At 58.1% G+C, this 110,579-nt stretch carries 123 protein-coding genes and 1 riboswitch (2 of these 124 running past the window's edge); of the genes, 43 read left to right on the top strand and 80 right to left on the bottom strand.

The window, feature by feature from the left end:
- On the top strand, positions 1–846 hold the 3' portion of the coding sequence (locus ACIQLF_RS07045; protein WP_400296062.1) for a recombinase family protein. It extends 612 nt beyond the left edge of the window; the window shows 846 of its 1,458 coding nt (coding positions 613–1,458); its start codon lies off the left edge, out of view; its stop codon occupies positions 844–846.
- 29 nt (positions 847–875) lie between these two features.
- On the opposite strand, the gene ACIQLF_RS07050 is transcribed toward ACIQLF_RS07045, so the two are convergent.
- On the bottom strand, positions 876–1,631 hold the full coding sequence (locus ACIQLF_RS07050; RefSeq protein WP_400296065.1) for a hypothetical protein: 756 nt from the start codon (positions 1,629–1,631) through the stop codon (positions 876–878).
- A 187-nt stretch (positions 1,632–1,818) separates the two neighbouring features.
- Here ACIQLF_RS07050 and ACIQLF_RS07055 point away from each other — a divergent pair, with 187 nt between their 5' ends.
- From ACIQLF_RS07055 to ACIQLF_RS07065, 3 genes are all read left to right on the top strand, one after another.
- On the top strand, positions 1,819–2,100 hold the full coding sequence (locus tag ACIQLF_RS07055) for a hypothetical protein (RefSeq protein WP_400296067.1): 282 nt from the start codon (positions 1,819–1,821) through the stop codon (positions 2,098–2,100).
- A gap of 2 nt (positions 2,101–2,102) precedes the next feature.
- Positions 2,103–2,288, top strand: a complete 186-nt coding sequence (locus tag ACIQLF_RS07060; RefSeq protein WP_400296069.1) for a hypothetical protein — start codon at positions 2,103–2,105, stop codon at positions 2,286–2,288.
- Positions 2,289–2,529: 241 nt separating this feature from the next.
- The gene (locus ACIQLF_RS07065; RefSeq protein WP_400296071.1) at positions 2,530–4,806 is read left to right on the top strand and encodes a type IV secretory system conjugative DNA transfer family protein; all 2,277 of its coding nucleotides are present in this window, start codon (positions 2,530–2,532) and stop codon (positions 4,804–4,806) included.
- A 66-nt stretch (positions 4,807–4,872) separates the two neighbouring features.
- Here the strand turns inward: ACIQLF_RS07065 and ACIQLF_RS07070 are convergent, their stop codons facing one another.
- From ACIQLF_RS07070 to ACIQLF_RS07150, 17 genes are all read right to left on the bottom strand, one after another.
- Entirely contained in the window at positions 4,873–5,196 is a 324-nt protein-coding gene (locus tag ACIQLF_RS07070) for an Lsr2 family protein (protein WP_400296074.1), read from the bottom strand.
- Between the two features lie 306 nt (positions 5,197–5,502).
- Entirely contained in the window at positions 5,503–5,715 is a 213-nt protein-coding gene (locus ACIQLF_RS07075) for a hypothetical protein (protein ID WP_400296076.1), read from the bottom strand.
- A gap of 2 nt (positions 5,716–5,717) precedes the next feature.
- Positions 5,718–6,743, bottom strand: coding sequence for a CHAP domain-containing protein (locus ACIQLF_RS07080; RefSeq protein WP_400296078.1), 1,026 nt, complete (start codon positions 6,741–6,743; stop codon positions 5,718–5,720).
- Positions 6,744–6,808: 65 nt separating this feature from the next.
- Entirely contained in the window at positions 6,809–7,078 is a 270-nt protein-coding gene (locus tag ACIQLF_RS07085) for a hypothetical protein (RefSeq protein ID WP_400296079.1), read from the bottom strand.
- Between the two features lie 102 nt (positions 7,079–7,180).
- Positions 7,181–8,116 carry a hypothetical protein gene (locus ACIQLF_RS07090; protein WP_400296082.1) on the bottom strand — a complete coding sequence of 312 codons (936 nt, stop codon included), beginning with the start codon at positions 8,114–8,116 and terminating at the stop codon, positions 7,181–7,183.
- A gap of 22 nt (positions 8,117–8,138) precedes the next feature.
- Complete coding sequence (locus ACIQLF_RS07095; RefSeq protein ID WP_400296085.1) at positions 8,139–8,564, bottom strand: hypothetical protein; 426 nt, start codon at positions 8,562–8,564, stop codon at positions 8,139–8,141.
- Positions 8,564–9,016, bottom strand: a complete 453-nt coding sequence (locus ACIQLF_RS07100) for a hypothetical protein (protein WP_400296087.1) — start codon at positions 9,014–9,016, stop codon at positions 8,564–8,566. Before ACIQLF_RS07100 ends, ACIQLF_RS07095 begins: the two co-directional genes overlap by 1 nt.
- Complete coding sequence (locus ACIQLF_RS07105) at positions 9,016–9,543, bottom strand: hypothetical protein (protein ID WP_400296089.1); 528 nt, start codon at positions 9,541–9,543, stop codon at positions 9,016–9,018. Before ACIQLF_RS07105 ends, ACIQLF_RS07100 begins: the two co-directional genes overlap by 1 nt.
- Positions 9,536–10,678: a hypothetical protein gene (locus tag ACIQLF_RS07110; RefSeq protein ID WP_400296092.1), complete on the bottom strand. Its 1,143-nt coding sequence runs from the start codon at positions 10,676–10,678 to the stop codon at positions 9,536–9,538. Before ACIQLF_RS07110 ends, ACIQLF_RS07105 begins: the two co-directional genes overlap by 8 nt.
- A 2-nt stretch (positions 10,679–10,680) precedes the next feature.
- Complete coding sequence (locus tag ACIQLF_RS07115; protein WP_400296093.1) at positions 10,681–11,580, bottom strand: hypothetical protein; 900 nt, start codon at positions 11,578–11,580, stop codon at positions 10,681–10,683.
- A complete protein-coding gene (locus ACIQLF_RS07120; RefSeq protein WP_400296096.1) occupies positions 11,577–14,024 on the bottom strand; it encodes a phage tail tape measure protein in 2,448 nt (815 codons plus the stop codon). The genes ACIQLF_RS07115 and ACIQLF_RS07120 overlap by 4 nt, the downstream gene beginning before the upstream one ends.
- A gap of 281 nt (positions 14,025–14,305) precedes the next feature.
- Positions 14,306–14,725 (bottom strand): hypothetical protein, encoded by a 420-nt coding sequence (locus tag ACIQLF_RS07125; protein WP_400296099.1) that lies wholly within the window; start codon positions 14,723–14,725, stop codon positions 14,306–14,308.
- A 77-nt stretch (positions 14,726–14,802) separates the two neighbouring features.
- Positions 14,803–15,612: a hypothetical protein gene (locus ACIQLF_RS07130; protein ID WP_400296102.1), complete on the bottom strand. Its 810-nt coding sequence runs from the start codon at positions 15,610–15,612 to the stop codon at positions 14,803–14,805.
- Positions 15,613–15,769: 157 nt separating this feature from the next.
- Positions 15,770–15,952 (bottom strand): hypothetical protein, encoded by a 183-nt coding sequence (locus ACIQLF_RS07135; protein WP_400296104.1) that lies wholly within the window; start codon positions 15,950–15,952, stop codon positions 15,770–15,772.
- 47 nt (positions 15,953–15,999) lie between these two features.
- Positions 16,000–16,512 carry a hypothetical protein gene (locus ACIQLF_RS07140; protein WP_400296106.1) on the bottom strand — a complete coding sequence of 171 codons (513 nt, stop codon included), beginning with the start codon at positions 16,510–16,512 and terminating at the stop codon, positions 16,000–16,002.
- Complete coding sequence (locus tag ACIQLF_RS07145; RefSeq protein WP_400296108.1) at positions 16,512–16,967, bottom strand: hypothetical protein; 456 nt, start codon at positions 16,965–16,967, stop codon at positions 16,512–16,514. The genes ACIQLF_RS07140 and ACIQLF_RS07145 overlap by 1 nt, the downstream gene beginning before the upstream one ends.
- Entirely contained in the window at positions 16,967–17,866 is a 900-nt protein-coding gene (locus tag ACIQLF_RS07150; RefSeq protein WP_400296110.1) for a phage protein Gp36 family protein, read from the bottom strand. The genes ACIQLF_RS07145 and ACIQLF_RS07150 overlap by 1 nt, the downstream gene beginning before the upstream one ends.
- 72 nt (positions 17,867–17,938) lie before the next feature.
- On the opposite strand from ACIQLF_RS07150, the gene ACIQLF_RS07155 reads away from it, so the two are divergent.
- The 3 genes from ACIQLF_RS07155 to ACIQLF_RS07165 are packed head-to-tail and all read left to right on the top strand — an operon-like array spanning position 17,939 to position 19,887.
- Positions 17,939–18,661, top strand: a complete 723-nt coding sequence (locus ACIQLF_RS07155; RefSeq protein WP_400296112.1) for a hypothetical protein — start codon at positions 17,939–17,941, stop codon at positions 18,659–18,661.
- Between the two features lie 4 nt (positions 18,662–18,665).
- The gene (locus tag ACIQLF_RS07160; RefSeq protein WP_400296114.1) at positions 18,666–19,262 is read left to right on the top strand and encodes a hypothetical protein; all 597 of its coding nucleotides are present in this window, start codon (positions 18,666–18,668) and stop codon (positions 19,260–19,262) included.
- A gap of 37 nt (positions 19,263–19,299) precedes the next feature.
- Positions 19,300–19,887, top strand: a complete 588-nt coding sequence (locus tag ACIQLF_RS07165) for a hypothetical protein (RefSeq protein ID WP_400296116.1) — start codon at positions 19,300–19,302, stop codon at positions 19,885–19,887.
- 32 nt (positions 19,888–19,919) lie between these two features.
- Here ACIQLF_RS07165 and ACIQLF_RS07170 read toward each other — a convergent pair whose 3' ends face one another.
- The 10 genes from ACIQLF_RS07170 to ACIQLF_RS07215 form a co-directional block, all read right to left on the bottom strand.
- Positions 19,920–20,435 carry a hypothetical protein gene (locus tag ACIQLF_RS07170; RefSeq protein ID WP_400296119.1) on the bottom strand — a complete coding sequence of 172 codons (516 nt, stop codon included), beginning with the start codon at positions 20,433–20,435 and terminating at the stop codon, positions 19,920–19,922.
- A 2-nt stretch (positions 20,436–20,437) separates the two neighbouring features.
- Positions 20,438–20,704 (bottom strand): hypothetical protein, encoded by a 267-nt coding sequence (locus ACIQLF_RS07175; RefSeq protein ID WP_400296122.1) that lies wholly within the window; start codon positions 20,702–20,704, stop codon positions 20,438–20,440.
- Positions 20,705–20,708: 4 nt separating this feature from the next.
- Positions 20,709–21,647 carry a hypothetical protein gene (locus ACIQLF_RS07180; protein WP_400296125.1) on the bottom strand — a complete coding sequence of 313 codons (939 nt, stop codon included), beginning with the start codon at positions 21,645–21,647 and terminating at the stop codon, positions 20,709–20,711.
- Between the two features lie 16 nt (positions 21,648–21,663).
- On the bottom strand, positions 21,664–22,038 hold the full coding sequence (locus ACIQLF_RS07185) for a hypothetical protein (protein WP_400296127.1): 375 nt from the start codon (positions 22,036–22,038) through the stop codon (positions 21,664–21,666).
- Between the two features lies 1 nt (position 22,039).
- Positions 22,040–23,287 (bottom strand): phage protease, encoded by a 1,248-nt coding sequence (locus ACIQLF_RS07190; protein ID WP_400296129.1) that lies wholly within the window; start codon positions 23,285–23,287, stop codon positions 22,040–22,042.
- A 47-nt stretch (positions 23,288–23,334) separates the two neighbouring features.
- Positions 23,335–24,129, bottom strand: coding sequence for a phage minor head protein (locus ACIQLF_RS07195; RefSeq protein WP_400296132.1), 795 nt, complete (start codon positions 24,127–24,129; stop codon positions 23,335–23,337).
- On the bottom strand, positions 24,104–26,044 hold the full coding sequence (locus tag ACIQLF_RS07200) for a DUF935 family protein (RefSeq protein ID WP_400296135.1): 1,941 nt from the start codon (positions 26,042–26,044) through the stop codon (positions 24,104–24,106). Before ACIQLF_RS07200 ends, ACIQLF_RS07195 begins: the two co-directional genes overlap by 26 nt.
- A gap of 16 nt (positions 26,045–26,060) precedes the next feature.
- Complete coding sequence (locus tag ACIQLF_RS07205; protein WP_400296138.1) at positions 26,061–27,272, bottom strand: PBSX family phage terminase large subunit; 1,212 nt, start codon at positions 27,270–27,272, stop codon at positions 26,061–26,063.
- The gene (locus ACIQLF_RS07210; protein ID WP_400296142.1) at positions 27,217–27,783 is read right to left on the bottom strand and encodes a terminase small subunit; all 567 of its coding nucleotides are present in this window, start codon (positions 27,781–27,783) and stop codon (positions 27,217–27,219) included. The genes ACIQLF_RS07205 and ACIQLF_RS07210 overlap by 56 nt, the downstream gene beginning before the upstream one ends.
- A gap of 90 nt (positions 27,784–27,873) precedes the next feature.
- Complete coding sequence (locus tag ACIQLF_RS07215) at positions 27,874–30,999, bottom strand: Eco57I restriction-modification methylase domain-containing protein (protein ID WP_400296145.1); 3,126 nt, start codon at positions 30,997–30,999, stop codon at positions 27,874–27,876.
- A 307-nt stretch (positions 31,000–31,306) separates the two neighbouring features.
- Here ACIQLF_RS07215 and ACIQLF_RS07220 point away from each other — a divergent pair, with 307 nt between their 5' ends.
- Both ACIQLF_RS07220 and ACIQLF_RS07225 read left to right on the top strand, forming a co-directional pair.
- Positions 31,307–33,115 carry a hypothetical protein gene (locus ACIQLF_RS07220; protein WP_400296148.1) on the top strand — a complete coding sequence of 603 codons (1,809 nt, stop codon included), beginning with the start codon at positions 31,307–31,309 and terminating at the stop codon, positions 33,113–33,115.
- A gap of 210 nt (positions 33,116–33,325) precedes the next feature.
- On the top strand, positions 33,326–34,099 hold the full coding sequence (locus ACIQLF_RS07225) for a hypothetical protein (RefSeq protein WP_400296151.1): 774 nt from the start codon (positions 33,326–33,328) through the stop codon (positions 34,097–34,099).
- On the opposite strand, the gene ACIQLF_RS07230 is transcribed toward ACIQLF_RS07225, so the two are convergent.
- The 11 genes from ACIQLF_RS07230 to ACIQLF_RS07280 form a co-directional block, all read right to left on the bottom strand.
- Positions 34,083–34,892, bottom strand: coding sequence for an ArdC-like ssDNA-binding domain-containing protein (locus ACIQLF_RS07230; protein ID WP_400296154.1), 810 nt, complete (start codon positions 34,890–34,892; stop codon positions 34,083–34,085). The genes ACIQLF_RS07225 and ACIQLF_RS07230 overlap by 17 nt on opposite strands.
- Positions 34,893–35,142: 250 nt before the next feature.
- Positions 35,143–35,547 (bottom strand): hypothetical protein, encoded by a 405-nt coding sequence (locus tag ACIQLF_RS07235; protein WP_400296157.1) that lies wholly within the window; start codon positions 35,545–35,547, stop codon positions 35,143–35,145.
- On the bottom strand, positions 35,540–35,767 hold the full coding sequence (locus ACIQLF_RS07240) for a hypothetical protein (protein WP_400296160.1): 228 nt from the start codon (positions 35,765–35,767) through the stop codon (positions 35,540–35,542). Before ACIQLF_RS07240 ends, ACIQLF_RS07235 begins: the two co-directional genes overlap by 8 nt.
- A 9-nt stretch (positions 35,768–35,776) precedes the next feature.
- Complete coding sequence (locus ACIQLF_RS07245; RefSeq protein WP_400296163.1) at positions 35,777–36,193, bottom strand: hypothetical protein; 417 nt, start codon at positions 36,191–36,193, stop codon at positions 35,777–35,779.
- Positions 36,194–36,317: 124 nt separating this feature from the next.
- Complete coding sequence (locus ACIQLF_RS07250) at positions 36,318–36,626, bottom strand: hypothetical protein (RefSeq protein ID WP_400296165.1); 309 nt, start codon at positions 36,624–36,626, stop codon at positions 36,318–36,320.
- A 198-nt stretch (positions 36,627–36,824) separates the two neighbouring features.
- A complete protein-coding gene (locus ACIQLF_RS07255) occupies positions 36,825–37,220 on the bottom strand; it encodes a YopX family protein (protein ID WP_400296168.1) in 396 nt (131 codons plus the stop codon).
- Complete coding sequence (locus tag ACIQLF_RS07260; RefSeq protein WP_400296170.1) at positions 37,217–37,480, bottom strand: hypothetical protein; 264 nt, start codon at positions 37,478–37,480, stop codon at positions 37,217–37,219. The genes ACIQLF_RS07255 and ACIQLF_RS07260 overlap by 4 nt, the downstream gene beginning before the upstream one ends.
- Before the next feature lie 17 nt (positions 37,481–37,497).
- Entirely contained in the window at positions 37,498–38,031 is a 534-nt protein-coding gene (locus ACIQLF_RS07265) for a hypothetical protein (protein ID WP_400296173.1), read from the bottom strand.
- Positions 38,028–38,309, bottom strand: a complete 282-nt coding sequence (locus ACIQLF_RS07270; protein WP_400296175.1) for a hypothetical protein — start codon at positions 38,307–38,309, stop codon at positions 38,028–38,030. The genes ACIQLF_RS07265 and ACIQLF_RS07270 overlap by 4 nt, the downstream gene beginning before the upstream one ends.
- Entirely contained in the window at positions 38,306–38,620 is a 315-nt protein-coding gene (locus ACIQLF_RS07275; protein ID WP_400296177.1) for a hypothetical protein, read from the bottom strand. Before ACIQLF_RS07275 ends, ACIQLF_RS07270 begins: the two co-directional genes overlap by 4 nt.
- A gap of 461 nt (positions 38,621–39,081) precedes the next feature.
- Complete coding sequence (locus ACIQLF_RS07280) at positions 39,082–39,288, bottom strand: hypothetical protein (RefSeq protein WP_400296180.1); 207 nt, start codon at positions 39,286–39,288, stop codon at positions 39,082–39,084.
- A gap of 1,169 nt (positions 39,289–40,457) precedes the next feature.
- On the opposite strand from ACIQLF_RS07280, the gene ACIQLF_RS07285 reads away from it, so the two are divergent.
- A complete protein-coding gene (locus tag ACIQLF_RS07285; protein ID WP_400296181.1) occupies positions 40,458–41,261 on the top strand; it encodes a hypothetical protein in 804 nt (267 codons plus the stop codon).
- On the opposite strand, the gene ACIQLF_RS07290 is transcribed toward ACIQLF_RS07285, so the two are convergent.
- A complete protein-coding gene (locus tag ACIQLF_RS07290) occupies positions 41,258–42,055 on the bottom strand; it encodes a hypothetical protein (RefSeq protein WP_400296184.1) in 798 nt (265 codons plus the stop codon). The genes ACIQLF_RS07285 and ACIQLF_RS07290 overlap by 4 nt on opposite strands.
- A 296-nt stretch (positions 42,056–42,351) precedes the next feature.
- On the opposite strand from ACIQLF_RS07290, the gene ACIQLF_RS07295 reads away from it, so the two are divergent.
- Positions 42,352–43,389 (top strand): hypothetical protein, encoded by a 1,038-nt coding sequence (locus ACIQLF_RS07295; RefSeq protein WP_400296186.1) that lies wholly within the window; start codon positions 42,352–42,354, stop codon positions 43,387–43,389.
- 604 nt (positions 43,390–43,993) lie between these two features.
- Here the strand turns inward: ACIQLF_RS07295 and ACIQLF_RS07300 are convergent.
- The 5 genes from ACIQLF_RS07300 to ACIQLF_RS07320 form a co-directional block, all read right to left on the bottom strand.
- Positions 43,994–44,413, bottom strand: coding sequence for an HNH endonuclease (locus ACIQLF_RS07300; protein WP_400296188.1), 420 nt, complete (start codon positions 44,411–44,413; stop codon positions 43,994–43,996).
- A 723-nt stretch (positions 44,414–45,136) separates the two neighbouring features.
- Positions 45,137–45,478 (bottom strand): YopX family protein, encoded by a 342-nt coding sequence (locus ACIQLF_RS07305; RefSeq protein ID WP_400296191.1) that lies wholly within the window; start codon positions 45,476–45,478, stop codon positions 45,137–45,139.
- Positions 45,478–45,711: a hypothetical protein gene (locus tag ACIQLF_RS07310; protein ID WP_400296194.1), complete on the bottom strand. Its 234-nt coding sequence runs from the start codon at positions 45,709–45,711 to the stop codon at positions 45,478–45,480. The genes ACIQLF_RS07305 and ACIQLF_RS07310 overlap by 1 nt, the downstream gene beginning before the upstream one ends.
- 2 nt (positions 45,712–45,713) lie before the next feature.
- Positions 45,714–45,893 carry a hypothetical protein gene (locus tag ACIQLF_RS07315; protein WP_400296196.1) on the bottom strand — a complete coding sequence of 60 codons (180 nt, stop codon included), beginning with the start codon at positions 45,891–45,893 and terminating at the stop codon, positions 45,714–45,716.
- A 99-nt stretch (positions 45,894–45,992) separates the two neighbouring features.
- Complete coding sequence (locus ACIQLF_RS07320) at positions 45,993–46,703, bottom strand: replication-relaxation family protein (protein WP_400296198.1); 711 nt, start codon at positions 46,701–46,703, stop codon at positions 45,993–45,995.
- A 310-nt stretch (positions 46,704–47,013) separates the two neighbouring features.
- Between ACIQLF_RS07320 and ACIQLF_RS07325 the strand changes: the two genes are divergently transcribed.
- The 13 genes from ACIQLF_RS07325 to ACIQLF_RS07385 all read left to right on the top strand — a co-directional run bounded on the left by ACIQLF_RS07325 (position 47,014) and on the right by ACIQLF_RS07385 (position 55,711).
- Positions 47,014–47,316, top strand: coding sequence for a hypothetical protein (locus tag ACIQLF_RS07325; protein ID WP_400296200.1), 303 nt, complete (start codon positions 47,014–47,016; stop codon positions 47,314–47,316).
- On the top strand, positions 47,246–48,265 hold the full coding sequence (locus ACIQLF_RS07330; RefSeq protein ID WP_400296203.1) for an ERF family protein: 1,020 nt from the start codon (positions 47,246–47,248) through the stop codon (positions 48,263–48,265). The genes ACIQLF_RS07325 and ACIQLF_RS07330 overlap by 71 nt, the downstream gene beginning before the upstream one ends.
- Entirely contained in the window at positions 48,266–48,718 is a 453-nt protein-coding gene (locus ACIQLF_RS07335) for a hypothetical protein (protein ID WP_400296205.1), read from the top strand.
- Between the two features lie 43 nt (positions 48,719–48,761).
- A complete protein-coding gene (locus ACIQLF_RS07340) occupies positions 48,762–49,388 on the top strand; it encodes a recombinase family protein (protein ID WP_400296208.1) in 627 nt (208 codons plus the stop codon).
- 931 nt (positions 49,389–50,319) lie between these two features.
- Positions 50,320–50,910 (top strand): J domain-containing protein, encoded by a 591-nt coding sequence (locus ACIQLF_RS07345; RefSeq protein WP_400296211.1) that lies wholly within the window; start codon positions 50,320–50,322, stop codon positions 50,908–50,910.
- The gene (locus ACIQLF_RS07350; protein WP_400296213.1) at positions 50,907–51,302 is read left to right on the top strand and encodes a hypothetical protein; all 396 of its coding nucleotides are present in this window, start codon (positions 50,907–50,909) and stop codon (positions 51,300–51,302) included. The genes ACIQLF_RS07345 and ACIQLF_RS07350 overlap by 4 nt, the downstream gene beginning before the upstream one ends.
- Positions 51,299–51,673: a hypothetical protein gene (locus ACIQLF_RS07355; protein ID WP_400296216.1), complete on the top strand. Its 375-nt coding sequence runs from the start codon at positions 51,299–51,301 to the stop codon at positions 51,671–51,673. The genes ACIQLF_RS07350 and ACIQLF_RS07355 overlap by 4 nt, the downstream gene beginning before the upstream one ends.
- Positions 51,666–52,079 carry a hypothetical protein gene (locus ACIQLF_RS07360; protein ID WP_400296218.1) on the top strand — a complete coding sequence of 138 codons (414 nt, stop codon included), beginning with the start codon at positions 51,666–51,668 and terminating at the stop codon, positions 52,077–52,079. The genes ACIQLF_RS07355 and ACIQLF_RS07360 overlap by 8 nt, the downstream gene beginning before the upstream one ends.
- A gap of 13 nt (positions 52,080–52,092) precedes the next feature.
- A complete protein-coding gene (locus ACIQLF_RS07365) occupies positions 52,093–52,671 on the top strand; it encodes a hypothetical protein (protein WP_400296220.1) in 579 nt (192 codons plus the stop codon).
- Between the two features lie 35 nt (positions 52,672–52,706).
- A complete protein-coding gene (locus ACIQLF_RS07370; RefSeq protein WP_400296223.1) occupies positions 52,707–53,030 on the top strand; it encodes a hypothetical protein in 324 nt (107 codons plus the stop codon).
- Positions 53,030–53,755: an antirestriction protein ArdA gene (locus tag ACIQLF_RS07375; RefSeq protein ID WP_400296225.1), complete on the top strand. Its 726-nt coding sequence runs from the start codon at positions 53,030–53,032 to the stop codon at positions 53,753–53,755. The genes ACIQLF_RS07370 and ACIQLF_RS07375 overlap by 1 nt, the downstream gene beginning before the upstream one ends.
- 860 nt (positions 53,756–54,615) lie before the next feature.
- The gene (locus ACIQLF_RS07380) at positions 54,616–55,152 is read left to right on the top strand and encodes a hypothetical protein (protein ID WP_400296227.1); all 537 of its coding nucleotides are present in this window, start codon (positions 54,616–54,618) and stop codon (positions 55,150–55,152) included.
- Between the two features lie 73 nt (positions 55,153–55,225).
- On the top strand, positions 55,226–55,711 hold the full coding sequence (locus ACIQLF_RS07385; protein WP_400296229.1) for a DUF3846 domain-containing protein: 486 nt from the start codon (positions 55,226–55,228) through the stop codon (positions 55,709–55,711).
- A gap of 120 nt (positions 55,712–55,831) precedes the next feature.
- Here the strand turns inward: ACIQLF_RS07385 and ACIQLF_RS07390 are convergent, their stop codons facing one another.
- From ACIQLF_RS07390 to rplS, 13 genes are all read right to left on the bottom strand, one after another.
- Positions 55,832–56,149: a hypothetical protein gene (locus tag ACIQLF_RS07390; protein ID WP_400296232.1), complete on the bottom strand. Its 318-nt coding sequence runs from the start codon at positions 56,147–56,149 to the stop codon at positions 55,832–55,834.
- Positions 56,150–56,231: 82 nt separating this feature from the next.
- Entirely contained in the window at positions 56,232–57,182 is a 951-nt protein-coding gene (locus ACIQLF_RS07395) for a toll/interleukin-1 receptor domain-containing protein (RefSeq protein ID WP_400296235.1), read from the bottom strand.
- Positions 57,183–57,385: 203 nt separating this feature from the next.
- The gene (locus ACIQLF_RS07400) at positions 57,386–58,153 is read right to left on the bottom strand and encodes a hypothetical protein (protein ID WP_400296238.1); all 768 of its coding nucleotides are present in this window, start codon (positions 58,151–58,153) and stop codon (positions 57,386–57,388) included.
- A complete protein-coding gene (locus tag ACIQLF_RS07405) occupies positions 58,150–58,335 on the bottom strand; it encodes a hypothetical protein (protein WP_400296240.1) in 186 nt (61 codons plus the stop codon). Before ACIQLF_RS07405 ends, ACIQLF_RS07400 begins: the two co-directional genes overlap by 4 nt.
- A gap of 39 nt (positions 58,336–58,374) precedes the next feature.
- Positions 58,375–59,364, bottom strand: coding sequence for an ATP-binding protein (locus ACIQLF_RS07410; RefSeq protein ID WP_400296242.1), 990 nt, complete (start codon positions 59,362–59,364; stop codon positions 58,375–58,377).
- The gene (locus ACIQLF_RS07415) at positions 59,361–59,720 is read right to left on the bottom strand and encodes a YraN family protein (RefSeq protein WP_400296245.1); all 360 of its coding nucleotides are present in this window, start codon (positions 59,718–59,720) and stop codon (positions 59,361–59,363) included. Before ACIQLF_RS07415 ends, ACIQLF_RS07410 begins: the two co-directional genes overlap by 4 nt.
- A 155-nt stretch (positions 59,721–59,875) precedes the next feature.
- Complete coding sequence (locus tag ACIQLF_RS07420; protein WP_400296247.1) at positions 59,876–61,423, bottom strand: hypothetical protein; 1,548 nt, start codon at positions 61,421–61,423, stop codon at positions 59,876–59,878.
- Between the two features lie 265 nt (positions 61,424–61,688).
- The gene (locus ACIQLF_RS07425) at positions 61,689–62,015 is read right to left on the bottom strand and encodes a DUF2469 domain-containing protein (protein ID WP_400296250.1); all 327 of its coding nucleotides are present in this window, start codon (positions 62,013–62,015) and stop codon (positions 61,689–61,691) included.
- A 30-nt stretch (positions 62,016–62,045) separates the two neighbouring features.
- Positions 62,046–62,738, bottom strand: a complete 693-nt coding sequence (locus ACIQLF_RS07430) for a ribonuclease HII (RefSeq protein ID WP_400296253.1) — start codon at positions 62,736–62,738, stop codon at positions 62,046–62,048.
- Complete coding sequence (gene lepB / locus ACIQLF_RS07435; RefSeq protein WP_400296255.1) at positions 62,738–63,466, bottom strand: signal peptidase I; 729 nt, start codon at positions 63,464–63,466, stop codon at positions 62,738–62,740. The genes ACIQLF_RS07430 and lepB (ACIQLF_RS07435) overlap by 1 nt, the downstream gene beginning before the upstream one ends.
- Before the next feature lie 228 nt (positions 63,467–63,694).
- Positions 63,695–66,238 carry a S1 family peptidase gene (locus ACIQLF_RS07440; protein ID WP_400296257.1) on the bottom strand — a complete coding sequence of 848 codons (2,544 nt, stop codon included), beginning with the start codon at positions 66,236–66,238 and terminating at the stop codon, positions 63,695–63,697.
- Positions 66,239–66,453: 215 nt separating this feature from the next.
- Positions 66,454–67,056 (bottom strand): signal peptidase I, encoded by a 603-nt coding sequence (lepB, locus tag ACIQLF_RS07445; protein ID WP_400296260.1) that lies wholly within the window; start codon positions 67,054–67,056, stop codon positions 66,454–66,456.
- Positions 67,057–67,199: 143 nt separating this feature from the next.
- The gene (rplS, locus tag ACIQLF_RS07450; RefSeq protein WP_400296262.1) at positions 67,200–67,559 is read right to left on the bottom strand and encodes a 50S ribosomal protein L19; all 360 of its coding nucleotides are present in this window, start codon (positions 67,557–67,559) and stop codon (positions 67,200–67,202) included.
- A gap of 397 nt (positions 67,560–67,956) precedes the next feature.
- A riboswitch (TPP riboswitch) is annotated at positions 67,957–68,064 on the top strand.
- Here rplS and thiC point away from each other — a divergent pair.
- The 3 genes from thiC to ACIQLF_RS07465 all read left to right on the top strand — a co-directional run bounded on the left by thiC (position 68,059) and on the right by ACIQLF_RS07465 (position 71,590).
- Positions 68,059–69,861, top strand: coding sequence for a phosphomethylpyrimidine synthase ThiC (gene thiC / locus ACIQLF_RS07455; protein ID WP_400296265.1), 1,803 nt, complete (start codon positions 68,059–68,061; stop codon positions 69,859–69,861). (Overlaps the previous riboswitch by 6 nt.)
- 101 nt (positions 69,862–69,962) lie before the next feature.
- A complete protein-coding gene (locus ACIQLF_RS07460) occupies positions 69,963–70,715 on the top strand; it encodes an ankyrin repeat domain-containing protein (protein ID WP_400296267.1) in 753 nt (250 codons plus the stop codon).
- 86 nt (positions 70,716–70,801) lie between these two features.
- The gene (locus tag ACIQLF_RS07465; protein ID WP_400296270.1) at positions 70,802–71,590 is read left to right on the top strand and encodes an ankyrin repeat domain-containing protein; all 789 of its coding nucleotides are present in this window, start codon (positions 70,802–70,804) and stop codon (positions 71,588–71,590) included.
- An 11-nt stretch (positions 71,591–71,601) separates the two neighbouring features.
- Here ACIQLF_RS07465 and trmD read toward each other — a convergent pair whose 3' ends face one another.
- The 5 genes from trmD to ACIQLF_RS07490 form a co-directional block, all read right to left on the bottom strand.
- A complete protein-coding gene (gene trmD / locus ACIQLF_RS07470; RefSeq protein ID WP_400296273.1) occupies positions 71,602–72,414 on the bottom strand; it encodes a tRNA (guanosine(37)-N1)-methyltransferase TrmD in 813 nt (270 codons plus the stop codon).
- 5 nt (positions 72,415–72,419) lie between these two features.
- Positions 72,420–72,962 (bottom strand): ribosome maturation factor RimM, encoded by a 543-nt coding sequence (rimM, locus tag ACIQLF_RS07475; RefSeq protein WP_400296275.1) that lies wholly within the window; start codon positions 72,960–72,962, stop codon positions 72,420–72,422.
- Between the two features lie 239 nt (positions 72,963–73,201).
- The gene (locus ACIQLF_RS07480; protein WP_209996586.1) at positions 73,202–73,441 is read right to left on the bottom strand and encodes an RNA-binding protein; all 240 of its coding nucleotides are present in this window, start codon (positions 73,439–73,441) and stop codon (positions 73,202–73,204) included.
- Positions 73,442–73,444: 3 nt separating this feature from the next.
- Positions 73,445–73,855 carry a 30S ribosomal protein S16 gene (rpsP, locus tag ACIQLF_RS07485; protein ID WP_068733244.1) on the bottom strand — a complete coding sequence of 137 codons (411 nt, stop codon included), beginning with the start codon at positions 73,853–73,855 and terminating at the stop codon, positions 73,445–73,447.
- A gap of 225 nt (positions 73,856–74,080) precedes the next feature.
- The gene (locus ACIQLF_RS07490) at positions 74,081–74,677 is read right to left on the bottom strand and encodes a TetR family transcriptional regulator (protein WP_400296279.1); all 597 of its coding nucleotides are present in this window, start codon (positions 74,675–74,677) and stop codon (positions 74,081–74,083) included.
- An 84-nt stretch (positions 74,678–74,761) separates the two neighbouring features.
- Here ACIQLF_RS07490 and ACIQLF_RS07495 point away from each other — a divergent pair, with 84 nt between their 5' ends.
- Positions 74,762–75,541: an SDR family NAD(P)-dependent oxidoreductase gene (locus ACIQLF_RS07495; RefSeq protein WP_400296282.1), complete on the top strand. Its 780-nt coding sequence runs from the start codon at positions 74,762–74,764 to the stop codon at positions 75,539–75,541.
- An 82-nt stretch (positions 75,542–75,623) separates the two neighbouring features.
- Here the strand turns inward: ACIQLF_RS07495 and ACIQLF_RS07500 are convergent, their stop codons facing one another.
- Positions 75,624–76,661 (bottom strand): NAD(P)-dependent alcohol dehydrogenase, encoded by a 1,038-nt coding sequence (locus tag ACIQLF_RS07500; RefSeq protein WP_400296285.1) that lies wholly within the window; start codon positions 76,659–76,661, stop codon positions 75,624–75,626.
- A gap of 111 nt (positions 76,662–76,772) precedes the next feature.
- On the opposite strand from ACIQLF_RS07500, the gene ACIQLF_RS07505 reads away from it, so the two are divergent.
- The 3 genes from ACIQLF_RS07505 to ACIQLF_RS07515 all read left to right on the top strand — a co-directional run bounded on the left by ACIQLF_RS07505 (position 76,773) and on the right by ACIQLF_RS07515 (position 79,151).
- The gene (locus ACIQLF_RS07505) at positions 76,773–77,450 is read left to right on the top strand and encodes a TetR/AcrR family transcriptional regulator C-terminal domain-containing protein (protein WP_400296288.1); all 678 of its coding nucleotides are present in this window, start codon (positions 76,773–76,775) and stop codon (positions 77,448–77,450) included.
- Positions 77,451–77,515: 65 nt separating this feature from the next.
- Positions 77,516–78,139 (top strand): hypothetical protein, encoded by a 624-nt coding sequence (locus ACIQLF_RS07510; RefSeq protein WP_400296291.1) that lies wholly within the window; start codon positions 77,516–77,518, stop codon positions 78,137–78,139.
- A 133-nt stretch (positions 78,140–78,272) separates the two neighbouring features.
- Positions 78,273–79,151: a hypothetical protein gene (locus tag ACIQLF_RS07515; protein ID WP_400296293.1), complete on the top strand. Its 879-nt coding sequence runs from the start codon at positions 78,273–78,275 to the stop codon at positions 79,149–79,151.
- Here the strand turns inward: ACIQLF_RS07515 and ACIQLF_RS07520 are convergent.
- Positions 79,148–79,567 (bottom strand): hypothetical protein, encoded by a 420-nt coding sequence (locus tag ACIQLF_RS07520; RefSeq protein ID WP_400296296.1) that lies wholly within the window; start codon positions 79,565–79,567, stop codon positions 79,148–79,150. The genes ACIQLF_RS07515 and ACIQLF_RS07520 overlap by 4 nt on opposite strands.
- Positions 79,568–79,626: 59 nt before the next feature.
- On the opposite strand from ACIQLF_RS07520, the gene ACIQLF_RS07525 reads away from it, so the two are divergent.
- Entirely contained in the window at positions 79,627–79,890 is a 264-nt protein-coding gene (locus ACIQLF_RS07525; RefSeq protein WP_400296298.1) for a hypothetical protein, read from the top strand.
- 173 nt (positions 79,891–80,063) lie between these two features.
- Here ACIQLF_RS07525 and ACIQLF_RS07530 read toward each other — a convergent pair whose 3' ends face one another.
- From ACIQLF_RS07530 to ACIQLF_RS07540, 3 genes are all read right to left on the bottom strand, one after another.
- Entirely contained in the window at positions 80,064–80,195 is a 132-nt protein-coding gene (locus tag ACIQLF_RS07530; protein ID WP_400296300.1) for a hypothetical protein, read from the bottom strand.
- Between the two features lie 135 nt (positions 80,196–80,330).
- The gene (locus ACIQLF_RS07535) at positions 80,331–82,058 is read right to left on the bottom strand and encodes a thiamine pyrophosphate-dependent enzyme (protein WP_400296303.1); all 1,728 of its coding nucleotides are present in this window, start codon (positions 82,056–82,058) and stop codon (positions 80,331–80,333) included.
- 69 nt (positions 82,059–82,127) lie between these two features.
- The gene (locus ACIQLF_RS07540) at positions 82,128–84,443 is read right to left on the bottom strand and encodes an FdhF/YdeP family oxidoreductase (RefSeq protein WP_400296306.1); all 2,316 of its coding nucleotides are present in this window, start codon (positions 84,441–84,443) and stop codon (positions 82,128–82,130) included.
- 318 nt (positions 84,444–84,761) lie between these two features.
- Between ACIQLF_RS07540 and ACIQLF_RS07545 the strand changes: the two genes are divergently transcribed.
- Positions 84,762–85,655, top strand: coding sequence for a methyltransferase domain-containing protein (locus ACIQLF_RS07545; RefSeq protein ID WP_400296309.1), 894 nt, complete (start codon positions 84,762–84,764; stop codon positions 85,653–85,655).
- Positions 85,656–85,688: 33 nt separating this feature from the next.
- Here ACIQLF_RS07545 and ACIQLF_RS07550 read toward each other — a convergent pair whose 3' ends face one another.
- From ACIQLF_RS07550 to ACIQLF_RS07560, 3 genes are all read right to left on the bottom strand, one after another.
- Positions 85,689–86,243, bottom strand: a complete 555-nt coding sequence (locus ACIQLF_RS07550; RefSeq protein WP_400296311.1) for a cysteine hydrolase family protein — start codon at positions 86,241–86,243, stop codon at positions 85,689–85,691.
- A 166-nt stretch (positions 86,244–86,409) separates the two neighbouring features.
- The gene (locus ACIQLF_RS07555) at positions 86,410–86,991 is read right to left on the bottom strand and encodes a hypothetical protein (RefSeq protein WP_400296314.1); all 582 of its coding nucleotides are present in this window, start codon (positions 86,989–86,991) and stop codon (positions 86,410–86,412) included.
- Between the two features lie 225 nt (positions 86,992–87,216).
- Entirely contained in the window at positions 87,217–87,909 is a 693-nt protein-coding gene (locus ACIQLF_RS07560) for a hypothetical protein (RefSeq protein ID WP_400296316.1), read from the bottom strand.
- Between the two features lie 144 nt (positions 87,910–88,053).
- Here ACIQLF_RS07560 and ACIQLF_RS07565 point away from each other — a divergent pair, with 144 nt between their 5' ends.
- The gene (locus ACIQLF_RS07565) at positions 88,054–88,899 is read left to right on the top strand and encodes a hypothetical protein (protein WP_400296319.1); all 846 of its coding nucleotides are present in this window, start codon (positions 88,054–88,056) and stop codon (positions 88,897–88,899) included.
- Between the two features lie 55 nt (positions 88,900–88,954).
- Here ACIQLF_RS07565 and ACIQLF_RS07570 read toward each other — a convergent pair whose 3' ends face one another.
- Positions 88,955–89,917 carry an NAD(P)/FAD-dependent oxidoreductase gene (locus ACIQLF_RS07570; RefSeq protein WP_400296322.1) on the bottom strand — a complete coding sequence of 321 codons (963 nt, stop codon included), beginning with the start codon at positions 89,915–89,917 and terminating at the stop codon, positions 88,955–88,957.
- A 112-nt stretch (positions 89,918–90,029) separates the two neighbouring features.
- On the opposite strand from ACIQLF_RS07570, the gene ACIQLF_RS07575 reads away from it, so the two are divergent.
- Complete coding sequence (locus tag ACIQLF_RS07575) at positions 90,030–90,632, top strand: helix-turn-helix domain-containing protein (RefSeq protein ID WP_400296324.1); 603 nt, start codon at positions 90,030–90,032, stop codon at positions 90,630–90,632.
- 244 nt (positions 90,633–90,876) lie between these two features.
- Here the strand turns inward: ACIQLF_RS07575 and ACIQLF_RS07580 are convergent, their stop codons facing one another.
- The gene (locus tag ACIQLF_RS07580) at positions 90,877–91,947 is read right to left on the bottom strand and encodes a 2,3-butanediol dehydrogenase (RefSeq protein WP_400296409.1); all 1,071 of its coding nucleotides are present in this window, start codon (positions 91,945–91,947) and stop codon (positions 90,877–90,879) included.
- Positions 91,948–92,342: 395 nt separating this feature from the next.
- Here ACIQLF_RS07580 and ACIQLF_RS07585 point away from each other — a divergent pair, with 395 nt between their 5' ends.
- Positions 92,343–92,600: a hypothetical protein gene (locus ACIQLF_RS07585; protein ID WP_400296327.1), complete on the top strand. Its 258-nt coding sequence runs from the start codon at positions 92,343–92,345 to the stop codon at positions 92,598–92,600.
- A gap of 172 nt (positions 92,601–92,772) precedes the next feature.
- Here the strand turns inward: ACIQLF_RS07585 and ACIQLF_RS07590 are convergent, their stop codons facing one another.
- Complete coding sequence (locus tag ACIQLF_RS07590; RefSeq protein ID WP_400296329.1) at positions 92,773–93,411, bottom strand: hypothetical protein; 639 nt, start codon at positions 93,409–93,411, stop codon at positions 92,773–92,775.
- A 146-nt stretch (positions 93,412–93,557) separates the two neighbouring features.
- Here ACIQLF_RS07590 and ACIQLF_RS07595 point away from each other — a divergent pair, with 146 nt between their 5' ends.
- The gene (locus ACIQLF_RS07595; protein WP_400296332.1) at positions 93,558–94,613 is read left to right on the top strand and encodes an acyltransferase family protein; all 1,056 of its coding nucleotides are present in this window, start codon (positions 93,558–93,560) and stop codon (positions 94,611–94,613) included.
- Positions 94,614–95,151: 538 nt separating this feature from the next.
- Here the strand turns inward: ACIQLF_RS07595 and ACIQLF_RS07600 are convergent.
- The 3 genes from ACIQLF_RS07600 to ACIQLF_RS07610 form a co-directional block, all read right to left on the bottom strand.
- Positions 95,152–96,876 carry a fibronectin type III domain-containing protein gene (locus tag ACIQLF_RS07600; RefSeq protein ID WP_400296335.1) on the bottom strand — a complete coding sequence of 575 codons (1,725 nt, stop codon included), beginning with the start codon at positions 96,874–96,876 and terminating at the stop codon, positions 95,152–95,154.
- 496 nt (positions 96,877–97,372) lie between these two features.
- The gene (locus tag ACIQLF_RS07605) at positions 97,373–98,206 is read right to left on the bottom strand and encodes an SDR family oxidoreductase (RefSeq protein ID WP_400296338.1); all 834 of its coding nucleotides are present in this window, start codon (positions 98,204–98,206) and stop codon (positions 97,373–97,375) included.
- Positions 98,203–99,879: an FAD-binding oxidoreductase gene (locus tag ACIQLF_RS07610; RefSeq protein ID WP_400296340.1), complete on the bottom strand. Its 1,677-nt coding sequence runs from the start codon at positions 99,877–99,879 to the stop codon at positions 98,203–98,205. Before ACIQLF_RS07610 ends, ACIQLF_RS07605 begins: the two co-directional genes overlap by 4 nt.
- A 17-nt stretch (positions 99,880–99,896) precedes the next feature.
- On the opposite strand from ACIQLF_RS07610, the gene ACIQLF_RS07615 reads away from it, so the two are divergent.
- The 4 genes from ACIQLF_RS07615 to ACIQLF_RS07630 all read left to right on the top strand — a co-directional run bounded on the left by ACIQLF_RS07615 (position 99,897) and on the right by ACIQLF_RS07630 (position 104,857).
- Complete coding sequence (locus ACIQLF_RS07615) at positions 99,897–100,487, top strand: TetR/AcrR family transcriptional regulator (protein ID WP_400296343.1); 591 nt, start codon at positions 99,897–99,899, stop codon at positions 100,485–100,487.
- Positions 100,484–102,124, top strand: coding sequence for an FAD-dependent oxidoreductase (locus ACIQLF_RS07620; RefSeq protein ID WP_400296345.1), 1,641 nt, complete (start codon positions 100,484–100,486; stop codon positions 102,122–102,124). Before ACIQLF_RS07615 ends, ACIQLF_RS07620 begins: the two co-directional genes overlap by 4 nt.
- A complete protein-coding gene (locus ACIQLF_RS07625) occupies positions 102,121–103,116 on the top strand; it encodes a diacylglycerol/lipid kinase family protein (protein ID WP_400296348.1) in 996 nt (331 codons plus the stop codon). Before ACIQLF_RS07620 ends, ACIQLF_RS07625 begins: the two co-directional genes overlap by 4 nt.
- Before the next feature lie 241 nt (positions 103,117–103,357).
- Entirely contained in the window at positions 103,358–104,857 is a 1,500-nt protein-coding gene (locus tag ACIQLF_RS07630) for a DUF4389 domain-containing protein (RefSeq protein ID WP_400296351.1), read from the top strand.
- 352 nt (positions 104,858–105,209) lie between these two features.
- Here ACIQLF_RS07630 and ACIQLF_RS07635 read toward each other — a convergent pair whose 3' ends face one another.
- Both ACIQLF_RS07635 and ACIQLF_RS07640 read right to left on the bottom strand, forming a co-directional pair.
- The gene (locus ACIQLF_RS07635) at positions 105,210–106,076 is read right to left on the bottom strand and encodes a VOC family protein (RefSeq protein WP_400296353.1); all 867 of its coding nucleotides are present in this window, start codon (positions 106,074–106,076) and stop codon (positions 105,210–105,212) included.
- 92 nt (positions 106,077–106,168) lie between these two features.
- Positions 106,169–107,683 (bottom strand): PucR family transcriptional regulator, encoded by a 1,515-nt coding sequence (locus ACIQLF_RS07640; protein ID WP_400296355.1) that lies wholly within the window; start codon positions 107,681–107,683, stop codon positions 106,169–106,171.
- Between the two features lie 180 nt (positions 107,684–107,863).
- Here ACIQLF_RS07640 and ACIQLF_RS07645 point away from each other — a divergent pair, with 180 nt between their 5' ends.
- Together ACIQLF_RS07645 and speB are read left to right on the top strand one after the other, a co-directional pair.
- A complete protein-coding gene (locus ACIQLF_RS07645; protein WP_400296357.1) occupies positions 107,864–109,267 on the top strand; it encodes an MFS transporter in 1,404 nt (467 codons plus the stop codon).
- The gene (speB, locus tag ACIQLF_RS07650; protein ID WP_400296359.1) at positions 109,264–110,262 is read left to right on the top strand and encodes an agmatinase; all 999 of its coding nucleotides are present in this window, start codon (positions 109,264–109,266) and stop codon (positions 110,260–110,262) included. Before ACIQLF_RS07645 ends, speB begins: the two co-directional genes overlap by 4 nt.
- An 88-nt stretch (positions 110,263–110,350) precedes the next feature.
- Here the strand turns inward: speB and ACIQLF_RS07655 are convergent, their stop codons facing one another.
- Positions 110,351–110,579, bottom strand: partial view of a GYD domain-containing protein gene (locus ACIQLF_RS07655; protein WP_400296361.1) — the 3' portion only. The gene runs 92 nt beyond the window's last position; the window shows 229 of its 321 coding nt (coding positions 93–321); its start codon lies off the right edge, out of view; the stop codon is at positions 110,351–110,353.

A 110,579-nucleotide genomic window follows, 5' to 3' on the forward strand; every position in this document is an offset into this window, starting at 1 on the left:
AACGAACGCGGTCTTCGAACTGCTACAGGCAAGTTCTGGGCGGCTATCAACGTACGGAACGTGGCCATTCGCCCTCGCAACATTTCCATCCGCGTTCACAACGATGATGAGTACCCGGCTCAGTGGCCACCGCTAATCAGCAGAGAGACGTGGGACGCGCTGCACGTGGCTATCAAGCGTGGGCACTCCCTGCATGGCAAGCGCACCTACGCACGCAAGCACCTGCTCACTGGGTTCGTATACTGCGGACTTTGCGGAACGCGGATGCACATCGTTCCCGCACGTAAGCGCGACGGCTCATATACCCCGGCGTTTTGTTGCCGCACCAAAGATCACCGCGGTCAGAAATTAGGCTGCGGGAAGATCAAGCGTCGCAAGGATCCAATTGAAGCTTTAGTCATCGACTGCATCTTGTATCGGCTTGAATCGCCAGAAATGAGTTCATTGCTCGCAAACAAGGGGCAAGTATCAACTGAACTTAGGCAGGCGTTCCTACAACATGAAGTTCAAGACCAGCGCCTGACCGAGATACTCGACCTGTATTCAACTGGAGAAATGACGTTCGCTGAGTACAAGGCTTCTAAGACCATCGCTCAGACGCGTTTAGAGCAGCTCAGACGCGAGATAGAGACAAAGACGAGCAAAGTTACCATTGCGAACATTCCAGTCGGCAAAACGATCCGTGCGGCCTGGAATGAGGCTGATCTGAAGTGGCGTCGTCAACTAGCGGACTCACTCATTCAAGAAGTCCGCGTTCATCCAGCTCAGCTAAGCGATCATGGCGCCAGGTACAAGAATTACCGGCAGTTCAACCCGGATCGGATAGAGATTGTTTGGAAGGCTTGATTCCGTCAGAACTCTCGTTTGCAAATTGCTCACGCCTGCAATTGGGGATCTTCCCGTAAAACTATCTTTTCCAGGTGCATAAATTTCTCGCTTGTTTCGTGTCCCTTCCACGCTTCTACATACCCAGATTTCAATGACTCCGGCAAAGACGACTCTTCTACTATGGAGACATTCGCAGCGATGTGACGGTCAAGTTCGTGTCTGATAATCAAATTCTGCTCGCTCTGTTCGCGAACCTCTGCAGTTATCTTTTCAGAAGCAGCTGTAATCTCACGTACGAGGGCCATTAGCTCCATAATCTGACGATCCTTGGCTTCAATGATGCTGTAGACATCCTTCGAGAAGAAGCCACCTTTACCGTCGGTTGGTGTTAAATCGGTCGATTCTAGACTCGCCGTGAGATCCTCCAATAGAATCTTCGAGACTTCAGCAAACCCTTTATCTTCGAATTCGTAGAGGTGGCGCAGACTCTTGAACGGTAGAAGATCATCCGATTCCAACAACTTATTTCGTCGCTGCGTCAGATTAACGTCTCTCGGGTAGTCGATTGCAAGTGCAGACTTAGCGGCGGTTAGATCCGGTGAGTCAACCATGGAGTCGAATGCAGCTTTAATGCGTTCGATCACTGATCTCGACGAGCCACCACCAAGCAACCTAACTACGTCATCATGCTCACGCACGGAAGAGTTGCTGATCCCCTGATTGGCTCGCGTTGATTTAAAGAACCTGACTAACATCTCTTCGGTCAGCTCGCTAACGGCCGCCGTTTTCCTGTGCTCTGACATGGATTCTGCACCTCTCGTTCACCTACGACTGATCATGCCATTAGGTGCGGAATACATGAACGGATGTTACACACACGTGAGGGGAAAGTACTTGCGAGAATCCAGCCTTATGCAATTTTTCCGGCTCAGCAATTCTTGAATCAATCCCGCTTCTCTTGGGAGGAACAACTACAAGTAGGAGTCCACGATGAGCAACAGCCTCGTCCGGTTCTTCACCGGAGAACCAGAACCCCGCAAAGAAGCACGCACCGACGTTGAGCTTGCGCAGCAGTACCACCAGCGCATGCAGATGACGAGCTACCAAATGGAAATGGACCAGGCACTTACACGCGCTGCCATCCAGAGTGTCGTCAACGTCAATCGTCTTTGCAACGAAGTTGCCGGCGACGACCCCGACCTCAAGTCGCTTGTCCGTCCGATTCAAGACGCGTATTCGCGGCGAATCGCTCGAAAACTGGAAGGCAGCTAATCATGGAAAATCTACCTGGCATCATTGGCGTCCTGTTCGTAGGGTCTTTCCCGTTCATCCTCGTTTTCGGATTGATCGCTGCGCTCCGATTCGGTCGCAAGTTGCAGAAGGACCAATACAAAGCCAACTACCGTCGCGAAAGCAGCTGGCAACGGGAAGTTGACGATGAGCGCAAAGGCGGGCGGTAATCATGTTGCTAGTACTCGCAACCACCGGATGGTTCAATCCCGACATGGATTCAGACACGTTCAATACGGGCCTCGGGGACATGATCGGATCGCTGCTCGCGGGCTTGTTCTCCCTAGCTCAGCCGCTCTTTTCCGCGGTCGGATTCGTTGTCATCTTATTCCTCATAATCCGCGCGATATTTAGGAAGAGACGCTAGAAAAAGATGGTCGGATGGGTCGGAACATGTCAAAGTAGTGGCAGATGTTCTGGCCCATCCTTCTATCAACTCTCTTACCCCCGGCAATTATCTTGGGAGTTGTTGAAGTGAAGATCAGGTCACAGCGCCAGTTCGATATTGAACGCAAGACTTACTCGCTGACTTTCCCCTCAGACCTTTCTGAAGATCGTATTGTCGCTCTTCTTCGGGTAATGGGCAGCAGCATCCATCCAGGCATCACTCGGGTATTCGGAGTGGCTTCTATCGTCTTTGAAACCCACGCCAGTGGAACGGGCATTACTCACCGGGTAATTGTTCCTTGGCAGCTTGGCGACAGGATGGCCGCGCAAATTCGTCACCATATCCCCGGCGTCATCGTAGAAGAAGACAAAACGCGTGCTCGGCCGCAATGGAACGACGTCATTGAGGTTGGTATGACCGATGGAGCCCGGCAGCTCAGCTATGGGAACTCAACAGACATCTCAACCGGCATTCTTACCGCCGCGTCCCAAGCACTGAATCACGCTGAGGCGCTCGTCCTGCAATGGGTAGTCACTCCTGACACCTTTGATCGGCTCCCTTCAAAGGAACACGAAGTGCAGTCGACAAAGTTCGGCCTATTCGCCGCTCTCATCAATCGCACCGCCAGCCGCGAAGAAGTCGAGGACCGCAGGACGAAGCTCAATGAGACAAACTTTCTTGCCATGGGTCGCATCGGCGCAGTTGCAGGAACTGAAGCACGAGCTAAGTACCTGACACAAGGTGTATTCGACGTGCTGCGCTCGGCCGACAGTCATGGAACCCGCTTCAAAGGATCACACCGCGATCCAGAAGAAGCCAGCAAGCGATTGAACGAAGCAACGACGCCTTGGCTGTTCCCAGGACAGTTGAACGTCCCTGAGCTCGCTGCGTTGATTGGCATCCCGATTGGCAACCCCTTCATCCCAGGTCTCCCGAGAGCATCTAGCCGGCAGCTGTATGCCACCGAGGAAGTCCCGCGTGAAGGCCGCATCATCGGCGTCAGCAACTACCCCGGCCACAAGCGACCCGTTGCTCTGTCGTACGAGTACGCTCCCTTTCACAGCTACATTTCTGGTGGCACAGGTTCAGGCAAATCGACTCTTATGGCCAACTGGGCAGCTCAGGACATGGCGAACGGCTATGGGGTCATCGTCATCGATGCGAGTAACAGTGAGTCTCCTGAAACCCTCTTCAATCGGACGCTTTCCTACATCCCTCATGAACGCCTGGGTGACGTCATCATCATGGACGTAAAAAATGGCAGTAACCGGCCAGTCGGTTTCAACATTCTGGATCAAGGGCATTCGCACATGGTCGTCGACCAGATAAGCAATCTAATCCAGCAGCTCTACTCGGACAGCAAGGGTGTTTGGACGCGCGAGCTCATCCACCACGGCATGTACGCATTGATTGACCACGGAGGAACCACGTTCATGGATCTCCTGACGTTGATTCGTCCCGATACGGATCAAGAGCGAATCTGGGTGAAGGAGGTCGTGCGGTCGGTCAAGGATGCGCGTATGCGTCGCTTCTGGGATGACTGGCTGCTTCTCAAGGAAGAAGAGCGCCGCACGAAGTCTCAGCCGCTCTACGACCGTCTGTGGCAGTTCAGTAACCGTCCGGAGATTCACAACATCCTCGGTCAAACTGAATCGGCATTTCAAATGCGCACGGTGCTTGAGCGTAACCAGATCCTGCTAATCAACCTCGCGGGGCTTCCTGAAGAGACAGCCGGCCTACTGGGCACCTTGCTGTTCCAGTCGCTGTGGACGACCGCGCAGTCAATGACACCGGACAGAGCGAACTTCGTTTACCTCGATGAAGTTCAACAGATGACCCGCTCATCAGAAAATCTTGGCGACATCATGGCCCGCGGGCGCAAACACAAGTTTGGTTTGACTGTCGCAACCCAATACCTAGATGGCTCCGAAGTGAGCGAAAAGAACAAGGCTGCCATCATCAACAACACAGGCACGAAGGTCATCTTTGCCATTAGCGCCAAGGAGTCAAAGATCTGGGGTGGCGAATTCGGCAAACAAATCACGGCAGATGACTTCGTCAACAACAAGCGCTTTGATGCCTACGCAAAGATCGCGAACAAGTCCGACACTGGAGCCCCAGTATCAGTCAGTGCAGCTCCCCCAATGAAGACCTATGACCTTGGCGCCACAGCTAGAAACCTCTCAGATCTCAAGTACGGCGTTCCGATTGAACGTCTTGAAGCTGAAATTGCCGCACGCAGAAGTCCTGAACCAGTTCCTTTGAATGAACGGCCAAATCTAGGGCGCAAGAAAATTTAGGCAAAAAGAAACCCACCCAACATCGGAACGGCGAGTTGGGTGGGCTTTCCATTGCCTAAGACTAACTTAGGACTGGTTGCTTTCAGCATATGCATCCATGATGCTCTGCTTGATGCGTCCACGAGGCGCAACGTCATATCCGTTGGCTGCCGCCCATTCGCGGACCTTCTGCAGTTCCTCCGGGCTATTGCGAACTCCATTGCTACTGCGGGGAGCAGAAGCAACAACCTTTGCCCCCGCCTTGATGAATGGTGCCAGGGCTTCCTGGAGTGCCTTGTAATTGTCTGCGCTTAGGTCAATGGTGTATTCATCGTTGCCGAGACCAAAGCGGTAAGACTTTGCTTCTTTGCTGCCGTCGATATCATCGATCGTTATCGTGTGCTTAGCCATGAATATCACTCTACCCGCACTAAAGGCATGAACAAAGCCGTCTAACGCGATATTAGACGGCTTGAAGTTTCAGGTGGAGAGATTGTCGTCTTTTCGCCTATAACGCGTCAGACAGTGTGTGGCGCACCAATTACGGCGCTATTCATCGTCGTTGTCTTGTTGGGTTGAATCTTGTATTGCCAATTCGCCCAGTTTTCGCACGACGCCATAGTTGTACAGGTAATACTCAGGTGGAGTCATGTATTTGATCTCCTCACCTATGTAGACCGGAACCAATCGCTCATTTGGAGGGATTGGTTCCATCGATCAATTCTCGCCTATGTTCTTAGTGCCTGTAGCGAAGAACGTCTGCTTGACGAATACCAGCAGCAAGTTGACCAATGCGGTCAAAGGACCAAATAGCTCAGCATCCCCTGCGGTTGCGCTGATTAGGTAACCGATTATTGCTGATGCACCGACGTACAGTCCTGCCTTCAGGGTTTTACCGACGTTTGTTTGTAGGAACTTAGTTTTACTCATGGCTACTCCTTACTCTTGACAAATTTGTTCTTGGCCCACGCCGCTATCACCTGGATGACATCGCGCAGCTCTGTTGACTGAGGGGCACTCGGCTCTGCTTCTTCAGGCACGGGTGCGACAGGTGGCTTGACTGATTCAAGCTTCACAATGCGATCGAGGGCAGTTTCCAACTGTCCTTTCGCCACCGCAGCTTCGCCCTGAGCCTTTTGGGTAGCTTTGATTTGCTCATCCAAGTTCTTGACCAGACCGACACTCTTCGCCTCTTCGGCAGTTAGCTTCTTGGCCGCTTCATCCGCCTTGGTTAAGCGCGCGTTCACGCCCTGGATAGAGTTCGAGTCACTCGTGTCGCGCCACTGGCGTCCTTCGCCAGAAAGAAACAGCTCTTGAACGTATTCGTTGGTTAGCTCGCGCCCGACGTGATTAGTTTTCAGGTCTTTGTCTTTTGAGCCATCTAGCGAGTTCCCGCGTCCAGATACCCCGTTACGAGCCAACACGCCGTGAGTCAGAATTCTCGCGGTGTCTAGGTTGATCTTTACTGGCATGTCATCACCTCCTTTTGGCGGATTAGTTACTGGTTGCTTGGCGTTCTCTTTGTAGGACTTGAGTCGGTAATAAGTGGCCGGACCCTTGCGCCATGAGGCAACGAGCGGATCAATACGGGATGCGTAGACCTTGTTGCCTTCGAAGACTTCCGACTCTGTACCTGCAATCCCCACGTTTGCTTCGAATACTCGGTTGCCACTCAAAACGACGCCGATATGCCCGTAATTGCCGGCGTCCTGTTTCCAGATGACAAGGTCGCCTCTCTTAGGTGTGGATACAACTGCGGCGTGGCCTTGGCGCACTAGAGTGTCACCGAAGTCCTTTGCATGACCGCGCGCCAACTGCCAGTCTTTGATGCCGCACATCTCACCGATGAACCATTTGGCCACGGCTACACACTGACCGGTTAGATATGAGGGATGGCCAAGGAAATAGATGCCAATGCGTTCGTTGGCGTATGCATCCGCGTTGGCGGCAACACTCACGCTTCTTCTCCAACTGCAATTGCAGGTACTGCTACTTCTGTTTCCATATCACCTCCGTTCTTCACTTATTTGGACCCATCAAACATTTTGTACGCGCCGATAATGTTGATGATTGCTGACGCGACAAGACCGACCCAAAGCAACGTCGTCTTGATGCCGTTGCGACGCTCAAGGTTCTTTATGCGGGTGTCTAGTTCCGCGAGCTCTACCTTCGTAGCAAATAGCGCGGGGAAGCCCTTGATGAGATCCTTCATTTCTGAGATGTCATCGCGCATGTACCCAACGTGAATACCAACTTCTTTGATAGTTGTTGGCGGTTCGTTGTGGGCATCCATATGTCTTCAACTTAACAGAACGATCAAGTTATATAAACACGAAAATCTTGTAATCGCTCAGTACAGACGTTGCGACATTCCGTGAAGATATACAATTATGATTTACTCATCAGTGGTGTAAATGAGCTGTCCAGTGGCGCGACAGTTTCCACTCGCAGTCCAACCGTCAGCTGCGGGATTTCTAAATATCTGAACGGTTTTTGAGGCAGCTGAAATTTGTACAATTCCGGTATCGTTCACTGCATTATTTCTTACGTGGACGGGAACATATGCTATGGACGCTTTAGGTTCATATGGGAGTTGAATGGTTTTCGTTGAGGCGTTCGATGTCCCCATGAAACTAAAACTTATGATTACCGTAGGGCCGAGCTTCAAGTAAGATAATGTATTTGTTGTCAGACTCGTCACGCCCGTTACGCTTGTAACGGTATCGGTCCATTCCAGCGTCGAAAAGTCTATATTGTCGGAACCAATCATCGGCATTTTATCGAGAGGCATTTGAACCATATTGCGCACATCCGTAATCTTGTTAGCCGCAATAAGCGCCACACCAGGATCTACCCGCACCTGCGCTAATACTGTGTAGCTATTACCCGCACCCACAGAAGCTTGGATCGCCACGGATGTAGGTGCGACAGGTGTAGCTGCTGGAGTGCCTGAGACAATCTTCGCTTTTGAAACACCGGGGCCATCGAGGTTTGCGGAAGTAGGTGGGTTAGCACCATTTACGACCGGGAGATTCACGGCGTTGTCTACGTAAATGACGACAACGTCAATACGCGGGTTAGAAGCGTCAGGCGTAGGGATTGCGAGATTGAAGTCCGCGACCAGACTGACAATACGTGCTGAGGCGACTGCGGCAGATCCGTATCGCAAAAGCGCATTGCCTGGCTGGAGCGTTACTTGAAGACCAGTACCAGGTATGACAGTCAAGCCATCTATAACATCGCCGCCAAAGAGCCTAGATAAGGGCTTGGCATAAAACTCGGGTGATACGAGTGAGTTGTTATAGTTGGCTGTTTTGAAATTGTCATACATGCATTGTTGTTCCTATTTATTGTTACTGTATACGTTTCGTTGTAAATGTTCCAGAGCCTTGTGCGAGGAAGTAGAACTTTAGACCTGTAGCTGACGGAAATTGTCCTTGAAATCTCCACCGCTGCCGGCCATCCGTCGGATCAACTATCACTCTGCGTAGCCCGATTTCATCGATGAATGGCGTCCCAGGGGAAGCGATCTCCGCATATGCCCGATAACAAAGTGCGCCGCTGAATCTCGTGTTATCAGGTAGAAACTCTACTTCTACGACGACCTTGGCATAGTCCCCCGGCACAAGGATGTCGTACGGCAGTGCTGAGTAGATGCGGTGGTTAATAACGCTCCCGCTCCCCCGTGTCTGGCGAGCCTTAATCTCGCGCGATACCTGATTCAGTTCGCGCAGAATAGCCAGCGGTTTGCCCTCAGGAAGCTGATCAAGCACTCTCATCAGGTCGACCCTTTGTCATTGGCCAGTAGCTGCACGGTGAGGCGCACATGCTTTCCGGCCGGAACGGCGCTAATGACCACCTGATATCTGGCCGTAAACGGTGTGAGGTTTCCACCATGAACGTCAAATACGTTGTAGCTTGGCTGCCCATAATCAAGAAAATCAGGCAGTGGCGTCCAGTTCGATCCATCATCACTTAGCTCAACCACCCCTGCCATATCGGCTAAAGGCGTCTCGGCTTCGGTTGAATTGAAATCAATGTCGACTGTGGCGGGAATCGAGACGTCCGATGCCTTTTGAAACGTCACGCTGCTCATGTAGCTGTAGAAGATCATATTCTCCCCGCTAAGCATTTGGAGTGAGCCTTTTTGCTCCATCAGCTCTTGCTTCGCGTCCCGCAGTCGGGTGGCCACAACGTTCTGCGGCAGGCTGTCGAAATTGGTCACACCCATTACATAGTCCTCGCTACGGAAATAGTGCCCCCACAGGTGCCCCGGGCTCCCAGCTTCACGCGGTAACTAACGTTTCCCCAGTAGTAGAAGCGGATGACCCATTTGGTGACGTGGGCATCAGTCATGGTCTCCAGCTGAGGTCGATCGTAATGTTGGATCTGCACTCGTTCACCAGTCCAGTTGCCGAATTTCCACCACCATCCGCCTTCGCGGAATACTGGTTTACTCGCTTCATCAGTGCCGTTGAACCGGATGTCGGTAGCCGGGAAAACAAACGGAAACTCCTGCGTCCCGTCTCCCGTGAACGTAATCGTCAGCTCGACATCGCCAAAGCCGGCCCCCGTAGGATCGACATATGGCAGCGTCTCAGTCCGATCCCACTCAACTGGATTCTCTGCCTGGTAGGCAAGCACACCAGATGCACCGCTCGTGATCTGAGTGGCTTTGAACTCTTGATTGATCCGATCGCTCGCACGTATCCGCTGCTCAAAGACGTTCTCAATCAGGCTGCCGGTCGACTTATCCAAGGTACTCCCCCGTTTTCTCGAAGTAGAGCGTCACCGCCTGCTGGAAGTGGTTCTCGTCGACGTGGACCTCTTTACGCTCAACTCGATATAGTCCAGTCAGATCTTCAAGCAATCGGAGTCCGGTCATCTTCACCGGAATGATGTCGCCAATCTCAATGCGGTTCTTTGGCATGTTTGCGCCAGACAGAGTTACCTGCGGCATCCTAAGTAGTTGTTTGACGCGTTCTAAGCGCGCCTGAGCGTTCTCAATGAGTGTTGCCGACTTGGATACCTCATTGAACTGAACAGGCAGCTCACGCAGCCCGAATTCAAGCTGCGACTCTAGGTCTCCTTGTATGGTTATCAGCTGGTCAGCACCAAACCCAGAGCCGAGACCAATCACCGAGTTGAACAAGTTGTTCGCTCCCCTATTGAGAATCGCGCTGTCCAGGCTAGATCGAAAGTTCTTACGGTCGAACTCAACTTTGAAGTCAGATCGTGGTGAACCGATTTGCGGGTACGTCATGAGCTTCTTGTCGTGCAGGATCTTGAAGTCGAAATTGCCATCGACCAAGTTGGTCATGCGCTGCATGTTGAGCTTTGTAGAGCTGGTGTATTGTTCGAACGTCTTGTCGCGGAGCTTGCCGGTCACGTAGTAGCCGTTTGCCGGAATGATGATGCCGTAATCGCCATAGGTCACCAACTGAGCCTTGCGAACCATGTCGAAGAAGATTTCAACAGCTTCGGTGTTGACGTAGCTGGTCGATGGATCTGGATAGCGGGCATTGAAGAAGTTGAGGTAGCCGGTTGCTGTCACGCTAATGGTGATGCTGCCGTCGTTATTCAGGTTGAGAGGTGCGTAGTAGAGCTGCGTGCCAAACAGATACTCGCCGTTCTCCTTGATCTTGATTTCAGTCTGTCCCTCGCGGAAGTTTGAGACTGGATCGGAACCGGCTTCATTGATCATGTAGGCCTCGAAGGCGTCCGCGTCCATGCTGAACTGCAGACTCTCCGCTTCGTTGCGTTCTTCAGTCCAGAAAAGGTTTCGGACAAGGTGGGTGATCTCTTGGATACGAGTACCGTTCTTGCTCCACAGCTCTATCTCGTACCTGGTCGAGGAAGATGACTTGATGGCTTTCAGTTGCTCGGGTGTCATACCTAGATACCCATCACGCCCGGTCGCCAGACCATTAGAGCGGTCGATACATCCGCACCGCTGCCGCTGTCGAACTTGATCTGGTTGATGCCTGGCACAAGGCTCCAGAATTCAGACGTCAGTGGCGCGTAGCCAAAGACGTTACCGCCGCGTCCCGGATAGAAACGACCAGTTTCAGGGTCAATATCCGCTGTCGTTCCTAGCTTGACCGTGTGTTGCTGCATATCTATCTCGGTCACGCTGTCGCTGGCAGTCCCGTAGTTATCCAGCTGGAAGACTTGGCCGGTCGTTACGTTCGTCAGAATCGGATTGGTGATGGCTCCAGTAATGGTGATGACTGGAAAAACGGTGACCGTGCTCGTATTGTCGACGGAGCTATTCGGTTGGCCGGCTGAAAAATAGAAGCTCGAACCAAAGACCGGACTTGTGCCCGTGAACATGAATCCACCAGGCACTGCCTTGTTAATAGGCGCTGAGAGCGCACTGCCGGCCGTGTCGTCGTAGATAGTCGGGTCTGCGGCCTCCAACTCAAGTTTGAACAGAGACTTCATCCTGGCGCGTTTGATGGGCATCTTGAAGCTCATGACTTGGGCGTAGAGGATGTAGGCATAGCCATCGTCATCGAGAATGCGGACGGTTAGTCTGTCTGGATATAGGGGAAGAACAGCCTGGATCTCACGACGTCGCTGCAGCGCTTCTGCTACTGAGCCACTGAAGATGGAACCTTGAATGGTGATGTAGCGAGCGTCAAAGATCTGTGCTCCAAAATAGCTACCTGCCTGCCCAGCTCGCTGCCCTCTACTTGTACGGATATCAGGAAGATCCAGTCCCTCGATGTCCTCATTGATATAGACCCGCTTAGCCGGGTTGTTTAGTTCAAAGTCGTTTAGCCAGATCCTCACGATGCAGTCTCCAGTGCGAATCCAATGTCGCTTAGTAGTCGGTGTCTATCACCTCCGTTGTTGATGTTCATGTTTTCGATGATTACCGTGTGGCCGCTTGATTGGCCGCCACCGGATTCAGAGCGAGTTCGGTAGGCAGGAGTGACTCGTGACCCAGCTGGCAAGCTCACCTCTTCGACACCGTGCTCGCCAACTCGGAATCGACCACCGGACGAAGCGTTCGTTCCCGATGCATAGCCAGTCAGGGATTTACCAAAACTGAATGGATTCGACGGTAGCTTGATGTTGTCGCCACCAGACTTCGAGTTTGCTCTACCGCCAGCTTTTTCTCGGGCCTGGCCAATCGTGTCCCCAAGCAGCGACCATTTGGCGGTCTCTTTTTGGACCGCATCGCCGACACGTTTTGAGCTCTCCTTGACTTCCTTTTCCTGATCGATGACCTTCTGGTTGGCCTTGGCCTTCTTATCTGTTGCATCGGCAACGGCCTGCTTAGCACGCTTGAGATCTTCCTCGGCAAGTTTCTCGTCAAGAACTGCCTGCCTATATTCGAGGGATTGAGGACCGTAATTGATCAACGCATCCTTGACGCGGTTCTGCGCCCCCTCAACGCGAAGCTGTGCGCCTTCGAGACTGAGGTTAGCGCCAGTAAGATCATCCTGGGCTTGCTTCGCTTCACGCTGAGCTTGAGTCAGACCTTCCTGCGCGGCTTTGAGGCGTTCAGTTGATGCTGCCGATCTATCAGTTTGGGAAACAGCACTAATGTAGGCGCCAGTGATGCCGACGACCGCAGCAGTAACAAGTGCAAAAGGGTTGAGCATCATGACTCGATTGAGTGCTTGCTGGGCGACCATGGCAGCAGTCGTCCGGCTCGTAGTGGCCATCAGTACTGATTGATAACCGACAAACCCTCTCCCGTTGGTCAGTACGGCCATCTTGAGTGCATTCTGAGCACCCACGTTGGCTGATAGAGCGAGAGTATTTGCTTTGGTAATGAGCGTTGCAGAAGCGACATAGCCCTTATAGGTGATGAATCCTGCACCCAGAATCACCAGGAATCCAGTCGCGTGGCTGGCCTGGCTGGCAATACTGCTGAACACGCGAACGCCTGCTTCTGTAACGCGTATGGCCGCATAGAGCGCACCGACTAGAGTCTGTCCGATCATCCGGACGATGTCGCTCTTAGCAACGTCCGCGAATGCCGGAAGCAATCGGTTCACCACTGCATCCGCGAGCCCACTGAAGGCAGGCTGCAGGAAGGTGACAACTTGACTGCCAACGGAGCCAATTACCGAAGATGCACGTTCAAAGGCCGGCTCAACATTGTCTGAAAGTGTGGTCACGATATCCGTAAGCGATGGAAGCATCTTCATGCCCACGTCGATAGCCACTGTTTCGAGTGCACTTTGAAGTCCATCGAGCGCACCCTTGAATCCTGCGTTCTGTGCAGCCGCCAATTTAGTCGCAGCACCTTGTTTCTCAACCGCTACGCTCATGGCGTCGTATCCCTTGACACCCTCCTTCAAAAGGATGTTTACCGCACGGCTTGAGTCCGACCCAAAGATCTGCTCGATGTGCATGGCCTTTTGCTCGTCGGTTAGATCCTTGGTGCCCTCTTCGAGCTGCTTGATCATGTCGCGCAGACCTACGAACGTCCCCTTGGAGTTGTAGAAGTCCAGGTTCAGCTCGTCAAACGATGCTCGCGCCTTCTTCGTTGTTGGAATCAGGTTCATGAACATGGTCTTGAGCGATGTACCGGCGTCAGACCCCTTGATGCCGTTGTTGGCCATTTCAGCAATCGCAGCGGTCAGATCCTCTACTGGCACTTTCACTGCGGCCGCGCTGGCACTGGACATAGAGAGGCTGAATGCCAGGTCGCCAACATCGGCGCTTGAGGCATTGGCCGCGGCAGCCAGTAGGTCGGCTACGCGGCTTGCTTCTTTGCCCTCTAGATTGAATGCGTTGAGCGCGTTCGCGGCGATTTCCGCAGCAGCGCCCGTTTCCAGTTGCCCGGCTTTGGCAAGCGAGAGTACGCCTTTGGACGCGGCCAGGGTGTCATTGACGGAAAGGCCGGCCTTGGCCAGTTCAACCATGGCTAAAGCAGCATCGGCCGCACTCACACCAGGCAGCGATAGATCGTTACCGAGATCGCGGGACGTTGCCGCGACCATCTTCATTTGGTCGACGGTGGCTTCAGATACGGATTGGAAGATGTTGAGGGACTGCTCATAGTCAGCCGCTGACTTCACTGCAAATATGCTTGCAGCCGTGGAAGCAGCTCCGAGAGCAAGGCCTGTCTTGATGGCAATTGGTGCTACAGCAGAAAACGCTGAACCAAATTTGCTGGAGCTTTTCGCTCCCCCCTCAAGCTCATCTTTTACGTCACGAATAGGCTTGGACGCTTTGTCCGTTGCAGAGATGACGATATTGATTTTGTTTGAAGCCACGCGGGGGTAAATCTCACATTAGCGACTGTTATTGCTTGTTTGTCGCTTCTAATATCAACTTAACACGTCGCCCTGCGACTGACTACGGGCGAGATCCCGTTGTTCTTCCAGAGCCCAGCGGACCTTTGCCTGCCAAATTGCATCCCAGGGTTCGGCCTCAAATTCAGACACGGTCAAGCCAAAATGAGAGCGGTATTTCCACTCAAACTCATCCTCTGCCACATCGTCGGGCAGAGAAAGATCGTGTAGAAAGTATTCCTGATACTTGTCGAATACCCTCTCTAGTTCTTCGCTTTTAAACCGTTGTTACCTAGAGCAGTAGCAACGATGTCATTTGTCCACGCGAATCCAAGCGCTGATACAACGTCTGCAACGTCTTTTTTGGCGAACTGTACAAGTTCACTAGTATCGTCCCCTTCATTAGTGCTGACGACTGCTCCGCTGCGGATAAGCGTGATGGCCATCTCCGTTACCTTCTTCTCAGCAATGTCATCGTATTTTGCAGCGACGGCTTTGATTAGATGTTTAGCAGTTAGAGGTTCCAACTCCGCGTTCATCTCTTCTTGCATCTGGCCCATAAAGTCGACGTATGCTTGCCTATCCTTAGCATTTGGAACAGTGACGATGACGTGCGCGCCATCCCATCCTTCGGCAAATTCCGATAAGTCATATTTTCGCTTCGCAACAATATTCAGGCCCATATATGTGTTTCTCCAATTTAAAAGTGTGCCACCATTTATACATGGGGCACACTTTTAGTCAATGGAGTAACAGGGAACTACACAACAGCGGCGAGCGTATTGGTGATCTCCGAAACAATGTCTTTCCCGCCATTTAGATCGTCGGCTTCGAAGAAGAAGCTAATCGTCAGGGTGACAGTGTCATCGCGGCCATCAGAACGAGTTACTTCGCGGAAGCGGACCTTTGTACCTGTTACAGAGATGCTCGACGTACCGTTGATGGCTTCGATCTTCAGCGCGTGGATCTTGTTCGTGAAGTAGTCATCTTCGTAGTCAGTCTTCTTGAACTTAACCACCATCGTGCCTTTGGCTTCCTGTGGTGCTTGGTCAAACTCTGGATCGTCTTCCAGCTCACCGACAGAATGATCCACGGTAGCGGTCTCTTCAAGCGCCAGGGTGATGCTGCGGGCTCTTACGCGTGCTTCAGCAACAGCTAGTCCAGCGACATCATCAGCCAGGTAGACACGTACGTGTCGGCTCGTGAACTCTTTATCTGCCGTATCGAAGACAGGAGTGACGCCAGTAACGTCCTTGTGCTTCCAACCCTTGAGCGCGGTATCAACTTCGAACCAGGCGCCGTTGTCGCCAACTTCTAATTTGAGGTTGAGGTTGTCCATGTAGACCGAGTTGTAGAGACGCGTACCCGATGGGCCAACATTCCAGTAGGACAGTGATTTACGAGCTACTGAGTCATCGCGTTCGAAGCTGTGCGTCCAGGTGCCATCGAGATTATCGACGGTTGTCACCTTGTTCAGCATGCCGTGCATAAGGATTGCCAGGCCGTTGTCAGTAACCTTGCCGCCAAGTGGACCTTCAGAATGCCAGACATCAATAGCGCTATCGTTCACGCGCCGATTCGTACCATTCGCGCTTTCGTTTTCAAGGATTGCAGGGATACTTCGTACGTTCTCAGTTAGCCACAACATCGCGTATGGCTTGGTGGAAGTAACGCCAGGCGTAGCCTCAACGCCAATGATGGCAACTTCTCTTCGTTTCTTATAAGCGCTAAATGCTACCATCACCTACCTCTATGTCTTTCTTAGCTTTAGTTACTAATTCAGCCGCGTCTACAGCGTCCTTAGCTTCAATCGTCTCTCCACTCAAAGGTGCAAAGAATCGACGTGTTGAGGCTACTGGAACTGGAGCAGCGGCTTTATCTTCTATATCAAGTTTGTTCTTCTTAGCCATGACTTCAACATACAACAGCGGTTACTTTTATTAAATAGGAAGAGCTTCTAATAGGTGTCGACAGAGAACTGGACACCAAAGGTAACGTGACCTTCAGCGGTTCGAATCGCATACTGAGTTTTGGTGTCTTCACCAACTGCGCGAGGATTGATTCCATATTCCACGTTCATAGTTGGAGCAACTGCTTCAACATCATCGGCCAGAAGTTCTTTGCGAAGTGCACCCTTTACAGTTTGTGGCTCATAGTTACCGGTCACCTTGTCGCGCTTGCCTACATAGTCACGAATCTTGCGCTCAGTCATATTTAACGGATCTACTTTGTCGCCGTTCCAGTCGTCCTTCTTATTTAGGACCACCTTCACCGTGATGGTGTCTTCGACGTCATCCTGACCTTGGGCCCCTTCAGTCGTTGTGTCGCTGGTCTGCGTGACGATGATGCACGGCAGATTGAACAGCGGGATAACCTCGGGCTCGCCGTCGTAGTAGGTCTTGAACTCGCTGCCAAACGTCGTCTTCATGAGGTTCAGGACGCGCTGTACGTTGTCTTGGTAGTCAGTCATCAAATGAGCCCCGCATTATCCATTTGAGTGGTTAGGTCAGAAACGATGTACTTGACGATCCGTAGCTCACGTTGCTCGTCGATTTGCATCATTACGCGTTCTGGGACGCCCCAGCCTTCGTTGTGGTTGTCGAAGTATGCCGCTTCGTTCCATAGGGATGTCGTGAGACTGGTGGACTTGTGCTTAAACGATCTCTGCATGAGACCGGTACGAATGAGCGGAGGACGTCCAGGGAACTCACGAGCTTTGAACGCTGCATAGTTTGGATTGAGGGCCGGCCATGGTTTGCCAAAGACTTGACCACGAGATGCAAACACCTCACCGCTGAAGAAGTTGGTCAGGTAGAGACCGATACCGCCCATTGAGTTGGTGAGATCCAGGGACGATCCAGCAAACGAACGAAGCTTCGAGGCCAGCTCTTTGTCACCGTCGATTGTTACCTGGATCGTCGTCATTAGAACTTGTCTCGCATATGGAAGAAGCGCGGTGCTTCGGGGCTTGGATCACCTGGCCATCCGGTCACAGTGTCTGAACTCGTCATGGCGATTCCGTTGTCGTCGGTAAGGACTGACTCGCGGTTCTTATAGGCTTCGATGTCTTTTCTGGCAGAGTCTCGCTTCTGACGATTTGTTGAAGTCTCGCCGTAGGCAGCGATCAAGAGGAACGCAGATGCGAGTTGAATCGTCAGAGTATTGATGATGGCCGGCACGGGATTGAAAGGCACGGTATAGGCGCCACTGAGCGATGCATTGATCTCAGTCTCTGCAATACGACGCTGCAGCTCGACGTCACTGTCCGCTAAGTTGTAGGCCTTTTCAAAGCCGGCCTCTTTGCGAATCTCAGCCAGTGAAGCGTAGTGCTCAAAGTCGTCACCACGGAATGGCGTTGATCGCTCAGTCTCTTCGTTCGTCACTGGGTTGAAGTAGGCATACGAATACCAGAAGTCACTGGAGCCGGTTGAGTCCCGGTAATAAGTGGATAGTTGGTCTGGGTCGATAGTACGTGTGGTCAGGACGGTGAACTGGTCATCACCTGGAACGTTGCCAGTCGTGTTCGGTGCGCGGTAGATATGAATCGAGCCACCAAGTACTGCTGTGACGGGTTCATAGCAGCTGTGCGGCAGCTTGAGTGCTGAAACCAAGTTGATGGTCGTCTCATCAACAACGGACGCAATGACGGCGCTCTCACAGCCTTCGCGGGATAGTTGGCCGACGTAGATCGTCTGGCCGTCCGAGTAACCTTCAGTGCTGCGAACAATAAGCGTCAGTGCCTCGACGGTATAGTCAAAGGTAAGCTCAGTTCGCTCTTCTAGGTTTGTCTCAGAGAATGAATCTATTCGAAGTATTGTGGACATGTAAATTTTTACTGCTTATTTTTACTAACTATGGACCAACGGGCAATATTGGTCAACGATTGGATCGAAAGAATGACAAAAGGCAAAGAGCGACCGCCTATGACGCTTGGCAGAACTATCGCTCTATGCATCGCCATCGCATGTTTTGCCGTCCTGTTGGTTCCATACGCAATTACCTTAGTCAAGGGTGAGCCGTTCCCTGTGGATTCGTTCGTTTTTACGATTACGGCTATCGCAGTTACCTTAGTATTGTTTCGTCTTATATCTGGCAAGGTTTCTACATATTCCATAACAATTGAAGCGCAGCAACGAGAAGTACTGGATAACCTGCACGAGCAAGAACGCAAGGTATCTGCCTCGCTGGTTGAAGATGCGCCGAGTTTCGCCCAGCTTTGGGCGGTCACACAGCAGAGGATCGACGTCTACCACGGCATCGCAACTAACCAATCTAAGAAAAGCTTCATGAGTGCCCAAGTTGCCATGACGATAGGATTTCTCATCGTCGTCGGGTTTGGAGTCTTAGCCGCAAATGCTTCAACAATTAGCGGTGCCATCTCGGCGGGAGCAGTAGGCGCGGTAGGTGCTGGCCTAAGCGCATATATCGCTGCTACGTTCATCAAGTCTCAGTCAGAGTCATCCCAGCAACTTCGAGAATTCTTCCTACAGCCTGTGGAGTTCGCTCGGATGCTCAGCGTAGAGCGGCTGATCGAATCACTAGGTGAAGACGACCGGCCCGCTGCGGTGCAGGATGTTATTCGCACCGTCATGCCAACGCCGTCTGAACAGAAGAACTAAGAATATGGACGCGTGGAGCTTCTTCACAAGCGGCACGGCACCCTGGTGGTCCGGACTTCTTGGAACTCTTATTGGCGGTTTGATCACCTACCTGACGACGAACTACATCACCGAGAAGCAACGTATCGCCGCGATTTCTCATGCCGAGGATGATCGGATTCACGCCGCAAAGAATCAGTGGCGAAGTGAAACTATTGCGTTGGTCTCTGAACTCTTGGTCGCCTTTTACCGATATCAAGACGTAACGCTCAAGATAAGACGCGACCTATCGGTTCTATTTCCCAACGAAATCGTACAAGGCACAGATGAGCACAAGGCCTACCGAGCAAAAGCTGACGAACTTGGAGACGATGTGCTGGACGCGCTCTCGGAAGTACGTCGAGTAACATCCATGCTCCAAATAACGTCCGCAGGAGATATTGCCGTCGCTTCGGTCATATTGATGAGCACAATTGCCGAGTACGACCATGAGCTTGCCAACTATGACTTCCAAGTGAGACGACTCGACCTGGCCTCCGCCTCTGCCAACCTGATAAAGATAGCGGCCGACGAGCTCGGACATCCATTCGGCGCAGATTCGGATTTGCTTGGTCGTCGATGAGTCTTCACCCTCATATACATAGAAGGATCAGCAAATAATGGTTCTGATAGAACTGCTTACAGATGTTGCTACCGAAGACATGAGCATCCCTCCTTGGTGGGGTGTACCTGCGATTTCAGCCGGTGCCGCCCTGTTTGGCGCATTGGTCGGCTTCATTTCCACGATGGCTGCTGATAGTCGCAAAGCGAAACGCGAAATCGACAGACGTTGGGACCACACCATTCGTGAGTCCGCCACCAATTTCTTGGTCAAGATCGACACTTACATTGATTGGCTGAGAGAACGGCAAAGACTCCACGGTCAGGCAAGTAATGAGCCAGACGATGAGTCAGCAGGTATCCGAGTGATCACAGCGAAACCTACTCCTAGAGAGCAAGCCAAAGCGGCAGAAGAGGATCTCTGGAGGACCGTAATCGAGTTGGATTTCATCGCTCCTCACCCAGTTACGGCAGCAGCTCGAAACCTTCAAGGTTTGGTCTCGTGGTCACGGTTCGAAAGTTCCGTAAATGACTATGAGATGCGGACAAGCATAGAAGATGCCCGAGCGGTCTTCGTCGATACAGTTCGAACTGCGATTGCCCTCCCACCAGCAGGCATAAACGCAGAAAGAGAGCGCCCGTTCTAGGCGCTCTCGTTAGCTATGGTGCGTTCCAGCTTCTACTTTGATGTAGTAGCTGTCTTGTTTGTTTGGGCTGGCTTAGCGGCTTCCTGAGCGTCTTTGACGATCTTCGCTGCTTCGGCTTTAGCGTCGGCGACTAGTTTGTCAGCCTCTGCGATCGCTTCGTTAGTAACTGTCTTGGCTTTCTCATCCGCATCAGCTGTAGCAGTCTCAGTGACTTCCTTGGCCTTGTCTGCGGCGGCTTCGGCTACCTTGGCTGCATCAGCTGTGGCGGTCTCGGTGATTGCCTTGGCTTCCGCGAGGGCCTTTTTAATAGCTACGTCCGCGATATAAGTTGCTCGGTCGGTGATCTCCTTGGCCTTCGCTTCAGCTGCGGCAGTTCCAGCATTGGCTTCTCTGTCCGCCGCTGCTTTCACTGCTGGATCTTGAACCACGCCGACGCGGATCAATCGAGTAATCGTCTCCTTTGGAGCTTCCAGGCATTCGCCCTTCTTGTAGACCACGCCGTTGAACTTGACCTCGCTTAGTACTGTTCCTGTTGCTGTTTCGGACATAGCTATACCTCCAGAACCGTTACGTTGAAAGTGTTTTCAGCTGTAGCCGCTGCTGCGAGGGTGACAGTAATCGTTCCGTCAGCTTCAAGAACGTTGTCTACGAACTGATCCTGGTTGCCGGCTGGCAGGATGCCCAGGATGTGAGCCCCGGCCTTAACCGTGGCAGTTCCAATCAGAGCCGCTGCTGCCACCGTGACTGTAACTGTCTTGAGGTTGGTGGGAGCTACTGCCCCCACCATGTTCTTGATCTTGCTAATACCACTGCGCATCAGACTAAGCTCCAGTCGCGAACGCGTCCTTGAGTAGGTACCAAGCGTCGTCCATTAGCATTTCGTAGTTGTAGCGACCGGTCACCACGATCTTTGTGTGCTCAGGATCGTTTAGGTATTCCTTGGTCGTTTTGAGGTCATCCTCAAGTACGAACTTGTAGCCACCGTTCAACTGCTTGCGACCTGGTTTAGGAGTCACGAAGCCGAACAGTACGTCGTTGCCCCAGATGTTCTTGATGTCGTCGTCAAGGCCTTCAGCTGCGAAGTTTGCGCGTGCCTGGCCAATGAGGATGTTCGTAATGCCGAACGGTCCAAGCAACTGTTTGAGCTGCTCCAGGCTTACCGCACCACCTTGTGCCCATTTGAGGCGATCCAGGATGTCCGGGTGGCTGATAAGTGACAGGTAACCATCACGGCTCAATGCCATCGTGTTGTACTTGATGAACTTGCTCGAAGTCACCGCAGTTTTGATGTCGTTGAACGGATCTGAGTTCGCGTAGTCAGACCAGCGGTCTGTACCAAGCAATGTGCGGTTGTTCGTGACAATAGTTGGATCGGTCAGCTTGTCCGCGAGAGCCTTCTCATCGACTAGAGCCATAACTGACAGGATGTTCTCTGTCTCGTCTGATTCTGGTTCGAATGGTTCGTCAGTTAGTTCGTAGTCATCCGCGGTCACGACACCAGATAGAGCGTGCTCTACAAGTGGCTGAGCCTGCTTGTAAGAACGAGTCTGCGAAACGCTTAGAGCCTTCGATAGTCCAGTACGAACGGTGCTCGCAGGAAGGTTCAGGTTCTCTTTGCCGTACTCAGGGATCTTGAATGTTGGCTTCTTGACCGGAACAGCTGGGAATAGCTTGTCCGCAATGAAGTCTTCTTGTGTGTTCTCCCAAGCGTTTGCGACGTTTGTCAGCGCTTGGTCGATGTAGATAGCTTGCTTGCCCATATTAAGTTATGCCTTCCTAAAATTTCTCGTTAAGTTTGATGTACTCGGCGATTTCACCTGCCTGTCCTGCACGCACCAGGCGTCCGAATACGCGGTCACCGGCATTTGTTGTGGCCACGGCTTTACCGTCAGCGTCTGTGGTCAGGTACGCGTCTTTGGCAGTGTTGGCTGCGAGGCGAACTTTGAATGTGCCCTGGCCGTTGATTAGAACGACGTCAGCAGTGAGACCAGCTACTGGAGCGTTATCCAGTACGCCCAGGATCGCGTCAGTTGCTGCGGTCGCTAGGACCAGCTTGCCGTCGGCATCGGTTTTTACGAGTTGAAACTGCTGTGTCGACAGATCAACTGCTGCGGTTACGCTCGTGCGGTCACCTTCTCGATATGCAGTCATGTTATTGCTCCTCCTTGAGCTGTTCTTTTAGGTTGGCATCAGCGTCTAGAACTTGCTTGCGCGCTTCTGAGTACGAGAGCTCTTTGTTTTCTTTGCGCGCGTCAGCTCGAACCGTCTTGACGCGAGTGTCCACTTCTTTCATTGCGTCTGCGTGGACATTGGCACCAGCGTCACCGAGCTCTTCGCCCAGGTCTTTGTTTACTGGTAGGCCCTTGAGTAGAGCTTCAAGCTGTGTACGATCCGCACCTTTTGATGCAAGTAGCTGATTGGTCCACTTCTCAGCGTCACCGCTTTTGATCTGGCCAGCTTGCACGCTTGCAGAAACAGTTGCTTTAGCTTCATTGCGCTCTAGCTGATCCTGGGCTTTACGGCCTGCCGCTGCATCAGCTTCTAGTTTCGCCAGGCGATCAGCTGTGATGCTTACTGGTTTAGCGCTTGCTTCAACACCCTCAACAGCAACGCGTGCGGCTTCGGCAGCTTCTGCATCCGCAGTAGCCTTTGCTTCGTCGGCAGCGGCTTTGTCCGCAGCTTCTTTGTCAGCGGCAGCCTTTTCGTCAGCTTCTGATGTGTCCTCAAGCTCGTACTTAGTCAGCTCTTCAGCTGATAGGTCGGCTTTGTTGTCTGCCAAGAACGCTTTCTCTTCAGCGGTCAGGTCAGCAACTTGTTTCGCACGAATTTCTTCTAGCGTCATATGGTCTCCTTCATCATTATGTTGTTCACTGTCACCAGTGGCAGCGGCCTTCACTGTCTTGCTAGGAAGGCGCGATGCCGTGACTGGTTTCAGCTTCTTGAATAGTGGAATGTTCGTGAGGGCAGCGCCCGTCAATACGTTTGGTACGAATTCGTACTCTTGTTCAGGGTTCTCCCACGGATAATTTCGTGGGTTGAATTCTGGTGAGATGTACTTCCATTCACCGTCTTTGATTGCCTGGACAGCAGCGGGCGTCCAATTGGGATCAGTAAGGAGTGCAGTGCCTGAGTCATCGGCATAGAGCTTCGGCATCCAGCCAGAGGCCTTATCAGCTGCTTTATGGCCGTAGTTGATTGGCGCTTGCTTGTCGTCTTCTACTAGGCCGACACCCTGCTCGAAGTGACGAACGAACTCCTGGATATCTTGCGGAGTAATTTCAAACTCACCATGCCATGGTGTTTCCCATGAGCCAGTCTTGAGTAGTTCAATGGTCTTAGGCGCGTTACCTTCGGCATCAGCCTTGATTTTTACTAGTGTTCGGAAAGCTTTTATAGACATACTTGTCTATAACATCTATCAGGCGTATATAAATGTCAAGAGAATTGCTAGTAAATGTAAATCAGAGAACAACGGCATCTAGGATGCGCAGCCGGTCGATCTATTTCCCTGCCGGTGGCTAGAACGAACGGATCATCAATATCAAGGGTCTTGCCAATAAGTGGAGAACATAGCTGGCACGCGCCCTTCAGTCCATCCCAAGTCTTTTGTTTGGCTCCGGTTGCCTTAGCAAAGTGCTTGAGTCCTGTCTGATAAGCGTTCACCGGCTCCGTCTGCGATATGAGTTCAGCGCGGATCGGGTTATCAATCACGTCCATCAGTCGGATAGTCGCTTCGTGTGCGTTCTCCCCCAGGGCAATACTCTTGGCCACGGATTCACGAATGAGTTTGCGGGTCGTCTCTGTAACCCCTTTGACGAACTCAGCGGTGTGCAGCCTGGCCGCTTGCATGATTGCCTCATCCAGCGTGTTGAAGCCCATTGGAATCCCGTACAGGTACTCCCCCGCTATGGCCCCAGTAGCAATGAGTTCAGTAATGAGCTCGATGACCGCAGCGGTTAGAAGCATCTCCTCATTCGCCCATACAGGATCGTCATTGTTTAGGACCGGGCCGGCGTCGGCTTTGACCTGCGTAGGTAGACGAGACCAGTCCACGTATTTGATTGCTCGGGTAGACAGCTCATGCAGATACTCACCTGTGGCTGTTTCTAAGGCCGCTTCTAGCTCCAGTAGCCGGCGGAACGTAGTTGGACTCGCTTTGTAGCTGTCCTGCCATTCCTCGGCTGCGTGGATAGCAACGTGCAGCTCTTCGCGTGCTTTAAGAAGTTCTGTTCGAGTTGCCATAGAGCAGCCTTGTAAGTGACGCTGATGCTTTCTTAGCCACGCGTACCAAGGCGTTAGCTTTCTTGGTCTCGTTGCTTTCAGGTAGATCGCCGTAATTGATAGCCGTTGTCTTGATCGTCTTGCCGTTGAATGCTGCACCGAGTTGTTCTACCCAGGCATCAATATCCGCATCCTTTGAAACGTAGGCAAGCGTGACGTGTGGTCGGTACTCGCTAAAGGTCTGGATATGCGGCAGCAGCGTGAGGCGCTCGTGGCCATCAATGAGATCTGGTGTCTTCTCGATATGAGCAATGACCGCGAAGCTTTCGCCCACATCGAAGTAGTCGACGTCTTCGATCTTCAGTGAATCAAGGGACCAGTCTTTGAGGACGGCATCTACTTTGTCTTTCCAGACGTTCCCGTTCTCCAGTAGGCCATAGAGCAGCGTTACGTGCGCTTCAGTCTCAGCAACTGCTCCCATCACATGGTCACTGGCTTTCGTCGCTTCAACAAGGTCGTCAACAAACTCAGCAGGTAGGTGCTTCATAACGTCGAGAGTCTCAGTGTCCATCATGATGCAGCCAAGATCGCTTGGATCAATGTCTAGGTCGTCGTACAGGCCGGGAACGTCCTTGGCGCTGACTTGTGCAGCAACCCTCCGTTGGCGACGTCGAGAAGCCTTGATCTCATCCGCTGACTCTTTGTCCTTGGGATCAACCTTCGGCTTCTTGGGTTCACGTGGACCGTCTTCACTCATCTCAGGGAAGCCAAGTAGATTTCGGACGTGTGCTTCGTCTTCGTCGCTTGGCGTGATCATGCCAGCGTCGTTGAATTTAGCCAGGGCTTCGGCAAGCGACGTGATGTTCTTCTGGTTGATTTCTCCAGAGCCAATGGACGGATAAGCGTCGACATTGAAGTTCAGGTCTACGAGCGTCTTGACGACGTAGCCCATGGTGTCTTTTACGTAGTCGAGGACGGCCTGTACAGATTGGTTGAAAAGCTCCCGGTGATCTTCGCTTGTTGAGCGCGTGCCTGAGCTCCCAGATGAACCGATCTCTAGGAATTGTGCCAATACGTTCTTAGTGATTTGGCGATCGTGGCGGTTGATAGACGGCTGGATGTCTTTGAGGCTGTTTCCCTGCATGTCCATGAAGTTGATGTCCCAGCCGGTGGGCTCTTCGATGTACGCCTCTTCGCTGGCACGGAGATTGCGAGCTGCAGCTTTGGCGGCATCTCGTTGAGTATCTGTAGCGCTCGTTGGGTACTTGATCTTCACAACACCCAGTGAATGACGCTCATGACCGACTGCATCAATTTGGTAGTACTTGTCTACATAGAACCAGTGCTTGTACGCCGAACGTAGGATGCTGCGACCTTCGAAGTTGTCGCCTTCTTGTTCATTGGTGAAGACGACAATCTTCTCCAGGGGTATTGGAACGATTGTGCCGTCCGCCTTGCGGAACGTGATGCCGGGCACGCCCTTGCCAGCTTCCCAAGTATCGAGACTCGTCTGTTTACGGAAAGCCAGCTTGGTAAGGACCACGCGCTCAACGCCGTCGACTACTTCAACACCGAACACCATCTCATGTACAGAGAAGCCGAACTCGAGGTGCGTGAGGATCTCCCCCAGTACTTGCTTCCATTTGAGCCGCTCGAACAAGTTCCAACCAACGAAGTTGCTGATCTGAACGTCTGAGTCGTCCTCTGTGGCAGGTACGGGAAAGAACTTGGTGGATTTGATAGGAAGCTTCACCGCGCGCAGTGCAGCGCTTACAGTGGCGTCAGAGCGACGCATTTCATCCCAAATGAGGAGACCGCGGCGGCCAGTTAGGTTCCGGTTGTATTCTTCGCCAGTAATGACACCGTTGAAGAATTGAACCCCGGTATCACCGATTTCAGAAGAACTCAGAACTTTCTTGTTTGACTGACCTGCCATCTGTCTTCAATTTAAACTAGAACCTACTACTTAACAAGCCCGAAGTGATCGGTCCGGAGCCCTGCTCATCATCAGGTTCGTACTCGAAATCACCTGGTGCATTGCCGATCAAATCTGTCATTGCATAGCGCCCTGCGTCCATAGCGTGGTTGAAGAGATCCCTCGGCACATTCAGCGGTTCACCATTCTTGTCGAGCTTCCAAATGTAGTTGCGCTCCTCCTTGATGAGCTTGGTGCTGCGTTTGGTGACGTAGACCTGCTTGGTCGTCACTGTCTGCAAACCGTTGCGAACCGAATCGGCGCCCTTGACTGCTCCAACGATCATCACGCCGTGGCTTTCGATTTCATCGATTGATTTCGGCTCCGAGCTATCACCGACGACCAACACCTGCTCGTCCTGGCTCAGGATCAGGTCGGCGATATCCTTGTTGCTCATGCCCTTCTCGTAGCAAATTTCATCCCAGATGTAGCCACCGTTCCACTCGTAAATATCAATGATGGCCGTGGGGTCGTTCGTATAGCCAAAGTCGAGCCCTCGACGCATAAGGCGTGCTTCAGGCGGCACCGAATCGATGTGTATCCAGTTCTTCATGATCTGGCCTTCATTGCGACCGACTTCTCCATCCGCATAGACGCGTCGGTAATTCTCATCAATGGCCGCGTTGGCCTCGATCTCTCGGACGATGGCCGACTCCAGCGCTTCATTGTCTCTATATGTGAGCTTCAGGAATTCGTGCACGCGATGCGGGATCAACTTCTCATGAACCCAGAATGACGACACAGGGTTGAAGTCCAAAAGAATGATTTTGCGTGTACGACCTGCCAGCTGGCGATAGATAGGAAAACTGACGTTGTTGCACTCGTTGACGAATAAAATGTCGCGTCGCGGTCCGTGGGCTTTACCAGCATCCTCAACACTGAAGAACTCGATAACTGTTCCGCTGGGAAACGTATACGTATTGAGAGTGCTGCTCCAGCAAGCATTGTCCCAATACTTCTGCATCTTCATGATGGTCTTGAAGTCACGCATAGCCCCCAGGCGAAGGTGCGGGAAGGATTCAGACACAACGCTGATTACGAGATCGTTGTTCGACTGAGAGACATGGATGAGATAGGCCATGATCGAGAACGTCTTGCTCGCGCTCGTGCCACCTTGAATAATTCGTAGGCGTCTACGAAGGCTGCTGATCTTCTTGAGCGCTGTCGTCTGCTGTAGCAGTGCCGCCATCCAAGTCCTCCTCGTCATCGTCCAGGACAGTTAGAGTGCCTGGAGCAATGCCGGCTAGAAGAGGGATTGGCTGGTCCTTGGTCGTGTGGTCAATCTCTTGACGATCACGCCAGCCCCAGTTGTTCTTCAGACTGAAAGCAGCACCAGAGTTATTGCGACTGTATAGCTGGCTCTCCGCCCATTCATGACAGCGATCGTATGCAGCAGCCACCGAGTCGGAAAACTCATCACGTTCACCGTAGTTGATGAGCGTTTCGCGGTGGATACCAAGTGCCCTGGCAAGGCCGGAAACTGTGTATGGCCTCTGCTCGGTCATGACAGCACGCTTGAGCCAGATAGTTTCACCTTTTTGATTGACGCCGCCGTCGATTACGCGCTGCTCGATGTGCGGATCGCAACTGTCGAAGTAGGCATTAATGGACAGCTCTAGCTCATCAACAGTCTGAAACTTGAGCGGTCGTCCGCCTTTGTTCTTTTCTTCTGGTGCTTCGGGTGTTTGAGTGTCTGCCATATGTGCACCTATTTATGCACAATCCTCAGAATATTGAAAGGGCCAGCATCGTCGATGACGACCTGGCCCTTTCACGAGTTCAATTAGACATCACCGTTTACGGCTCGCATCAACATGAGCGACTTCAGGCAACGTCAACGCATGAATTTCGTAGAAATGACTATCGATCTCCATATCCATCGCATCGATCTCGCTGACAACGCCTGCTACACGCACACAGTAGTCATCGAAGTACTCCTGAAGGCTCTCTTTTTGCCTCAGTGAACCCTTGTACTTGAGGAGTTTCACAAACTCGAAGAAATCAGTTTCCCACCACCGTGCTAGCTTTTGAGGCCAGCGCTCAAGTCCAACCTCGTGAAGCACGAAGTTCTTGAACTTGTCCTCAATACCACGCAACTCCTGTCGCTTGACTGCCACCTTCTCTGCAACGGCAGCTATTGCTGTCTGCTCCTCAAGCGGCGTTTTAGGTACGGGGGTGTTTCTCAGGTTGGGTGCCGAATAGAGCATGTAGCCTCCGCTCATCCTCAGACCGTCAAAGAGACATTCAAAAACGTATGAGTACAGGGTTGACCCGAGCCAAGCCTGAACGTACCACGGGTTGTAGTCGTCGCTGAATGTGTGCAGGCAATTAGTGTTGATCGATGCATACTCGCCATTCTCGTCAAAGAAGGCCTCACACCTGAGCCCAATCTTCGCAACTATGATCTTTGGCGACTGGTACAAATTCCGCCGGTTCGACGAGACGATGGGATCGGTTACATCAAGGTAGGGCTCCATGTAGTCCGTGCCTTGGTTCTTGAAGCGATGCAATCCCCACAAAGCGAGATCAGGATCAATCGTCCCCGTGTTGATGATCTTGAGGCCACGGCCTTCTTCGTTGACGAGCTGCGAGTAGTCGTCTGCTTCACCTGCTGTGCTGGTCGCATTGATCTTTGCGGCCCTCTCCAGCGGCGCATCTTGCCCGAATACCTTTAGCGTTACGTCGATTCGGTCATTGAGCAGAAAGCCCATGATGTTATCGTCCAGCTTCGTCAGCATGGATGAATCGAAGGCCCTGGTGACAGCCTGTGATGATTCCTCATCAATGCGACCGGCCATAACTTCATAGGTCTCGCCATCGACAGGCTTCAACTTATCCAGAAGGGTTATTACGGGGTATGTGCTCGCGTCTTCAAATACATTCTTATCTGAATAGTCGATCAGCGTCCGAAGGTGACTCTCTGCCACTATGTACTCGCGCAGGGCTCGACCGTAGCTCGCCGACAAGTATCGGTTGGGGCTGATGTATCCGAGTTTTCCGCCGGTTCTCAGGAGTTTAAGACCAAGCTCGAAGAAGTAGATGTATAAATCAACGGCTCCGCGTGAAACCTTGTAGTTCTTCTTTAGATACTTTCGCTGTGCGTCCGGTAGGTATCGAGACAAATCCATGGCGCTGACATACGGAGGATTACCCACCACCACATGGAAGCCGTCACCCTCGAATGAGTGCTTGAATGCAGTGCTGTAGTCGAATGCTTTCTGCGGGTCGACCAACTCATCGGAGATAAGACTGTTGCCACACCGAATATTGTTGTCGAGGGCTGTGAGTTTGTGGCCGGGGCGCGCAGTTTTCAACCACAGACTGAGCTTTGTGATTTCAACGGACTCTTCATTGATATCGACGCCAAAAATGTTGGTACGAAGTATCTTGTCGATCATGTCGTCGACTGAGAACAATGCCTGCATGGTTTCATCGACGTACAGATTCGCATCAAGGATTGCGGCAACTCGACGGTTCTCGGCCATCAAGTAGTCGAGCACATGTACAAGGAATGCACCGCTGCCACACGCTGGGTCAATGACCTGGATCTGCTGGAGCTCGATCTGATACTCACGGTAGACAGCGGCTTCGGCTTCGTCGTAGGTGTGATCTGTGCGCTTTGCCGAAAGCTTGTTCTTCGACATCAGCTTTAGTTCGACTTCCCGCAGATGTTCGCCGACGGTGTTTGCCACAATGTAGCGCACGATGTAATCAGGCGTATAGAAGATCCCGTCAGCCTTGCGCTTGCTGATGGCGTGGAGCTCGTCTAAAGCTTCATCAGCCTGTTTGTCCTCTACGCTGCGACGAATCTCTTCAAGGTCGGTGATGGACTGCTCGAAGATGTGCCCGAGGATGTTAACGCTCAGGTCTTCGTTGAAGTCGTACTTGCTTAGCGACAGGACTTTCCGCAGTGCCGAGTCACTGATCTTGAGGGAATTTAGTTCGGGGTCGTGTGCGAACAGACCACCGTTGTACCCGATCGGAATCCCGAGCCGGTCACTGCCACTATCGACGGCAGCAAAGAAGGACTTGAGAATGTCCCACAATGAAAGAAGTGAGGCGTTCGCGGCATCCTGAGTAACACCATGGAGAATGTTGTCCGGTAATAGACCCTTGTCTTCCGCGAAGCAGGCGAAGATGACACGGTCGACGATCTTCTGCCCTTTTTGAATCGCCAGGTCGAAGTTGGATCTCGTGTCTTCGTTGAGTGAATAGATGTCACGCAGGAGTTCAAGTCGCGCTACACGGTAGGTCTGATAGAAATCGCGACCAATCGACTCCTGCTCTTCCCGGAAGGCGCTGAGGAGTTTCTCTGTTGCAGATTTACCCCTGGGCGCGGTGAAAGCTTCAGCCCTCAGTAGTCCGTAGAAGGTCTTGAACTGATAGAAATCATTGGCCGGGTTGATTAGATCATCGAGGGTCCAGGATTCGTAGTCGAGTTGGTGTTCCTGGTAGATCCGCAGTTCGTAGAAGTTGCTGACGATCACAAACGGGCACGTGCGATATTGGCTCTTGTACTTGAACCCCTGCTGAACAGGGCTCATGTTTCCGTCGCGTCGTTGCGGCTTATCCAGGTCCACCGCAGCGCCTTTGAGCTCAACGACTGCCGAAATATTAGCGACACCCTCAACAGCATCGGTATAACCAAGCACCGCGTCGGGAAGTTGCTTCTTCTCCGTGGTCGCCTTTGGTTCAAACGTAAATGGAGTGGACGGCTTTTCAGCGTACCCAAGGATTCGCATAAAGAAGTCGGAGTTATACGCCTGCTCGCGGCTCGTCTCTTTGTCGGCCTTGAGCGAACCACGATGATAGTCATCGTGCCATCGACGGACGATCTCCAGTTTGTCCTGGATTTCTTCCGTGCTTACTTCGCTTGCGAGAGCATCGAGTTTCTTTTTACCAAATAGACTAGCCACAGGATGGAGTCTAGGTGATGCCTTTATGTTTACCCGAGAGGGCCACGCTTGAATCCGACTTCTAAAGTCTTGATCCATCACCACTGAAGCCTTTTCCTAGGAACGAGGCATCCGCTCTTGGGTGGACGCCTTGAGGTGGGCGAAAACCTTCGCCGACGATGCCTCAACGATTGACTATGCCTGGTCAATTTTACCGTCTGAGTCAGACCAGCCGCTGCCTGTCAGTGCGTTTCCCACTGAAGACAAAATTGCACTCCGCGGCGGAGAGTACAAGAAGGGTCTTGTAAGACTCCCTGCGAACTGTCGAATGTTGCCGAAACTTGGCGAATCGGTAGCAAACTCATATTGTCCAGAGAGCGAACAAAATACTTCCGAGAGAGTTGAACAGCGCGTGGCCGAAGTAGAAGGACTGCAATCCGGTGGAGACGACTCAAGCGAGCCATCGAAAGCGACGGACGAGCAGGAATCGACGCAAAGACCAGCAACAGTCGATACTCAAGCGATTCATGACAAAGTCAAACGCATACACGCGCTCGTCCCTTCGATTGGTACTCGATGGCGTTGGTACGACATCCCTTATAGGGCGCTCTGGTGGCTCATAACGTCCTGGCCCCGCCGATTAATACCGTGGCGAATTCGTCGTTCCTTCAATCGAGCCCTGAATTTCTTCATCCCTTTCAATCATTTCGAGCGCCTAAAAGTTGCCCCGTTGGACGACCCTATGGACAACCTGGTGATCCCGGAAGGTGAATCCATCAAGCAAGGCGGGATCTGGATCGTTGAATTTTTTCCTCCCAGCTACTACCCCCAGTTAGTCAGCGCGTTGAAAAAGAACGGTTGGGATAAGGAAAGAAACTATCTCGGTCAAGAGGGAAAAAACGCGGAGCGAGTGACTAGCGCGCGCCGAGGCGGCGGGTTTTCTTGGTCAAGAATCGGCACTGTTGCGAGACCGGACAAGGGTTTCATGCCCTATGACGCAATACGCGAAATGCTGCCGGTAGAGTTCGAGGACGTTGAATTGACCGCCACACAACTCGGTCAGGGCCTGACTGTCGTCACAGCGTTTGTGAGACTCAGCAAGATCGGTCAATCCAGCCTTAACAACGTTTGGAATGCTCAACATGAGCCCACTATTGAATGGCGCGGATTCCGACGAGCCGGTGTACAAGATCGACGGTTGGCCGCGATTCGTGCAACCCAAGCGGAACGCATACGCCTGCATGATGTTGCCAGGAAATGGCTAACACGTCGATGCGGCGGCTTCTTTTCAGGGACACAGGCAGGCCAACCGATAATCGACTTTAGTTTGTTCGCGACTTATGACCCCACTACTGATCCGATTACTCAAAACTATCGCGATCCGCTACGGGCGTTAGCTATGGGCGGCGACTACTTATATGACTATGTTTCACCCCAAATTCCTGGGGCTGTCCTAGTCCCTTCAAGCTATACGGGCAGTACTGAAAAAAGGTTAGAAAATTGCTGGGGGGTCGTAGGTGCATACGACCGCGTATCGATCGAGAATGAGCAGAGCGGATACGGAGAAAGACCATATGCCGTTACGACTCTTGCTGCGATGCTTGACGATTCGATTCGAAGCTTCCTAGTTCGCCATGCAATCTTGCAGTACACCCGACAAGTAGCAGTAGGCTATTCAGTCGCTCGTGATATGGCTCGCGTCAACCATCGAAAATTCGGAACCCGCCAAATTGAAGCCCTACGTCGACAACTTCTGACCACCAGTCTCGACTTGCCCGTGATGGCACGTGATTCGGCAGAGGTCTGGAATAAACCCTGGGTAAGCTCGGACAACATCCAAGTCGACGCGCTCGGTCGCAAGGGAGATCCTAGTCCGCTTGAAGGATTCGATCTAATCGAGAGGTTCGGTGAGAATCGTGAGGAGCAGTTCCAGCACCTCATAGAGCAAGATGCAGACTATCGAGATGTGCTTTCTACCGTAGCGTCGCTTGGTGCAAGTGCTGAAGACACACGACTTGGCCGCCGCGCACTCTTAGTAGCTGGAGTATCTCTGGTTGTCTCTTTGGTTACTCTTTTGGTGACAGGACCGGGTGACGATTCACTTTGGTCCCAACTTTTGGAGTATGTCCAAGGGTAGTTGTTCGTCGGTTTGCCACTAAACGTCCGAACGTGCCGACCGATAAGCTCATTGCAAGAGAACGTGACATATGGGGGAAGCTTGCTCGCACAGATATTGCCAGGGTTCAGGGACTTTAGAACACCGCTGGTCACTGGTTATTTATGGCTTATCGTCGTTTGGATTCTCATCGGAGCTCCACTGCCTGATGCCCAGTCGAAGGATGGCCTCATGGGCATCATCAATGCGTTTGGGGCGTTTCTATCGCCTGTAATTTATCTGACGGTATTGAGCTTTATTGCCTACTTGGTTGGTATGGTCACCACTGCAAATGTGAGTCGGGCGCACCTATCGGTTCTGCTCAGCTGGATCTTCCGCTCAAAGAAGATGAAGGGCAATAACAAGCACCTCGACCAGATCGTCCGAGAGAACATCGAGCTAGCCAGAAAAAGAGAAGTTCATCCGAATCAAATAGAAAACGAATTTGCTATAGAAAAATTCTACGGAAGCCAGCAGGAATACGACATTCATCACCAAGAAACTCATGGTGATACAACCCTGATGACTTTTGGACATAGGCTTGAAGCTCTTGAACGGCTGATCCCATTCCTCTCGGATGCTATTAGGGCTTCAGTACCTACCCTCGCGGTGAAGCTTCAAGTGAAGAATAAAGACCTCTATGACAGATATGAGAAAGACAAATCAGAGGCAGAGTTTAGGCTGAGTATCGCTGCACCGCTCGCAGTACTGTCTGTTCAAATTCACTTCATCACTATGGGTAACACGGCCTACCATTGGCCGTGGATGCCCCTCGCTGGGATATTTGCAGTCCTGATGTTGGTCTGGCGAGGTCTCGCTAAGCGTTCCTCAGCGACAACCATCGTAATTACTGCCTTGGAAATAGGAACAATAGAGTCAAGCGAATTTGACCGGCTTGCTCGTCTGTCGACAGAGGACCCCGGAAACCGGCATTTCCATAGCAGTCCGACTACTGAGAATCACTAGCCGACAACCTCCCTGCTTTGAGAATCTTGTCCGTAGCCGTAAACACCTGCCGTATGGCAGCATCATCAGGCCGCCCATTGCGTAACCATCCTTGGATATACCCGCGGCTCTCAGCAGCATCGAACTGATCCGTAGCCTGTAGCTCGTTCATGGTCAGGTAGGCAGTGGACTCGGCTTGAAATTCTTTGATGCCACGATGCTCCCGATAGTCTTCCAAACCTTGTTCAGAGGTGTGCCCCAAGGTCACATGACCAATTTCGTGAAGAAGCGTCTTGAACGGGTACTTGGCTACTGGACTGACCGCTACGTTGCGTTCATAGCTGTAGCCGGCCACATTGCCATTTATCTGCTCGAAGTCCACCTGGACTATCGCAAGGGCCCCCAGAGCCCGTTCTTTGTTCCAGGTAGGTGGTTCGTATTCGGGTAGCTCCTCCCCCTCAGTTTCTGAGACGGTGAACAGGCAGTTGACCATCTTGAAGCCTTTGACCTTCTGCTCTTCTTCGCCTTGATCGTTCGTGCCCTTGTAAAAGATGGGACGGAGGATTGCTTTGGCTTTGCTGCCTTTTTGGACTTGGCGGCCTAGCTCTTGCCACTTCGCATAGGTAGCCACGGGCTCTCGAACTCCCTGGCTGTGCAGCAGCAGCTGGTTAAGCATGGAGTAGTTGTAGAAGCGATTGTATGAAGTCATTTCGCCGGGCTCTAGCGTCAGGGCTTCTTCCAGGAGCTTTTGCCATTCAATGTTGACGGGCTCTTGTTCAGCTCGTGCGCGTGGCTTGGTTAGACGTTCGGTCATACTGAGACCTCTTGCTTCACCACCCGTCGGACAAGCTTGAGTAGCTGATCTACTCGCCATTCTCTGGTGTTGTAACCATGCGTCTTTGCGTAGTGAGATCGTCGGTACTTCTCATTTACATCCACGCCGCAGATGGCACAGACTTCTCGTTCGAAGCCATACTCGTTCCTACGCCTCTGTACGACGGGAGGGATTGGAACCGAGTCAGAATAGATAATCTCCTTGATCTTCTTTGTTAGTTCAGCGTCTGTCATCGATCACCTCCTTCGGTATGTGGTTGTTTTATCGGCCTGTTATCAGGATGCTCATTGAGCCGTACGCCAGCTGTTGGCCTCATGCCCATGCAATTGCGGACGCCCTTATAGTTCTGGTTGGCATTCGAACGACGCTGGATCTGGAAGTCGATGGGCAAGCCTGTAGCCTTCTGTCCCCATAGGGAAATCGCGATGCCGATCATCTCGATATTCACGAGGGCGTAGAGCTCGTCAAATTCATCGTCAGCGAGAATGATGCGCAGATCTATGTCCCGATAGTCAGGACGTTCAAGTGCTGATCCAACCAGGTATGGGTAGTCACCAAAGATGTCATTGATAGTGGCGCTGAAGTCATCGACGAGTTGCTGCTCAGTGTGCAGTAGAAAAGTTGACCTACTCATGGATCTCTCGATCTTGAGCCACCTCGTACAGCTCTACGTGCGGATGATAGAAATCCCCCGCCCAGCGCCAGGCCTTGCCTCCAAGCACTCGTAGGCGCCGATTCAATTCGACAGCTTCATCGTCATACTCAAAATCTTTAGCCTGCTCGATACGCTTGATTAGCTGCGCATCGCTCAAGTTAGAGAACTTGGCTTGTATTTGGTTTTCTAGTTTGCTCACATCACCTCCTTAATTTATTTCTCGTTGTTCCGTAGCCGGCCAAGTTTCTGGATCGCCAGACACTTCTACACCATCCTTATCGCAATAGAACGGTGTCGCACCCTCCAGATAGTGCTTTTCGCATGGTATCCAACGTGATGTGGCCTGCGGCGGGTCGGCAATCTCACCCATTCCTTGATAGCGACTAAGTTCACGGCTAGATATAGTCACCGCGAAGCAATTCGTTGCCGGGCACAGCAAGGCAATCGCATCACCCTTTGTCAGCCCTTCTAGAGCGTCCATTTGGGATCGGATGAGATCGATAGTCTTACTGACGGCTTCGTCCTCTGATAGGTACCCTAATGAGCTGCTGGGGCTTCGACGAGTCGATGCGATAATTGCTATCACCTGGTTTTGGAGCTCTTTTTCAGTTATTAGCTGGGTCATGGTTTTCTTCGCTTCCGTTTATTCTGTCGCTGTAGCTTGTTGCGCTTACGTGACTTGATGGTTGACGTGGTCAGTGAGCTGAAGGTTGTGGGCCTACCCAGGAACAGTCGAATTCCACTAGCCATCATTTAGTTGCTCCACGCCTTTTTAGTTCATCACGCTCAGCTTGGATAGCCTTATCGATAGTGCCTTTGTACATGGCCTCCAGGAATGAGCGGTTGTAACTATCCATATCGCTGTAGTCCGGTTTTGAGGCTTCCAACCTGTCCAGCATCTGCTCTACTTGTTGTTGGGTGTAGAGAGACGAAACGAGCTGGTTCAACTCCTGCTCCGCTGAATTCACGTGCTGAAGGTACACAGGAGCATCTCGGAGTGCTCGTGTACGAATCTGATGAAGAGCGCTCGATATATCTGGCCCCAATTCTTTACTCATCACCCTGCCTCCGTAGCTGCTCTGCAATCACCTTCTCTCCAAAGTTGGCAATGTCAGTTAGGAGATCAGCTGCGAGCTCGTGCGCGTCTAGAAGCTCAGTGTCAGATAGGGCGCCAAGCTCGGGTAGTGAGGTGAGGGCAGCGATGAAGGCTTCGCGGGATTTGGTTACTGGACGCTCAGGTAGTGGGAGTCGTTCGTTCATGACTGAGACTCCAGGTGCTCTGGGTTTTCATAGATGTTGCCGATGACCTCAACTTCATTCATCCAGTCACAAAGGTCACCGAGTGTTCTCTCATTGTCACCCGTTGCCCAATAGCCACCATCTCCATGCCAGTTGACTTCCGTCGTTGTTTTAGTATCACCATCGAAATCTCCCGGCTCAACATACTTGAGCACGTCGCCCTCGTAAATCTCAACACCGTTCTTGTCCTTGAGGCCGGTGAACTGCATGACTTGAACGCCTTCATGGTCGTGATCGTTTAGATCGACATAGTGCGTATCGCTGAAGCCAATCTGTCCTACGCCGATGAATTGCTGATCGAGAAGCCGCATTTCCTTGCCATCCCAGATACGGAACTTGAGGGGACGGGTCATGACTTGCTCTCCTTGTACATTGCCTCAAGTTCTTCGTCAGTCAGGTCAGTGATTTCGTCAGTCGTTACGGTGACTGGCTTTGCCCTGGCTACGAGATCGTCATAGATGTTGCGACTCACTGCTACGTAGTTCTGGCCGTGCATTTCAACCCGAAGGCCTGTGTCAGCTGCACGAACGAATTCCTGGAACTGCTTCAAGGTAGCGCCGTGCTTTCGCGACCCTGAACGAAGAGTCTGGAAATCAAAGTCACTCTCAATCATGCCGGGAAGACCCATAGTTAGAAGTTCCCCCGGTTCACGTAGCTATCGTGCGCAGCGCTCCATGAGCCGCCGTAGGTGACTTGTACGTAGTGGTTTACCTGCTGCAGCTGTTCGGTGAGAGTTCCTCGTGTTTGCTGGGCAAGTCGCCAGACTGGTTTATCACCGGAACGCTGCATGAGTCGCCAGCCTGATTGATCCAGGGTCATTGTCGTGACGGTTCCAAAGTCAGCTTCAGAAATGCCGGCTGCTGCCATCTCGGCCGCGAATGCATAGGTCTGTGACTGTTCTGCAGGCGCTGGCTGCTCTTCAACTGTTGGAGATGGGTTCGTAACCGTTTCTTCAACTACGGGCGCTTCTGCGGCTTCTAAGACGGGTTCATTTGGTGCTGATGTGTCAGCTGGATCAACTGCTCCGCTTGTTACTCGGATAGCCAGCTGCTCTTCACGTGGTTCTTGTTGTTGGACCATGTAGGTAGTTGCTCCCGCGCCCATGCCGATAATGGCGGCGCTGATTAGGATTAGTTTGGTTGGGAAGCGTTTAGGTAGCTTCATGATTTCTTTCTCCTCGCGAACAAGCCGCGATTATGAGTCTTTTCGTTCAGTTGTCGCAGTGTCATTACCTGGTTGCCGTGCGGTAGAACACGGATATCATGCTCTCCCCGTACGTATTGCTCGGGCGTCAGCAGATTGAATGTCACGGTGTCGTCGATGGAGTTAGTTTCGTAGTCTTTGACGTAATAGACGGTGCCAAAGAAGATCATGAACCGTCCTAGTGGGTCGTCAAGTGGCTGCGACTCTATGAACTCCTGCAAATCGACGGTTACTTTCATGATTTATCCTCATCTCGATTGAGTTCACGTGTTCTCGCTTCACCAGCTTGGCGCAAATATTCTTTCGTCTTCTGGTTTAAGTGATAGTGCAGGACAACAAGAATGAGCTGCAGCGCAATCAGCACAATCGCCGTATTCAGTGCCAAATTCGACAAGCTTTTTTGGTCCAACGCCATGAGCACGATTGACGAGACTTGCAGGATGAACTGCACTACGCATAGTGGTATCAACTGCTCCAGGATGAGATTGGCCCGCCTTGAATAAACACTGGATCGATCTAGTAGTTGGTTAGCTGTTGGTTCGGTGATCATATTCAGTTGTTCCTGCTTAGATTGATTTCATTGCCTGAAGAGCTCTCGCATAGCCCTCCAGGCGATTGGCTACCACCAGTGCCCGACGTTTTTTCCGTTGATCGGCACTCGCGCTAACCAGAATGCTTTGGCCGCTCCCCATGTCCCGTATCGACGTTCCATGTAGCGTTGCCAGAATGACTCTTGGCAAGGCCGGTCAGTTCGCCAGTTGGGGCATTCGATATGGAGAACTCCGTTGCAGTCTTGGCCCAAGCCAATGCATCCGCCTTCGTTCACCGCTTCGAGTCGGTTAGAGCTCTCTTTGTCGTAGATGAAAGCTTTGGCCTCAGCTTCTACGCTGCTGGATAGCTCGATGGTTTCTTGTATAGGTACTACCTGGAGCAAAGGCTCGACAGGTTTTGATGATCCGGGTACTGATGCCCGGATCTCCGTCTTGATTTCCTGCTCACTAATGACGGGGGTTAGCGGCTCTGAACTTTTGACGCCAGAGCTATGGCAGTTTGCTGTTCTGTTACTGCGTAGCTACGCATGAACCAGCCGGTGATGATGCCAGCGATTGCAAACGTCATGATGGCTACGAGGAGCCATGGGAGTGCTTCGCGGACGGCGATCATCTTGGGATCTTTAGTTACTTGTAATGGTGCTTGCTTGTTAGAAGTTGCCTTCATGATGTTGATGTTCCTTGCCCACTCGCGGGGGCGTTATTTGTTTTGGTGCTCATGGCCTTCTAAGGCCAGTACCGGCAACGTGGGAAATGCCATTACCGGTACTGGAGCTAGAAGATCTTGGACCTGGCCGGAGGGTGGGAGAAACCGGCCAGGTTCTTTGTACCCACGTTCCACAGCCCCTATAGCTATGAACAATGGATGTCGGCTCATAGAGCCGCAACTGGCAGCGGAAGGGGGTAAATAATCCTGGGGGAAGATTTTAGGTTCTACTGCCAGCTGCGGGTCTATGAACGGGGAGTTGTTACGAGCAGACATGGACTAGACAGCACTTGCGGACACGTATTGCCCCGCCTGTGTAGCTTTACAGCGTTAGCCGCAATCTAGTTTGTCAATGTAAGCAGATGTGGGCACCCCGAGACACTGTTCCACTCACTGAGCTTTCCAGCGCCAACCGGTCTAGCTTTGAGTCTCTGGAGTCCCAAACCACTTACATAGCCATGAAGTGCATACAAGGCAGGATTCGAACCTGCATGGTCGACGGTATCTGCCCTGAGGCTGACCACGTCTTGTCTCGCGGCGTACTTATGTACCATCACCGGATTGACACCTAGCTATCTATCGCCAGCGTTTACCTTTTTCACCACTTGTATGCCCATGTTGACCGCACGAAGGGGTAGTTTAAATAAAAAGAACCTTTCGTAAGATTATTTTTGTCCCTCATGCGACCATGTCTGCACGTAACTGAATTTTCAATGTTCGTTTGAACTGCCAGTATTTAAGCACGGCGTACATATTTTGTAAAGACACAATATGCGCGTTTCTAGACGTGACCTCTGTGAGGCGTCTACTTTTCTACAACACTTATGTTTCCACGCTCGATGATTTCGAACGTCAAGCGCCCCAGAATCTTTTGTACGTCCTTCTTAGCCCGAGGGCTTACTTCATTGGACTGCTCTAGCTGAGTGAAGTAAAGAGCGCGCTCAAATAGTACGTCGTCGTCTAGTTCTTTATATTCAGGTGTTGATTGTAGTTCTCCGTAAATAGATCGTGATTCTTCCATATGCCCACTAATATGCGCCTAGGTAGATCTTTCGTCAAGCAATTTCAGTGCGATCCAACATTCTGGTGGTCCTCCTGTAAATGACGGACCCTCACCGTAGGCTGAAGACATGGCTACTTACGAACGATCGAACCCGGCCTTGAACGCCTGGGCACAGGGCATGCGTACCCCCTCGGAGAACCTGGGAGAGATGCTGGCCAAGGCCCTCAAACCAACACTCCTCCCCGCCATGCGCAATGCATTCTCCCCGCACATGGCGAGCGTTGGCACCAGTATCACGGAGATGATGAAGGTTCATGTGGATACGAACATGCATCAGGTTGCCATAGGCGAGAGCTTCAGATCGCTCTACACGGGTGCCTTTCGAGCGGACCTGTTCAAATTTCCCATGAAGGAGATAAGCGAGATGGTTGGCGCCCCGTGGCGGAACTCGATCGCCGCGGCAGACTTCGGTAGTTCGATTTCAAAGATGATGACGGCATCTATACCCAAGGCTTCGGTCTCGGCCATCCAGGCAGACATCTGGACGCCGATCACAGAGTCCATCGACGGACCATTCATAGATCAGCTATTAGCCAACCAAGAGGCTCTGCAGCAGGAAATCGAAGCACTGGAGGTTGAACAATTTGCCGTCAGCTTCTTTGAAGACCAGCCAGTAATAGCGGCCTCAATTGAACAACTGCAACTCCCCGACAGACTTTCGCCGCTAGATCGCGCCGCCATCATCTTGTTCGTGAAAATCTACGTAGCACTGCTTGTCGCACAGGTGATGCTCAATATCAGCGTTGAGAATCCGGCCTTGTTCACCATTCTCGGAATCGCCGGCCTCGGGTCAGCACCAGCTGCTAGTGAAAAGGTGGGCAAGATTGCCGAAAAAGCTCTGAACAAGATCGCACCACCTGAGGACGACTAGCCGCCCAAGGCTGTCATGGCCTTCTCTGCCATACCCATTACGGCGTCCACCATACCCTGGGCTGAGCCAAGGATGACGATGTCTGAGACCTTGTTGATTAGATCTTTCATCCGGCTGGAATCAGGCGTCGGCGCGGCTACTTCCAACGCGAGGTCATTGATCGACTCAAGTGCTACCGCTTGCTTGTCAGGACTTACGCCCAAATGAGGGACCATGTCCTTGGCGCTGCCGATAAACTTCTGGACCTGTTCCAGCTGCTCGACGGAGACGTTGCTCGATTGAGTTACATTGCTGCTACCGACACTGATGTTGCTTCCGTGAGAATCTGCCAGGCTGATGTGGGTAGTGACGTTGCCTTGCTGAGAGGCTGGAATGTTAGCCAATGATCCGTACCTTTCTATAACGTCGAATCCTGCTGTTGTGAGACGCGGATTCGCAATGCTTCCAGTTGCCATCTTCTCGCCTGCGATGAAATCGTCTTCCGCGAGCCTGCTGGTGGCTCTCCGAATCTCTTGATCGGAAAATTCTTGGTCGAGGTAATTCCCATGGGGCGTTGCTCTGAAGGCATCATAAGTCAGTCGAGTGTCACCATTGTGGTCGCAGTCATAAAGCCAGCGAAGGTAGTTGTCACGGAGAGCCCTCGCACGATTCGGCATATTACTGCGAGCCGATCTGAGTGTATGTACTACATCTTCACCAGCATCAGTGATTGAAACATGATCGAATCCGGATAGCATTTCCTCGGAATGGAGCCAGCCTTTTTTCAGCATCCACCTGATATCTTCCTGAAGCACGTGCCAATCTTCCCGGTACGATTCGTCCAGTTGCTCTAGTGGCTTCGTGGGGATCTCACTCCCTGACCTGTCAGCAGTGGTCTGGACCGCTTCGAGTAGCCGCAGCTTCCGCGATCCACTGGGACTACCAGTAAGACTTTTGATGTCGACCATTGAGTTACGCACCTATTTCTCTCGTAGTTCGACGCGAATCGTCGAGTAAATCCACCCTAGCGCCAGCCCATGTCAGAACGAGGACTACTGCGGAGCTCCGTAGCTCTAAGGAATCTGTCGCCCGGCCAGCTTAGGCTTGGACTATGACTGGTGAATTCAGGAAACTTGGGGCTGTATCAAAGCGGGGAACGATGGGCTTCCGCGAGAGCAAAGAAAACGAAGCGGAATATCGGCCCGGGTTTACTCTGGATGATTTGTTGGGTGTACCCCTTCACGAGATGCTGTCCAAGCCTGTTGCGCTGGCAGGTATTACGCTGCCAAAGAGCAAATCAGCCTTTGAACTCCTAGGAGAAAGCGTATGGGCTCATTCCGCACTGGATGCACTCGGACGCAGCTCCGGCCACTCTGTTCTCGAAACGCTTGGACTCATGCGCAACGACCTTCTCGGCGGTATCAACGCGCTAGACATGGGAGTAGGTGCGCTTGATCATTTGAAAGGCAAGTCATCACTAAGCGACCTAATCGGGCTGTCTGAATGGCGGGCTGAAGGTTCACTGACCTCACTGATGGCCACAAGCATTCTCGACGGAACAAGATCTGACCGCCTGATGCCGCTCGTCGATGCAACCGACTATCTCGCCACTGGACTGGCAAAATCAGCTCTAAGTACAGACTGGGCCCGTCCTCGCGACCTGGAAGGCATTGCCCGCTCAAGAATCAAAGAACGTTCCATAGCCGCAACGCTTCCAGAGGAATTGACCGACCCGCTTGCCGAATATCTAAAGAACGACCCGTTCAAGGACCTGCTAGATCAAGCGCACGACTGGGGAATTGATGAACTCGGTGACGAGGAAAAAGCGGCGTCCGAACAAATTCTAGAAGCTCACCCCGAGATTGCATCTGCGGTAAGTGAATCAGCCGGCTACAGCAAGCTTTCGCCAGGACAACGAGTCTTGGTCATGGGAATGGTCTCAATTACAGTCTGGCTAATGGTTGCGTTTGGTGTGCTCTATGTCCAAACCGAGTTCCCTTGGACCGAAGCCCTCCTGGAAGATTTAGGCCTGACGCCCACTGAAGCGGCAAATAAGGCCAGCGGAGTAGTTGCTGGAGTCGGAACGTTGAACGAACTTGTCCAGGCGAAGCAGTCCAAACCTGATGCCGGAACAGAACCAGGCAATTAGCTCCTCTCTCCCCTGCCGTAGAGCCTTGCGAATGATGCACTTCTTAGTCACTCGTTTCAAACGTGGGCCCCATGCTTGCTCGGCTCGATTGGTTACGGTGCCCGGCATTAGTATCGCCACTCGTCACGTTGTGTACACGTTCACTATCCAGGATTCAGCAGGTCGCCGTTGTCAGGATGGACAGAGCGGCAATTCTAAGAATCCTTGATAGCACCAAACAGTTTTTGGCTTGATAGCAGCTTAGGGGCTACACGTCTTCAGGTTGGCTCAATGGGAAAATGCAAACGAAAAACCATTGAGTGCCGTCGTACGTTCGGCGTCTTATACGAGGATTGGCAATGCGCCCATAACCCCGAAGCTACTATCAAGCCTTTATAGGCTGCGAACTATTGTACTAAAAAGTATTTGCATAAGTAAACAGAGCTGCTATAATAGATGCAGTTATTTGAGGCACTTAGAGACATCGTTTCCGCGGTGTCTCTTACTTTTTTGCCCTTATACCCACTAAGCCCGTTATTTGAGGCGTTAGCTTGTGGACCATTATGAGGCAGTGGAAACTTAAGTCAATAAATGGGTGTGGATAAATATCGCAAAACTGTGGAAACTATGCGGACAACTTTATCACTGGTGGGTTCACTAACAGAGGTACGTGCCTATAGGTTGCTGTAATAGAATTTTGCACACTCAAAATTTTCGCCTGAAGCTTTATAGGTAAATCCGCGAGAGACATGTTGCCGCGCTGAAGATTGCATATAGAGTGCACCAGCCTAAAGTTCCGATGATCAAACTCTAGTTGCGGCAAGTTATAGGCGTTACAGATATTGAGCGGGATAATGTGGTCAATAGTCACCTCGTTCCTTTTCATCTTCCGATGACAGATGGCACAACGATTGGTGTAGTGTGCGCGCTTATAGTCTGCCTTCGCCCTTCGATAGCGCACATTGCGAAATTGTCCCCATTGCTGGCGGCGAATTCGGCAATACAAGACGGTAATTCGGTCACTGTCGGTTTTCCTACTGATCATAGTTGTCGCTCATTATGAAGAAGCGGCAGAGAACTAGCAAGTAATTCTGGCTACTTGTGGATAAGTGCCAAACATCTGGACTATGAAAAATAAGCATGATGACCCATAATGCGAGTATGAAATTGGGCGACCTTCTAAACAAAACAATCACAGTACCGACGCTAGACGTCCCCTACTACGGGCCAACGCTTGCAGAACGCAGGAAGAACTTCAATAACGACTTCGGCTTCAACCTACGCGATACGCACAAGCAGAAGCCTCTAAAGACGGTTCAAGCCATATTGGACCGAGAAGCGAAAGAAGCACCGACTGATAAGTAGTCGGTGCTTTTGGTTTGTGTCCTGCTTGATTTAGCTCATGAGCGCCAGGCCAACAATAAGGCCGGCTACAACGAGCGTGGTGAGCGTTGCGTCGTCAAGATGGGTTGCTGGTCGTCTTTTGGATTGCTGACGCCCTGGGCGGCTTGTGCGCGCCCGCGGGTCTTGGTTTGATTCTTGGACTATCTCGCCAGTCTTGCTATCCAGGGTGTGATACCTCATTGCTTTAGCGGCTCATATGGTTCGCCGACAATTTCGCCGTCGATTGCGTAGGTAAGGGATGGGTCAAGAACTCTGTTGTCGTCAATGACTGAACTGAACCCGTCGCCATCAACCCACAAAATTTCAACCTGACGATCTCTGTGTAAGAGAGATGCGTGCTCGAAGCTGATTATTACCTCAGCCCTCATGCCGTCTTCTCCATCAGCCCCGGGTTCTCGTAGATGTTGCCGATGACCTCAACATCGTGATTAAGTCCGCCAAGAACATTTGCGAAGAGACCATTCTCAAGCCAGAAACTTCCATCAGCAAAGCGGATGTCGTTTATGAGTTCAGACTCACTATTTTTGAGCAGGTCCCCTTCGTATATCTCCACACCGTTCTTGTCCTTGAGACCAGTGTATTGCTGTGGGATGAAATAATCCGGCTGCGTAAGTATTGCTTGTGCAAAATCATGACGCACTGCGTTTTCCCACGATGTAAACTTCTTGTGATCGATTACCCAGGCTCTGAACTTTAGAGGGCGCATTATGCAAGCCTCACGCGGTAGGTCTCTACATAGCTATAGATGCTTGCATCTTCGCCATATCCGTCCGAGTATCTTCCGCCTTGACTCTTGATCTCGCGTAGCTGTTCAACAGTCGGGTTGAACCACTCACTTACGTCGCGGCTCATGCCGTCAATCATGCCATCGAATGAAGCGCGCTTCTGTAATTGGAGCTGTCCGCGTCTTGCTTTTGCATATAGCTGGTTGAATGTCATGATTAGACGCTTTCACTATCGTCATCGGCAATATCGATAATATCTAGCTGGGCATTGGTACCCTCAAAATCATAACCACTCTCTACAAACACCTCCCCTGCTAATGCGTACGCTTCTTCTTCTGATTTGGCGTTCACACTAGTGACGTCTGTAACCGTAACCGCTATTTCGTAAGTTTTCATACAAATATATTTCCCGTTTAGCTTTGTTCTACTTACAATTATACTAAAATCACTACATTGTGTACATACACAATCAGCCTAAAATGTTGTGAAATAGTCCTATGTAACAGTGGTGATAAAGTCGCGTGCAGGCTTGACGGTTATCAAATCAACGTACTGCTCCGCCTCGCGTCGTATGACGCCCTGGATATTCCTTTGGCGTCGTTCATCAGGTACAAGAAACAGAACAGCTGGAACTGTCTCGATATCGCGTCTGGTGGCGTTCTCCATGGCGTGCGCATATCTCCCGACCATTGAACCAATGACAGCCAGTGACTCAAATCCACGGTCTACCTCTATCCAAAGACTTTGAGCCTCTCCCCTGCCGACAAGCTCGTACTCGATAAACAAGTCAGGTCGCAGCTTCGCACCTGCAATATCTAGATGGGCGTCGGGCTCGGTCAAATAGTTCAAGATACGGATGGTGCCCGCTTGCTCTGCCTCTATGAAATGAATGTAAGCGTCAACAATCTCTAGTATGTGGTGCTTGACTGTGCGGTGGGCTGGCGTGAACTTACCGCGCTTACCTAGGAAGTCATGACCCATCGAGCCGAGTTGATATACGTATTGACCAGAGCCACCACCGTTACCGCCTACAAGACGTCTCTCAATGCGTTGTAAGAGCTTCTGAGCTGTTAAACGCTTCAGTACTCGGTCCATTGAATTCTTGTTGGTGTTGTCAAAATGTATGTCCCATATATGGCCAGATCCAAGCTGACCGAAGCGGTTTACGGTCTCGATTATGGATGCATCGCGGGTAGTCAGGCGCATGGTGACAGTATACAACGAAGCAGTATAAGTGCCCTGGCTCGTATTCACCCATGTCAGCTGTCTTTTAGGTGTGGGTCCATACCTACTGTGTCCCCATAGCGAGGCACACGTCAGAAAATGGGAAGTTTTATCCACAGTTTGCGTTGTGTATATTACTGCAATTCTGTCTTTACAAAATAGGGTCGATGTCCCATAGTGCTTACCAGGACGAAAGCACGACAAATATATACATAGGTCGCATGCAAATAGTCTCCAATCAATCACAACTGAGCAAAGGAGAACGCACTTATCTACGAAAGGACACTACTAAATGGCAGAGAGCCCTTATCCGACGTTCAAAGAGACGTTCGGCATCATGAAAGAGAAATATAACGATCGATACGATCCGAGGCTGATACAAGCCATAAACAAGTACAAGCAGTGGCACAAGGCGACGTTTGGTTCAGAACCATCTCGATCAGACATCCTGAGCACCGCTGTACTGCAACACAACAGCAGAATCAGAGACTATTACAACGACATAGTCAGAAAGGAGAAACATAGTGGGCGCAAGCACCTCGACGGTATCAAGCAAACCCACCCAATCTGGCAAGAAGACTTCAGCGACATATAGTGCGGAAGAACCGTCAGAAGGTGTGGTGACAACACAACCGGCTGCCCAGGGCGATATTCCAATACAGATTGCCCAGGCAATCATCGCCATACAAAAGAAGCTCCTGCCACTCGTGCGCTCATCTGAGAATGATGAATACGGGAGCAAATACACCCCGCTGCACGTGGTTATGACACAGGCGCTCAAGCTGCTCAACAAACACAAGGTTGGAGTCATGCAGCCGCCGACAGTCATTGATGGCCAGGCAGGGCTCCTAACGATCCTGGTGCACGAATCAGGTGTCTCCTATCAGTCAGCAACCAAGCTTGCACTGACCAAGGTAGACCCACAATCGCACGGATCGGCGATCACGTATCTACGTCGCTATTCACTGATGGCAACCCTAGGCCTCACATCTGAAGAGGATGACGATGACGGCAATAAGGCCAGTGGCGTTCAACTGAAGCCAACAGAGGAACAGCTCGAACAGATCAAGACCCTCTGCCTGGCAATGAGGTATCCATCGAAGCAGATTGCTGCTGAAGTATGGAAAGTGAAGACTAGGGACCACGCCGCGCTAACCATCCGAAACCTGAATGTGATGGTGTCGCAAAAAGTGCGAGATCTAGAAGCATCCGATAGGGCTCTGGAGATCGAACAAGGCATCCCAAATGAAGACGGCGTGCATATCCCGGTATCGACCGATGAGCCTTCTCCAGACATCGAGGCGCGGCTAAGGGCGCTTGGGATGACTGAGAAGCGAGTCATAAACAAGTTCGTGCTCACGTTCACTGACAAGCCATTCCTCGCGAACTGTAACAGCGACGATATAGCCACTCTGGATACGTTTGTAGGGCGGCTAGAACGAGGGGAACTTGAACTCCCCGACGACTGGCTTGAGGTAATGGATAGAGCCACGGGCAAAGAAGAACAACAACCTAAGGAGGCTCAAGCCTCGGAGAACAAATAGATGGCACACGGTAAGAACATCACTAAGGCACAATTCCGCGTAATCATGCGCGACATCAAAGACAACTTCGGTAGCACTCAGCAGATTGCTGACCGGAACCAAATCAGTCCAGAGTCAGTACGAGCTATTCGCCGTGCTAAGACATGGCCAGGCTTCCAGGCTGCGAAGAAATCTCGACGCAAAAAGCTTGCTCAGGCCCCTAAGAAGGTTGCAGCGCCGTCAAAGGACGATCAACTGCAGCAGGAACTCGATATGGTTCCGAGCCTTCCTCTAACGCCCGACTACGTGAAGGAGCTCCTCGATTCACAGATAAAGGTGATTCAGAGTAACGAACGTACTGCGGCACTGCTCAAAGAGGGGAATGAATCTTCCCTGGTTATCCGACGTCAATTGGTGCGCGTAGAGCAAGCCCTAGAAGGCCTAAAGAACCGCCGACGTTGGTGGAAGCGCTAAACATGGTACTGCAGTCCATTAATCAACCTGAGGGCACATCCTAGTGCCCCAGGTCATTGGATACGCCCGCGTTAGTACAGGCAAGCAGGACTTGGATAACCAGCGCTATGAAATCGACCGATACTGCGAGAAGTCAGGTTTAGTACTGACGGAATTTGTAGAAGAGGTCGTGTCCGGATTCAAGACCACTATTGGTGACCGGAAGATTAGCCAGCTACTCGATGGCCTAGGTCGCGGGGACACTTTGATCGTCAGTGAAACCAGCCGAATATCCCGACGCCTCATAGACGTGCTCAACACAATCCAGATCTGCTTGGATCGCGGTGTCACCATCATCGCGGTCAAGGAGAGCTATGTATTCCGCGACGACATCAACTCCAAGGTCATGGCATTTGCCTTCGGACTGGCAGCCGAAATCGAGCGCAGTCTCATTTCGGCCAGGACAAAAGAAGCGCTGGCCCGTAAAAAGGCTGAAGGCGTCGTTCTAGGCCGTCCGGTCGGATCGTTCCAACATAAGCACTACAAGCTGCATGGCAAAGACGAAGAAATAGTTGCCCTGCTCCAAAAGCAAGTAAGTGTGAGTGCGTTGGCTCGCGTCTTCAACGTAAACCGAAAAACCATGCAGACATATATCGCGGACAACAATTTGCGCGATAACTCGCCAATCTAAACGCCCGTTTAGAATATATGGACTATTTTTGGATAAAAGCGCATAATACAACCAAATATGAACATCAAGCAACGACTACAACATCTATTAGACAATCACGCAAATGACGGTTACATCAATCAATGTCTTGGCCTAAGTCTCGAATCGATAGCGAACGCTCGGCTTGGACTATTTGGCCCAGAATTTGACCCGCCCGCGCAAGTTGTCACGAATTCTCAAAAGAAGACGCTCACGCAAGCGACAAGGCCCTTCCCCCAAATCCCAGTCAGTATGCGTGATTCCGAGCGCATACTCGTTCTAGCAAGGCACGGGTTGTCAGTGCGCAAGATTCGTCCCTACTTGACACTTCCGATTGGCGAGCGAGCCATCAACAACTACCTCACCAAGATGTTGGGCCCTGCCAGGAAAGGGTCAGTTAGCCGCGATCACCAGATTCATCCGTCGTTCATGCCATACGTGATCGAAGCGCTAGAACGACTCGGAAAAGATCAATTCACTTGCGAGATATGTCTAGAAATAGTCCCCAAGGGCTGCCAGGTCCATCATACGAAGTACGAAGGCGCGACCGTCTACGACTTGATGTTCATCTGCCAGAGCTGCAATTTATCCAGGGAGAACAAGGGTCTCATCTAGTCGTTGCTCACTCCCCCATCGTTGCAACTAACAAATCTATGCAGACATGCAGAAAGTACGTTAGCGCTTTACAAGCGATTGGGGAGTGGTCAAGGACCGCACAACAAATCTAATCGGAGAACACATGAATGAAGATATTTAGACAGTGCGCAGCTTTTCCGTTCGTGATCGTCGGCGTTCTCTTCGTCCTGCTCGGCATACTCGGACTTGTTATCGCTAGCCGAGTCGAAGGCCTGGACCGCGTCCGTGTTTTGTTTCGGACAATTGCCGAGATCTATGAGGAACATGAGGTGATCTCATGATCGATGCCTTCCCGCTTCAATGGCCCACCGGCCGCGCACGTACACCAAAGCACGAAATAAAGTGGGGAAATCTTAACAAGATGCCTTCAGGGCGAATACGTTCGTTGCTAGTCAAGGAACTGCAGCTGATGGGCTCCGATGGCTTTGTGATTAGCAGCAACGTGGAAGTTCGACGAGACGGACTTCCCTACTCAGGTCAAAAGCCACCCGATGACGCTGGTGTGGTGCTCTACTTCCAACGCAAGAGTGTTGATATCGCTATCTCATGCGACGCATGGGCAACAGCGGATGCCAATCTCAGGGCTATCGGTCTAACCATCGAGGCGATCCGAGGGATGGAGCGATGGGGAACCGAAGAGATGGTCGACCGTGCGTTTGTGGGCTTCAAAGCTCTACCCGAGAGGACTATTGTCACTCCTTATCAGGCCCGGCTTTGGTATGACGTCCTGGAAGTGTCACCCACAGCGAGCCCACAAATCATCAAAGCGGCCTATCGACAACAGCTACTGAAACATCATCCCGATCAAGGCGGTGAATTGGCGGCATTCAATGAGGTGCAGAAAGCGTACAAGGAGGCCACGTCGTGATGGACCAAGAACTATTCGAGCTGTGCAGGGCGGTCTATGAACGACTGCCAGGATGGGACAACACCGAGAAAGCCTACGCTTACCTGCAGAATCCGTATGTAAAGAATGTATGGGCTTGGGAAGTTATACCGCTTCACGAAGACAACGTTGATGATGTGGACGAATGGCACCCTCTCTACACTTCCGACTTCTTGCTAGACAAGCTCAAAGACTTTCAAGATGCCGGGGTTGGTACGAATACTCGCGTATGGCAAGCAAGAGTGCTGAGCGACAAGCAGCTTCCCGAATATGCACGCGTCCGCCAGTTCATTGCCACAGAAGCTGAAACGCCGTTGAAGGCTCTCCTCAAACTAGTCGTCGCATTGAATGATGCTGGGGAGCTACCACGATGATCGTCGGCTTCGACTACTGGCAAGTCATCAGCCACTACCCTGAGTACTTCAGTCGCCTGGCAATGATGCATCAGGAAGCGGGAGACAAGGTTGTCGTCAACTCTGCCGTTGGCCATAACCGGCAAGGAACCGTAGAAGCTGAGGTTCGAGATGCGGGCATTCCCAACAGCGTGCGTGTCCATGAGGTCGTATTTGATCTTCCAGGGCAATCCCCCACGTTGAAGCTGGCCAAGTGCCTAGTGCTAGGTGTGGAGGTCTTCTACGACGATCGCGATGATGTCTGCCGGCTACTGAATGAACACGGCATCCTGGCAATGCGCGTTACTCGTAAAGACGGCTCGACCTATGACCTTGGAGCTGAACGTGGATAAGTACGTCGTCAACTTCGAACAAGCCAAGCAACTGAAGAAGGCTGGTTTCCCCCAAGACACCGTTTACAAGTTCTACCAAGTAATCGTGACAGGTGAGGTGAAGCTGATAGCTGGGGACTATGAGGATCTAACAGTGGGCGGCAAGCACACGCGGTCATTTGCAGCACCTATGACGGATGAACTGCTGGAGCATCTAGATCACTCAATAGCATCTCCCCGACGTGGCACAAGACTGTGGCTCAACATGAAAGTTTCGCAGCACTCGGATCAAAAGGGATTCAGCTATGGGAAGGTCGGTGGGCTGCGGTACTCCTCAAAACCGCCTGAAGCATTGGCGATTCTCTGGCTCCGAGCAAATGACAATAACTACGTTGAACAAGATGAGAAGCGGATGACGATGCCTTGATATTGTTCAGCTTATGGCTGGGGAAATAACACAAGAAGCAATAGTGCTCGCTCTGGGCGGCGCTGGTATCGGTGCCACGGGTGCGATCGTCGCACAAATCGTGGGCGGGATATTCACTACGGGGCGCGAGAAAAGAAAGGCCAACTCTGATCGAGAGTTGTGGGAACTCGAAGCCGAAGCGAAACGCAGGGATCGGAGCATCGAGCAGAAGACGGAACTCATGACCGAGATTCTAACTCTGGCAGAGAATCTGATTTCCGATGTCTACTTTAGGTCGCATTTCGACTCAGGAGTTACGGCCAATCAAAATGCACAATATGACGAGCTCCGGCGCAGCGTGCACAGACTTAGCATCCTGGTGCCAGAGGTTTACCCGCATGCTAAAGCCTTATTGAATCCGACCGGTAGATTCATGCTTACACGCCATACCGACTTCTACAACAACGTCGAACACAGTGAAGATGTTGGCAACAGGATCAACGCTGAATACGCAATTGCGGGATCGTCCGTCCGATCGGCACAGGATGCCTTCAGCGCATATATCTCACACAAGTCACTTCCGGAAGTATTTACAATCGGCAACGGATACTAAGCAAACAAAACTACTTACCTTGAAGGAGGTGATAAATGACCAAAGACAATAAACCGGAGACACTAGATGAACTAGGAATTTCCTTCGCCAGTTTCTGTGCATCGCAAGGCACTCCCTTTGGCTCGATGCCTGAGGACAATGAGCGCTTGGAGCAATTTAAGGCCAGCCTCTCTGCAATGGTGGCGGAGATAATCGGTAAACCTATCGACATCCATGGCCGCTCCAGTATTTACGAGAGTAAGTCAGGAACCGAAGGAGTCTGGCAGAGATACTACGACTTGGGTACGAATGGCCGCATTATTGAGCAATCTGAGCGGGCCAGAGATAAGGGCTTCGCAGTCCCACGAGGCGAAGCGTAATGGAACGCCTGCCCCAACAAGAACCAGAGTTCAAGCTAAACGACGATCATCTCGTTGCCCTAGCAATCATCGAAGCCATCGCTGAAGAACGAGAGATCACAGACGCTGCAGCTCGCGTCATGGCATCCCAGTTACATGGTGGCCAATGGACTGCACTCTATGAGCTGGCTTCAACTGGCAGCATCGACGAAGAGCGACTCCCCCACGAATTTGTGGAGCTCTACAACGAGGAGACGGCTTCGATCCAGGTAAAGGACATGGTCAACCTGCTCGGCACCTACTGCATCAATCGCGAAGATAAAGGCAGTCAATCAGGTTGGAGCTTGCAGTGGATTGAGGCGCCGGAGATACCCGAAGGTTTAGGACTCGAAGATATAGATGATCCTGAGATCGTTGCAGAGCTCGTACACGCCGTGAACACCCACGGTGAGGCAATGACTCATTATTTGGATTACATCGGCTACAGGACGGCTCACGACGTGCGAGAAGTAGTGCGTCAGTTCCCCGAACACTTCCATGGCAAGTATGAATCGATGGAAGACTACGTGATCTACATTCTGGGAGAGCTCGGCCAGGTTGCGCAGCTCGATGATTTCAAGCGAACTGTTCCGGAGGATCTAATTGGATACCTGAACTGGGACACCAAAGGACTCGCTGAAGACTGGTCAATAAACAAGTTTGAAGTCGTCACTACAGATGACGCCGTGTTCGTCTATGACAAGTAGCCGGCCAAATCTGATTGACAAGAATGCCCTGCTGGTTCAAAATCTGGGGCAGGAGGAAACCGATGAGTAAGCTCGATTCCACCAAACTGTCTTTTGAAAACCTTGAATCCGACGAACCATACAGACAACGTTCTGAGGCCAATCGGAGACAAGCCAGACAAGAGGTCAAGAAACTGAAACATCAAATCGGCAGCCTATACGCTGTCGTCACCGCGGCTAAACCGTAGCGCACCGAGTGAACACGTTGCCTGCAAATTCAAAGGCCGTGTGGAGTAGAGGTGCCAAACCACTCCACGGCAACACACTCGCATTGAACTTTGACATCCAGAATCCAGATCCGGCCATGGTGTTGTGACGTGGCTGGAACTGGGCATACAAGTGGCGGAAGTAATAGACGCAGCGGCTTGTTAAAAGGAGTCCCTCTGCGACGGTAAGGACGAACACGGCAAGAGTCTGCTTGGCGAAGGGTTGCAAACCAGAGCCAAGCAAGTAAACGCCGAGAGACCAACGTGCAGGGTGAAGTTCCCTGCCTTGTATGCACTATCTGGACTATGTAGGAGGGCAGCCAAAAGAGTGATCTACGGCGGGGATTGGCTTTCGAACCAATCTACCTAAACGGCCAGGCTTACATAGACCAGTTGATCGCATCACCTCAACCTGGTGCGATCAACTGGACAGATGAATTTGCTCCCGTTTATTCGTCTGTTCTGACGCCGCAGTGCTGCACGAAGGTGTTTACACCTTTTCACCATCGTGCAGCGCCTTGTCCTCTCGGTAACTTGTCCGGTCTTTGTGATTGAACCATTTAAGTTGCCGGTGGGACTAGGCATCGATTTATCAATTAACACCAAGGAGGTGATGTGAGTGTTAGCAGCGAAAAAGGCAAGAAGCTAGAGAACGAAGTAGCCAAACTAATGCAGAAGAAATTGGGTGCTCGCGTTAGCCGTGACAAACGCAGCGGGGCCGGCAGTCATCAGAAAATGGACATTTCAGATTACTATCAAGACACTCCGTTGGATTTGGAGGTCAAGAACCACAAGACCATCAAGATCAAAGAGTGGTGGCGTCAGGTAGTCGGTGGCGCAAGCTTTAGCCGCATTCCGACCGTCGTCTTCCGCGCAGATGATGAAGTCCTGGCTACGCTCCGATTCAGTGACCTCGTAGACCTTATTGCAGAGACCCAACAGCACCGCGTGGAGATCAAGAAGCTACGTGCCCCCATCGTCAAGATTGGCAGCGGTGAAATCGTAGATCCAGACAAGATAACCCCCAGCGAAAGCCGTTCGTCCTGGCGGGAATGCCGAGGCGGCAACATCATCAGCCCAGGCGAAAAGAAGTGCTTGGTGAAGAACTGCCAATACTGCTCAAACAAGAAGGTCAAGAAAGAGAAGAAGTAGTCACCAGATCGCGGATTGGAATCTGTGCCTAACCGGGCACGGAAACAATCCACGATCGAAAAGAGTGATCATCATGGTCAAGGGAATCTTCATTCCATCGGATCAAGAGCGGGCCATTGAACTCCGTGAGTACAACTCACTGAACGACTACCAGCTTGCAGTCCAGGGCTACATTGAAGCGATAGACATCGACCGGCCTGGTGCAACCATCTTCATCAACGAAGAGGGCAAACTTACCGGACTGGATACCAACGGACGCGCGACACTTATCCTCTGGGTTCATCTGTCCCGATACAGGGGCATGGATGTCATCAAGGGAGACGTTGTCATCGTCGGAAGGCCCGATTCTCAAGGCAACACCCAGGACGTGCCACAGGAACTCGTAGATCTCTTGTTCAACACTGAGTCCTACAGAATCGAGATCAGCACGATCTCTGGCAACGTGAAGTGGTTGGGGAAGGATTCTCACTTCGACCAATGGACGACCGCTTATATGGTTGGCCTCCACACTGCCGAAGAATGGGCCGACGTCGACGAAGTGCGTGTGTTACCTGTTTGATCGTGGAAGCCCCTACCTAATCGTAGGGGTTTCTTCATGCCTAGAAATTGAAAAGACCCCAGTCCTACGTGAGTAAACTCGAACGTAAGACTGGGGTCGTATGTTGTGGGCTGCTGCCGGTTAGACCGCTGCACCTGGGCGAAAGTTCTTGCGTCGGCCCTTGAGGCCATCGGCATTGTCCAACACTTCCTGAATCTTGGGAGAGAGCTTGTTGAACTCTTCCAAGGTCACGACGAGCTCGACAACTTCAGTCCCGTGGCGAAGCTCCAGTTGAACCAGATCTTCGAGGGGCTTCAAGCCCTTCAGCTCATCTGGCAATGCGTCGAACTGGACGGATTCCTCAAGGCCTGGATGCGTGCGCACGACCACATTTGTGAACGCGTCGTCCTTACCTTCTTTGCCTGACAGGTCAGAGACTTTTCGGGATACCCATGCCATCTGACTCACCTACTTTCATGTGCGTAGCAATCACTGGTTGCGATCACTTCTGCGCATGATTATGAGACTTCGTCATTTAATGTCAATACGTATATATGCTTCCATCCACAGCTTTTTCGCCAAAAGAGTCGGACTTGAACTTGATCTTCATGTCCGGTAAATGAGATTTTAATTCAATAGCAATTTGATTCATTGCTTTATCACTGAGGTTCTCTTCGCTTTTGATCCAAATAGCTCCATCTGATAAGCCCAAGGAAAAATCAGCAATATATGGTGAATCTTCTAGCAGTTGCCCTACAATATTCAAAAAACTCTTGTCGAGGCGCGGGTTAGACACTAAATTAACCGCTGAATCGCTACCGATGTTATATGACGTGGTTCGAACTGGCCTGGTTCTCTTGACTACATCATTGCGCAGCAAGGCGTTTGTTCTCGTGAGCTCCCGAACGGAAGCGAGGATTTCGGCCATTGCATCCCCAGCATCGGCAACGATGGGCGAGGGATGAGGTGCCTTCGCCGGATCTACCTCTTCCGGGAATTGGACATTGATTTCAGCAAGCTTGGCCTCAAATGATGGCCAGCAAATCCTAAAGGCCTCTTCAAGTAAATTGTGTGGACGCTTGTCGTCGCCGAGCGCTTCATTGATCGAGACCAAGAGACTCTTCATGCTCTCCTGTTCGGGAAGGGTCGCTTGGTAGCTCGCCATAGGACCAACGAGATCAGTTGGCTTCTTGAAATCTATGAGCAAAGGCGCAACACGGGAATCTGAACCTTTGACACGCTTGGACAATGCACCTGCTTCGAAGTTCAACCATTGCGAACCTTGATTCCAAGGAGTAACAACAATGATGCCGAACGATGTGTCGTCAAGCTCACGTTCAAGCTGTTGGTTCCACTTGAGACCAGCCCTCAAACCTTCAGTGCTTATCCAGGGCTCAATGGCATTCACTACGGTTGGCAACCAAGCATGGAGAGCTTTTGCGACCGCCAGACTTTTCGTCTCTGATCCCGACCAACTAATGAATACCTTCAAAATGCTCCCCCTGCTTGCGATGAATACTTGGACCAGCTTATCAACATGGCATTGATGCAGATCATGTCAGGCGCACAGGCTGTGGGCGTCAGTCACTTACTCTTTACCTAATTGTACAAATTGTTATAATTATAGGTATATGAATGCAGGATTCAATCTACAGAAATACGTGAAGAAGTCGACAGCGGCTAGCGGCGTTCCTGTCAGGGTTGATCCGATTCAATCTCAAGAGGTGGCGACGCTTCTTGCGCAGCGCGGTTAGCCGTAAATTCCAAAGTTTTCTTTAGTTCTGCTCGCTGAGCTTCATCGTATTCCCGATATCGACGAGCCTCTTCTTTTCGTCTAGCGTCTTTCTCGTCCCCCGATCTCGAAAAGACCTTAAGCCCACCACTAAACTCGCTCCATTTCTTTTGCGTCTTGTTCATCTCGCGCACGGCCTTTGCCAGGTCATGCATTCCATACGTAACCATGTAAAGTTTTGACTTGTATACGCCCCAGTCGAGAATTGCTTCGGTATGGAGGACGTTGTCTCCTAGTCCCCGGTAGGTTATCTGCGCTTCATGACGGTCTGGCAACGTGGAATCTTTCCGAGCAAGCGATGTATCCCACATGGTTCGCCATTCTTGTCCAGGCGCTAGGAATGGAATCACTTCTGGGAGCTTTACTATTTCGCTGGGTGCCCGTTGAGGCCATGGATCGATGTCAATCTTGACGTCATACGCAGCCGTCAGTCCGTAATTCTTGATTACAAGATCAAGGATAGTTTCTGCAGCAGCTGGCTCTGTATAGGCAACGACGTAAGGCTGGGATCGCTCCATCTCCAAATCTTTGGTCTGCTGCCGTGCTAAAGATGCCTCCTTAAGTTGACTCTTCGCGTATAAGAGTGCAACAAGAGCAATTACGAACGTAAGCGCCGTAGCAACGGCCGATACCCAATCCGTAATCGACGGTGGCCCCTCGATGAAAATCATCCTTCTCCCCCAAATTCTCTAACGCGATCGTGCCCGTCAGCAGCCTGGTTGACTGCCTCGATCAATTCCTCATAAATGGCTCGATCATCTGGGCTCATCTTCTCATCACCATGGGACACATAGAACTCAGCAGCCTCCATCGCCAGTGCGTTCCAGGCCTTTCGTTCGGGACTCTCGCTCATCTGGCAAACCTAGCAATCACGCGGATTTTTGGCCACGATTCACTCGTTTTCGGGGCGCTGGTGCTTGTGGAGTGTTTCGCGTACTCTTGCCTCATCCAGGAACAGCACGCCCCGGTGGGCCCTGGATGCGGCGCCGGGTCGCGGGACGCCGCTGCCCCCGCCGATCAGCGCCACCATCGAGGCGCTGTGGTGCGGGGCCTCGAACGGCGGGCGGCGGATCAACGCGGTGATCTGCCCGCCTCCTGCCGCGAGCGAATGCACGGCGGTGGTTTCCATGGCCTGGACGTCGTCAAGGTCCGGGAGCAGGCCCGGCAGGCGCTGTGCGAGCATGGTCTTGCCCGCGCCCGGGGGCCCGGTGAGCAGCAGGTGGTGCCCGCCGGCCGCCGCGACCTCCAACGCGTAGCGTCCCTGCGCCTGGCCGACCACCTCGGCAAGGTCCAGCGCCCGCACATCCACTCCCGCCCATGTCCCCGGCTTGCGTTGCGGGGAGTGGTGTCGCGCCCGGAAGCGCAACCCGGACGGATCCGCCCCGCAGTCGGCGAGCAGCTGGGACAGATGGTCGTAGGAGCGCACCTTGGCCCCGGCGACGAGTTCGGCTTCGGCGAGGTTCCCGGCCGCAACAACGATCTCCGGGTAGCCGGCACGCACGGCGTCCATGACGGAGGGCAGCACACCGGCCACCGGACGCAGCGAGCCGTCGAGTCCGAGCTCGGCGAGGTAGACCACCTCGGGCTGTGGCGTGATGCTGCGATCCGCGGCAAGGGTTGCCAGCAGGATCGCCAGGTCGAAGCCGGAGCCGCGCTTGTGCAGGGTCGCCGGGGTCAGGTTCACGGTGATGCGGCGGTTCGGCAGCGGGATGCCTGAGTTTCGTGCCGCGGAACGGATCCGCTCGCGCGACTCGTTCAGCGACGCATCGGGCAACCCGAGCAGCAGGAAGCCGGGGATGCCGTTGCCGACGTCGGCCTCGATTTCGATGAGCTGGCCGTTCAGGCCGGTCAGCCCGATGCCCAGCGTCCGCGCCAGACTCATGATTCGACCCCGACCAGGTGTTCGATGCTCGGTTCGCGCCCTGGCACCATGATGATCGCGAGCACGTCGACGCGCACCGTGCGGGCGTCCCTGCGGTGCTCGACGCACCAGCGCCGGGCCAACCTGGAGATCCGCCGCAGCTTCACCGGGCTCACCGCCTCGGCGGGATGCCCGAAGCCCAGCGAGCTGCGGGTCTTCACCTCCACCCCGACGATTTGGCCTGCATCGTCGGCGATGATGTCCAGCTCGCCGATCTTGCACCGCCAATTCCGTTCCAGCACGGTGTACCCGACACCGGCCAGGTAGCTTGCGGCAAGCTCCTCGCCCTTGGCACCCAGTTCTTGGTTGTGGTTCATACACCCGCATTCCCTTCGGCAATCCCCGGGCCGGGACTCGGCGAGCGCCCGGCCTGAATGGTTCATTGCACTTAGCGTGGCCGCTCAAGCAGCCATGCGGGGTCGGGACCGTCGGGAATGTGGATAAGCCGAGGCACGGTCCCAGGCAGCCGGCGCTAGCCCACGGAGCAGTGCCAGTAGGCGGCCTGCTCGCCATGCTGCCGAATGATTCGGTCACCTGTGGATCCGGTGGCGGGCCACAGGTCGATCCGGTACCTGTCGACGGTGTTTTCCTCTTCGAGGATGCAGTCTTGCTCATGCCCCTCGTCCATCTTGATGCCCGCATAGCGAAGCCGGTAGCGGCCAAGCGGAATCGCTAAGCGGTCCAGGGACGGTCCGCCCCATTCCGTCAGGCAGATCCCTTCGGTCACCTCGTACGGGACCTCGACAACTTCTTCCCATTCCTGGTCGAGGGCAGGTTCGCTGTCGTTCAGGTGTACCGAGAGTCCAACGTGTCCGGTGTGCATGCCCGTAATGAAGAAGACTCCCGGGTGCGCCGCGGCACCGCACAGGCCGTTGCTTTGGCCGCGAAACGCTTCATCCATGTCGATGTCGTAGTCGCCTTCGGGGAGGATGTAGAACTGGCCGTAGGCCACGTGGATCGTGCCGTCGAACAATGTCACGCGATCCCCCGGGGTCATGTTTGTCGGAGTCGATTTTCGCTTCGATTTCTTCTCGCGGGCGTCGACCCACGCCTTTGCGTCCGGCCGGTGGCCCCGGGCCGCGGCTTCGCGCAGCACTGCGGGGTCGAGGTCGAATGCAAGGTTCAGCCGCGGCGTCTTTTTCCGGTCATTCATCAGCCGGTCGATGCGCAGCGTGCAATGTAGTTCCCGGGCTGCCTGCAGGTTCGGGATCCACAAGTCGTTGCCGTAGATCACGAAGCCGGAGGCAAATGCGGCACCCCCGCTGCCGAAGGTGTCGGTGTAGTCAACCCTTCCCGCCGGGTCGTCGGCGCTGAAGGCGAGCTCGAGGGATCCTTGCCAGGCATTGACCCGGCGTTGCCAGTCCGCGTCCGTTTCGCTTTCCGCACGAATTTGCGCGCACTCAATCCCAAGCATGACCCCAGATCCGTAGACCTTGGCCGTGGCCAGCTGAACCAGCAGGCCTCCACCCGAATGCAGGAGTTGGTTTAGCGCGATCGTGACGCCGAGCGCCGGGCCCGAGGGACCGTAGCGGTTTTCGTCGTGCTCTTCCTCTTGCTCCTCCCCGGCGTCGTCCCACTCCCCGTATTCCGCACCGTCTGGGTCCTGATGCTCCCCGGCGCCCGACGAGTCGCGCATGAGCGGGTCGCTCAGGAAAGCGAAGCCGGTGTAGGCCTCGTGGCCGACATTGAGGCCAAAGAGCGCTTGGTGGACGGCGTCCGAGGCTTCAAGCAGCGGCGAACCGGTGTCGAATTCGTCGAAGACGGCATCGAAATCACCCTCATGCCCTGCCAGCACCCGCGAATAGTTCTCCAGCGCCGTGTGGAGTTCGGCAATGCCCTTGGTGAAGGCGCGTTTTCCGGCCTCCGGGGCAGGCTTCCCGCCGTCGAAGGACGGGCCGATGGAGTCCAGGTTCAGGCGGTTGCCCGGGGTGTCGTTGACGACGAATCCGACGGTGAAGCCGCCGAGCTCGGCGAGCGCCGGCTCATCGGGCGTTTCGGAGGGCGTTTGGTCCTGGACCATGAGTGTGGGCTCCTCGTGACTCGGGTACGGGATCTCGGCAAGACCCCTCAACCGACGGTTGACCTGTAATTCCGGTGTTTCGATGAGCCTACCAATGCGTCCCCGCAAATGGCTGCCGTTCGCGGCGGGGTCCCCTGTCGTCCGTCGGGCAACTGCTCCCGGCGCCAACAGGCCACGCACATACAGCGCTGCCCCGCGTTCCGTGGTGGAATGCGGGGCAGTGGAAGGCGCGGTGCGGCGGCAGGTGGCCGGACCGGGTGGGCACTCAGCCCAGGTCCAGGCCGTCCTTGGGCATGGCCAGGTCTGTGTCGCGGTTCAGTTCCTCGATGTTCACGTCCTTGAAGGTCACGATGCGCACCGACTTCACGAAGCGGCCCGTGCGGTAGACGTCCCACACCCAAGCGTCGGTGAGGGTCAGGTCGAAGAAGACCTCCCCGTCGGCCGAGCGGGTCTTCAGGTCCACCCCGTTGGCCAGGTAGAAACGCCGTTCGGTTTCCACCACGAAGTTGAAGAGGTTCGCCACGTCCTTGTATTCGCGGTAGAGCTGCAGTTCCAAATCCGCTTCATAGTTTTCAAGATCTTCGGCACTCATGTTGCTCCCTCGCCTTCCTTGTGCGATTCCCTAGCCCTTGGGTGTGAGCTGCCAGGTCTTGCGGTGGTACCCGGTGGCCCCGTGCTCGACGATTGCCTGCCGGTGCCCCGTGGTGCCGTACCCCTTGTTTTGTATCCAACCGTACGCCGGGTGTTCACTATCGTAGCCATCGAGCAGCTCGTCGCGCTCGACTTTGGCCAAAATCGACGCCGCGGCGATGGACAGCGCCAGCAAGTCGCCCTTGATCAGGGTTTGCACGGGGATCAGCAGGCCGTCGACGTCGTCGGGTTCCCCGAATCCTGGCATCAGCGAATCGAGCAGAGTGGGCTGCCTGGTGGCCGAGAGCCAGTCCAGGTTCCCGTCCAGCAGCACCGCGTCGGCATCCACGCCCGCCGCCGTGACGGCACGCAGGCCGGCAAGCCGCAGCGCGGGAACCAGGCCGAGTTCGTCGATCTCCGCGGCGCTTGCATGCCCGACTCCCCAGCCCGCGGCCCATTCCTTGATCAGCGGAACCAGGATGTGGCGCTGTTCGGCGTTCAGCAGCTTGGAATCACGCACGCCGGGCAGGTCCGGGACGCCGTTCGGGTCGATGACGACGTAGCCGACGGACACCGGTCCGGCCAGCGCGCCGCGGCCGACCTCGTCCGCGGCGCCGATGAGCTTGTGGCCCCCGCGGGCGGCCAGGGCACGCTCGTGTTCGAGGGTGGGTGGTTGTGAAGCCATTAGTTCTTGGTGGCCGGGCTCTTGGGGGCCGGCACGCTGGAGAAGACCTCCGGGTGGTTGGAGATCCCCCCGATGCGGTCCAGCGGCCAGGAGATGACCGAGGCCTTGCCCTCGACCGAGGAAATGTCGACGAACCCGTCCTGCACGTCCTCGTGGTAGCGCGAATCTGCGGATTCGGCACGGTGGTCACCCATGACCCAGAGCTTGCCTTCCGGGACCACCTTGGCGAATTCCTGCTCCGAGGGCGCATCGCCGGGGTAGATATAGGGTTCGGTGATTTCGACGCCGTTGACGGTCAGCTTTCCGTCCGGGGCGCAGCACTTGACGGTGTCACCTGGCATGCCGATGATGCGCTTGATCAGGTGCTGGTTGGATGCGTCCGGAACCAGGCCGACGAAGGCGAAGAATTCGTCGACCGGGTTTGTTACGGTAGAGGCGATGGGCGGAAGCCAGCCCTGGTCGTCGCGGAAGACCACGACGTCGCCGCGGGTGAGTTCGAAGGGACCGGGGACCATGAGGTTCGCGAAGATGCGGTCGTTCTTCTGCAGGGTTTCTTCCATCGATCCCGAAGGAATGTAGAAGGCCCTGAAGAAGAAGGTCTTCACCACCAGGGAGATCACCAAGGCGACGACGACAACGATGAGGATTTCCCGCACCGCCGCCCACAAGGGATTCCGTTTCCGGCGGGGTCGTTCCGATGCTGCTGCTGGCTCGCTGGCGTGCGTCACGTGCGTGGGGCCCTTTCAGGGGTGTCTAACTGCTGTCTTGGCGGCATGCGCTTCGTGTGGCACCGGTGTTGGGTGCCGTCGGCTGCTTGCGCGCCGCCGCCTCCAAGCCTACGTTGCGACGCTGGCAATTTGCCTATGGGGCGCGAAGGTTCGGAGAGGGCTCCCACGTCGACGCGGGATTCGGCATCCGTCGGCCGGCCCGGCCTGGCCGACGGATGCCGACACCTGTTATGCGCCCGACCCGGCGACGCTGAACGTGACCTTGGCGGGTGCCGAGGAGGTCTTGTTGAGAACCTGCACGGCTCTTGCCGTGTGGGAACCGGCCTTCAAGGTTCCGGGGATCCGCACCTTCCAGGTTCCCCGGACAACAGTGGCACTCACTTTGGCGCTGCCCAGGGTGACCTTCACCGTTGCACCGCTGATGCCGCGGCCGGAGATCGTGGTGGACGCCTTGCCATACGCGATTTTCTTGCCCGCGGTCGGGGATTCGATTGATGGCGCCACTGGGATGAGCTTGAAGCTGGTCCGGGCGCTTCCCGAGGTGTGCTTGCCGACTTTCTGCGTTGCCTTGATGCCGTGGCTGCCGTAGGACCAGGTGCGCTTCAGCTTGACGCTCCACGTGCCGTCCCCGCCGATGACAAGGCTCTTGGTGACTGCCCCGCTGAGCTTCAGCGTGGCCCCTGGAATGCCGGTTCCCGAAATGGCGCGCGGCGCCTTGGTCGAGACCCTGTCGCGTGCCGGGGCGGCAATGACCGGGGCGCGAACGGCAACCTTGAAGGAAACGACAGTCGCCCGGGAGACGTAGGAGCCCTTGGACTGCGTAGCGATGATCTTGTGTCCGCCGTATCCCAGTGCGCTTGTCTTTTTGCTCCAGTTGCCGTCCTTGTTGACCGTTGCCTTGCCCTTGACGGCGCCGGAGAGCTTGACCGTGGCGCCGGGAAATCCCTTGCCGGCAATCTTGGTCACGGCACCGGCGGTGGTCGCCCCGTTTTTGGGTGCCGTGAATCTCGGGGCCGGCATGGCCAGCTTGACGGAACCCGAGGTGGCTCGGGACTTGCTGAAGCCCTTGGCCGTCTGAACCGTGAACGTGAACGTGCCGAGCTTTTCAGGGGCCTTGAAGCTGAAGGCGCCCTTGGAGATCTTGGCCGTGGCGATCTTCTTGCCGGAGGAGACCACCTGGACCGTCGAGCCGGATGGTGCCGATGCAACCGTTCCGGAAATCTTCGCACCGGCCTTCAGGCTCGCACCCTTGGCCGGCGTGGTGAGTTTGGGGGCGTTGACAAAGAGCTTGATGGTGTAGCCCTTGGCCTGCTTGAGCGCTTGTTTGATGTCGGCGAAATAGGCACGGCTCCGTTCATCCTGTTTGTTCCCAGAAATCGCGCTGGTAATCCCCACCGCGTTGCCGCCTGAAATGACCGACCCGCCGGAATCGCCCTCGAAGGCCTTGGAGAACTTGGGGTTGGGCATGCCAAAGCCGCGGATGCCGCGAAGGTCCGTGGTGTTGTTCTTGAACCCTCCGACGAAGAAGATCCCCACCTCGTCAACCAGGTCACAGGTCCAGCCCGTTGTCCGGCCTGACTTGCAGACGGGTGACCCGATGACGGCGCTTGCCACTCCCGTAACCTTGGTTCCGGAATCACGCTCATCGACGCCTTTCTTCCAGTCGGTGACTAGCGGTTGCTGCCGCAGTGAAGGATCGATCTTGTCCAGCACCGAAATGTCGGTGCCAATGTTTCCAAGCACATGTGTGCCGTCGGTAAGGATTGCGGTGTTGCCGGGGCCACCGAATTGGGAGAAGCCGAAGGAACCGAATGGGGCACCGAATGGGGCACTCGGATCCACGAGTGCATCCGGTGCGCTGTGCTCGGCAACAAAGACCTGATCAATCTGCCCGTCACGCGTGCAGTGGCCGGCCGAGAGTGCGGCGCGGGCGCCAGTGGCATTGAAACCGTTGAAACCCACCGAACACAAGGTGTAGCCCTGGCCGAATGGCGCACTGTACGCCATACCGCCGAGCACGTCGTTGGACGCTGACACGGTTGCGGGTCCCTCGGCATCGTGGATGCTGACATCGGGGTACTGGGTCGCGAATTCCTCCGGGGTCAGATTGCCGCCGGACGTCAGGACGCGCGCGGCGGGACGGGCAGGTGCGTCCTTGGCGCCTCCGCCGGAGCGGATCACGAAGCCGTCGGCGGTCTCCATGACCGCCTGGAGTTGGCTGAGCGTGTCTGGATCGACCGACGCAACGTACGCCCTGTACAGCTCATCGACGTCCGTAGGACTCTTCTTGGTCGGTGCGGGGGCAGTCGCGGAAGCGGACGCTGTGCTCGCTTCGTCAGTGGAAATTGCGAGCTCGACCCCGGTGCCCCGCGTCAGCGTGTCCAGCTTTTGGGTGACGGCGGCATGTGCAGCAACACCGACCTTGACGGCTATCTTGTTGCCCTCAATGGCAAAGGATCCCTTGAGTTTTGCCTTCCGTAGATCCGTGCGGAGCCGATCCGCAACGGCAACGAGCTCGCCCTGGGCCCTGAACTCTTCGACGCCCATGCCCAGGTCGCGCTTCACCGCCTCGGCAAGCCCTTGGGGCAAATCCTCATCCCGAACATCAGATGCGGCCGCGGTGATGGCGGTTAGCGTCGTGACGCCGGGATTCGACGTCTGCCCGGCGGTTGCCGGCGGGGGTCCGGCCACGAGACTGCTGCCCATCACGAAGGCCGCGGTGGCGGCGGCAACACCGGCACGCCTTAGGAAGGTCAGTGACGATTCGTGCATGTGGTGTTCTCCCCATCGAGGTGGTGTCCGGCATGTTGCATTCTCGGATGCGTTGGGGACATCCGGACCGGGCACAAAACGAGCAACGTTTGACCGCAGGGTGTCACTCTAACCCGAGGCCATGCGGGAACGAAGTCCCGGCGCCACTATTGCGGCGACACCTTGGGAGCCCCGCAACCGCTCATGTGTGGCGGGGAATCCGAGGGGCCTGGCTGCTACTCGGGCGCCGATGCGGTGTCTGGCTCCGTGGTTCCGTCGCCCACGGGACGCTTGCGGTCGAGCGGCCAAATGACCTCACGGGCCTGCCCTAGGACCCTGTCGACAGAAATCATGCCGCCGCCGGGCGCACCGAGCAACGCCCGGGAGTCCTCGGAGACCGAGCGGTGGTCGCCCATGACCCAAATGCGGCCGTGCGGAACCTTGGCGGTGAACTCCTGCTCGCTGGGCTTGTCGCCGGCATAGAGGTAGGGCTCATCCAGCGGATGGCCGTTGACGCTGAGCTTGCCGTCCGGCCCGCAGCAGGCGACGGTGTCCCCTGCCACGCCGATGACACGCTTGACGTACACCGAGTCGTTGCCGGCAAGGCGAAGTGCCCAGGCAAGGGAATCCACGGCATTGGGACTTTGATAGGGCAGGAAGGAGCCACGGCCGTCAAAAATGATGATGTCGCCGCGCTTGATGGGCTCTGACTTGTAGGCAAGGCGGTTCACCAAGAGCCCGTCACCGGGGTTCAACGTCGATTCCATGGAGGCGGAACCGATGTAGTAGAAATCAATGATCGTTGCACGGATCACCAAGGTGATCACTGCCGCGGCCATGAGGGCGCCAACGGCAAAGCGCCAGCCCCGCGAACGGGACCGGCGCTTTGCTGAAGCGGAAAAACTTTCCGATTCTGTAGGTTGATCCACGATGGATCCCCGTGACCGCGCGAAGGCGGAAACGAAGGTTCTCGCTTTTCTTACTACTTGGCGGTGCGGAAGTCGCGCTTTTCGCGGATCTTCGCAGCCTTGCCGTGGCGATCGCGCATGTAGAACAGCTTCGCACGGCGAACGTCGCCGCGGGAAACCAGTTCGATCTTTTCGAGGACCGGGGAGTGTACCGGGAAGGTACGCTCTACGCCGACGCCGAAGGAGACCTTGCGAACGGTGAAGGTTTCGCGAACGCCGTCACCCTGGCGACCAAGGACGAAGCCCTGGAAGACCTGGACACGGGAGTTCTTGCCTTCGATGATGTTTACGTGAACCTTGACGGTGTCACCCGGGCGGAAAGCCGGGACATCGGTGCGCAGCGAGGCTGCATCGACAGAGTCGAGAATATGCATGAATGCATCTCCTAGGCAGACGCCGCAGGTCACCTACCTTAGACACGGGACACTTATTTTCCCCGACGCACAAAAGCGCGACGGCAGAAAGATTTGGTGTTCCGAAGCTTGGTACCGGGACCCGTTTGCGGATCCTCGGCGGATCAACTGTTGACTCGTTCCCCCTGCGGCAGGAGCAGAACCCAGTAGACCCAAGAATCCATTTTGCCATACTCCCGGCCATGCGGCGAAGTCCGGCACCCCGGGAGCTGCTCCCGCGGTCGCGATTCTTCGGCACACCCGACCCGCGTTCCGCCGTCGCCGGGCGATCGGCGGCACCCACGGCTCGGTGTCGAGGCGGCGCCACGCGTGTCCGACGTTACATTTGACCCTTCGGCGGAATGTGCTGTAGCTTCACTTACGACCACACGGGAGCCCTTGCAGGGGCTGAGATCGAGCTGACGCAGCTTGCGACCGTTGAACCTGTCCGGGTAATGCCGGCGAAGGAAGTGAGTACTCCTTGAGCACCATCGAAACAACGATCAACCCTGCCCAAGACGCCCCCGAGGCAACCGAAACCCAATCCCTGAGGTCCCACTCGCTGGCCTACCTCGAGGATGCCGATTCCGGGATCCGGGTCCCGGTGACCGAGATCGCGCTGGAACCCTCCCCCGGCGGCCAGCCCAACGCCCCGCTGCGGGTGTACCGCACCGCGGGTCCGGGCAGCGACCCGGTCGTGGGGCTGCCGCCGTTCCGCGCGCCGTGGATCGCGGACCGCTCGGACACCGAGACGTACGCGGGCCGCGAACGCAACCTGCTCGACGACGGCAAGTCGGCGATGCGCCGGGGGGCCGCCTCGGCCGAGTGGAAGGGAGCCAAGCCGGAACCCCGGCGCGCGGATCCCGGGAAACGGGTGACCCAGATGCACTACGCCCGCCGGGGCATCACCACCCCGGAAATGCGCTTCGTCGCCCTGCGCGAGAACTGTGACGTGGAGCTGGTGCGCAGCGAGGTCGCGGCCGGCCGGGCGATCATCCCGAACAACATCAACCACCCCGAGTCCGAGCCAATGGTCATCGGCAAGGCGTTCCTGGTGAAGATCAACGCCAACATCGGCAACTCCGCGGTGACAAGTTCCATTGCCGAGGAGGTCGACAAGCTGCAGTGGGCCACCCGGTGGGGCGCCGACACCGTGATGGACCTGTCCACCGGCGACGACATCCACACCACCCGCGAATGGCTGATCCGCAACGCCCCGGTTCCCATCGGCACCGTGCCGATCTACCAGGCTCTGGAAAAGGTCAACGGCGAGGCCAACGCACTGACCTGGGAGATCTTCCGCGACACGGTGATCGAGCAGTGCGAGCAGGGCGTCGACTACATGACCATCCACGCGGGCGTGCTGTTGCGCTACGTGCCGCTGACGGCCAACCGGGTCACCGGCATCGTCTCGCGCGGCGGTGCCATCATGGCCGGCTGGTGCCTGGCCCACCACCAGGAGAACTTCCTCTACACGCACTTCGACGAGCTGTGCGAGATCTTCGCCCAGTACGACGTCGCGTTCTCGCTCGGCGACGGGCTGCGCCCCGGATCGATCGCCGACGCCAACGACGCGGCCCAGTTCGCGGAGCTGGACACCCTCGCGGAGCTGACGGCCAGGGCCTGGGAATACGACGTGCAGGTCATGGTCGAGGGCCCCGGGCACATCCCGTTCCACCTGGTGCGGGAGAACGTCGAACGCCAGCAGGAGCTGTGCAAGGGCGCGCCCTTCTACACGCTCGGCCCGCTGGTCACCGACATCGCACCGGGCTACGACCACATCACCAGCGCGATCGGCGCCACGGAGATCGCCCGCTACGGCACGGCCATGCTCTGCTACGTGACGCCCAAGGAGCACTTGGGCCTGCCGAACAAGGACGACGTGAAGACCGGGGTGATCACCTACAAGATCGCCGCCCACGCCGCGGACCTGGCCAAGGGGCACCCGGGTGCCTCCGCGCGGGACGACGCCCTGTCCAAGGCGCGCTTCGAGTTCCGCTGGCGCGACCAGTTCGCCCTGTCGCTGGACCCGGTCACCGCCGAGTCCTTCCACGACGAGACGCTGCCCGCCGAGCCGGCCAAGACCGCGCACTTCTGCTCCATGTGCGGCCCGAAGTTCTGCTCGATGCGCATCAGCCAGGACATCAGGGACGAGTACGGGTCGGCCGAGTCGCAGGCCGCCATCGCCCAGATGTACGACGGGATGCGGGCCAAGAGCCGGGAGTTCCTGGCCTCCGGGGGCAAGGTCTATCTGCCCGAACTGGAAGTCCCGGCCAAGGTCTAGACCGGGATTCCGTCCCGTGTTCCCCCGCAGCAGGCCGGCGCGGGGGCACGGGACGTCCCGGGCCTCGACCACGTCGGCGGTCCGAAACTAGTATGGGGCCCATGCCCCTTCCACGCCCGGTTCGCGTCCTGACCACTGGTTCGTTGCTTGCTGCGCTGTTGGCGGTGAGCGCCTGCAGCACCCCGGAGACCGGGGCTCCGGAAACCCCGGCACCCACGCGCGGGGCCGCACCCGAAACCGCCAACGAAAATGCCGCGGCGCTGGGCCCGGCGCTGCTGGCCGCGGCCGTGGCGAACGACGGCCCCGGGGTGCGCAGGCTGCTCGAGGCCGGGGCCAACCCCGACCACCGGGATGCACGGGATCGGCCGGTGCTGGTGGTGGCGACCCGCGCCAACGCCGTGGAGGCCGTGCGCGAGCTGGTCCTTGCGGGGGCCGACGTGAATGCCAAGGACGCGATGTCCGATTCGGCGTTCCTCTACGCCGGGGCCGAGGGCCTGGACGAAATCCTGGCGCTCACCCTCGAGCACGGGGCCGACGTGGCCAGCATCAACCGCTACGGCGGCACGGCGCTGATCCCCGCCTGCGAACGCGCCCACCTTGAAACCATCGGGTTGCTCCTGGCAACCCGGATCGACGTGGACCACGTGAACAACTTGGGCTGGACCTGCCTGCTGGAGGCCGTCGTCCTGGGCGACGGCGGCACGGCCCACCAGGAAGTCGTTCGGCTGCTGATCGCGGCCGGCGCGGACCTGGACATCGAGGATTCCGAAGGCACCACGGCGCTCGGGCATGCGCTGCGGATGCAGCAAGGCGCCGTGGCCCGGCTGCTGCGGGAGGCCGGGGCGCGACGCTAGGCCAGAGGACCAAGGTTGCCGTTGGCGCCGGGAATCTGACGCCCGATGGCCTCGACCACGCCCCTGCCGCGAAATAGGATGAGGCCATGTCCAAGACGCCCGCGGTACGGAAGCTGGTCACGTGTTCGGTCATTGCCGCGCTCCTGTGCCTCGGCGCCTGCGGCATCCCCACCTCGGGCGTGCCGGGGTCCGTGGCACCGGCGACCCCGCCCACGGCAACCTTGAATCCCGACGCCGCGGCGGTCCTGGGACATGCCTTGATCCACGCGGCATCGGTCAACGACACGGCCGAGGTGGGCAGGCTGCTGGAGGCCGGCGCCCCCGTGGACTACCGCGGGGAGGACGCGCGGACGGCGCTGCTCGCCGCAACCAGGGCCAACGCGATCGAGGCGGCGCGCGAACTCATGGAGCACGGCGCGAACGTGAACGCGAAGGACGAGCTGAGGGACTCGGCGTTCCTCTATGCCGGAGCCGCGGGGCTCACCGAAATCCTGGTCCTGACCCTGGAGCACGGGGCCGACCTCCGCGCCACCAACCGCAACGGGAACACCGCGCTGATCCCGGCCTGCGAGCATGGCTACGCCGAAACGGTGGAGATCCTGATCGACAACGACATCGATGTGAACCACGTGAACGACCGCGGCTTGACCTGCCTGCTCGAGGCTGTCACCCAGGGCGACGGGTCGCAGCCCTACCAGGAGGTGGTGGCGATGCTGATCGACGACGAGGCGGGCCTGGGCATCAAGGACCCCCAGGGACTGACCGCGTTGGACCACGCCCGCCGGTTAAAGCAAAGCTCGGTGGTCCAGCTGCTCGAAAGCGCCGGATCACCGAGCCAGGCCACAACGACCGGCTCCACTACGACCGGACCCTGATCCTGTTCGACCTAGACCTGCCCGGCCTCGCCCTTGGCGACGATCTTGCCGTCGACGATGGCAAAGCCGCTGTGCCACAGGGTGTCGCGGTCGTGGCGGTTCAGCGTCGCGACGTCCAGCTGCACGATCAGGTCCGGGCGGCGCGCCGCGGTGCGTTCCAGCTGCTTGTTGCGGCGGAAGCGGGCGATCTTTCCGTGGTTGCCCGAGAGCAGCACCTCGGGGACCTCGCGGCCCTCCCAGGTGGCCGGCTTGGTGTACACCGGGTACTCCAGCAGGCCGTCGGAGTGGGACTCCTCGACCAGGGATTCCGGGTTGCCGATGACGCCGGGGATCAGCCGGCCGATGGCCTCTACCATGGCCAGGACCGCCACTTCTCCCCCGTTGAGCACGTAGTCGCCGATGGAGACCGGGCGGACGTCGAAGGCCTCGGCGGCGGATTCGATGACGCGCTCGTCGATGCCCTCGTAGCGCCCGCAGGCGAAAGCCAGGTGCTCGGCCTCGGCCAGCTCGTAGGCCATTTCCTGGTTGAACACGGCACCCGCGGGCGACGGCACGATCAGGATCGGCTTGTCGCCCGAGCCCTTGGCCACCGGCGATTCGGTGGCGATGCGGCCCAGCGCGGCCGCCCAGGGCTCGGGCTTCATGACCATGCCGGCGCCGCCGCCGTACGGGGTGTCGTCCACCGTGCGGTGGCGGTCGTGGGTGTAGTCGCGCAGGTCGTGGACGTTCAGGTCCAGGAGGTTTTCGCGGCGGGCCTTGCCGATCAGCGAAAGATCGAGCGCTGCCAGGTACTCGGGAAAGATGGAGACGACATCGATGCGCATCGGGGCTAGGCTTCCTGACCCGGGTTCTCGTCGGCGGCGTCCTCGCGGTTGATCTCGAAGAGGCCTTCCGGCGGGGTCATCAGGATGTAGCCGCCCTCGATGTTGACCTCGGGAACGATGCTCTCCACGAAAGGAACGTAGACCTCGTCGCCGTCGTTGGACTTGACCACCAGGAGGTCCTGGACGTTTCCGGTGCGCAGCGCGGTGACCTTGCCAATGACCTTGTCATTGACGCGGGCCTCGAGGTCCACGAGTTCGTGCTCGTACCAGCCCTCGCCCTCGTCCTCGACGTCATCGGTTTCGATGAACAGCTTTGCGCCGCGGATCGTTTCGGCGGTGTTGCGGTCGAGGATTTCCTCGAAGGCCAGCAGAAGGATTTCCTTGTTCCAGCGCGCACCCTCGACGGTGAGGGTCTTGATGCCGGGGTGCTCCACCTCGAAGACGGATCCCGGGACAAAACGGTCTTCCGGTGCATCGGTCAAGACCTGCACCGTCACCTCGCCGCGGATACCGTGTGGCTTGCCAATGCGGGCGACCTGCAGGCGCATGCGTTTTCTCCTTGAATAGGTGGGGGTCCGGGGATCCGGTGCTGGTGGTGGCGCGGCTTTGCGGCGGGAAGGCCGGAAAACCACTAAGTCTTGCTTCTAATCTTACGTGGCCGCGGGATGCCCCTCATGCGGGTCCCGTGAGCGTTGCATCGCATTTTGTCTTTAACGCACTGCGGCCCCACGCTTCCCTTGCGGGAATGTGGGGCCGCAGCTACACAAAAATATGTGTCAGAGGCTGGCTACCGGCGACGATCCGTGTCGACAACGTCAACACGAATTGGTTCGTCTGCCAGAGCGGCAATCACGGTGCGCAGCGCTTTCGCGGTGCGACCCTGACGTCCAATGACCCGACCGAGATCCTCGGGGTGCACGCGCACCTCAAGGATGTCACCGCGACGGTTCCCCTTCAACGCGACCTGCACGTCGTCGGGGGTGTCTACGATGCCACGTACCAGGTGATCCAGCGCATCTACGAGCACTGGCTACTCAGCCTCGGTTGCTTCTGCCTCAACGGCTTCAGCGGCAGGCTTTTCAGCCTTCTTGGTGATGGCCTCGGGCAGGATGACCGAGCCCTTCTCCGGAACAACGAAAGCAGGCTTCGGCTGCTTGAACTTCAAGGTGCCTTCCTGGCCCTCGATGCCCTTGAACTTCTGCCAGTCACCGGTGATCTTCAAGATCGCGGCAACCTGCTCGGTCGGCTGGGCGCCGACGGAGAGCCAGTACTGTGCACGATCCGAGGTGACCTCGATGAACGAAGGCTCTTCGGTCGGGTGGTACTTGCCGATTTCTTCAATCGCACGGCCATCGCGCTTGGAACGCGAATCCATGACGACGATACGGTAGTAAGGTGCGCGCATCTTGCCGAAGCGCTTCAGACGAATTTTAACGGCCACTTTAGTGGTCTCCTGTTTCTCAACATGTGCGAGCCGCTGTTTCTGCACCCGTGGGGCGGGCCATACCGCAGCAACTCAAAAAGGACAGGATTCAACGCGGAGAGAGGGGCCACATCGAATCGAGTACGTTTCCATTATGCCAGAGAATTCCCTCCATCATGGACCATGCGCCTCTTTTGAGGTGGAGCGTGTCGAATTCCACAAACACCGGCCCTGCCGCCGGACTTAGGAGCCCGGAATCCGCAGCACGCGCAGGGCTTCCAGCAGGTGAGGAAGGGGTTCCTTGTCCTCACCCTGGGCCCAGCGCAGCCACCCGGCAAACAGCGCGGCCGAGTAGGCGGCGGAAACATAATAGGCCTCCGAGCCGGACAGTCCCGAGGAAACCAGGAAATCAACAACCGCCTGCCGCTGGCCGCCCAGCATTGCGTAGGACTGCGCCCCGAGTTCCGGGTGCTCGGCGATCAACCGCAACCTGCCGCGCGTGACGGCCAGGTCGGGCAGCGCCCGGACCGAAGCCTCGGCCGCGGCGGGCAGCACTTCTAGCGGATCGCCCGGCACGGGTTCATGCCGTCGGCCAAGGATCTCCCGCGAGGCGGCGGTCGCTACCTCGAAACCACCCCAGACCAACGCCGGCTTGCTGGGGAAATAGCGGTACAGGCTCTTACGCCCGATGCCGGCCGCCGCGGCAACCTCGTCCATCGATGTGGCCTCGTAGCCTCGTGCGGCAAAAAGGCGCACGGCAACGGCGGCAACGGCGTCCGGGTCGATGCTCGGGGGCCTGCCCGCCGCGCGGACCTCCCGAGTCGTGGGGCTATCTGGCATGCCACAAGTATGGGCCATTGTTTTAGGATACGCCGTGTCATAACCTGTGGGTGTCTTAGTTTCCGGCATTGAGGAGAACGTCCCATGAGCACCGATACCACCTGGCAGGAAGTCACCACCACGGGCCGATTTGCGGGAAAAACCGTGATCGTCACCGGAGCGGGCTCCGGCATCGGCCAGGCCACGGCGCTGCGCGTCGCACGCGAAGGCGGCAGGGTCATTGCCGCGGACATCAGCCAGGAGCGCCTCGACACCCTCGTGGCGGAACATGCGGAGCTTGACCTGGTCCCGGTGGCGGGCGACATCTCCAGAGAGGAGGCCATCGCCAAGGTGGTTGCGGCGGCCGACGGCCGGGTTGATGCGCTGGCCAACGTCGCAGGCATCATGGACAGGTTCCAGCCCGTCCATGAGGTTGACGATGCCACCTGGGACCGCGTGTTCAACATCAACGTCAACGCGACCATGCGCCTCACCCGTGCGGTGGTTCCCCTGATGCTCGAGGCCGGAGCCGGCTCGGTGGTCAACATTTCCTCCGAGGCAGGCCTGCGCGGCTCGGCCGCCGGCGCAGCATACACGGCCTCGAAGCACGCAGTCATCGGCATGACCAAGAACTCCGCGGTGATCTACGGGAAGAAGGGCCTGCGTTTCAACGCCGTCGCGCCGGGAGCCACCATCACCAACATCGAAGCCCCGATGGATTCGCCCATGGCCATCGAGGTTCTGGGCCCGCTGATGGGTGCGAACATCCCGGCACCCGCCACCGCGGCACAGCTGGCCGCCTCAATCACGTTCCTGCTGAGCGATGACGGCAGCAACGTCAATGGCGTGGTCTTGGCCTCCGACGGCGGCTGGTCCGCCGTCTAGCCACCCTCCGCACCGCACCGAAGCCGCGCGCGGACGCCACCGGGCATCCACGCGCAGCTTCGGCTTTCGGGTGCCCGAAGGCTCATGGAACCAGCACGACCTTTCCGCACACACCGCCGGCCACGAGGTACTCCATGGCTTCGCGGGCCTGGCCCAGCCGGAAGATCTTGTCGATCTTGCTCTCCAGCTTGCCCGCGGACATCAACTCCACGAGCTCCGCCAGGTCCTGCCTCTTGTTGACGGAGACCAACATGGAAAGGGACTGCCGCAGGAAGGGGGACACGAGCACAGCCCGCAGTTGCCGGTTCATGCCGGTAAGACTCGGGCCCGGCGCCTCGCCCCCGACGATCACCGCACGCCCGTCCTTTGCCAAAATGCGGCGAAGGGTGGCGACAGGCGGGTTGCCGGCAATGTCAACGACAACGTCATAGGCGGCGTCCCTCGAATATGCACCGCCACCCGCGCGGTCGTAAACGATGTCGGCCCCGAGCGAGGAGACGAATTCCATCTTGCGCGCCGAGCATTCGGCACTTACGTGCACTCCGCGCAGCTTTGCCAGTTGCACGACGAATGACCCCACCCCGCCCGATGCCCCGGTGACCAGCATCCGGGTGTCCTCTCCGAGGACCCCGGCCTTCTGCAGGGCCTGCAATGCAGTGACGCCGGAGGTCGGCAAGGCGGCAGCCTGCTCCCATGAAATGCCCTTCGGCAGCTGGACCAGCTTGCGGGCATCCGCCAGGACATACTCGGCAAAGGATCCGGCTGACACTCCCAGCACTCGGTCGCCGACGGCAAATCCCGAAACTCCGTCGCCGACCGCCACCACTTCGCCGGCAAAATCGATGCCCGGGACAGGATTGCGAGGGGCGCGCAAACCGATGGCCAGCCGGACGGCGCGCGGCTCCCCGGCCATCAGATGCCAGGTGCCGCGATCGAGTCCAGCGGCACCCAAACGAACCAGAACCTTTCCAGGCTTCGGTTCCGGCCTGGCTGTCTCCGAAAATTCCAACACCTCGGGGCCGCCATAGCGCCGGTACATCACCGCTCGCATGGTGGATGGCGCACGACCGCCTGCCATCGCCTCGGATTCGACTGTCCGTACCTTGCGTTGATTCTCCATGGCTTGCCCTGCCTTGCGTTCTCGGATGCGGAGCCGGAACGGCACCGCAATTCGTACTATGTACGAAAATGTACCTTACGATGTACGAAAATGCGATAGGGTGGGCTCACTATGGTCAACGAAACTTCCGAACCCGGTGGCTCCAAGCCCCAATTGAGCCGCGAGCTGGTGCTCGACCGCGCCATGGAGCTGGCCGACGACGTGGGGCTTGAGTCACTCACCATGCGTTCCCTGGCGGTGGCATTGGGTGTGAAGCCCATGTCCGTCTACTACTACGTTGCCAAGAAGTCGGAGATCCTCGATGGGCTGGTGGACAGGGTCTTCGCGGAAGCTGACTCGGCCCGCTTCCGCCAGGACGATCCCTGGCAACGGGCCATGCGGGAGCGGGCCCTGACTCTGCGGTCGGTCCTGGACAGGCACAGGTGGGCGCTGGGGCTGATCGAATCGCGGACTTCCCCGGGGTCGGCGACCCTGCGACACCACAACGAAACGCTCGGAATCCTGCGGCGCGCAGGTTTTTCCGTCGAAATGGCGGCCCGCGCCTACGCCCTGCTCGACAGCTACATCTATGGTTTCGTGTTGCAGGAATCGACGATTCCCGTCGGGGACGCAACGACCGTAAGCGACGTCGCAGCATCCATGGTCGAGCAATTTGAATCGGGCCAGTACCCGTACCTCTTGGAGGTCGCCACCGAGGTCGTCATGAAACCTGGCTACGATTTTGGAAGCCAGTTCGAAGTCGGATTGGATTTGGTCATCCTCGGACTCGAGTCCTGGCTGGATTCATAGGTTTACCCGGCGTCCTCGCCCAAAGAACGAATCCTCCCGAGTCGGACACTGAACAGAAGGAAGCAATGGCACCGGCAGACAACTGGAAGCGCGCACAACTCGACGACCCATTCTGGGCCGAGCAGTTCGCGGGGTTGGCGAAGCCCCACGTGGCTCCCATCAATGAACTGGTGGATCGGTTGAGCCATGCGAAGGGCGCGGTCCGGCTCCCCCATGCGGCACCCTGGCACGGCGGGATCCACGCGCCGGTCCTCTGCGTCCTCAACGATCCGGGAGAGGAAGCGCTCGTCCCGGATTTCCTGTGCCTGCGAAACCCCGACCGGGCCTCGGACCGGCAGCGGCACCTGATGACGGAAATCGGCATCGACCCGGCGGACTTCTGCCCATGGAACGGCTACCCCTGGCCACGGGAGAACAAGAAGGACCTGACGCCCGAGGAAGCACTCGAGGGCGGTCGGGCGCTGCTGGAAATCATGTCGTTGATGACGAACCTCCGCCTGCTCCTGCTGCTTGGCCGCAAGGCACGTGATGCCGCCGATGCCGTCCTGCCGGAACTGGAGGCGACATATCCGCAGTTGGAAGTCGTACGTTCACTCCACCCCTTGGGCGCCAAAAGCACAGTTCACAGGCAGGAGCAAAAGGTCGTTTGGGCCAACGTTGCCGCCCTCATCAAACAGGACATGGCCTGAGTCGCGCTGTTGAGTGTGCGCTAATCGTCACCGCCATGGGGAGCAGGTTTAGTAGGTCGGACATGTCGACCATGCCATGCTTGTAACCTACGTTCCCACCAAACCGCTCCAAGAGAGAACCGAAATGCCGCGCATGATGAACGACCCCGACTTCAAGATCTCCCAAGAAGCGGAGTTGTGGGCCGAGCATGTTGCTCCAATCAATTCCCTGGTCGAAGACCTGCGTGTGCAGAACCCCGCCGAGGCGGGCGCCTCGGTCCAGTTCACGGCTCCGCTGCACGGCGGCACCGACGCAACGATCCTGTTCCTGATGCCCGCCCCGGAAGCGGCCCACCGCCCGCAAGAGGGCCTGGATATCCTCTCCACCGAAAACGACAATCCGTTGGCCGAGGCCAACGCGGAGCTTCTGGCCTGGGCCGGAATCGACGCCAAGGAAGTTCTCGTGTGGAATGCCTACCCTTGGTACCGGAACGAGGATGAGACGGGCCGGCTGAACGCAGCCCAGATGAATGCAGGGCTCGAGCCCATGAGCCGGCTCCTGCGCCTGGCCCCCACCCTTCGCGTTGTCATCCTGATGGGCAAGGGTCCCGAGGAATTCTGGGCCAAGATCGTCAAGAAGTATCCCGAGGCAGTCACCCGGATCACGGCAATTTCCAGCTTCTCCCCCGCACCGCTTTCCTCGGCCGGCACCAAGGCCCAGCGCGAGGTCCGGATCGAACGCCGCGGAGCCGCAATGCGCGAGGCACGCTCCCTGGTTCGCCCGGCCCACGGCCGCACGGCCGTTCGCCGCGAAACCCTGGTTCGCGCCGACGAACTGGGTCCGGAGCACTTGGGCCGGGTCGTTGAGGTGTCCGACGGCAACATAACCCTGCACGGCCCGTTGCTCAAGGCATTCCAGCCGAGCCCGGAATGGCGCGTGACGCTGACCGTCAGCGTTGCCGACCAGCGCCGCTCGCTGGGCGTCACCCCGGATACCTGGGTCCGCATTTACCGCGGCACCGGAGCCCGCTAGGCGCCGCCCGCCAAACGCATCGAAAGGCCTGTGCCCCCGGTAAAAAGATCCTGGGGACACAGGCCTTTCTTGTCCCGGAAAGTGAACGACGTCCAGCCCGTCGGAACCCCCACGCAACCACGGTAGAGCAAATGCCCGAGGCCGCCATGGAACCGGAGCGCCACGGTCAATGCACCGCATGATGATCGAGACTGGACTCCGACGTCGTCCGGTCCGTTCGGATTGAAGGGGAGCATCCGGCGGTCGTCACTCATCGCCTTGCTCCAATGCATTGGCGGCAAGTCCTCCAGATCCGGATTTGAAGCATATCGACTTTGGTTCTCGGTCCCCTTGACCGACTTTTCTGTGGGAATCACACTTAAGGAATCATCAGTCCTCACTGCGGAGGCGTGCCATGGGGATTCGTAATCGGTCACCGGGCAGATATTACGTACAGCCGTTTGGCGTCGAAGGCAGGTCTTGGCCCTTCACCGCCATGGAGATCGCGCGCACTGTTGGCTACGTCGCTGTTTCCTGCGTTGGCGTATCCATTGTGACCGCCAAAATGTTCGCTTTTTTGACACCAGGATCGGCTGCTGCCGGGCTCTTTCCGTTTTTCACCTTCGTGCTCCTGCTGATTCCGACCCTCCAGGTGGTGAGCCGCCTGCTCAGGCCGCCGGATACCGAGATTGCGAGGCGGTGGGAACACATTTTGTCCCATCCCGATGACTATCCCTATGAGCCGAGGACCATGGCGTAGATTGGCGGGGTCCCGCATCGGCCGGCTCTTGATCCAGCGCTCGACTTCGACCGGCAGGCTCGCCGGCCCCGGCCAAAAGGAATGCCGGTTCCCCGAGGATCTTTTTCCCCGAGGAACCGGCATTCCTGCGTTCATTCACAGTGGCCCAATGGACCGGCCACACCGCGGTGCGGCTACTTGGAAACCTTGCGCACCGGATCGGTGATCGAGTCGCCGGAACCCTTGGTGCGCTTCTCGGCCCGCTTCTCCTTGATGGACTTGGAAGGTTTCTTGGCTTCGCTCTTGCGCGGTGATTTGTTCGACATGTGGTGCCGTCCTAGCCGGGAATGCTGGACATTCCCAAGTGTTAGGGGAAAGTACCCCTACCCGAACCATACGCTGTATTGCTGATCGTCCGGCCAGGAACGCCTGATTCCACTAACAGCACCACAAATCGCCCGTCAGGACTCACCCTTGGAAAACAGGGACTCCTTGATCTTGGCCATGCCAAAGCCCCAGGCCTGTCCGGCCGAGGCGTTGGGTGGAACGGACACCTCTTCGGGATTCGTCACCACGTCCAAGAGCACGGGTCCGTCATGCGCCAAGGCCTCCTGGACGGCGGCATCCAGCTGGTGCGGATCCTCGACCCTGATTCCGTGCAGGCCGCAGGCGCGGCCCACCTCGGCCAGATTCGGGTTCTTCAACACGGTGCCGAATTCCGGCAGCCCGCCCTGTTCCTGCTCCAGCTTGACCATGCCCAGCCTGCCGTTGTTGAACACCACCAACTTGACCGGCAGGTCGTACGCGACCGCCGTCAGCAGGTCCCCCATCAGCATGGTCAGGCCGCCGTCACCGCAGAAGGCAACCACCTGGCGCGAGCGGTCCAGTGCCGAGGCGCCCAAGGCCTGGGGCATGGCGTTCGCCATGGACCCGAGGTTGTAGGACCCGATCAGCCTGCGCTGCCCGCGCATGGTGACGTAGTGGGCCAGCCACACGGTCGACATCCCGGTGTCGGAGGTGAAAATGGCGGAGTCGGATGCGTACTTGTCGATCGCGGCGGCCACAGCCTCGGGACGGATGGCGTGCTCCGGGTTGTCCACGGCGGTGCGCACCTTGCCCACCAGGTGTTCGTCATGGCTTGGGTCCGCAAGCCGTGCGTGCCGCTGCGTCCACTGCTGGTACCTGTCGCGCGCGCTGACAATGAAGGAATGATCGGTATGGTGCTTCAGCAGCGGAAGCAGGGCCTCCAGGGAGAGCCCGGCGTCCCCGACCACGCCGTGGGCCACGGCGGTTCGCCGGCCGATGTGTTCGCCCCGGCTGTCGATCTGGATGACGGTCTTGCCGTGCGGGTAGGAATCCCTGTAGGGGAAGTCGGTGCCGACCATCAGGAGCGTCTGGCAGTCCTCAAGGGCATGCTGGGCGCCCGGGTTGCCGATCAGCCCCGCCTGTCCCACCTGGAAATCGTTCCCGTCCTCAAGCACTTCCTTGGCCTTGAGCGTCAGCACCATGGGAGCGGCGAGCCGCTCCGCCGTCGCCAGGACCAAGCCCTTCGCGCCGCGGGCACCCATTCCGACCAGCATGGCCACCTTGGTCGAGGCGTTCAGCGCCTCGGCCGCGGCCCGCAATGCATCGGGGTGCGCGGCGGCCGGCTGTTCCACGTCGATGAAGTTCGGCACCGCTCCCTTGGGCAGCTCCGCCCCGCCGATGTCGCCGGGGATGCTCAGCACCGCGACGCCCCGGCGAGCCATGGCCGTGTTCACCGCCTGCTCAAGCAGGTACGGCATCTGGGCGGGGCTCGTCACGGTGCGGGCGAAGACCGCCACATCGCTGAAGAGCTGGTCGTTGTTGACCTCCTGGAAGTAGTCGCTGCCGATTTCCTCGCTGGGAACCTGCCCGCAAATGGCCAGCACCGGGGTGCCGGACTTCTTGGCGTCGTAGAGGCCGTTGAGCAGGTGGATCGAACCCGGCCCGACGGTTCCCATGCAGACACCCAGGGTTCCGGTGAGCTGGGACTGTGCGCCGGCGGCAAATGCCGCGACCTCTTCGTGCCGAACACCCACCCAATGCACCTTGTCGCTGGTGCGGATGGCATCGGTCAGCGGATTCAGTGCGTCGCCCACGACGCCCCAGATGGTCTTGACGCCAAGGTTTGCCAGGGCCTCGATGACCATCGTTGCAACAGTGCTCATTTCAACGTCCTTCCGTTCGTTCGATACCGCAATTCAAGTGCCGCCCCCGGAAACGGGAGCCGGCCGGGCCTATTTAACGCCTGCGAAGTCGGGCGCCGGTGCGTGTTCCAGGCGGATGATGATGGATTTTGACACCGGGGTGTTGCTGCCCTCGGCCGTGGCCTCGAGCGGCACCAGTACATTGCCCTCCGGGAAGTAGGTGGCCGCGCAGCCCCGGGCCGTGGGATAGGAAATGACCCGAAGTTGGCGCAGCACCCGGTCCCGCCCGTCGCCGGCCTCCGAATGGACGTCCACGTAGCCGCCGTCCCGGAAACCGAGTTCGCGCAGGTCCTCGGGATTCACGAAGAGGACGCTGCGGCCCTTGTGCACGCCGCGGTAGCGGTCGTTGAGGCTGTAGGTGGTGGTGTTGAACTGGTCGTGCGAGCGCAGCGACTGCAGGATCAGCCGGTTTGCCGGCAGGTCGATGGTCTCCAGCTCGTTGACGGTGATCACCGCCTTGCCGCTGGGGGTCGGGAAGCGGCGTTCGTCCCGCGGCGGGTGGGCCAGGATGAAACCGCCCGGTTCGCGCACGCGCCTGTTGTAGTCCGCGCAGCCATCGACCACGCGGGCAATGTGCTCGCGGATGGAGTCGTAGTTTTCCTCGAACGCCTCCCACGTGAAGGGGTGCCCGGCCCCCAGCACGGCGCGGGCCATGCGCGAAACGATCGAGACCTCGGAGAGCATCTTTTCCGAGACGGGCATGACCCGGCCCTGGGATGCATGGACCGCGCACACGGTGTCCTCCACCGTGACGAACTGCGGGCCGGAGGCCTGGATGTCGATGTCGCTGCGGCCCAACGTGGGAAGGATCAGGGCCTGCTCCCCCGTGAAGGCGTGGGACCTGTTGAGCTTGGTAGAGATCTGCACGGAGAGCCTTGTCCTCTGGATGGCCTCCTCGGCGACCCGGGTGTCGGAGATCGCGTGGACCAGGTTCCCGCCGAGGGCGATGAGCACCTTGATCTTGCCCTCGTGCATGGCCTGGATGCTTTGCACGGCGTCGAGGCCGTGCTTGCGCGGGGGCGCGAAGTCGAACTCGGCGGCGAGCTTGTCCATGAAGTCCTCCGGCATCTGCTCCCAGATGCCCATGGTCCGGTCCCCCTGCACGTTGCTGTGCCCGCGGATCGGGCACGGCCCGGCGCCCGGCTTGCCGATGTTCCCGCGCAGCAGCAGCACGTTCATGATTTCCTTGATCGTGGGAACGGCCTTCTTGTGCTGGGTCAGGCCCATCGCCCAGGTGACGATGACGTTCTCGGCTGCGAGGTAGCGGGCCGCCAGCTCGTCGATCTCCGGGCTGGAGAGCCCCGTGGCCACAAGCACCTGGGCCTCGGTGAGGGTCTCAAGGTGCGCTTTGTACTCGGCCAGCCCGATGCAGTGCTCCTGAAGGAACTTGTGGTCCAATACCGATCCGGGTGCCGCGTCCTCGGCCTCGAACACGCGCTTGGCCAGCGCCTGCATCAGCGCCATGTCGCCAGCGATCCTGATCTGCAGGTATTGGTCAGCCAGGTCGGTCCCCTTGCCGATGATGCCGCGCGGGCGCTGCGGGTTCTTGAAGTTCAACAGGCCGGCCTCCGGCAACGGGTTCACCGCCACGATGCTCGCCCCCGCACGCTTGGCGTCCTCCAGGGCGGCGAGCATGCGCGGGTGGTTGGTCCCGGGGTTCTGCCCCATGATGATGATCAGGTCGGTTTTCTCGAAGTCCTCATAGTGGATGGCGCTCTTGCCCACTCCGATGCTCTCCGTCATGGCCTTGCCGGTCGACTCGTGGCACATGTTCGAGCAATCGGGGAGGTTGTTGGTGCCGAAGGCCCGTACGAACAACTGGTAGGTGAAGGCGGCCTCGTTGCTGGCCCGGCCGCTGGTGTAAAACGTCGCCTCGCCAGGGAAGGGCAGTGCGTTGAGCTCGCGGGCGATGATGCCGAAGGCGTTGTCCCAGGAGACGGGACGATAGTGGTCCTGCCCCGCAGGCTTGTACACCGGCTCGACCAGCCGCCCCTGCTGGCCCAGCCAGTACTCGCTGCGCCCGCGCAGCTCGCCCACGGAGTGCTCCTCCCAGAACGAACGCGGAACCTTCAGCGGATCGGCTTCCCAGCTCACCGCCTTGGCGCCGTTCTCGCAGAACTCGGCCACCTTGCGGTGCGGGGGATCCGGCCAGGCGCAGCTCATGCAGTCGAACCCGTCCTTGTGGTTCATGTGCAACAGGGTCTTCAGCGCCCGCTGCGGCCCCATTTCATTGAAGGCCAGCGGGATGGATGCCAGCAGGCTGGGGATTCCCACGGCACTCGTCTTCGGCGGGCCCACTTCCAGGAACTCGTCGGTTGGATCGTCTTTCAGGGGTTTGCTTGCCATCTTTCGCGCACATCCTTCGCCGGGCCACCGAGCACCGGCTAGTGATCCATGGCCCAAAGGCTTCCGGTCCCGACACGCAACAAGCATGGGGGAAGCGGAGCACCCTTTGGCGGGCACCGTATGTCCACCTGTTTAGCACCGTAGGACCCGGCAAACAAGGGTCGGGGCCCGCACTCGTGCGGAACCTGCAGAGGGGCCGGTCGCCCGGGCCGGGGATGGGCTCGCCGTCCGCGGCGTGTGCCGATCCTGGACCCGACCATTTTGCCGTTTTGGCAAAAGCATGGGGCACTTTCCACCGGGTGTGCATAGGCTTGGCCCATGACGCATTCCCAGCACTTGCACGGACAGCACCCGCACGAACACGGCGAAGTACCCTCGCACGGCCATTCCAGCGCCAACGGCCACTCGCACGAGCATCCAGACGACCAAGGCATGGCCGAGATGCTCGACATGGACGCCGCCCTGCAGGCCGCGCACCTGGCGGAGATCACCGGCTGGGTTGCGGGTCTCGCCGGCGCCCCCGAAACCATCGTCGACCTCGGCTCGGGCACGGGAACCGGCACCCTGGCGCTCGCCGGGCGCTTCGAGAAGGCCACGGTGTTTGCCGTGGACAACTCGGAGCAGATGCTTGCGCATCTGGCGGCCAAGGCCGCGGCCCGCGGGCTGGACGGCCGGGTGGTCAAGGTCCACGCCGACATGGACGCCCAGTGGCCGGAGATCGGGGCCGCGGACCTGGTGTGGGCGGCTTCCTCGATCCACCACGTTGCGGACCCCGACAAGGTGTTCGCAGAGGTCTTTGCGGCGCTGAACCCCGGCGGGCTGTTCGCCGTCGTCGAGATGGATTCGTTCCCGCGCTTCCTGCCCGATGACATCGGCTGGGGCGAACCCGGGCTCGAGGATCGCAGCCACCGGCTCATCGACGCGCAGGGATGGAACGCCCACCCGGACTGGCAGGAGCAACTTGAAGCCGCGGGCTTCGAGGTCGAGCAGAGGAACTTCAGCTACGAGCTGGCCCCGGAACCTGAGGCCATGGCGACCTACGCGCAGATGTGGCTGGGCAGGACCCGCACCGGGCTGGAAGACAAGCTGTCGCCCGCGGACCTTGCGTCGATGGATGCGTTGCTTGATCCGGAAAACCCCGCCGGCCTTGGGCACCGCACGGACCTTGTGCTGCGCGGCAGCCGGACCGTATGGGCCGCTCGCCGCCCGTAGCGGATTCGCCGGCGGCGGCGGGGCCCGCCGCCGCTACCGGCCGAAAACGAAGTCGCCGGTCTTGACGACGGCGGCCGTGCGCTCCGGCGCCCTTTGGTACTGCCAGTACAGGTTCATGTGGGCGATGACCGCCTCCGGAGGCGGCGCACCCCATGCGCTGCGGTCGCCCGAGGTGTGGGCGTCCCCGACGAGCGTGACGTCGTAGCCGCGCGTGAAGGCGCCGTGGATGGTCGACCGGATGCAGGCGTCGGACTCGGCGCCGGCGACCACCAGGTGTCCGACACCCGTCGCGGCAAGCACGGTCTCGAGGTCGGTTGCCTCGAACGAGTCGCCGTAGCTTTTGTGGACCACCGCTTCCGACTCCTGAGGCTTGAGTTCCGGCACGATTTCCCACCCGGGGGTTCCCCGCTTGAGTTCCTGATCGGAGTGCTGCACCCAGACGACCGGGGTACCGGCCGCACGGGCGGAGTCGACCAACGTGGCGATCCTGCCCACGGTCGCCTCACGTTCGTAGGCCTCCCCCATGACGTCGACCTGCACGTCCACGACAAGAAGAGCGGTGTTTTCACGGTTTTCGAGCATTGTCATTCCGGGGTCCTTCGCGGTTGGTCGTCGGGCTTTTCCAAGGACACGCTATCCCCGGACACCCATGCATCGGAACACCGTCCAACGGGTTTCGATCGCAAAAGCCGCAGGGCGCCTTCTTCCCACAGCCCGGAACCACGTCACCGGACATCACACCGGCAGCGGCACTTCAGTCCCCTGCGGGATCGGCCGAACAATCGGGCTTGGCGGTGAACCTCGGGCCGACGTCGATGCCGTAGGGAATTCCCCACTCGTTGCGGTACTCGACGTGCACCGCACGAAGCAATGACTCCTGGCTCGGGTCGACCGGCTCCAAGGCCGTGAAGATTGATTCGTTGGGGCTGTCGCCCAGCCGCGCCGGCAGTTCGACGCGCGTGAGCCACGCTTCCACCTCCGGCGACCCATCTTCGACCACCGGGTAGGAGATGGCACCGCTAGCCGGAACCTTGTTCTGGACGCCGACACCGGCGAGTCGATAGTTCACCCCGTCAACCAGGTCGACCGACCGCACGTCCAGCCAGCGCCCGGGTTTCACGCCGATGTAGGGCGCGGTGACGATTCCGGGCGGGGTGTCGGGAAACCCCGTGCTGTGGCATATTGCGTTGCCAAGAACGTAGTCCTCCACCGGGTCGAGCATCCGGTAGGCGCCCCAGCAGGCAGTTCCCAGCACCGCCACCAGCGCACCGATCGCCACGACCAGCGGCCAGCGCCTACGCGGGCGCCCGGCGGTTCTTGGCTTCGACTCACGCATGTCGGCGTCCCCTCGAGGTGGCGGCGGTAGCGCTGTACCGCGCTCCTTTGATTCAGGTCAGCATAGTCTTTGGTGAAACAATCAGACAGTTCGTGTCGGTGTCATCGGGCAACCGGACCTGACTACTCGTTCAGGTACCGCGAACATTCGGAATCGGCGCGGTGGACTACGGGGTCGGCTCGCGGCGCCGGCCAGGCCTCCACCAGGTACTTTTCCGTCGGGCGGTCAACCCAGTCTCCCGCTGCCACGTCGCGGCCCGCTGGCGTGCACCCGCATCCGGTACCAGCCCTGGCCGTGCGCATCGAGCCTCTGCACCCAATCCGCCCGGTCATTCTCCGCATAGGGTTCGATCCCCCGGATCGACACGCGGGCCTCGGGGCCAGCCCGGAAGCTCACCTCGGAGACGTCCTCCCAGCCTGGTTCCACACCTGCAGGCGCCCGGTCCAGGGCCCGGATCTCGACGTCGACGGGACCGTCCTCGATCCCGGTTTGCACCACGATCTCTCCGTCGACATAGGCGGTCAGCAGCCCGCCCAACGAGGTGTCCTGTGCGGTGAGGCCCGTCTGGGCGGACTGGACCAGCAAGGTGGACAACTCGACTTGCGCCTCGTAGGTGCCGATGCCGCCGTTCCTGGCCCCGGAACCCGGCTGGTCCTCCACCACGGGATCAGGCATCCGCTTCATCAGCTCCCGGTGGAGTTTGTCCGTTTCATCCCAGGCCCGCTGGAGTTCCTCGGGCGTTGGGAGCTCGTCCGGAGCCGGATCCACCATCTCCGCGGAGCAGTACCCGGGACCCTCGTTGTTCCAGCCGCCGGCTTCGGCCGGGAACTCTCGTGGGGAGGCTGCGGCCGCAACGGCGGCCACCGCTGCGACGACACCGGCGAGCGCCCACCAAGAGCGTGCTGACTTGGGCAACATGATTGCACCTGGGTTGTCTCGGGACCGGAATGTCCCCAGTAATGCATGCGCCGCGGGATCGAGATGGCGGAACCGGCGAGCACGCGGCATGACCGCCGAGCGCTTCACGCCAACACGCCTCCTGCGTCCTAGTAGGCTGGGCGGATGGCTGATTCAACAGACACCGAGTCCCTGCCCGTCCGATCCCGCCTGGGTGGTGCAGTGGCGCTGGGGCTGGCCAGCGGTCTGCTGACGTTGATTGATCCGGCCAGGCTGCGGCCCGCCACGCGGGCGGGCCTTTGCGTTGGCTCCGGCGCGGCGGCCGGGGCGGTCGCATGGTTTGGCACCGCGCAGGACGAACCGCTGGAATCGAGGAAGCTACTCCGCGGCGCGCTCGCCCTGGGAATGACAGCCCTGGGCGCCGGCAGCACCAAGCTTGGCTTCGTGCTTGACGCCTCGATCCACCAGGCGCTTCTGCGCCGCGGGATCTCCAACCCCCGGCCGATCATGGCCGTGGGATCGGGAATCCTTGCCGCCGCGACCTTCCTGGTGGATGGGCCACGCGCCGGCGCCTTACCCGAACCCGGCCTCCCCGAGGAAGAGCTTCCCATCCGCGACCTGCCGCAGGCGGTGCGCGAGCTCATCGCGGGAATGCTTGGGCAGACCGATGAATTTGCTTCCGGGATCCTGCGCGGGCAATTGGCCGAAGCCAGGGAGCAGTACTGGGGCAACCCATGGGAGTTCGCCTACCAGCTCGATCTCGTGGTTCCGGACGGCACCGACCGAACGGTGCCGCGCGACTTCACCTTCCCGGTGCACGCGAACTTCAGGACCCCCGACGGACAGCCCGCCCGCGTGAGCCTGGTGGTCAACGACGGCCTGCTGGGAGCGTTGACCGTGGACATCGATCACGAGGCCATGGAGCCGGTCCACGGCGATGCCGCGGATCCGCTCGGGTCGATCACCAGGTGGCCGCCGGCCTCGGAGGTTTCCTACTCGTTGGAGGGCTAGCGCCACGCTGGCCGGGTGGATTCAGGATGGCATCCGGGTCGCGGCGCCCCTGCCGCTAGACCACTGCCTTTTTCATGCGCAGTTCGGCCACTGCGTGATCGAAATCTTCCTTCATGAGGTCGGCATTCACCCTGAGGCCCATGCCGAGCCCGTCGGCCGCGGCCATGATGACCTGTGCCATGGGGTTGGCAACGTTTCCCGCAAGCCAGAGTCCCGGAACTTCGGTCTGGCCGCCGTCGTCGACGGGCACATGCCGGCCGATGCCGGAGACATGCTCCTGCGTCACCAGTCCAAGGGATTTCACGCAGGAGACATCGACGTCGAAGTTCGGCATGACGACCAAGGCATCGATCTCGCGTTGCGTCCCGTCGCTGAGCTCAACGCCCCGCACGGAGCCCGCCTCACCGAGCACAGTGGTAACCACTGACTCCACGACTTCCACACCCAGCGCTTCCAGCTGTTCCAGTTCCTCGGCAGCGAGCACCTTGTTCGGGCCCTTGAACAGGGTGACGCGCTTGGACCACTGGGTGAACATCGGCGCCTGGTGCATGGCCATGGCGCTGTCGATGACGCCGAGGCGCAGGTCCTTGACCTCCCAGCCGTGGCAGTAGGGGCAGTGCAGCACGTCGTTGCCCCAGTGCTCTGCCAGGCCGGGAATGTCGGGCAGTTGGTCCTTCAGCCCGGTGGCAAGAATGAGGCGGCGCGCCGAGACCTCCGTGGCGTTGCCCAGGGAGATGGTGAATCCGGCCTCGTTGCGGAGGGTGTCCAGGGCGCGGGTGTTGATCACCTCGACGCCGTACTTGACGAGTTCGGCGCGGCCGACCTCGAGCAGTTCGAGCGGGTTCATCCCGTCGCGGGAGAGGAAGTTGTGCATGGCGGCCGCCGGCGCATTGCGTGGTTCGCCCGCGTCGATGACAACCACGGAACGGCGCGCCCTGCCCAGGGCCTGTGCGGCGCTGAGCCCCGCCGCTCCCCCGCCGATGATTGCAACGTCGTAAATCTTTGCCTGCGTTTCCATGGGAATTGCTCCAGTCGATCCATTCGCCAAGCCCTGTGCCCGCGTTCATCCAAGACTGCACCCCCAAGAGCCAGAGTGGCAAACATTTTTGCTGATATGGCAAACTGGTGCCATGGACCACGACATTGACAAAACACTTTCCCGGGTTGGCCCGAGGCTCAAGGCGCTGCGCACCGGACGCAACACCACCCTGCAGGAGCTTTCCGCGCTGACGGGAATCTCGGTGAGCACGCTCTCGCGCCTGGAATCGGGCCAGCGCCGCCCGACGCTGGAGCAACTCCTGCCATTGGCGCGCGCCCACGGCGTTCCGCTGGACGACCTGGTGGGAGCCCCGGCCACCGGCGATCCGCGGATCCACATCAAGCCGATCATCGGCAACGGGATGACGATCCTTCCGCTGAGCCGCGGTTCCGGAGGAGGGCTCCAGGCGTTCAAGCACGTGATTCCCGCCGGAAAGCCATCCACGGACGCGGATCTTCGATCCCACGAGGGCTACGAGTGGCTGTACGTGCTCAAGGGCAGGCTCCGCCTCTGCCTGGGCGAGCACGACATCGTGCTGTCGGCCGGAGAAGCCGCGGAATTCGACACCCGCACGCCGCACTGGTTCGGCCGGGCCGACAACAACGGGGTGGAGTTCCTCAGCCTGTTCGGGCCGCAGGGCGAGCGCATGCACGTGCGCGCCAAGCCGGCCAAGAAGGCCCCCAGCGCACCCTAGACCAGTGATTCCAAGGGTTGGTGCTCGCAGGCGACCAACGAACGGCGGGTCACGGCACCGAATATTCTCGTTGCGCCAGATCGCCGCCGTCATCGCCAGCATGCGTTGCACGAAGCGGACGGTGACTCCGGCCTGGTCCTGCCTCCGCGCCGTTCCAGGCCAAGCTGCCCCTTGTGGGTGTCATTGGGTGGATACGCCGATTCCGCCCCCCTTGCCTGCGCGGTCACCCCTCGGAATCACTCGTCTAAAGGCCCCTTCCGCTGGGCGAGACGATGATCTTCACGGCTGTCTCGTTGTGGTTGATCAGCGTGTCGAAGCCCTTGGCGATCAGGTCGTCGAGCGCGATGCGCCCGGTGATGAACGGCTTGAGGTTGATCTTTCCGCTTCCCACCAGCTCGATGACTTCGGCGTGGTCCCGCACGTAGGCGATGGTGCCGCGAAGGTCGATCTCCTTGAGCACGATTTTCTGCATGTCCACCGTGGCCGGCCTGCCCCAGATGGAGACGTTCACCAGCACCCCGGTCGGCTTGAGCGCATCAAGCAGGGTGTCCAGCACGACGTTGACCCCGGCGCATTCAAAGGCGACGTCGGCGCCCAGGCCCCCGGTGATTTCCAGGACGCGCGCCTTCACGTCCTCCTTGCCGGGATCCAGCACATGGTCTGCCACGCCGCTCTCCCAGGCCATGTCCTTGCGGGCCGTCGACAGCTCGCTCACGATGGTTGTCACCCCCATGCCCTTGAGCACTGCGGCGGTAAGCAGACCGATCGGGCCCGCCCCGCCCACGAGCGCGACCTGTCCGGCAACCACACCGCTGCGCACCACCGCGTGGTGGCCGACGGACAACGGCTCGATCAACGCCGCCTCGTCCAACGGGATGTCGCCGATCGGGTGCACCCAGCGTTTGTCGACAACGACCTTCTCGCCCAGCCCGCCGCCACCACCGGCCAGGCCGATGAAACCCATTTTCTCGCACAGGTGGTACCTCCCTGACTTGCATTGCGGGCAGACGCCGCAGGTGAAGTACGGCTCCACCACGACGTTCTGGCCCACGGCAAGGTCCATGACGCCCTCGCCCAGCGCGGTGATGGTCCCGGAGAATTCGTGCCCCAGCGTCACGGGTGGTTCCTCGTGCGACAGCGGGTGCGGATGCCCCGGTGCCGGGATGAAGATGGGACCCTCGAGGTACTCGTGCAGGTCCGTTCCGCAGATGCCGCACCAGGCCACGTCGATGGCGACGGCTCCGGCGCGCAGAACGGGTTCGGGGATCTCTTCGATGCGGATGTCTTTTTGAGCGTGGAAACGTGCTGCCTTCACGGCCTGGCCTTTCGTAGACATCGGGCACGGGGATTTTCCGTACCCGGCAGGGTCCGTGGTGGCACGGTTTTCAGACAGCGCCGCAGACCCGTTCGTTTCCGACGCTATCGCTGGTTGCCGGGGTTTGCTAGACATCGGTCGGCACGGGACCATGCAAACGGCAAAACAAGCCCAAGGGTTCTCGTCCGCAGCCTGGAGGATCTGCCGCTCAAGAATGGCCTACCCATACCCGCCACCGCCGGCCGCCCATCCTCTCTCGCGCGGATCACCGACCTCGTCGAGCAGCTCGTCTCCACACGCACAACCGTCACCTCCACCAAATCACAAGCTCGCCAAGCCACCATATTGGTAATCACGCTCCCAAAGGCGATGAAACGAAGGCGAGGAGAAGCAGCATGAGCACACATCGAGGAATCAGCCGATACCGCTTCGCATCGACAGGAATCATCACCATCGCCGAAGCACTGGCCCTCGTCGCCCTCGTGTGCGCTTTCCTGCCATACGCGATCCTTGCCAAACACTTCGAATGGTCCTGGGGCATGTCCTTCACTTCCCGCATCAGGGCATTCACCTATAGGCGCATGTGCCGTATCGAAGCCCGCGTCCGAGTCCTCGGCCTCCACCTGCACCACCACAAGATTCACATTGCATGAGCACGGTAACCACCCAGATCCTCGAGGACACCATCCGAGAACATATCGCCGACGAATAACCCGGCGCTCTGGTCTCCGCATGGATCGTCGTCGTTGTCGCCGTCGAACCAGGCGCTGACCACGGCGACATGCTGCACGTCTCAGTGACCTACCCGCGCACCACACCACGGGTCTATTGACCCACAAGGTCAACAAGATCGAGCCCGGAGCGGTGGCCGATGTCGACCAACAAAGGCTTCAAAGGCATCGCCAACGTCTTATCCGCCCAGCAGAGCGACCTCGATGCACTCAAAGAACACACCGAAAACCCAGACCTCACCTGGCAGCAGATCACCACCGCCTCGGCGCCGATGCCGAAGATGGTGATGTTGTTGCCGTCCGCGTCGGTCAGCCAGTCGGGCTGTGCAAACTGGACGGTGCCGTAGATGAACACCGCCAGCAGCATCACTCCTCCGGCCAGCGGGAAGAGTCCGCACATGATGAAGTGGCGCTCGCTGCCCGTCAGCGTCTTGCGGTAGCACCAGACACAGGCGAAGCCGGTCAGCCCGTAGTAGAACGCAATCATGAGCCCCAGCGACCCGATCAACGCGCTCAGCAGGTTCTCGCTGATCAAGGTGAAAATCGGGTAGAAGCCGGCGGACACCAGCCCCATGGCCACCGTGGCCCAGGTCGGCGTCAGGAACCTTGGGTGGATCCGCGCGAACTGCTCGGGGATCGCCTTGTGCGCGGCCATCGACAGGACCGTGCGCGCCGCCGCGGGAAGGATCGTTGTCTGGGTCGAGGCGGAGGTGAGGATGGCGGCGGCCAGCATTCCGGCGCATTCAGTATGTTCGGGGCCGATTAGTCATTCGAGCATGGTTGTCTTTCGTGATGTATGAATAGCGCCAGTCGCGGATTACGGCTGCCTCAGGGAGTAGCGCTTCTGGGAGTTAGGGGTCGTGCTGGTAGCCTGTCTCGGTGCCAGAACTAACTAGCAGAGTCCGCGATCACCGTCTCGACGCCGCGAAGGGTGTCTTGATTTGTCTCGTGGTGTTCGGCCATCTGCTTGAGCAGACGAGCTTTTGGGATGCCGGATCGATCAGGTTGCCGCTGACGGCGATCTATCTGTTCCATATGCCGGCGTTTGTGTTCCTCGCCGGGGTTACGGCGAAGACGTCACGGATGGTGGAGCGCGCGGGATCTTCACTGGTTCTTCTACTGGCGTTCCAAGGCCTGTACTTCGGATTCGACCTACTGATCGAAAGCCCGCAGAAGTTCACTTACTTTCCGTTCTGGACCCTCTGGTTCCTGCTTTCCATGGTCTATTGGCAACTGCTGCTACCGGTGATCCTGAAATTGCGTGGAGTCGCCATGGCCGGGTCCGTTGTCCTGGCGTTAGGGGCTGGTTTCGCCGATGGCGTGATCGGCAATGACTGGGCCGTGTCGCGGGCTTTGGTGTTCCTGCCGTGCTACGCAGCCGGAGCACTCTACGGCCACAAGTTCCTCGCCCTGGCCAGCCGGACTTCGACCGGGCTAAAAGCTGGTCTTGTGGTGGCCTCCGGTGCGGTTGCATGGGTTATCTTCAGCTTGGATATGAAGCCCGGCTGGTTTTTTGGCAACCGCAGCTACGCGGGGTTGGGAGATGATGCCCCGGACGGGGTGTTCGTCCGAGCCGGGCTGTTGGCTGTTGCGGCGCTGATGACGTTTACTCTGCTGTGTTTGATACCAAACCGCGTGGGAACAGCCACCGCGGTTGGTCGATCGAGTCTGGCTGTGTACCTGTTCCACGGCTTTGTAGTCATGGCGGTCACTCCTCTGATGCCACTCGTGTGGGAGAACGCGGGCCGATGGGGAGCACTGGCTTTGTGCGCTTTGTTTACCGTGGTTATCGTTGCTGCGTTCAGTCGACCAGTATTCGACAAGGCATTGCGGGTCACCAGCCAGACCATAGTCCGGCTAGTGACCGCGCCGCTTGCCGACCGGCCGAAATCCTCGAGAGAGACCCCCGAAAAGATGCAGGTTGAACCCGAGTAGCATCCACACCAGCGCCCCGGTTCTCAGCCCCCTTGCTGGCTACGTTCTGCATCGTATTCGGCTTGGATGCTGACATGGACGTGTCCCTGATGAATCGGCCATAGCAGGAGGCGGCGCTGGGTGCGCTGGTGCGATCGTTCTCGGAGAGCGATCTAACGAACGAAGCCTGTTCCCGGGATCCATCCGCTTCCTATTGGTAGACGAAAACGACGAAATATGGAGGCTGGCTGTCCGCAGTAGGTTGGCAGTGAGAGGAGTGGAAAGCCTCAACGACGCAATAATGGCGAGCACATCGAAACATCCAGGATTCCATCTCACAGGCTCGTTGGACGGATATTGCGTTGCCCTAGCCAGTGGTCTGGACTACTGCCACCTCGGCGTCCACTGAATGCAACAGGTGCACCCAATTCATTCACGCTGTCGTTGGCCCACGGATACACGATTGGCCGCACCCATCGTTCTGGTGCCTACTCCGCCGGATAACCACCTGGTTTTCACCACTGACCATCAACACTGGATGCGGCGAAACCACACGGTTCTATTTCGTAAAGGTCAGCTCCGCTTTGATCGGATGGTGGTCAGATGGGACGGTGCCTCGGAACTTGCCTGTCAAAGGATCGACATCCGCTACGAGTTCCCATTTCTTCACGGCAACACTGCCACTCGTGAAAATGTAGTCGATTTTGGTTCCATAGGTCTTTGCGGGATAGGCACTGTATCCGTGGCTGCTGTTGAAGTTCGCTTTCACCTTGGGAACATCTGCCGCCTCGGTATCAAAGTACCCAGCCGATTCCAGCTTTGAGACTGCAAAATTGTCCCGGTGGGAGTTCAAGTCACCCATGATGACAACTGGCATTGGATCGGCGGCCAGCCTGGACTTCAACTGCGTGAGCAGGCTTTCCATTTGCTCGGCCCGGCGATTGTCATGGGTCGACCTGTCGTTGATCCCTTGCGAATAGAGGTGTGTATTGACAGCCAGGAAGCGCTTTTGGACGGTGCCTTTGGTTTCGAAGACCTGCCACGTTGCAGCGTAGCCGCTGTCCCGGTTACTCGGATTTGGCAGGATGAACTTCCCGCCCTGCCCAAGTGGCTTCAACGTGGACGTCTTGTAGAAGATATGGTTGCCATCCAGCTGATATTCGTCTTCCCAGCACTTATCTCCTCCGCACTCTCCATAGTTGTACAAGCCGTCGGTCCCCGACTTCGCCCTCTCGTAGCCCACCTTGACCAAGCGCTTCCGCAAGTCTTCCCACTGCGGATCTCCAATGCTCTGCACGTAGTCCCTCGTGGCATACGCCTCTTGGGCGCCCAACAGGTCGATCTGTTGGTTTTGTACCGTCGCCACCACAGCGCCCCGACGACTGGACCAGAGCTGCGAAGCTGGTGCTGTTGCGTCCGCGCTGGCTGTTCGTACGTTGAAACTCATGGCGTTGATGTCCACCGAGGGGTGGCCGACCGTCGCCGACACGGCCGTGGAGTACGCACTCTTGGCAATGTTCTGGTCGAGGCCGTTCAGGGATCTAACCCGGAAATAGTACTTTGTATCCGGCTTGAGGCTATTGATCTTGATCGCGTTGCGGCTTGTTGTAGTTTTGTACGTCTTGGCATTGGCGGTGAACGTTGAGTTAGTAGCAACGGACAACTCATAGGTCCGGGCGTTTTGGGCCCTGGTCCACTGAGCGGTGGCGCCAAGAGCCGATACGGCCGTGACTTTCAGACCTTCGGGTTTGGCGGTGGCCACATTTCCTTCGACTCGTGGCGCCTGGCGGACATTTGCCTTGTTCGCCTTGTTGAATGCGTAGACGCGATAGTAATAGGATTTCCCGCCCGCGAGACCAGTGTCGATGATCTTGGTGCTGCTGGTAGTGAATTTTTTGACTCCGGAAGCGAAGGACTTATCCGCGGAACGCCAAACTGCAAAACGAGTTGCATTGCTTGGACGAGTCCATGAAAGCTCGATGGAACTGGCAGATTTTGGTGTTGCCTTGATCTTGGAGAAAGTCCCGGGCCAGAAGCAATCCAAGGTCACTTTTTGGGCTTTCGAGTATGAACTCTTGGATTTGCTTCCGTTATTGGCAAGGACCTTGTAGTAGTAGGTCGTGCAATTTCGCAGCTTGATTGGTTTGTATTTGGTTGACCGCGTACCGAATGTCTTGACGCCTTTCTTGAACGCCGCATCTGCCGCAATCTTCACCGTGTAGCTTGTCGCACCCTTCGAGGCATTCCAGGAAAAGGTGAAGCTCTCGTACTTCGTTTCTGTCACTTTAACTTTGCTTGGTACCGGCGGCTTGGCAACGGCACTGTTTGCGACTGACCCCCCGTGGACCAAAGTGGCTCCAACCAAAGCAAGACATGCGAGTGTCGCGGAGATCTGGCGAATCAAGGGATACCTAACGTCGAAGCGAAGTGGGTGCTAAGCCATAAAATCACAGAAGTGAAGGAGATCGGTGGTCAACAACCTTCTTCAATCAATATCGACTACATGGTTGTCTGCGTAAGTAGGGTGCCGGCTAATTTATCTCGTTACGAGCGCACTCATAACATTGGCGAGCAACTGGTGCCACCGCCGGTGCACCAGTTGCACACAATCCAGCAGAAGCTAGCGGCATTTGTCGTGTGCACACGTGTACGGTGACCGCCCGTTCGCAGTTAACGCCATCTTCGAGTGCCGTGGCAGCGAAGGCTTGTGAGAAGCCAACCACGAATCCACAGGCAGGACAAGGAGCAGCCCTGGGGATGGCAAGCAGCTGGGATTGAACCTATTTGCGGCCCGTGAAATGCTCCATCGACTTGTAGACGCCGAACACGCGCCCGGCAACCAGGTCCCAGGCCGCCAGCGGCAGCACCCCGCGCAACGCGGTGCTCAGCTTCACCGTCCACGGCATCATGAGCATGGGCGTCCCCTCCTTCATGGCCCGCCAGACGCGCCGGGTCACGGCCTCGGGTTCCAGCAGCGGGGTCAGCAGCGGCCCGCGGGCCCCCTCGAACATGCCGGTCTTGATGTAGGACGGGCAGAAGGTCGTCACGGCGACGTGCTTGTGGCCGGCCTGGATGAGTTCGAGCCGCAACGAATCGCTCCAGCCGACGACCGCCCACTTGGAGGAGGAGTAGATGCTCATCCTTGGGTTGGCCAGCAGACCGGCGGCGGAGGCGACGTTCACGATCCGGCTGGTGCGCCCGCGTTCGATCATGGCGGGCAGAAACTCGCGGGTGATGTGCATCAGTGCCAGGGTGTTGATGTTCATGGTTGCGGCGATGTCGGAGCGCTGGTCGTGCTCCCAGAAGTACTTGCCGCGCACGATTCCCGCGTTGTTGATCAGGATGTCGGGAGAGCCGGCCTTGGCCCTGGTCTGCTCGGCGGCGCGCTCGATGTCCTCGAGCCTGCTGACGTCCACCACGTGGGTGTGGATTTCGGAGCCCTTGCCCTCCAGCTCGCGGGCCGTCTCTTCCAATAGATCGGCGTTCACGTCCCAGAGGATGACGCGGCTCGCGCGGTCCTCCACGGCGAGGCGGGCGTACATCTTGCCCATGCCCATGGCGGCGCCGGTGATCAGGATGGTGGAGCCGGCCAATGAATCGATGGTCTTGCTCATGCTTGTTCCTCCGTTGCTGCAGGGATGAGTTTTCCGGGGTTCATGATGCCGCGGGGATCCAGGGTGTCCTTGATGCCGCGAAGCACCTTGATGCCGAGTTCGCCGATTTCGGCGCCCAGGTACGGCGAGTGTTCGCTGCCCACCGCGTGGTGGTGGGTGATGGTTGCCCCGGCCGCGACGATGGCCCGGGACGCGGCGTCCTTGATCCTCGCGTTTTGCGCCAGTCCGTCCCGTTCCAGCCCTCCCAGGAACGTGTAGTAGAGCGAGGCGCCGTCCGGGTACACGTGGGAAATGTGCGTCTGGACGTACCCGGCGCCGCCGCCTTCCTCAATCGCATCGAGGATGGCGGAGCGGACGGCCGCGTAGGTCTTGTCGAGCTCGCTCCACGTTGCCGCGGTTTCCAGCGTTTCGACGTAGACGCCGCGGGTGAGCAGTTCGTCGCGCAGGTAGGGGGCGCTGAAGCGGCCGTGTTCCCAGGCGGTGGCGGGCATCGGCCCCAGCGGCACGCCGCCGGAACGGCGCATGATGCGTGCGCTGCGGCGCTTGCGGGCCCTGGTCTCGCCGGCGTCGCCCTCCCAGACAAAGAGGGAAAGCGCGGGGGTGCGCTGTCCGCGCAGGCGCAGGTAGCGCGCGAGCAGGCCCGTTTTCCAGCCGCCGAGCTTGAAGGTCGCCGCGGTCTCGTCGGTGTCGCTGAGCCGGCATACGTGGGGCATGTCGCCGCGGACGCCGTCCTGCTCCAGCCGGCGCATGGCTTGGGTCCCGGCCTCGAAGGACGGGAACGACCATGCCCCGTAGGACTTGTGCTTGGGCATCGGAGAGATCTTCAGCGTGGCGGAGGTGATGACCCCGAGGGTGCCCTCGCTTCCCACGACGACGTCGAGCAGCTTCGGGCCGGCGGCGCTGCCCGGTGCGGAGGAGCCGAGCTCAACGGGCCCGACGGGGGTTTCCAGGCGGACCGACTTGACCAGGTCTTCGGGCCGGCCGTAGCCGGTGGAGGCCTGGCCGGCGGAGCGGGTCGCCACGTAGCCGCCGAGGGTCGCCTCCTGGTGGCTCTGCGGGAAGTGGCCGAGCGTGAAGCCGTGGGCCTGCAGCGCGGCCTCGATCGCGGGGCCCCGCATGCCCGCCTCAAGCGTGGCGGTGCGGGAGACCGGGTCGAGGTGCAGCAGCTTGTCCATGCGGCGCATGTCCAGGGTGATCACCCCGGCGAAGCGACCGCGGACCGGGTCGACGCCGCCGACCACCGAGGTGCCGCCGCCGAAGGCCACGACGGCGATCCCGCGCCGGACGCACAGCGCCAGGATCTCCCGGACTTCCGCGGCGCGTCCGGGGAAGACCACCGCGTCGGGGGCGGCCAGGGCGTCGCCGGCGCGCAGGCGCATCAGGTCGGGGGTGCTTTTCCCGCCCGAGTGCAAGATGCGTTCGGCGGCCTCCGTGGAGACGTGTTCGGCTCCGCTGATGGCCCGGAGCTCGGCCAAGGCCTCGTCGCCGAGATGGCTATCCCCCACACGGACTGCGGAGAAGTCCACCGGCGGGTTGACCGGCTCCACCCCGGAGAGCTTCAGGGTGTTGCGCAGGTAGTCGAGGGCGCCGGCGCCCAATTGCTTCGCCCGGGCCGGGTCGCCCCAGCCGTACCAAACCGAGCGGGGAATTTCCTCTGTAATGTGCGTCACCATGGGATACAGTGTGACACATGCCGTCACAACGTACCATCATGCAAAGCGACGAAAAGTTGCTCACCGCCACCCGGGACTCGGTGATCCTCCACGGCGTGCGACGGACCACCGCCAATGACATCGCCGAGCGCGCGGGCGTTTCCCGCATGACGTTCTACCGGCGCATGGGCTCGGTCGAGAACGCGGTGCTGCAGACCCTCACCCGAGAGTTCCGTTCCCACGCGGCCACCCTGCGGACAGGCACCCCCGAGGGGACCGGGCGCGAGCAGCTGGTCCACTTCGCCGTCGAAAGCGTGAAGGTGTTCGCCACCTCGCCGCTGCTGGCGTCCATCGGCGAGCGCGACCCGGAGTTCCTGATCCCCTACGTGACGGACAGGTTCGGCTCCAGCCAGCAATTGATCCTCGAGCAGATCGGCTCGCTGATCGAGCTCGGCGCCGCCGACGGGAGCATCGAGGCGGGGGCCGGCACGGCGACCACGCTGCTGCTGGCGCTGCAGGGCGTGTCCCTGTCCTCGAAGGTCCTGCTGAAGCTCGGCACCTTCGACGAGTCCCTGGCCGAGCTGCGGAAAATGCTTGATCGGTACCTCACCCCCGGGAGCGCGGCATGACGAAGCCGCACCCCGACACCACAAGCACTCGCACAGCAAGCACGGACAAGACCTGGATCAACGACGCAACACGTTCGCGCGCGCTGGGGCACGTGGCCGCAAACACCGTCGACGTGGCGGTGGTGGGCGGCGGCATCACCGGGGCCGGGGTTGCCCTGGACGCGGTGAGCCGCGGGTTGAGCGTGGCGCTCATTGAAAGCAACGACTTCGGCTCCGGCACCAGCGGCTACAGCTCCAAGCTGGTCCACGGCGGGCTGCGCTACCTGACCAAGGCCGACTTCCCGGTCGCCTGGGAGTCCGCGGTGGAGCGCCGCTGGCTCATGCAGAGCATCGCCCCGCACCTGGTGCACCCGCTGGGCTTCATCATCCCGGACGCCAAGGACTCCCCCGCCCACGAGGCCATGGTCGCCGGGGCCGGCGTGGTGCTTTACGACCTTCTACGCCGCGCCTCGGGGCTGCGCAGCACCACGCTTCCGCGCCCGCAACTGCTGACCAGCCAGGCGGTCTCCGCCATGGTCCCGGCGCTGGAGGCCAAGAGCCTGCGCCGCGGGCTGCTCTACTGGGACGGCCAGGTGTTCGACGACGCCCGGCTGGTGCTCGGCGTGCTGCGGACCGCCGCCGGGCTCGGCGCGCACGTGATGCGCGACGTGAAGGCGACGGCCCTGGGCGCCACCTCCGTCACGGCGACCGACACCCGCACCGGCGAGCCCGTGGAGATCACGGCGCGGGCCGTGGTGAACGCCACCGGCGTCTGGGCCGCCGGCTTCGACGACACCCTCGAGCTGACCCCCAGCCGCGGGACCCACCTGGTGGTGCGCTCCGCTCGACTGGGCAACCCCCATGCCGCGCACACCGTCCAGGTCCCGGGGCATTTCGGCAGGTACGTGATCGTGCTGCCGCAGCCCACGGGTCTCGTCTACATCGGCCTGACCGACGAGGAAGACCGCCAGGCCGACGGCCACCGCCCCGCCGTGCCGGAACACGACATCGACTTCCTGCTGGGCGTCGTCAACACCGCGCTGGCCGTGCCGCTGACCCGCGCGGACGTGGTGGGCATCTTCGCCGGGCTGCGCCCGCTGGTGCGGGACAAACACGTGGGCGGCAGGGAAGGCACCGCCGACATCTCCCGGCGGCACCTGGTCACCGACACCCCGGGGCAGCCGATCACCGTGGTGGGCGGCAAGCTCACCACCTACCGGAGGATGGCCCAGGACGCCGTGGACGCGGTGGCCGCCCGGCTTGGCTCCGCGGAACAAAGCCGCACGCGAAGCCTGCCGCTGGTGGGCGCGGCGCGCCGGAAGGTCCTGAAGGGAATCGACGCGCCCGCACGGCTCGTCCGGAAGTACGGGACGGAAGCGCAGGCCGTGCATCGCCTCGCGTTGGAGGACCCGCTGATGGCGGAGCCGATCTTCGAGGGCACCGAGATCACGGGCGCCGAGCTGCTGTTCGCGGTGCGCGCGGAGGGCGCCTCGAGCATCGACGACCTGCTGGACCGGCGCACCCGACTGGCCCTGGTGCCGGAGGACGCGGCCAGGGCCCGCGAGCGGGCCGGACTCATCCTGGCGATCGGCCTCGACGGGCGCAGCGAGGGAACCGCGGACAGCAAGGGAACGCGCAGTGAAGGAACGGCGCCATGAGCGGCTTCGCCGGCGGACCGGTACTGCTCCTGGTCAATCCGACGGCGGGGCGCGGCCGCGGGCTGCGCCTGCTGCCGCGGGCCCTCGGGGCGCTGGAAGATGCCGGGTTCACCGTGCAGGTTTCGGTCACCGACAGCCTTGAACAGGCCACCGAACGGGCCCGCACCGCGCCCAGGGGCTCGCTGGTGGCGGTCCTCGGCGGGGACGGCTTCCTGGGGGCCGCCGCGGCCGGTGCCGCGGATTCCGGGGCGGTCCTCCTGCCGCTGGCCGGCGGCCGGGGAAACGACACCATCAGGCGACTGGGGCTGGACCTCGACCCCGCCAAGACCATCGGGGGCATCAACGGCCTTGCGGTGCGCGCGCTGGACCTGGGCCTCGTCAACGGGCGCGCCTACCTCGGCGTGGCAAACGTCGGGTTCGACGGGCTTGCCAACGAGTACGGCAACAGCGCCCGGATGAACCTCGGCCCGTTCACCTACCTCTACGGAGGGCTCAAGGCCCTGGTGCTCTGGCGGAACGTGAGGTTCACGCTCACCGTGGACGGGCGGTCCTCGATCTTCCCGGGCTGGTTCATCGCCGTGGGAAACGTCGGCCAGTACGGCGGCGGGCTGCGCATCTGCCCGGAGGCGAAGGCGGACGACGGCCTGCTGGACGTCGTCTCGCTGGGGCGCGCCACGGCCCTCGGCGTTGCGTTGACGTTCCTGCGTTCCTACCGGGGCAGCCACCTCGGGCAGGCCAACATCGGTTTCACGCGCGGCAGCAACCTGACGATCAGCGCCAACAAGCCGCTGAACATCTACGCCGACGGTGAGATGGCCGGCCCGCTTCCGGCAACGATCCGCCTCGGACCGCGTGCGGTCGGCGTGCTTGCCCCCGCGGACTCGCCCGCGTTCGGACGAACCGGCAAAATCGGTTTCACACCCGATCCCGTGGGCGGGAACGCGGCCATGGCGAAGGCCAAGGCGGGGATCGCCCGGCTGCGGGCCTTGTGAAGTGACCGCCGGCGGGAGGAAGATTGCGGCATCGGGCACCGGCGGTTCTGCCCCCGGTGTTTTTCGGGCCCGATCCCTGCCACGTGGCAAGCCTGGGCCGCAGCCCGGGGCCAAGGACCCGCGCAGCCGGGCCGAAGCCCATCTCGGCAGCGGGACTATCACCTCGGGGCGATGACCTTTGCCTCTGGTTGCGGGTAGAAGGTTCCGCAAGAGTGGCAAACAACGAATGGGGTGTGATGACATGACGGTCAATCCAACGACCGAGGGCGGGACGCCCGGCCCGGGCGCTGCCCGCAACACAGCCGTGGGCGCAGTCATCGCCCTGGTGCTGGGCCTCCTGCTCGCGCTGGTTGGCATCGGAGCGATCATCGGCGGCGCCGCCTCGGCCGCGGTCCTGTCCAAACAAGGACCGGACGGCTATCTCAGTACCCCGACGCGTGGATTCTCCGCCACGTCCTACGCACTGACCTCTCCCCCCGCCCGGATCGGCACCGACACGATTCCCCACAACCTGGGCAGCCTGCGGCTCTCGGCCGAGTCCACGGCACCCGGCGGCCAGGTCTTCATCGGCGTTGGCCCCAAGAGCGATGTCGACAGGTACCTCGCCGGCGTCCACACCACCGAGGTCGCCGGCGTGGAAAGCTCGCCATTCCGGGTCCAGTACCGGGACGTGCCGGGAACCGCAGTTCCCTCCCCTCCGGACGGTCAGGGCTTCTGGGCAGCCTCCGCGTCCGGGCCCGGCACCCAGCAGGTGACCGTTGACCTGCGCAGCGGCGACTGGGTCGTCGTGATCATGAATGCCGACGCATCCGCCGGGATCACGGCCAACATGCAGGCCGCGGTCCGCTCCGATCTTTTCGGGGCGTTCTCCCCCGTGCTGTGGATCGTGGGAATCATCGCCCTGGCCATTGGCGCCGGATTGGTAGCACTCGGCGCCGTCGTCCTCGGCAGGGGGACGCGCGGCCAATCGGTCTCGGGCCCGGCCACGGGGAAGGAATACCCCGCGCGGCTTTCCGGCCATCTCGATCCCCCGCTGTCCCGCTGGCTGTGGCTGGTCAAGTGGCTATTGGCCGTGCCCCATTTCATCATCCTGTTTTTCCTGTGGTTCGCCGTCCTCATCACCACGATCGTTTCCGGCTTCGCCGTCCTGTTCACGGGCCGCTACCCGCGCCCGCTGTTCAACTTCGCGGTCGGCGTCCTGCGCTGGAGCTGGCGGGTGTCGTTCTACACCTATTCGGCCTTGGGCACGGACAAGTACCCGCCGTTCACCCTTGCCGCCACCGACTACCCCGCCGACTTCGAGGTCGACTACCCCGAAAAGCTCTCCCGGGGGCTGGTCCTGGTCAAATGGTGGCTGCTGGCCATCCCCCACCTGCTCATCGTCTCCATCTTCACCGGCAGCGTCTGGGCATCATCGAACGGCAACGACACCGCGCCATCGGGGGGCGGCAGCTGGCCAGAGGACTACGGGAACGCTGCCGGATTCTCGCTGTTGGGCATCCTGGTGCTCATCGCGGCCATCATGCTCCTGTTCACCGGCCGGTACCAGCGTCCGCTCTTCGACCTGGTCATGGGAATCAACCGCTGGGTATACCGCGTCCTGACCTACACGCTGCTCCTGCGGGACGAATACCCGCCCTTCCGGCTGGACCAGGGACCTGACGATCAGGCCTGGGCAGATGTTCCCACGGGACTGGCATCTCCCCCGCCGAACGGTGCCCCGCCGCCGCCGATGGAGTAGCGGTTCCAGTGCAGCCCCGTTCCGGCGCCGCATGCGCTTCCCTGTTGCCTTGGGCCTGGCTCGCATTTCCAACCCCGCGGAGGCAGGCATTGCCGCATCGAGTCCCGTGATTGGATGCCGGCGCATATGGCCGGACGGCCCGGTCAAAGCAACCCGTGCAATGGGTCATGGCCCCGGAGCGGCTTCTGTCCACGTTGCCGGCGGGCACCCGGAAACGGCGAATGCGGCCCCGGCCTTCCGGAGCCGCATTCGCCGTCACTCATGACGGGTGCAAGGTTCGATCGATGGCGACTCCACCCGGGTGCCTAATGGCAATCGGGGGTTCCGGCGCACATGTCAACGTAGCGTAGTCTCAGCCGACGGCGACGCGCAGCTGGTTGCGCCACGGATCCTCGAAGCGCAGTTCGGCGCCCGTGTGGTGGCTGGCGACACCGGCAACCTTGAGCCGGTCGGCGAGCGCGCCCACCTCGTCGGCGTTCGGGACGGTGATCAGCACCTCGCCCAGGCCCAGGGTGTCCTTGCGCGGGCCGGCGCCGCGGGAGTTCCACACGTTCATGGCCATGTGGTGGTGGTAGCCGCCGGCCGAGACGAACAGTGCCTGGCCGTGGAAGCTGGTGGTCTTGGCAAAGCCGAGGGTGTCGACGTAGAACTTTTCGGCCATCGGCACGTCGCCCACCTGCAGGTGCACGTGGCCGATTCCCGCGCGGGTCGTGCGCAATTCGCTGACAGCCTGCTCGCTCAGGTGCTTGTTCAGGTAGTCGTTCGGGTCCAGGTGGATGGTGTCCATGGCGATGGTGTCGCCGGTCCACTTCCAGGTGTCGCGCGGGCGGTCGAAGTACAGCTCGATGCCGTTGCCCTCGGGGTCGTTGAAGTAGAAGGCCTCGGAGACCAAGTGGTCGGAGCTGCCGGTGAACAGCGAGCCGTCGAACTGGGCGGCGGAGAGCACCGTGGCGGCCAGGTCGGCCTGGGTGTCGAAGAGCAGTGCGGTGTGGAAGAGGCCGGCCTCGCCGCGGCCGGGCAGGTTCAGGCCTTTCCCCTCGGAGAGGTGGACGAGTTCCAGGCCCTGGCGGCCCAGTCCCACTCCCTGCGCGGATTCGGAGACAACTTCAAGGCCAAGCGCCTTCTGGTAGTAGCCGCTCATGTTCTTCATGTCGCCGACCTTGAGCATCACGGTGCCCATTGCGAGGTCTGCGGAGAGCTGGTCTTGGGTGGTGCTCATGGCTGGCGATCCATTCTGCGTGGAGGTGGAATTGTTCTTGCTCCAAGTATCGCACAATTTGGTTGAAGCTACAACCATTAATTTCTTCGGACTCAGACGCCGCCCGCAAGACCTTCCACTTCCAGGGAATCCCGGGCCTGCACCGCCAGCCACAGCTGCGCCACCGAGGCCGTTTCGGCCAAGTCCAATCCCGTCAGTTCGGCGATCTTTCGAATCCTGTAGATGACGGTTTGCCGATGCGTAAAAAGCTCTGTCGCGGCCTTCTGCGCCGAACGCTGGTTCTTGAGATAGGAACCCAATGTCGCCATCAGTTCGGCACCATGGGTGCGGTCGTATTCCAGCAAGGGGCCAAGCAACCGATGGACCAGCGCCTCGCCTTCGCGGTACCCGTTGAGACCGAACCAGGAAGTCTCCGTCGAATACAGGGCATGACGCGACCCTCCGGCGCGCGCCATGCCAAGCGCCCACACGGACTCGCGCAATGCACGCTGGAGATCCGAGGCGCCCACGGACGTGCTCAGCCCCAGTGAAATATCGGCATCAATGACGTGCAGAAGCGACTCGACGGAAGTTTCCGCGGAAACGAGCAGGTGAAGCCTTTCCCCGCCGTCGACACAGACGCTATTGACCCCGTGGCGCCACAGCGCACGATGCACCTCGGGCAGGTTGAACCCCGGCCGCGAAGCCAGCGAAAGCACCCGAGCCCCTTCCTCGGGAAGCGAAAAGTCCGCGAGTCGCCGGGCGGCCTCGGCGGCCCCCATACGTCCACCGAAAGCCTGCAGCAAGAATTCGCCGCCGGTGCGATACCTGCCTTCCATGGCCAGCGCCGAGCGGGACAGCCCCAGGCCAAGCACCGTGGCAGCGTGCAAAAGCACCACACCATCCGGAGTCGACTCGGATTCCGGCAACACCACCAGCATCGCGTGTCCGTGCGTGGGAATGTCCATGAGCAGCACCGACCGCCCGCCGTCCTGGCTCCAGTGGAAATGCCGGGATCCGACCTCGGACTTTTCACTGGCCTCTGCCACCTGCCGGATAGCCTCTTTCGGCAGCCCCCGGTCCCCGGGTTGCCAGGGATGCAGGCACCTGCGGTCAACCACAAACAGCCGCGCGGAGAGTTCCCCGCCAATGCCGGCCAATAGTTCGCTCCACGTTTCACCCGGAGTCGTAGCCTTGCGCAGAAGGTCATAGATCCTCGCGGTTTGCTTGACCCTTCGGGATTCTTCCAGGAGCGCAGCCTCGGCAATGGACCTGGATATCGCAATGAACGGCAGGGGGTACGGAACATTGATCAGGGGCAGCGGCAGCGAGTCGCAGGCCTCGAGGAATTCATCAGTGAACGCCGGGGCATGCATTTTTTCGCCGACGGCAAGGCCACTGGCACCCGAGGTGACCAGCGCTCGGGCCATCTCGACCTGGCTCGAGGCATCGGCCGGGATCGAAAGCCCGTTGGTCATCAGCAGGACCCCGCCGGAGATCCATTCCCAGAGATTGGGAAGGTCGGAGGTGTGCGACCAGGTGATGGAATTGTCCAGCCCGGCCTCGCCCGCCAGGATCCCCAGGCCCAGGTGCGGCTCCGCGAGGAGCTCCTTCACGGTCATCGACATTCTGCACACCTTCACAATCGGATCCAAAGCACACCCATTGAATCCCGGCGTTCATACAAATGTCTAGAGCGGTGTTTCAATTGTTGACACCGGTTGATTGATCGAGTGACCCCCGTCACTAAGTATTGAGATACAAACTTCCCGCCCAGCACCTGGGCACTTAGAGAAAGAAGGGTCGCAATGAGCTCCTCCGTTCATCTCATTGATGACGCGCCGCTGACCCGATTCCACAAGAAGCTGACCACCTTTTCCTCCGGTGGACCGTTCATCGACGGCTACGCGTTGTCCATCATCGGAATCGCCCTCATCACGATGACCCCGGCGCTGGACCTGGGGCCCTCGGAAATCGGCATGGTCGGCGCGGCCAGCCTGGTTGGCATCTTCTTCGGCGGTGGCGTCTTTGGCTGGGTGACCGACAAGGTCGGCCGCCACACCATGTACATCCTGGACCTGATCGCCCTGGCCGCCTTCTCCATCCTCAGCGCATTCTCCACCGACATCAGGCAACTGGTGCTCTGGCGCTTCCTGCTGGGTGTTGCCATCGGCGCCGACTACCCCATCGCCACCTCGCTGCTTGCCGAGTTCCTGCCCAAGAAGCATCGCGGCCGGCTGCTTGGGGCGACGTTCGTGGTCTGGGCCATCGGCGCCGCCGCGGCCTTTGCGGTGGGCTACGCCCTGCGCGATGCCGGCCCCGACGCGTGGCGCTACATGCTCGCCAGCCCCGCGATCTTTGCCATCATCACCCTGCTCTTCCGGCTCGGGACCCCCGAGTCCCCGCGGTGGCTGCTCTCCCGCGGCCGGGTCGACGAGGCCCGTGCCGTCATCAAGAAGGTCTACGGCGAGAAGTACGACATCGAGTCCCTGGGCGAAGCAACCGAACCCGGCAGCAAGCAGGCCAGGTTCACGGACATCTTCAACCGGAAATTCTGGCGGCGCACGCTGTTCGTCTCGATCTTCTGGACCGCGCAGGTCATCCCGCTCTTTGCGGTGTACACCTTCGCACCGGACCTGCTGGCGTCATTCGGCATGGACGGGGACGCAAACCTCTACGGCGGCTCGCTGCTGATTTCGCTGATCTTCGTCGTCGGCGGCATCCCCGGACTGTGGCTGGTCGAACGCATCGGCCGGCGCAAGCTCCTGCTCTGGTCCTTCGGCATCATCGTGGTCGCCCTGGCGGCCCCGGCCTTCATCCCCAACGTCGCACCCCAGACGCTCTTCACCGCACTGGCCATCTTCGCACTGGCCTCCGGCGCCTCGAGCTTCCTCGAGGTCGTGTACCCCAATGAGCTCTTCCCCACGGAAATCCGTGCCACCGCCGTGGGATTCGGGACGGCCATCAGCCGCGTCGGGTCCGCCGCCAGCACCTACCTCATGCCCGTGGCGATCATTTCCTTCGGCGCCGCCGGAGCACTGTTGATCGGCGCCGGCATCTCCTTGGTCGGACTCATCGCCACCTTCCTGCTGGCGCCCGAAACCGCCAACCGCAGCCTCTCCGAGACCACCTCGCGTGACGGCCGCTCAGAGAACCCTGAACAAACCAGCATTGAACCACTCAACGTCGAACTAGAAGGAAAACTGTCATGAGCACCCACAAGCCCATCGGCCCGGTAGACGCAACCAAGGTACCCCGCTTCGCCGGCTTGGGAACCTTTGCCCGCCTTCCCCAGATCGACGCGGTCCCCGACTACGACATTGCCATCCTGGGCGTCCCCTTCGACGGAGGCACGTCCTTCCGCCCCGGCGCCCGCTTCGGCCCCTCCGCGGTCCGCGAGGCCTCGCGGCTGCTGCGCCCCGGCTACCATGTCGAACTCGACGTCATTCCGGTGGAAATGGCACAGGTCGTCGACGCCGGCGACGTGGCCTGCACCCCGTACAACATCGGCCGCGCCATCGAGCAGATCGAGGAACAGGCGCTCCCGCTCCTGGCCAAGGACAAGCGCGTGATCGCCATCGGCGGCGACCACACCATCGCCCTTCCCATACTGCGGGCCGTCAACAAGGTCCACGGTCCGGTGGCACTGCTCCACTTCGACGCCCACTTGGACACCTGGGACACCTACTTCGACGAGCCGGTCACCCACGGAACGATGTTCCGCCGGGCCTTCGAGGAGGGCCTGCTCATCGAGGACAAGTCCATGCACGTGGGCATCCGCGGGCCGGTCTACGACAAGGACGACTTCCTGCGCGACCACGAGTTCGGCTTCCAGATCATCCGCAGCACCGACATCGACGAAATCGGCGTCGCCGCGGCAATCCAGAAGATCAGGGACCGCCTGGGCGACACCCCGGTGTACCTTTCGGTCGATATCGACGTCCTGGACCCGGCGTTCGCCCCGGGCACGGGAACCCCGGAAATGGGCGGGTTGCACTCCCGCGAATTGCTGCGGCTCATCCGCGGCCTGAACGGAATCAACATCGTGGGCGCCGATGTCGTCGAGGTCGCACCGGCCTACGACCACGCGGACATCACCTCGCTGGCCGCCGCAACCCTGGTCTTCGACATGATGGGCCTCATGGTCAACGGACCGCAGTCCTTCGCCGGGGCCGGCGAAGAGGAACTGGAAAGCGCCACGGTCTAGCGTCTCCCGCAAGGCAAGGGTGTGCCGCCGATCCCCCAACGGGATCGGCGGCACACCCTTTGCGTCGGGGTCGCCGGCGGCGGCCCGCTTATTGCCCCGGCGCCCGGTATGACGGCGTCTTCTTGGCCGCTTCGTCGATATCCTCCGGGGTCATGAGCGGCTTCAGGTGCAGGTTCACCGCGCCCGTCGAATTGACCATGAGGGACAGCGCCACGGCACCGGCCTGGTCCGGGATGTCAAAGACCCCCAGGACGTCGGTCTCCCCGAATGCGTAGTAGAAGCTTTCGAGCGAGCCCCCCACGGACTTGAGGGCTTCG

The organism is Paeniglutamicibacter sp. NPDC091659 (assembly GCF_044756805.1).
Classification (GTDB): domain Bacteria; phylum Actinomycetota; class Actinomycetes; order Actinomycetales; family Micrococcaceae; genus Paeniglutamicibacter.

Excerpts from the sequence above, each read along its gene's own strand:
- ACIQLF_RS07090 (WP_400296082.1), bottom strand. The coding sequence starts at position 8,116 with ATGTATGACAATTTCAAAACAGCCAACTATAACAACTCACTCGTATCA.
- ACIQLF_RS07295 (WP_400296186.1), top strand. The coding sequence starts at position 42,352 with ATGACTGGTGAATTCAGGAAACTTGGGGCTGTATCAAAGCGGGGAACG.
- ACIQLF_RS07155 (WP_400296112.1), top strand. The coding sequence starts at position 17,939 with ATGACAAAAGGCAAAGAGCGACCGCCTATGACGCTTGGCAGAACTATC.
- ACIQLF_RS07550 (WP_400296311.1), bottom strand. The coding sequence starts at position 86,243 with ATGACAATGCTCGAAAACCGTGAAAACACCGCTCTTCTTGTCGTGGAC.
- ACIQLF_RS07160 (WP_400296114.1), top strand. The coding sequence starts at position 18,666 with ATGGACGCGTGGAGCTTCTTCACAAGCGGCACGGCACCCTGGTGGTCC.
- ACIQLF_RS07640 (WP_400296355.1), bottom strand. The coding sequence starts at position 107,683 with ATGTCGATGACCGTGAAGGAGCTCCTCGCGGAGCCGCACCTGGGCCTG.
- lepB (WP_400296260.1), bottom strand. The coding sequence starts at position 67,056 with ATGGCCGCGGCAGTGATCACCTTGGTGATCCGTGCAACGATCATTGAT.
- ACIQLF_RS07565 (WP_400296319.1), top strand. The coding sequence starts at position 88,054 with ATGGCTGATTCAACAGACACCGAGTCCCTGCCCGTCCGATCCCGCCTG.
- ACIQLF_RS07220 (WP_400296148.1), top strand. The coding sequence starts at position 31,307 with ATGTTGCCGAAACTTGGCGAATCGGTAGCAAACTCATATTGTCCAGAG.
- ACIQLF_RS07245 (WP_400296163.1), bottom strand. The coding sequence starts at position 36,193 with ATGACCCAGCTAATAACTGAAAAAGAGCTCCAAAACCAGGTGATAGCA.
- ACIQLF_RS07535 (WP_400296303.1), bottom strand. The coding sequence starts at position 82,058 with ATGAGCACTGTTGCAACGATGGTCATCGAGGCCCTGGCAAACCTTGGC.
- ACIQLF_RS07570 (WP_400296322.1), bottom strand. The coding sequence starts at position 89,917 with ATGGAAACGCAGGCAAAGATTTACGACGTTGCAATCATCGGCGGGGGA.
- ACIQLF_RS07375 (WP_400296225.1), top strand. The coding sequence starts at position 53,030 with ATGGAACGCCTGCCCCAACAAGAACCAGAGTTCAAGCTAAACGACGAT.
- ACIQLF_RS07490 (WP_400296279.1), bottom strand. The coding sequence starts at position 74,677 with ATGCCAGATAGCCCCACGACTCGGGAGGTCCGCGCGGCGGGCAGGCCC.
- ACIQLF_RS07095 (WP_400296085.1), bottom strand. The coding sequence starts at position 8,564 with ATGAGAGTGCTTGATCAGCTTCCTGAGGGCAAACCGCTGGCTATTCTG.
- ACIQLF_RS07415 (WP_400296245.1), bottom strand. The coding sequence starts at position 59,720 with ATGAACCACAACCAAGAACTGGGTGCCAAGGGCGAGGAGCTTGCCGCA.
- ACIQLF_RS07365 (WP_400296220.1), top strand. The coding sequence starts at position 52,093 with ATGGCTGGGGAAATAACACAAGAAGCAATAGTGCTCGCTCTGGGCGGC.
- ACIQLF_RS07050 (WP_400296065.1), bottom strand. The coding sequence starts at position 1,631 with ATGTCAGAGCACAGGAAAACGGCGGCCGTTAGCGAGCTGACCGAAGAG.
- ACIQLF_RS07230 (WP_400296154.1), bottom strand. The coding sequence starts at position 34,892 with ATGACCGAACGTCTAACCAAGCCACGCGCACGAGCTGAACAAGAGCCC.
- ACIQLF_RS07620 (WP_400296345.1), top strand. The coding sequence starts at position 100,484 with ATGACGAAGCCGCACCCCGACACCACAAGCACTCGCACAGCAAGCACG.
- ACIQLF_RS07635 (WP_400296353.1), bottom strand. The coding sequence starts at position 106,076 with ATGAGCACCACCCAAGACCAGCTCTCCGCAGACCTCGCAATGGGCACC.
- ACIQLF_RS07335 (WP_400296205.1), top strand. The coding sequence starts at position 48,266 with ATGGCACACGGTAAGAACATCACTAAGGCACAATTCCGCGTAATCATG.
- ACIQLF_RS07400 (WP_400296238.1), bottom strand. The coding sequence starts at position 58,153 with ATGATTTTCATCGAGGGGCCACCGTCGATTACGGATTGGGTATCGGCC.
- ACIQLF_RS07075 (WP_400296076.1), bottom strand. The coding sequence starts at position 5,715 with ATGAGTAAAACTAAGTTCCTACAAACAAACGTCGGTAAAACCCTGAAG.
- ACIQLF_RS07070 (WP_400296074.1), bottom strand. The coding sequence starts at position 5,196 with ATGGCTAAGCACACGATAACGATCGATGATATCGACGGCAGCAAAGAA.
- ACIQLF_RS07170 (WP_400296119.1), bottom strand. The coding sequence starts at position 20,435 with ATGTCCGAAACAGCAACAGGAACAGTACTAAGCGAGGTCAAGTTCAAC.
- ACIQLF_RS07100 (WP_400296087.1), bottom strand. The coding sequence starts at position 9,016 with ATGGGTGTGACCAATTTCGACAGCCTGCCGCAGAACGTTGTGGCCACC.
- ACIQLF_RS07370 (WP_400296223.1), top strand. The coding sequence starts at position 52,707 with ATGACCAAAGACAATAAACCGGAGACACTAGATGAACTAGGAATTTCC.
- ACIQLF_RS07125 (WP_400296099.1), bottom strand. The coding sequence starts at position 14,725 with ATGGGCCTGAATATTGTTGCGAAGCGAAAATATGACTTATCGGAATTT.
- ACIQLF_RS07610 (WP_400296340.1), bottom strand. The coding sequence starts at position 99,879 with ATGGTGACGCACATTACAGAGGAAATTCCCCGCTCGGTTTGGTACGGC.
- ACIQLF_RS07280 (WP_400296180.1), bottom strand. The coding sequence starts at position 39,288 with ATGAAGGCAACTTCTAACAAGCAAGCACCATTACAAGTAACTAAAGAT.
- ACIQLF_RS07355 (WP_400296216.1), top strand. The coding sequence starts at position 51,299 with ATGATCGTCGGCTTCGACTACTGGCAAGTCATCAGCCACTACCCTGAG.
- ACIQLF_RS07270 (WP_400296175.1), bottom strand. The coding sequence starts at position 38,309 with ATGAAAGTAACCGTCGATTTGCAGGAGTTCATAGAGTCGCAGCCACTT.
- ACIQLF_RS07515 (WP_400296293.1), top strand. The coding sequence starts at position 78,273 with ATGATGAACGACCCCGACTTCAAGATCTCCCAAGAAGCGGAGTTGTGG.
- ACIQLF_RS07200 (WP_400296135.1), bottom strand. The coding sequence starts at position 26,044 with ATGGCAGGTCAGTCAAACAAGAAAGTTCTGAGTTCTTCTGAAATCGGT.
- rplS (WP_400296262.1), bottom strand. The coding sequence starts at position 67,559 with ATGCATATTCTCGACTCTGTCGATGCAGCCTCGCTGCGCACCGATGTC.
- ACIQLF_RS07505 (WP_400296288.1), top strand. The coding sequence starts at position 76,773 with ATGGTCAACGAAACTTCCGAACCCGGTGGCTCCAAGCCCCAATTGAGC.
- ACIQLF_RS07275 (WP_400296177.1), bottom strand. The coding sequence starts at position 38,620 with ATGATCACCGAACCAACAGCTAACCAACTACTAGATCGATCCAGTGTT.
- ACIQLF_RS07560 (WP_400296316.1), bottom strand. The coding sequence starts at position 87,909 with ATGTTGCCCAAGTCAGCACGCTCTTGGTGGGCGCTCGCCGGTGTCGTC.
- ACIQLF_RS07425 (WP_400296250.1), bottom strand. The coding sequence starts at position 62,015 with ATGAGTGCCGAAGATCTTGAAAACTATGAAGCGGATTTGGAACTGCAG.
- ACIQLF_RS07205 (WP_400296138.1), bottom strand. The coding sequence starts at position 27,272 with ATGGCGGCACTGCTACAGCAGACGACAGCGCTCAAGAAGATCAGCAGC.
- ACIQLF_RS07555 (WP_400296314.1), bottom strand. The coding sequence starts at position 86,991 with ATGCGTGAGTCGAAGCCAAGAACCGCCGGGCGCCCGCGTAGGCGCTGG.
- ACIQLF_RS07545 (WP_400296309.1), top strand. The coding sequence starts at position 84,762 with ATGACGCATTCCCAGCACTTGCACGGACAGCACCCGCACGAACACGGC.
- ACIQLF_RS07575 (WP_400296324.1), top strand. The coding sequence starts at position 90,030 with ATGGACCACGACATTGACAAAACACTTTCCCGGGTTGGCCCGAGGCTC.
- ACIQLF_RS07390 (WP_400296232.1), bottom strand. The coding sequence starts at position 56,149 with ATGGCATGGGTATCCCGAAAAGTCTCTGACCTGTCAGGCAAAGAAGGT.
- ACIQLF_RS07345 (WP_400296211.1), top strand. The coding sequence starts at position 50,320 with ATGATCGATGCCTTCCCGCTTCAATGGCCCACCGGCCGCGCACGTACA.
- ACIQLF_RS07510 (WP_400296291.1), top strand. The coding sequence starts at position 77,516 with ATGGCACCGGCAGACAACTGGAAGCGCGCACAACTCGACGACCCATTC.
- ACIQLF_RS07055 (WP_400296067.1), top strand. The coding sequence starts at position 1,819 with ATGAGCAACAGCCTCGTCCGGTTCTTCACCGGAGAACCAGAACCCCGC.
- ACIQLF_RS07065 (WP_400296071.1), top strand. The coding sequence starts at position 2,530 with ATGTTCTGGCCCATCCTTCTATCAACTCTCTTACCCCCGGCAATTATC.
- ACIQLF_RS07320 (WP_400296198.1), bottom strand. The coding sequence starts at position 46,703 with ATGCGCCTGACTACCCGCGATGCATCCATAATCGAGACCGTAAACCGC.
- ACIQLF_RS07085 (WP_400296079.1), bottom strand. The coding sequence starts at position 7,078 with ATGGATGCCCACAACGAACCGCCAACAACTATCAAAGAAGTTGGTATT.
- ACIQLF_RS07385 (WP_400296229.1), top strand. The coding sequence starts at position 55,226 with ATGGTCAAGGGAATCTTCATTCCATCGGATCAAGAGCGGGCCATTGAA.
- ACIQLF_RS07440 (WP_400296257.1), bottom strand. The coding sequence starts at position 66,238 with ATGCACGAATCGTCACTGACCTTCCTAAGGCGTGCCGGTGTTGCCGCC.
- ACIQLF_RS07405 (WP_400296240.1), bottom strand. The coding sequence starts at position 58,335 with ATGAGCGAGAGTCCCGAACGAAAGGCCTGGAACGCACTGGCGATGGAG.
- ACIQLF_RS07265 (WP_400296173.1), bottom strand. The coding sequence starts at position 38,031 with ATGAAGCTACCTAAACGCTTCCCAACCAAACTAATCCTAATCAGCGCC.
- ACIQLF_RS07585 (WP_400296327.1), top strand. The coding sequence starts at position 92,343 with ATGAGCACACATCGAGGAATCAGCCGATACCGCTTCGCATCGACAGGA.
- rimM (WP_400296275.1), bottom strand. The coding sequence starts at position 72,962 with ATGCGCCTGCAGGTCGCCCGCATTGGCAAGCCACACGGTATCCGCGGC.
- ACIQLF_RS07110 (WP_400296092.1), bottom strand. The coding sequence starts at position 10,678 with ATGACACCCGAGCAACTGAAAGCCATCAAGTCATCTTCCTCGACCAGG.
- trmD (WP_400296273.1), bottom strand. The coding sequence starts at position 72,414 with ATGCGCATCGATGTCGTCTCCATCTTTCCCGAGTACCTGGCAGCGCTC.
- ACIQLF_RS07325 (WP_400296200.1), top strand. The coding sequence starts at position 47,014 with ATGGCAGAGAGCCCTTATCCGACGTTCAAAGAGACGTTCGGCATCATG.
- ACIQLF_RS07605 (WP_400296338.1), bottom strand. The coding sequence starts at position 98,206 with ATGAGCAAGACCATCGATTCATTGGCCGGCTCCACCATCCTGATCACC.
- ACIQLF_RS07165 (WP_400296116.1), top strand. The coding sequence starts at position 19,300 with ATGGTTCTGATAGAACTGCTTACAGATGTTGCTACCGAAGACATGAGC.
- ACIQLF_RS07410 (WP_400296242.1), bottom strand. The coding sequence starts at position 59,364 with ATGAGTCTGGCGCGGACGCTGGGCATCGGGCTGACCGGCCTGAACGGC.
- ACIQLF_RS07315 (WP_400296196.1), bottom strand. The coding sequence starts at position 45,893 with ATGAAAACTTACGAAATAGCGGTTACGGTTACAGACGTCACTAGTGTG.
- ACIQLF_RS07495 (WP_400296282.1), top strand. The coding sequence starts at position 74,762 with ATGAGCACCGATACCACCTGGCAGGAAGTCACCACCACGGGCCGATTT.
- ACIQLF_RS07195 (WP_400296132.1), bottom strand. The coding sequence starts at position 24,129 with ATGGCAACTCGAACAGAACTTCTTAAAGCACGCGAAGAGCTGCACGTT.
- ACIQLF_RS07260 (WP_400296170.1), bottom strand. The coding sequence starts at position 37,480 with ATGATTGAGAGTGACTTTGATTTCCAGACTCTTCGTTCAGGGTCGCGA.
- ACIQLF_RS07465 (WP_400296270.1), top strand. The coding sequence starts at position 70,802 with ATGTCCAAGACGCCCGCGGTACGGAAGCTGGTCACGTGTTCGGTCATT.
- ACIQLF_RS07190 (WP_400296129.1), bottom strand. The coding sequence starts at position 23,287 with ATGTCTATAAAAGCTTTCCGAACACTAGTAAAAATCAAGGCTGATGCC.
- ACIQLF_RS07310 (WP_400296194.1), bottom strand. The coding sequence starts at position 45,711 with ATGACATTCAACCAGCTATATGCAAAAGCAAGACGCGGACAGCTCCAA.
- ACIQLF_RS07630 (WP_400296351.1), top strand. The coding sequence starts at position 103,358 with ATGACGGTCAATCCAACGACCGAGGGCGGGACGCCCGGCCCGGGCGCT.
- ACIQLF_RS07175 (WP_400296122.1), bottom strand. The coding sequence starts at position 20,704 with ATGCGCAGTGGTATTAGCAAGATCAAGAACATGGTGGGGGCAGTAGCT.
- ACIQLF_RS07150 (WP_400296110.1), bottom strand. The coding sequence starts at position 17,866 with ATGTCCACAATACTTCGAATAGATTCATTCTCTGAGACAAACCTAGAA.
- ACIQLF_RS07305 (WP_400296191.1), bottom strand. The coding sequence starts at position 45,478 with ATGCGCCCTCTAAAGTTCAGAGCCTGGGTAATCGATCACAAGAAGTTT.
- ACIQLF_RS07235 (WP_400296157.1), bottom strand. The coding sequence starts at position 35,547 with ATGAGTAGGTCAACTTTTCTACTGCACACTGAGCAGCAACTCGTCGAT.
- ACIQLF_RS07180 (WP_400296125.1), bottom strand. The coding sequence starts at position 21,647 with ATGGGCAAGCAAGCTATCTACATCGACCAAGCGCTGACAAACGTCGCA.
- ACIQLF_RS07625 (WP_400296348.1), top strand. The coding sequence starts at position 102,121 with ATGAGCGGCTTCGCCGGCGGACCGGTACTGCTCCTGGTCAATCCGACG.
- ACIQLF_RS07540 (WP_400296306.1), bottom strand. The coding sequence starts at position 84,443 with ATGGCAAGCAAACCCCTGAAAGACGATCCAACCGACGAGTTCCTGGAA.
- ACIQLF_RS07135 (WP_400296104.1), bottom strand. The coding sequence starts at position 15,952 with ATGGCTAAGAAGAACAAACTTGATATAGAAGATAAAGCCGCTGCTCCA.
- ACIQLF_RS07140 (WP_400296106.1), bottom strand. The coding sequence starts at position 16,512 with ATGACTGACTACCAAGACAACGTACAGCGCGTCCTGAACCTCATGAAG.
- ACIQLF_RS07525 (WP_400296298.1), top strand. The coding sequence starts at position 79,627 with ATGGAGATCGCGCGCACTGTTGGCTACGTCGCTGTTTCCTGCGTTGGC.
- ACIQLF_RS07210 (WP_400296142.1), bottom strand. The coding sequence starts at position 27,783 with ATGGCAGACACTCAAACACCCGAAGCACCAGAAGAAAAGAACAAAGGC.
- ACIQLF_RS07225 (WP_400296151.1), top strand. The coding sequence starts at position 33,326 with ATGGGCATCATCAATGCGTTTGGGGCGTTTCTATCGCCTGTAATTTAT.
- ACIQLF_RS07060 (WP_400296069.1), top strand. The coding sequence starts at position 2,103 with ATGGAAAATCTACCTGGCATCATTGGCGTCCTGTTCGTAGGGTCTTTC.
- speB (WP_400296359.1), top strand. The coding sequence starts at position 109,264 with ATGAGCACCCACAAGCCCATCGGCCCGGTAGACGCAACCAAGGTACCC.
- ACIQLF_RS07590 (WP_400296329.1), bottom strand. The coding sequence starts at position 93,411 with ATGCTGGCCGCCGCCATCCTCACCTCCGCCTCGACCCAGACAACGATC.
- ACIQLF_RS07285 (WP_400296181.1), top strand. The coding sequence starts at position 40,458 with ATGGCTACTTACGAACGATCGAACCCGGCCTTGAACGCCTGGGCACAG.
- ACIQLF_RS07530 (WP_400296300.1), bottom strand. The coding sequence starts at position 80,195 with ATGTCGAACAAATCACCGCGCAAGAGCGAAGCCAAGAAACCTTCCAAG.
- ACIQLF_RS07460 (WP_400296267.1), top strand. The coding sequence starts at position 69,963 with ATGCCCCTTCCACGCCCGGTTCGCGTCCTGACCACTGGTTCGTTGCTT.
- ACIQLF_RS07145 (WP_400296108.1), bottom strand. The coding sequence starts at position 16,967 with ATGACGACGATCCAGGTAACAATCGACGGTGACAAAGAGCTGGCCTCG.
- ACIQLF_RS07500 (WP_400296285.1), bottom strand. The coding sequence starts at position 76,661 with ATGGAGAATCAACGCAAGGTACGGACAGTCGAATCCGAGGCGATGGCA.
- ACIQLF_RS07250 (WP_400296165.1), bottom strand. The coding sequence starts at position 36,626 with ATGAGTAAAGAATTGGGGCCAGATATATCGAGCGCTCTTCATCAGATT.
- ACIQLF_RS07420 (WP_400296247.1), bottom strand. The coding sequence starts at position 61,423 with ATGGTCCAGGACCAAACGCCCTCCGAAACGCCCGATGAGCCGGCGCTC.
- ACIQLF_RS07255 (WP_400296168.1), bottom strand. The coding sequence starts at position 37,220 with ATGACCCGTCCCCTCAAGTTCCGTATCTGGGATGGCAAGGAAATGCGG.
- ACIQLF_RS07615 (WP_400296343.1), top strand. The coding sequence starts at position 99,897 with ATGCCGTCACAACGTACCATCATGCAAAGCGACGAAAAGTTGCTCACC.
- ACIQLF_RS07645 (WP_400296357.1), top strand. The coding sequence starts at position 107,864 with ATGAGCTCCTCCGTTCATCTCATTGATGACGCGCCGCTGACCCGATTC.
- ACIQLF_RS07430 (WP_400296253.1), bottom strand. The coding sequence starts at position 62,738 with ATGGCTTCACAACCACCCACCCTCGAACACGAGCGTGCCCTGGCCGCC.
- ACIQLF_RS07185 (WP_400296127.1), bottom strand. The coding sequence starts at position 22,038 with ATGACTGCATATCGAGAAGGTGACCGCACGAGCGTAACCGCAGCAGTT.
- ACIQLF_RS07300 (WP_400296188.1), bottom strand. The coding sequence starts at position 44,413 with ATGATCAGTAGGAAAACCGACAGTGACCGAATTACCGTCTTGTATTGC.